We start from the raw sequence: 115,343 nt of genomic DNA, 5'->3' as shown, positions 1-115,343 counted from the left end.
GCGTCTCGAGGGCCTCTGGGCTGCAGATCGGAAAGCTGTCCATGAGCCACGTGCCGACGTTGCCCGGCTCCGGCGGGGCATACCCAAACCACTCTGTCTTCAGATGCGCCAAAAATCGGTCGGCCTCTTCGTGCGCGGCCCTCTCGTCGCCGAGCAGGGCGAGAGCCGCAGCCTTCCAGCCGCCGATATAGGACACGCTATCGGCGGCGCGGTCGGCCGCTTCGACGCAACCGGCGTAGTCGCCAAGCAGGAACCGCACGCCTGCCTGATAGCTCCATTGCAGTCGCGAAATCCCGAGCCCGGTCTGCAACGCCAAATTGGCTATGCGGCGGGCGTTCTCGCGATCATCGCAATAAGCAAGCCCGAGGGACGCAGAGACCAAGGTCCAAGGGTCGTTGCCATTGAGCTCGCAGGCCAGAAGGAAGCTGATGGCCGCCTGCTGCGGGATGCCGTTCATGGCGTACGACCACGCCAGATGCAGTTGGCTTCGCGAATCTATCGGATCGATCTGGGTCGCCTGCTTGGCAAACGTCAGCGCTTCGGCATGGCGTTCGCGCCGGCGGCCGATACCAGGAAAGATCAGATGCCGCGAATTGATGATGCCGGCCAACCCGGCGTGGGCGGCAGCGAATTGTGGTGACTCTGCGATGATTGACCTGAACAGCGCCTCGGCCCGTTCCTCGGATTCCGGGCGCCATTGAAAGATCAGTTCCTGCGCTCTCAGCCAGCGGTCGAACTGTTCCAGCGACAGGTCCGGGATGCTGGCGATCTGAACCAGCCGTTCGGACGACATGCTTACACCCAGCGCGACGGCGATGCGGCGGATCAGTCTCTGTTGGGTCTGGTACCACTGGCTGTTCTCGATGACAAACTGCTCGCTCCAAATGTAGCGCCCGGAGGCGAGCTGCTTGAGCGTCATACTGACACGCAATGTCGGCCCGTCGAGAAACCCGGTTGCCTCGATGCAATAGGAATTCTCAGTGAGACGAGGCGGATGCCCCTCCCATTCCATCACCGCCCAGTCCCGGAATCGCACAAGGGACGCGACCAGTTCGCTGCGGAAAATACGCACCGCGTTGCGGGCACGGACGGAACCGCTCACCAATTCGAACTCCCGCACGAACAGCAGCACGCCGGCGGCGGGCTCTTGCAGCCGTTGCGCCTGGGACCCGAACGCCTCGGCGGCGATTGCGGTCACGGCCCCCCTGTCCGCGGCCCCGATCGTACCGAGCTTGATGTCACTGACCAGTGCCTGCGTCGCGGCTGAAGGTTCGCTGTCGAACTCTGTTTCAAGCAGGTCCCAAAGCCCCTTATAGGCCCTCAAGGCCGTTGCTTGGTCGCCCATCCGAGCCGACGCCTCCATGACTGCCCGGCACCCGATCTCGTTGGTCGGATCGAGATTGAGCAGGGCTTGCCCGGCTCGCTTTAGCGCTGGCCAGTCTGCCGCGGCCTTGGCCATCGCTTCCAGACATGAGATAAATTCGTCCTGAAGGCATTGCCGCTGGACGAGGACCCAATTCCGAAACGAAGGGTCGATGTCGTCCAGGCCATTGAGAAAGCTTTCGGCGACACGCTGCCTCTCCAGAAGGACGGGCGGAATCCTTCCAGCTTTCAGATCGTGCCTGATCTCACTCACATCCACCGTGACGAGCGACTGCTTCAGCGTCACGTTGAGCCGGTCTCCCAAGAAGACCCCTTCGGCTTCGGCCAGGCAGGCCTTGAGATCGACTACGGTTTGCCTAAGCGAGGCCCTTGCTCGTGCCTCGTCCGATTCACTCCAGAGCAAGCCGCAGATGCGCTCGCGTGTTTCAAAACCATGAGGACTCAGTGCGAGATAGGCAAGGACGGCGCGCGACTTGCGGTTTCTCAAGGCAACGTCCCGCCCAAATTGACTCAGCGCTACCTTGTCAAGTGTCGTGACGCTGATAAGCGGCGCAGTCCTCGTTGGGGATTTGTGCCCGATCATCTTTGTCCCGCACCTCTACATAAGATCGACGCGGCCGCTCGGGCCGGCCTGATCAATCAGGGAACGAAGCCGGCGTGACCGGAACGGCGACGGAAATGGCTGCAGCCCTGGGACGAAGACTTTGGCGACGGGAATGTCAAACATCGGCGTTGTCAGATCTGCCGCGTATATGCGGTATTGCTTTTTAAGCATATCGCCAACCAAGGATACGAAATTCAAGTCCTTTTCATCATCTTTGTGCATCAGGACGCCACTGGACAGGTGTGAGACGAGGTCAGTGTCGATTGCGCCATGCATCTCGGAGCGCTCCGCCTTTAGGCGGTCGACCTCGTCGAGTTTCTCATCGCGCTGCTCCCTGCGCTTCATTGCCGTCAGGTCGAGAGCTAACTCCATCTGACACATTTCGAGTAGCGCCGCCCTCAGGGCGCTGCCCGCGTCCAGCCTGCAAGCCAGCCCGACTGCCAGACCGCGACCATCCGCGTCGAAGGATAGCGCCGCGATTACAGGCGCGGGAAACTCACCCGATATGTCGAGAAACTGGGTGCATCTGCCGAGCTTCTCCTGTCTTATCCGTGCAAGCAGATCGAGCACACCCGCGCGGGCAAGCGCTTCCAGTCCGATCAGCTGGCCGCCGCGCCTGCTGCGCCACCAGGCGGCAGCCGCATCTCGCTCGATGGTTTCCAGCAGCGCCGAGGTCAAGGCAGCCTCGTGGCTTATCCCTGCGGCGCATCCGCAACTGGTTACCCAGGCGCTTCGGTTTGCGCTGCGAATGAAAAGTGTCTCGGGCAAATAGCCCTGTCTACCGTCGTCCAGCCGGCGCACAGGCACCCATCGGTTACTTTCACCGAAACCGGATTGCACCCGGAAATCGTCTAGGTGTTCAGCCAGGCGAACGTCCTGCCAATGACCTACACCATCTACCATCGTGCGGTTCATCGTCCCGTGCGGCACTTGCCATTCGCTATGATATTCAATGCCCTCGCCGATGCAGGCCTCGAATGCGCGCCCCGGCGTGAGGCCGACGCCGCTGAAGCTGGCAGAAATGGCTGAGACCGAATCTCCCCAGTTGCGGTTTACCTGCGCACCAAAGAAGTACAGCCCCGGTGCGTAGCGAGCGTGCAAGCGGAACAGATTGCCAAAATTTGCCGCGGCTGAGAGTAGTCCTTGGCGGTTATTTGTCGCCATCAAGCCGGGACCTGTATCACCAGAGTCAAGGTAGCCGAGCGCACCGAGCAACCCGCGTGCCATTGCGGCCTGTTCAGGCGCCAAATCTTGCGGCTGTGAACAAAATCGCGCTGCCAGTTCAAACGCGTTTGCGGCGGTCAATCCACAATCCTCGCTGTTGAAGAAGCCTTTCCCTATCGTCTGCCACTTTCGCCCTACGATCTTGATCGGGTCAACAAAACGTTGCGTGCGAGGCGACCCACGCTCGGCAAAGACACGGGAGCTAGAGATGGCCGTCATCTCACGCTGATTTCACGCTAGCTGGTCTAATGGTTGTTTCCGAGATGTCATCTCGACTGGCCCGTAGCTGAACGACCTGAACCGGACCCATCGAGACGATTGAAGATCGGCGCCAATTCGTTTCCTCCCGGGAGCGGCGCCGCGGGGCCATGACCGGATGGGGCCGGTCCTGTGCCTCGCGGCCCACCGGGATGGTCCAACCGGCTTCTTCGACACAGGGCCATCCATCCTGCAATCAAGAAATTCGACAAGACGAGGAGATCAAAAATGGGAACGCATGGCACCCCGCCCCGTGGCATTGATGCGACACGATCGCCGTTGTTCGAAGGCCGCTTCGGCCGCATGTTCCGAAATCTGGCACCCGCAACGTTCGGGGCAAACGACGACGACAACCGGCGCAACCTCAGGGCGCTCGGTTCGGCCATGTCTGCTGAAATCGATGAGCCTAAAGATGGAACCGACGCCGAGGAAAGCGGGATTCCTGCGCTCTACACCTATTTTGGCCAGTTCGTCGACCATGACATCACCTTCGATCCCGTCAGCACGTTGCGCAAATCGCTCGATCCCGATGGGCTGGTGGATTTCCGCACGCCGAGCTTCAATTTAGACAATGTCTATGGCCGGGGTCCGGCCGACCAGCCCTACATGTACACAAAAGAAGGCCGCTTCCGCCACGGCGATGCAATGACAGGAGCCGGTGGCCAGCCCGGACACGACCTGCCGCGCTTCGCCGGACGAGCAATCATCGGCGACCCCCGCAACGATGAAAACAGTCTGGTGTCGCAGCTGCAAGGGCTGATGCTCAACGTGCACAACCGGATGATCGACGACAATCCGGGCCTGGATTTTGAAGCGGTCCAGCAACTCGTCCGCTTCCACTACCAGTATGTTGTCGTGAACGACTTCCTCGCCAGGATCGTTTCGCAACCAATCCTTGACTCGCTCAAGACGGACGGCCGCTTCGATCAAAAGCGATTGCGGTACTATCACTGGCGCAACCTGCCGTTCATGCCAGTTGAGTTTTCGGTCGCCGCCTACAGGCTTGGGCATTCGATGGTCAGGCCCGGCTATCGGCTGAACGACGACAAGCTGCTGCCGATCTTCCCACGCGCCGGCAAGCCACACGAGGAGGCGCTGACCGGCTTCCAGACGATGAAGCCGGGTCGCGCTTTGGACTGGGGTCGACTTATCGACATTGACAAGCGCGCCGGCGGATCGGATCCCGAGACCGGGGATCCGGCGAACGCGCGTCGGCTGCAATTTGCCTACAGGATCGACACATCCCTCGTCGGTTTCCTCCACGATCTGCCGAAAACCGTGGCGGGCGACCCGCCGGCCTCACTGGGCGAGCGCAATCTCTTGCGGGGCTGGCTCCTCGGCCTGCCGTCCGGCCAGAGCGTTGCCCGGGCCATGGGCATCGAGCCCCTGGCCGATGCGGACATCATAATCGGCAAGGCCGTGGACACTCCCGAGGATGATGATGTCGTAGGCCCGATCATCGATGCCGTCACAGCCAAGGGTGGCGACGGCAATGCCTTTGCCGACAACTGCCCACTTTGGACCTATGTCCTTGCCGAAGCGGCAACAAACAAGACCAACATGGCTATCCCGATTACAGGAGGCGGCACCCGTTCCACGCCACAGCTTGGACCGGTTGGCGGCCGGATTGTCGCGGAAGTCTTCGTTGGATTGCTGTTTGGCGACGGCAGGTCTTACCTGTCGCTCGATCCTTTGTGGAAGCCTGTGAGCGGGGCCGGCTTCAGACTGAAGGATCTGGTCGCCTACGGGCTCGGCATGGGGCCACCACTTCACTTCCGGTGAGAACCAATACTTGGCAGCGGGTGAAGTCAGGGGACGACCGGATATGTCGTGGAATCTTCGACAATTCGGCAGGGCGGCTCGTCCCGAAGCAGACGGAGATTCTTGAGATGCCCGCCCCTGCCAGCGCCTGACAAAGGCGCACGGCTTTCCAGTTTGGCGGAAGTTGAGCGTAGTTGAATTTGGTCAATCACTAGTCGATGGGGGATATGGGCAATGGCACTCTTTGATGAATATAAAGAGGGGTATGAGCGCAACTGGGAGAGGCTGGAAATCCGATCCAACCGAGCCAGTGTTGTCAAAAAGGAAGCCAAGCGCATTCTGGATGGCAAGCCGATTTATACTCAGATCGAAAGCCGGACGGGCGTTCCATGGTGGTTTGTCGGACTCTGCCATTACCGTGAGTCTTCGTTAAATTTCGGCACTTATCTCGGCAATGGCCAGCCTCTTGGCCAGCGTACCACGATTGTTCCCAAGGGCCGTGGGCCATTCACCGGGCCGAACGCTTTTGTCGACGGAGCCTTGGACGCTTTGCGGCTGGAGGGCTTTGTCGGCGCCAGCGATTGGGGGATTGCGCGAACTCTGTTCAGGCTCGAGGGGTTCAATGGTTATGGCTACCACGGAAAAGGTGTGAATTCTCCGTACCTTTATGGTGGCTCAACCTTGTACGGGCCGCCCGAGGCGCGGGGCGGCAAGTATGTCAAAGACCATGTTTTCGATCCCAATTTTGTGGATACGCAGCTCGGAACGGCGGTGATCTTCAAGGCTCTCCTTGGCCTTGACCCAACAATCAGCATCGATTCAAACGGCGGTTCGACGACCTTGGAACCAGACGATGAGATGGCAAAGGATGTTGTCTGGCTTCAGCATTCATTGAACGCTCTCGGAGCAAACCCGCAATTGGTCGAAGACGGGAAGAGCGGACCTTTGACCAGGACAGCTCTGTCACGCTTTCAGCAACAAAACGGACTGAACGACACCGGGTTGGCAGATCCCCTTACGATTGCGGCGATTGACCGGCAGCTGCAGCCCAGCCCAGATGGTGCCGCAAGTGATATTCGCGAGAAGCTCGAATCTTTGCAGGCCGCTATTCGCGCGTTGACCGATAGATCGGACAAGGTGCCTGCACCCGCCAATGTAAATACGGCTGGCGTGAACAGCGACCTCGCCGACATTGTCAGTGCGTTGGGAGGTGCCGTTCAGCGCGTGGCGAACACCGTCCCGCCAGTTAATCAGGGCGGTAGCCAGCAAGATCGCTTGCGAAGGGCAATTGATCTGGTCTCGGCCATCCTGCTCCCGGGCCAGGCCAAGGATGCGCCGTTAGGCCCAGTGAATGGTGCGCTCGGTCAGACGATCGGGAATCTGCTCGACGGAAAGAAATCGGCGATTGGTATTGGAGGGGCGATCATTACGCAGCTGCTTTCCAAATTGGCGACTTCGACTGGCGCATCGGGTGACCTGACAGCGGTAGGCACCGCACTGTCGAATATCACGCCAGCCGCGGGGTTAAGCCCTTTCGCAATGCCGTTATTTCTTGGCCTTGCAGCGTGGGGCTTCCTGGGGAAGCTTGAGAAGTGGAATCAGGGAACGTCAACAACCCCACTAAATTGACCCGTATGAATGGGCCGCCCTACTCCAGTGGCCCGGCGGAATGTTTCCCAAGGCAGCTGCGCGGCAGCCGGGCCGATCGCGTTAGGGGTCGGAAGCCGCGTTGAGCCATGGGGCTTCTAAAACACCCAGCCTTTATCATCATCCTGTTGCGGAGGGCGCCGACGCTTCAACCGGCCAAACACGGCGCCCTCACACACACCCTCTGGTCATAGCGCAACGTGCGCAGCGGTGTCGGGAGAGTTGCGCTGCTGATCACTTTGGTCGGCCATGTCCTTATTACGCGCGACAAAGCGGCGCCAGCCGCCGAATGAGGAGATGTCGGAGGCACCATCCAAGCCTGCGGTTTCGACCAGAAAGCCTTTGGCCGGGGTGCCGTCGTGGAGTTCGACCGTGCCAATGCCGAGCGGTGCCGGAATAGCGGCGACGAAACGTCCGAAGGCCCCTGGCTCAAGCCGCCAGACCTCGACGTCAATACGCATGCCGCCATCGGTAACGCGGATCAAGCCGGGCTTGGGCACGGACTGGCCGGCCAGAGCATAGAGTCTATAGGCAGCGGCCGTCTTGGTAGCACGCAGGAATTGTGCTCCGAGCTGGTTGAGCTGACCGTTGAGCGGCATGCCCGACAAATGCGCGCCGACCACCACCAGATCGATCATGCCGTCGCAGGGCGGCGCGGCCACCGGCTGCCGATTGGGCTGCGGCCAGCCCGTGGCGCCGACCGAAAGGCCGCTCTGCTCATGCAAGTCGCGGGCAAGCATCGCCGTCAGCACGTCGCGGCCGGCCGGCGCCAGCAAGGTCACGCCCATCGGCAGCCCGTCGTCGCGCTTGCCTGTGGGCACGGCGATGCCGCACATATCGAGCAGGTTGACGAAATTGGTGTAGGTGCCGAGCCGGCTGTTTGTCTCGACCGGGTCGGCGAGCACGGCGGCGGCGCTGTAATGCGTCGGCGCGGTCGGCACGCAGAACAGGTCGACAGAGGCGATGACCGGGGCGAGCTTGGCGCGATAGGCCTGCAAGGCATAGAGGCCGCGGAAGGCGTCCGCCGCCGACAGCTTCCTAGCGCCGCCGATGATCTTGCGCGTCACCGGATGCATGGCGGCTTCGTTGGCTTCCATGAAATCGCGGATCGCGGCATAGCGTTCGGCCACCCAGGCGCCCTCATAGAGCAGGTTGGCGGTGGCGTAGAAATCGCCGAACGGGATTTCGACCAGCCGGCAGCCGAGCCGCGACAGCATTGCGAGCGAGGCCTCGAAGCCGGCCTCCATCGCCACATCGCCGAAGAATTTCAGGTCGGCTTTTGCCGGGATGCCGACGCTCAGCACCGGCGGGCGCGCGGCGAGCGGCTGGACGGCGATGTCGCGCGAATAGGGATCGGCCGCATCGCGCGCCGCTGCGACGGAGAACACTGCATAGGCGTCGTCGACGGTGAGCGCGAACACCGAGACGCAGTCGAGCGTGCGGCAGGCCGGCACCACGCCGGCGGCCGACAGCGCGCCGACCGTCGGTTTCAGCCCGATGATGTTGTTGAGGCCGGCGGGGATGCGGCCGGACCCGGCCGTATCGGTACCGAGCGCGAAGGAGACGATGCCGCGCGCGGTTGCCACCGCCGACCCCGATGAGGAGCCTCCCGGCACCAGCTCCGCGTCGATGGCGTTGCGCGGGATCGGCCAGGGCGTGCGCACGCCGACAAGGCCGGTGGCGAACTGGTCGAGATTGGTCTTGCCGACCACCAGCGCCCCGGCGGCCTTCAGCCGCGCCACCACGGTGGCGTCCTTGTCCGGCGTATAGGCATATTCCGCGCAGGCGGCGGTCGTCGGCATGCCGGCGACGTCGATGTTGTCCTTGACGGCGAACGGCACGCCCCACAGCGGCTTGCCCACCGGATCGAACGGGCCGAGCTTTTGCGCCTGCGCCAGCATGTCCGCCCGGCTGACCAGATGAATGAAGATACCCGGATCGTCGGCCGCCGCGATGCGGGCGTGCACGGCATCGATCATGGCTGCGACAGTGACGCCGGCGGCATAGCCGGCGTGCAGACTGGCGATATCGAAACGAAGCTCGCTCATTTGGCCTCCCCCAGAATGATCACCGGCAAGTCCCATTGGATCAGCACGACGCAGCCGTCCTTCGTCCATACCGAATGCTCGGTGCCGACCGGGTTCAGGATGACGCTGCCCGCGGGATAACAGCCATTCTCGTCGCTCTGCGTGCCCTCGAGCACGACGATGGTTTCCAGCCCGACATGGCGATGGCGCGGCACGCCGGCACCGGCCCGGTAGTCGAGGATCGCCACCGACGGCTCGACAGGCCCACCCTTGAGCAGCCAGTGCACCGTGATGCCCTCGCGAAAAGGCTCAAACGCCAGGTCGCGCCAGCCGCCACCGACGAGGCCGGCAAAACTCAGGTTACCCATGAGCAAGTCCCTGCAGTACCTGGCCGGTCGTCGCCGTCCAGCCGACGATGGCGCCCTGCGCACGGATCATGGCGATCGCCGCCGCCTTGAACTCCGGGAAATAGCTTTCCGTGGCATCCTCGGCGAGCAGGCACTCGTAGCCGCGATCGTTTGCCTCGCGCATCGTCGTTTGCACGCACACCTCGGTGGTGACGCCGGCAAAAACCAGTTGCTGCGCGCCGAGTCGCTTCAGCTCGTCGCCGAAACTTGTGGCATAGAAGGCGCCCTTGCCCGGCTTCTCGATGACGATCTCGCCAGGCAGCGGCTTGAGTTCGTCAAGGATAGCCGTGCCGGGCTCGCCGACGATCAGCACCCGGCCCATCGGCCCGACATCGCCGATGCGGATCGACGGATTGCCGCGGTCGCGCTTGGCCGGCGGCAGGTCGGAAAGGTCGGCGCGATGACACTCCATCGTGTGGATCACCGGCAGGCCGGCGGCGCGGAACCCCTCGATCAATCTCTTCACCGTCGGCACGATCGCCGCGACACGGCTGACATCGTTGCCGAGGCTGGCGCCGAAACCGCCCGGCTCGGCGAAGTCGCGTTGCATGTCGATGACGACCAGCGCCATCGTGTCGGGCTTGAAGGCAAAGGCAAAAGGCTGCGCATCGATTTCCGCCATCAGTGGTGTCCCGCCATATGCTCGCCGATGGTCTGCACGCTCGCCCCGGTGATCGGCGTCTCGTAGACCAGCGCCCCGTCCGACATCACGAAGATGCGGTCCGACAGTTCCAACAACTCGTCGAGGTCTTCCGACATCAACAGAACCGCGGCTCCGGCATTGCGCGCCTTCATGATGCGGGCGCGGATCTCGGCTACCGCCGAGAAGTCGAGGCCGAAGCATGGGTTGGAGACGATCAGCAGATCAACCTCGCCGGTCAGCTCGCGCGCCAGTACCGCGCGCTGCACATTGCCGCCCGACAGCGAGGCGATGGGTGACGATAGCGAGGCGGTCTTGACCTTGAACTGCTCGACCAGCCTGGCGCTAAAGGCCCTGATGGCACTGCTGCTGATCCAGCTCACCGGCCGGCCGTTGCCGTCCATATCGAAGGTGCGGAAGGAGATGTTCTCGGCCACCGTCATTTTCGGTGCGCAGGCATTCTTCAGCGGTTCCTCGGGAATGAGCCGCACATTGAGCGCGCGCGCCTCTGCGCGCGTCGCCGCATAGGCGGAGCCGCGCACCAGCACTTCGCCGGCCTCGCGCGGCCGCTGGCCGGCCAACACCTCCAAAAATTCCTTCTGGCCGTTGCCGGAAATGCCGGCAATGCCGACGATCTCGCCCGAACGCACGCCGAGATCCGCGATGCTGATCGACTTCAGCCCGGTGCGGTCCGGCGCCTTCAGCGATTTGACCTTGAGCACGATCTCGGCGTCCGGCCTTGGCGCGGCACGGCTGTCGAGTGCGGCAATCGGCTGGTCGCCGATCATCATCGCCGCCATCGCCTTATGGTCGAGATCGGCGACGCGGCCGGTCCCCGTCAGCTTGCCCTTGCGCAGCACGCTGACTTCGTCGGCGAATGCCGTCACCTCATGGAATTTGTGCGAGATCATCAGCACGGTGAGGTCGCCCGCCCTGGTCATGTCGCGCACCAGCCCCAGCACTTCCTGCGCTTCGCCGGGCGTCAGCACCGATGTCGGCTCGTCCAGCACCAGGAAGGAGCGCCCGAGATAGAGCTGCTTGATGATTTCAAGCTTCTGCTTCTCGCCAGCCGCGAGCTCCGCCACCTTGATGTCGAGCGGCAGCTTGAACGGCATGCGCTCCATGAAAGCGGCAAGCTCGCCGCGCTCCTTGCGCCAGTCGATGATGCCTGGAACTTTCTCGCGCGAGATGACGAGGTTTTCCGCGCCGGTCAGCGAGGGGACGAGGGTAAAGTGCTGGTAGACCATGCCGAGCCCGAGCGCCGAGGCGTCGCGGGGACTGGCAATCGCCACCTCGCGGCCATCGACGAGAATGTCGCCGGAGGTCGGGTGATAAAAACCCATCATGCATTTGACCAGCGTCGACTTGCCGGCGCCGTTCTCGCCGAGCAGCGCGTGGAACGAGCCCGCCGGCACCTTAACCGACACGGCGTCCAGCGCCGTGAAGCCGCCGAAGCGCATGGTCATGCCGATGGTTTCGACGCCGACCGCTTTCCTGTCGCTCATCGCGGCGTCCTCACGGCAGCTGCGCGACGAGCGCCTTCGAATTCGACACCGTGCCGAAGACGCCGCCTTGCATCTTGATCATCTTGATCGCCGCCAGATGGTTGCCGTGGTCGGTCGCCCCGCAGCAATCCTCCAGCATCATGCATTCATAGCCGCGGTCATTGGCCTCGCGCATGGTGGTGTGCACGCAGACATCCGTGGTGATGCCGGTGAGCACGATGTTCTCGATGCCGCGCTGGTTGAGGATCAGCTCCAGATCGGTGGCGCAGAACGAGCCCTTGCCGGGCTTGTCGATGATCGGCTCACCCTCGAGCGGGTAGAGATCGGGGATGATGTCCCAGCCCGGCTCGCCGCGCACCAGTATGCGTCCGCACGGGCCGGGGTCGCCAATGCCGGCATTGATGCGGCGCGAGCGCCAGCGCTTGTTGGCCGGCAGGTCGGCGAGATCTGGCCGGTGCCCCTCGCGCGTGTGGATGATGGTGTAGCCCTTGGCCCGCATCGCCGACAGCACCGCCTTGATCGGTTCGATCGGCGCGCGCACCAGCGACAAATCGTAGCCCATATGATCGACATAGCCGCCCGGTCCGCAGAAATCGGTCTGCATGTCGATGATGATCAACGCCGTGTTGTCGGGGCGAAGTTCGCCATTGTAGGGCCATGGATACGGGTCGGCCTGGATATAGCGCTGGGTGATTTCGGCTCTGGCGTTCATGGCAAAAACTCCAGTTATTTGGTGATCGACAATTCGCCCGGCGCACCCGCTAGCGAGCGTGTCGGCGAGGAGGTGGCGATCATGATGACGAGGGTGAGGATGTAGGGGGCGGCGTAGAACAGATAGTAGCCTTGCGTGACACCGACCGACTGCAGCGCCGGTCCGAGCGCGCCGGCGCCGCCGAACAGCAGGGCGGCGACAAAGCAGCCGAGCGGATTCCAGCGCGCGAAGATGACCAGTGCCACCGCCATCAGGCCCTGGCCCGACGAGATGCGCTCTGTCCAGCTGCCGGGATAATAGAGCGACAGGTAGGCGCCGCCGATGCCGGCCAGCGCGCCGCCGACGCCGGTGGCGACGAGGCGCACCGTATTTGGGTTTAGGCCCATGGCGCGTGCCGCGTCCGAACTGTCGCCGACGACGCGCACGATCAGCCCGGCGCGGGTGTTGCGGAAGGCCCACCACAGGACGAGCGAAAGTGCCGCCCCGATCAGGAACAGGACGTTAACGTCGAGCGCCGCCTGCACCTGCGGGATATCGGACCAGGCACCAAAGGGAATGGCCGGAAGGTTGGGCGCCTTCGGCTTGATGAACGGCTTGCCGAAGAAGAAGGCGAGCCCCGAGCCGAACAGCATCAGGGCGATGCCGATGGCGATGTCGTTGACTTTCGGGAATTTGCAGATCCAGCCATGGAACAGGCCGAAGCCAAGGCCAGCCGCAGCGGCTGCCAGCAGACCGAGCCATGGCGAATTGGTCATGACAGCAACTGCATAGGCGGTCATGGCGCCGAAGACGAGCGTGCCTTCGAGCCCCAGATTGATGCGGCCGGAGCGCTCGGTGATCGCCTCGCCCAGCGAGACGAAGATGAAAGGGGTCGACACACGGACGGCGCCGCCCAGAATGGCCAGCGGCACGCCCCAAAGGCCGATTTCGGTCGCGTCCATCACGAGGCCCTCTGCCACAAATCGGGATTGAAGGCCTTGAAGCGGCCGTACAAGGTTTCGCTGAACAGGATGACGATGAAGAACATGCCTTGCAGCACCAGCACGGTGGCGTCGGGCAGGTCCATGCGGCGCTGGATCAGCCCGCCGGACGCGTCGATGCCGCCAAGCAGGATGGCGACCGGGATGATAGCCAGCGGGTTGTGGCGGGCGAGGAAGGCGACGAGGATGCCGGTATAGCCATAGCCGGCGGCGAGCGAGCCGTTGGCGCTGCCTTGCACAGCAGCAACTTCCAGCATGCCGGCAAGCCCGGCGAAGCCGCCCGCCAATGCTGTGAAGCCGACGATGAGCGGTCCGACAGCCAGCCCCTGCACCTGCGCTGCCCTGACATTGCCGCCGGCGATGCGGGCGGAAAAGCCCCAGCGGGTCTTTTCGATCAGGACCCAGGAGAGGACGCAGGCGACGACGCCGACGGCAAGCCCCCAATGCACGTCCATGCCCGGCATGTTGCCGATGCGGTAGATGTCGGCCAGCGGTTGCGTCGACGGCTTGTTGAGCGAGGCCGGGTCGCGCAGCGGTCCTTCCACCAACTGGTTCATCAGCGCGATGGCGATGTAGGCCATCAGCAGGCTGGAGATGGTTTCGTTGACGGCCCGGTAGTGGCGCAGCGCGCCGACGGCACCGATCCAGATACCGCCGGCGGCCAGGCCCGCCACGCCCATGGCAAGGATGACGATTAACGATGGCGCGCCGCTCAGCGCCGCGCCGATAGCAGCGGCGGCGACGCCGCCCAGCACGATGGCGCCCTCGCCGCCGATGACGACGAGGCCGAGCCGCGCCGGCAGCGCAACGCAAAGTGCCGCCAGAAGCAGTGGTGCGGCCCGCGACAGCGAGTTCTGGATCGAGAACCAGGAGCCGAAGCCGCCCCGCCACATGGTCTCGTAGAGCAGCACCGGCGACTTGCCGACGAGCGCGATGAACAGGCTGAACAGCACCATGCCGACGATCAGCGCCGCCAGCGGAATGACGAAAGCCTCCGCCCGCCGCGCAGTCCACTCCAGCGCCGCCGGATAGCCCCTGGCGCCGAGCATGGCCGGCGCCTCCGCACTGCTGATCGTATCCGTCATGGTCCCCGTCTCCGCGCTCAGCTTCAGGCGGTCGAGCCGACGACGCCCTCGACGAGATAGTCCATGCTTTCGAGCTCGATGGCGGTCTCGACGAAGGCCTGGCCTTCCGTCGCCACGACGGCGCCCTTGTTGCTTTTCAGCGGGCCCTTGATGACGGAGAAGCCGCCCTTCATCATTTCGGCCAGAGTGGCGTCGAATTGCTTGCGGGCCGGCGCCCCGACGGCGGGGCCGAGCGGGCTCATCTTGACGAAGCCGTCGGCCAGCCCACCGCGGGTGAAATTGGGCAGCGGCGTGCCGGCGACGAGGTCATCGACGAACATCTTGTAGACCTTCGCCCAGTTCCACTCGGCCCCGGTGAGGTATTTTTCCGGCGCCAGCGGGCTCTGGTTGGCGTGGTAGCCGCAGACGAAGGCGCCCCGGCCCGCAGCCGTCTCGACCACCACTTTCGGGCTGTCGACATGGCAGGTGATAACATCGGCGCCCTGGTCGACCAGCGCGTTGGTGGCTTCCGCTTCCTTCACCGCCAGCGACCACTCGCCGGTGAAGATGACCTGGCAGGTGATGGTCGGATCGACTGAACGCGCGCCGAGCAGGAAGGAATTGATGTTGAGCAGGACCTGCGGAATGGGCTTGGCAGCGACGAAGCCGAGCTTCTTGCTCTTCGAGGTGTGGCCGGCGACGACGCCGTTCAGGTACTGGCCCATGCCGATATAGCCGAAATAGGAGCCGGCATTCATCGGGTGCTTGGCCTTGTCCCACATGCCACCGCAATGGCGGAACTGCACGCCGGGGAATTTCGCGCACATGGCCAGCATGTGTGGATCGAAATAGCCGAAGGAGGTCGGGAAGATAAGCGAGGCGCCGTCGAGATTGATCATCGATTCCATCGTCTTCTGGACATCGACCGTTTCCGGCACGTTCTCCTCCTCGACGACGGTGATACCCTCGATGCCCTTCAGTGTCGCCGCCCCCTCGGCATGCGCCTGGTTGTAGCCATAGTCGTCCTTCGGCCCGACATAGATGAAGCCGACGGTGGCGGTGGCGGCAAAGGCCCGCGAGATGGGAAAGGACGCGGAGGCAAGTCCGAATGCCGCTCCGGCGGCGGAGGTCCTGAGCAACTGGCGGCGGCTAAGCATGAATCGGTCGGTCATCTCTTATGCTCCCCTGTAGGACCCTTTCCGGGTCGGTTAACGCCTTCTCAAGAAAGTGCATGCAATCGCTGTGCCAATTCGAATTGACAAATTTAGCCAATGAAATCAATGATAGCGGCAACACCCCATGCACAAGTGAGAGGCAATTGCATACACTTTTTGCCTTTGGAACAGCCAATTTGACAGGCAGATTAAAATATAGGCATAGAAGGTATGGCCTGAGTCGTTCCGGTCGGCCACTGAGGGCCTGAGGTCCGAAACACGGGAGGCGACGCAGATTTGTCGGGAAAGCGCAGCTTGATCCGCTCGGGCACGACCGTCGATCAGATGGTGAGGGCGATCGGCGACCGCATCGTCACCGGCGTGCTGCGTCCGGGCGAAAAACTCGACGAGGTCTCGCTTGCCGCCCGCTTCGAGGTTTCACGGACGCCGGTGCGTGAGGCACTCGGCCAGCTCAGCGCCATGGGTCTCGTCGAGCGGCGGCCTAACAGGGGCGCCATCGTCGCCGTCGTCACGCAAGAGCACCTCACCTCGATGTTCGAAAGCATGGCCGAATTGGAAGGCATATGCGCGCGCTTCTGCGCCGAGCGCATGACCGGTGGCGAGCGCCGCGCGCTCGAGACCGAGCATCAGGCCTCGGCGCGGCTGGTGCGGTTGGGCGCCGAGGAAGACTATGAATATTTCAACACCGAGTTCCATAGCCGGCTCTATCGTGGCGCTCACAGCATGCACATCCAAGAGCTGACCGCGACGACGCGCAGCCGGCTGGCCCCCTTCCGCCGCGCCCAGTTCAGGCTGGCCGGACGCCTGGCCAAATCCTGGCAGGAGCATGACGCCATCGTCACCGCGATCCTGCGTGGCGACGGCGCTGCCGCCGGCAAGGCCGCGCGCGACCACGTCTCCATCGTCAGTGAAGCGAGCGCCGTGTTTGTCGTTGACGATCGGGCGCGAGCCGAGCCGCAGCAGTCGTAGCGGCCGATCGAGAAGGAATTTGCCTAGTTCGCAAGTCTATTGGGCGACTTGGGACACGGCTGACATCAGCTCCTGCGGGCTTGGCGCCCCAAACATGTATCGTCCACCCTCTGGAACCTCCGTGAAGCTCCAGCGGACGATCCCCTGCCGGTCCAGCAGGAACTGACCGACCAGTTGTCCGTGTCCGGTTGCCATCATTTGCTCGTCGGCCTCGGTCAGTTCGTAATGGTCCTTCTTGTCGAGGATTTCGCCGGCCGCGAAAGGATCCATAGGACCGGGCAACACGCCTGGCATGTCGACCCGCATATCCTTTGCCGCTGCCATCGAGACCTTGTACGGCCAGTTCGTCTCGTTTTGGGTGAATTCGAGATTGGGCAGTCCGAAAGCACGATGTGAAGCGCGTTCAGGGTCGGAGGCTGCAAGCAGATTCGGCATCGGGTGATAGCGGAAATAGAGACGCGCCCGTTCGATCGGCGTGTTGACCACCGTCAGGCTCTCCACGCCCTTTTCACGCAGCTCCGGATCAAGCCGCGCCTGGGCGGCGATATGGCGCCGGCAAAACGCACAATGCAGGCCTCGAAACAGGCCGACCAGCACCGGCTTTTGACCGCGAAAGTCGTCAAGCGCGATCTTGCCTTCCTGGGTGATGGCGTCGAGTATCACGTTCGGCGCGCGGTCGCCCGGTTGAAGCGGTACCAAGTCACTAGGCGCGGACATTTCAACCTCCCACCCGGCTAGTCGAGAAAAGGCAGCACCACAAGCGCTTCCGGGTCGAGCCCGTGCTGGGCGCATATACCCTGCGCCAAGGAAAAGTAACGTTCGGCCTCGGTTAGATTGTCGAGGTCGAGACTAAGCGTTGCAAGACCATCATAGCACGGAAACAGCAGTTGGGGTTCGCCCGTTTCGCTGGCTACGTCCAGTGCTTCGTGGAACAAGCCGACCGCCAGTTCCGGACGGCCATTGCACTGGTGGATCTGCCCGAGCACGATCAACGGCACCGGCAGGTGCTCGCGCTGGTCGAGCGCCCGGTCGATCTCGATGGCCTTCTCGGCAGCAGGGATGCCCTCCGTTGGGCAGCGATCCGTGAAAGTACAACAAGCGACCGCCAGATTGGCGAGGAGGCGCGCCTGGAAACCCAGATCACCAATATGGCGCGCCACTTCAAGACCGCGCCGGCAGACCTCCATCGCCTTTGCCGGATCGATGGTCGTGTAAAGCACACCGAGATTGGTGTAGCCGCGGCAGGCCGCGCCGAGCAGTCCGGCGGCCTCGGCCAATTCAATGCTACGCTCAACCTGACCCACGGCTTCACGGTTTCGGCCAAGGCGAGCCAGCGCGACAGCCTTGGTATTGAGTGCCTCGGCGGTAACAAGGGTGGCATCGCACCCTTCCTCGGAGGCAGGCTCCGTCGTCAGAGCGGCGACGCAATCCAGCGCCGCGTCCGCCCATTTTGCCGCGAGAGCGTGATCTCCGCTACGGAACGCCTGTCGGCCACGTTCTTGCCAGAGATGCGCCTGCTCGATCGGGGCATCCGCCCCTTCGAGGAGCGCTGCCGCTTCGGCATAGCGGGATTCTGCGTTGTCGCGCTTGCCGACGTCCCACAGCAGCCGACCGATTTTGCGCAGAACGCGCGCCGAAGCGACACGATCGGCTGACTCGCGGTATGCCTGCAACACCGTCTCGTAGTGCTGATGCGCGATCTCGCGGCGGCCTACCGGGCCGCTCAAATCGGCAATGCGCTCCGCGATTGCCAGTTTGAGCGGTGTTTGCCCGGTCGCGCCCAACGCAGTCAGTGCCCGCTCGTAGAAACGAAGGGCGTCGTCGTTGGCGTAGATCATGCGAGCGCGATCGCCCGCCGCCTGCAGATAGTGCGCGCCCTTCTCCCGCTCGGCGCTCTGTGCGAAATGATGACCGAGCACGGTCAAATCCTCGAGCCGTTCCGGTCTGTCGCCGCACAGTTGCTCCAAGGCAGCACCGACGCGCCCGTGGATGTCGGTCCGGCGTTGCAGGAGCAGATTCTGGTAGATGACATCCTGCAACAACGTTTGCGTAAAGCGGTAGCTTTGCGACGAGACCGAGCCTGATCCGGCAACTTCCTCGATGATTTCGGCATCGCAAAGCAGTTCGCAGCCGGCTTCCAGGCGGCCGGGGTCGGCTGTCACGGCCTTCAGAAGGGTGGCGTCGAAGCGCGGACCGATAACCGCGGCTTCCTGGGCCAACCGGCGCACCTCTTGGGGCAGCCGGTCGGCGCGGGCAAGCAACATTGCCTGGATCGTGGCGGGAATGCCGGTTGTGGCCTCGCCTGCCACAGTCCGCCATCGCTGGCCCTCGCGCACCAGTACACCTCGATCGATAAGGCCGCGAACGATCTCCTCCAAAAAAAGGGGGTTGCCGCCCGCGCGCTCGAGGATCTGGTCGAGAAGCGTTCCTGCGGAGTTGACCCAGCTCTCGCCGAAAAGCGCCGCCAGCAGGCTGCGTCCGTGGTCGCGGCTGAGCGGTGAAAGCCTGAGCGCCGTGTGACTGACCCGACTTGAGTCGAGCTGGCCGTGGTCCGGCTCCGGACGATGCGTGACCAGCAACATCAACCGCGTGCGCTCCAACCTGTCCATCACGAAACGGAGTGCCTCGAGCGACACGGCGTCGGCCCAATGCAGGTCTTCGACGACGATCAACAGCGGCGACAACGCAAGCCGCCGTTCGATGATTGTGCGGACTGCGTAGAGAATTTGCCGCCGCAGCTGCTCCGGCTCGACATGCTGCAAGGTGGCATCGGGGTCGCCAAGACCAAGCACATGGTAAAGCAAGGGCATCAGGCGCTTCGCCTCCTCGCCCTGTAGGCCGAGATCGGTCAGCAAGCCTGCGAGCTTCCCCCGCATTTCATCCCCATTGTCGTTCTGCATCATCCCGGCAGCGCTGCGCACCACCGCGCCCAAGGCGCCAAATGATCGTTCGCCCAGCGGTGAGCACGTGGCCTGCCGCACGGCGACGTTGCGAAAACGATCCTCGTCGCCGACGCGGGCGACGAACTCCTTCACCAGCCGCGATTTCCCGATACCGGCTTCTCCAACAAGGCGGACAAGTTGGGCCGAGCCGCCGCACGCCTGGTCAAGGCTCGCCAGCATTCTATGGAGCTCCGCTTCACGACCTATCATCGGCGCGCTGAGGCCGAGTGCATCGAGCCCACGTGCCGCACGCGGCGCCGCAAGCGGTGCATACAGCCGATGGACGAGCACACTGCCAGCCTTGCCGCGAAGCACGACATCGCCCAGCGGCTCGTAGGAGAAGGCATGCCGGGTCAGCCTGTGAGTGAGCTCGCCTACAAGCACCTCACCCGGTGCGGCCAACGATTGCAGGCGTTGCGCCGTATTCACCGTATCGCCGGTCACCGAATAGGATTTGGCGGTGCCGATGCCCAATCCGCCAGTGACGACCGGGCCGGTGTTTATGCCGATGTGGAGCAACAGGGGCGAGCCGGAGTTGGGGGCGCTTTCGCCCAGCCGCGCCGTCCGTGCGATCATGTCGAGAGCGGCGCGAAGCGCACGTTCCGGATCGTCCTCATGCGCGACGGGCGCCCCGAACAGAGCGAGCAGTGCATCGCCGATGAATTTGTCGACGAAACCACCGAAGTTTCGCACGGCCGCCGTCAATTCCTTGAACAGTTCGTTCTGCAGCGCTTGCATGACCTCGGGGTCGAGCTGCTCGCTAAGTGTCGTGAAGCCGCAAAGGTCGGCGAACAGGACCGTTACCGTCCTGCGATCGGCGTCGGAAACGGGATGCAGCCCTTCATCGCTTTCGATGTTGGCAAGCAGCGACGGCGTTCGAGAAGGCGGCACAATGGTCCGGCTTGGTGCCGGAGCAGGCCGTTCGACGGCTTTTGCGGGCGCACCGACGCTTGCCCCACATTTCGGACAGAACTCGAAATCAGGTGCGCAAGGGTAGCCGCAACTGGCGCATGGCACAGGCTGGCGCTTGCCGCACCTCGGACAGAAAGCGTATCCGCTCTCAACCTCGAAACCGCAGCCCGAGCAGTCCATCGACAAGACCTCACTAGCTGCCGCGACGGCGTGATCTCGCTACGCACGTCACGGCCAGGGTATTCACAAGGATGAACCGTTAGCCGTCGACCGGCAAGCGGCAGCGCAAATCGGCATCGAGCGCTCGGTGTGGGGCACGGCGGTGTCGATTCGGGCGGCTGCTGGCCGTCCTTTGCGAAAGTTCCCTCTCGCCCCCGTCTTCCTGCCATCACGGAGATGAGGAGGCGGACCCATGAGCGGGAAGCGCAAGCCCAGGCGCATCGACCTCAGCTCCAGGCCGTCGTGCATGAGCGCTTGCCGTTCAGACCTGTCTTCGAGTCCTTTTTGCCTGCTTTCAGTTCGTCCCTATCTTGACAAGAGCATTGCTGCCATCCGATGCCCTCATCCGCTCTTTGACATTTGCCGACGAAAACGAAAGCTTGATGATCCAGGACAATGCTGCCGCAGGCGCTGTGGTACCGGTGATCAGTGCCGAGCGAACCGGACGTGGGTAAGACGGCGTGGTGTATAGTCCCTTGGTCTCAGTCGTGGTTCCCGTGCACAACGCGGAGGCGACGCTAGCGCGCGCGCTCGATGGCCTTCTCGATCAAGAATTTGCGGATTGGGAGGCGATCATTGTCGACGGCGCCTCCACGGACCGTACCAGCACGATCATCGCCGGTTATTTGGAGCGCGATGCCCGATTTCGGACGTTGACGTCTTGCGCGTATAGCGCCTCCGGCGCGCGCAACAGCGGAATTTCGGCCGCGCGCGGCCGCTGGCTGATGTTTCTGGATTCGCACGATTGGGTGGATGCCAGTTTCCTTGCGAAAATGCTGGCCGCACTGCAAACCGCTCCCGATGCGGTGGCTGCCTATTGCGGGTCTCGGTGTGTGACGCCCGATGGCGAACTCACCCCGTCGAGCATCTCGACGGAGGTCGCGATCCAGCCCTTCGAAACTTTCGCCCGACGGTGTGCCATTCGCACGCACGCGCTGCTGGTCGATCGGCAGACTATTGTCGAGTTGGGCGGTTTCGACGTGTCGTTGCGCACCTGCGAGGATTGGGACCTGTGGCAGCGCCTCGCACGCCTGGGCAAACGTTGGGTGATGGTCGACGAACCGCTTGCTTTCTATCGGATGCGCCTCAACGCGCTCTCCCGCAATTCGACGCAGGTGCTAGCGGATGCGGAAATGGTGATCGCCCGGGGCTTTTCGCCTGATCACAGGGTCAAACACCCGGCATCGGCTCACGCCAATGGAGCGATCGAGGCGAACGGCTGCACCGCCGCCGAGGCACTCGCGTGGTTTGCGTTGTGGAACGCCGCCTTGGATTGCGGCTCCGGCTCGCTCCCGATCAACCGGCAGTCCCTGCGCGCGCTCCCTGTGGGGCGTAAGTGGGCGCGGGAGGTCGCCAAGGCGGTTTTCGACGGCCTCATGGCAGGAAGCCTGTCGGGGCCGGCGCAATTGGCTGCCAGGTGGGACAGGTTCGGCGGTGCCCTCGGCGATTTGATCATCGAACTCGGCAAGGTCTGGGACAATCCGGTAGCTGGCCGCCGCGCCCAGTATCACCTTGAGCAAATGCTTCTCGACCTCGACGACCTTGCCGCGCCGCGCAGACTGGGGCGGACACTCGGAATTCGCGTCGACGTTCGAAATCCGGCCGCGATCGAAATTCCGGAAGGAGTCGATCAGATTTATGCCTATCTGATGATGGACGGCCAGATCGAGGCCCGCGTGCAGTTCGGCGTGCTCGGCAAGGTGACAAGGCCTCATTGGATCCAACTAGCGCTGGATTTCGTACCCCATGAGCGGTTTGCACCGCAAAAGGGCGGCGGGTCAAACATGTTTGCAGCCGACGGATTGTTGTCCAAAGCGGGGCGCCGGTCTGATCGGGACAGCCATTTCGGCAAACTCGCGCGATTGGCCGCGGAAGCGCAGGAGCTGGTTCGGTCGAGCGCCGAAACCGTGGAAGCTGTTGCTGCGCCGCGCCGCGGAGCGGCCGCGGATCGGCGTGACAATGATCGCACGGCGTTCTGGAACCGCCATTTCGCGACCGAGGATCCCTGGAACTACGGTTCGCCCTATGAGCAGGAAAAATATCAACGGCAGCTCGAAATTCTGCCTGCCGGTCCCATCGGACGGGCGCTTGAGCTGGCGTGCGCCGAGGGCCACTTCACGCGGCAGCTGGCGCCGCGAGTGGGCCGTTTGACCGCAGCCGACATCTCCGCCGTAGCCGTGGAGCGGGCGCGCGCGCGATGCAGCGATCAGCCGAATGTCGAGTTGGGCGTGCTGGATTTCTCCGTGGACACGCTCCCGGGCGAGATGGATCTGATCGTCTGTTCGGAAGCGCTCTACTACCTGGATGATCTCGCAGAGTTGCGGCGCGTCGCCAAGAAACTCGTCGACGCGCTGGCGCCAGGCGGCAGTTTCGTCAGCGCGCACCCGTTCGCGCTGGGTGACAATCCTGCAAGGACCGGCTTCGACTGGAACACATTCGGTGCGCAAGCGATCGCAGAGACGCTGGCAGCGTCCGAGGGCCTCGTCCTCGAGCGATCCATCCAGACCGAGCTCTATCGCATAGACCGCTTCCGCCGCCTGTCACCAGGCGACGTCGCGACGGAACCGATGATCGATCATGTCCCGATCCGAGCGCCCGTCGACATGGGGGTGGCGCGAAAGATCGTCTGGGGCGGGGCGCGGGCCTTGCGCCGCGACGTGGCGCGCAGCGAGCGGCGGCAACGTATCCCTGTCCTCATGTATCACAGCGTCTGCGATGATGGTCCAGCCGCGCTCGCCCGCTTTCGGTGCACGCCCGCCGCATTCGGCAGCCAGATGGCATGGCTGCGCGCCAATGGCTTTCATGCGATTACGTCCGAGCAGCTGGAATGGTTCATCGTCAACCGTCGCCCTTTCGCCGGCCGCCCGGTGCACATCACGTTCGATGATGGCTTCCAGGACTTTGCCGACCATGCCTGGCCGATCTTGCGCAAGAACGACCTGACCGCAGAAGTGTTCCTGGTGACGGATTTGGTGGGTGAAACGGCGCGGTGGGACGCCGTCAATGGTTCGCGGACGCAGCTTATGGACGCCGGGACGGTGCGACGCTTCGCCTGCGAAGGCGCGTTCTTCGGAAGCCATCTGGCGACGCATCGCGCGATCGATGGTCTATCAAGCTCTGACCTGGCCGCCGAACTCCTGCGCTCTCGTATGTTCATCGAACAATGGACCGGTCGGCCAACTACGGCGTTCGCGGCACCCTACGCGGTCACTGACCGACGGCTTGGCCGGCTGGCCAGGGAGTGTGGCTACCGGATCGGCTTCGGCGGCAGACACGGGCCGGCTGGCCTCGATAGCGATCCCATCGACCTCCCGCGCATCGAGATTCGCGGGGATCGCTCGCTTGATGACTTTGCTGCAAAAGTTGAGGCCGCGCTCGAATGAGCAGCCGGATCAGTCGCCCGGAAGCTCACCGATAGCCGCCGTCGCTTTCGGTTTTGCGCTCTGGAAAATCAAAGGCTTGAAGTGCGCCTCACGTCGCCTCGATCAGTGCCCGGCCGATCTTGCGCCATCGGGCGTTTTCGCGAACCAGTTTCAGGTCTTCGGTCGCCTCGGCAAATGTCCGTGATCGGTATTGCCGCCGCAGCTCGGGGAAGACCGCTCCTTCCGGAAGGCCGGCCAGCTGCTCGCGGACCGAGATCTTTTCGTCGATGACCCGCATGCCCCAGGAATTTTCCCGAACCTGCAGCTCGGCAGCCAGATCGCGCTCCTCCGGCGCGTTTTCGTCCAGCACGGCCAGCAGGATCGAGTGAAAAAGCGCTACATAGCCAATCTGTCTCAGGCCGCCCACAACCCGAACCCGCGGCAATATGGCGAGGATGAGGAACATCAGGAACAGGTTCGGCAGCAGCATGCCGTCCAGCAGCGCCTGCTTGAGATGCGGCCGCTCGAAGGGGATGGAAAGACCATGCGGCCTGTCAGGCTCGATCAGGTGGCCGTTCTCGAGGACGAGCTTGCGCACGCGCTCCTCGCGAATGCCCCAGAAATAGGCCGTGGTATTGGGCAGGAATCTGCCAAATGGGCCCGATGCGGCCTCTTGCAAGGCATGGTCGAGACGCTGGCGTCTTGCCGGTTCAACGAGAAGCTTGGCAAGAAGGCTGTCGTCGGATTCCAGATGCCGCGCCATGGCGGCCGCGGCGAGCCGATCGTCGATGAAAACCGGCAGGGCCGTACCGGAACGATCCCAGTTGGCGACCAGATCCTCGTTGATGGCTGTCAGCGCATCGGCGGCGGTTTCAAACACCTTGTCCTGACTGGCAAGCAGTGTGCCCAGCCAGCGGCTGGCATCCGTTTCATCACCCACCGCTTCCAGTGCGCGCTTGTTGAGGGAGACGGGACCGGCCACGCAGGTGCTTTTGCGGCACAGTTTGTGGCGCCCCATGCCAAACAGGTTGACTTTGTCGTCGCCGACATCGAGCCATCCCGGCCCCTCCCGGCCAATTGTCTCCATGGTCATCGTCGTTCCCATGAAGCCGACGAAGGCCGACAACCCGTTTTCGACCGCGCCGAGCCAGGCAAGCAGCATGGCATCGAAGGTGATCCGGTCCATCAGCAGCAGGCAGTGCAGGCCGGACTGGATCACCGGTCTGTGCTCGAACTCTTCGAGGACCTTGCCGATCTCTTCAGGCCGCATGACCGCATCAAGTCGATGATGCAGGACTTCGCGCAGGATCGAACGGGCAGCGATGGCCGGGCCCGATGCCGGCCTTGCCACCGGCCGCCACAGATGGCTGGCGTAATCGGAAACTGGTGCATTCCAGTTCTGCTCGATGTCACGCACGACTTCCGGGCAGAGCAGCGACAGCACAGCCAGAATTTCCGTCGGAGGTGCAGGGGTCGGGTCAAAGACGGCGGTCATTGGTCCCGTCTAGCTGCTTGCGCTGCAAACGCCAAGGGAGACTTGTCGGCACGAATTGTGAGATTGGCTAAACAGTTGAGGCCAAGCAGCCGATCTCAGAACCGCAGCCGGGCCATGCTCAGGAGGTCGTGGTACTGCCCGTCGGTAAAACCGGCCTTCACATGCCGGCCTTCGACCTCGAAGCCGTGGCTTTTGTAGAGACGGACGGCCGGTTCATTGTCGGCATAGACGGTCAATTCGACCCGCTTCAGGGCGCGCCAGTTGTCGGCCACGTCAAGCAGCGCGCCAAGTATGGCAGAGCCGATGCCCTTGCCGACAAAGGCATCGTCAAGGCCGATATTGATCTCGCCGATATGCGAACGGCGCGGCGAACCCTGCACGACCAGGTTGCCATGGCCGACGACCTTGCCGTCCAACTCCGCGACGATCCAGGTGGTCTCCTGACCGGACTTGGCAATGCGCCGCTCCACCTGCTCCACCATCTCGAAGGGCATCCTGAGCGTGCCCCAGCGGAAGCCCGGCATGTTGAAGATAGCGCAAAGCGCCTCCGCATCGCTTGGCCGGACGGACCGGAGCTGCGGCTGGATTTTCTCGGAGGATGGCGAGGTCGTGCTGGTCATGGCGTTCCCGGCGAAGGCAATCTGCCCGGCACGATGCACCGGACACCACCTGAAAATCCAGCCGTCCCTGCAACCTATGATGCCGATTGCGAGCTGAAATACCGGGAGGCGGTGTAGAGTTTGAAGACGCCGCTGATGCCGATCCAGCCGAAAAGGGCGAGCCAGCACAATGTCCTGGTCGCCGTCCAGTCGATCCGGTGCACCGCAGCGTCGGTGATGACGAGGCCAAGGATGGCGAGCAGGCCAACCAGAAACTGCGCCAAGCCGAGCACCAGCAGTTCCTCGCGCGGCGCGCTTCTCCAGATGAGATATACGCCGCCAGCGCCGGCGAGGAAGATGGCGCTGTAGACCTGGGCGTGGAAGGGATCGACCGGCCATGGCCAGGTGCTGCTGACCACCAGGGGAAATATCAGCATGCCGAGGCCATAGAGCCCAAGGATCGCCGTTTCCGCCAACATGTAGCCGCGCCATGCGGGGTTTAAGGTCACGCCTTTTGCAGAAGGACGGGCCCTGGCCCGCCACAAGAACAGCCCGGATACCGCGGCCGAGGCAAGATAGACCAGGAACCAGAGCCAGGTCGCTTTTCGCTCGAAGTTGAAATAGCCGAGATTGGTCAACGAAACCGCCGACACGATGACGGTGAATATGAAGGCCATGACGAGCACGAGCCTGCCGGGCGACCAGCGATTCCAGAACAGCAGCGCCGCCATCACGACCATTTCGGCGGTGTAGAAGCCGCCGAGGAAGCGGGCACTGAATGGCGTAACGGGCCAGGGCCAGTGCGGCTTGACCAGTGCCGGCGCGAAAAACAGGCCGGCGCCCACGATCAGGACGATGATGACCCCGGCGGAGAAAATGCGCAGGGCTGCTGGAAATGGTGGGTTGTCGTATGTCGGCATGGGAGAAAGCCCCAAGGCTGAATGCCCCATGCACCATCATAGTGCCGCTTGCGGCCGGTGAAAATCCGCCGGAACTGAACTGTCACCAGGCTTATCTATTCGAATGGCCGTACGGTCCGTTTCGAAGTAAAATGCAGCATTCGGACCAGGAAGCGGTCCGGTCAACACGCCTCGGGAGGCGCATTTTCCGGAGCCTGCAGGATGAACGAAGCTCAGGATCTGTTCTCGCTTCTGCGGCAATCGACCGATGTCGATCCACAGGCAATCGACGCGATCAAGCGAACCATCGCGGAGGGCGAAGACCGCGAACTTTGCCGCATCAATGCGCCAGCCTTCGCCCGCAAGCATGGCCTCGACGAGGAGCGCACCATAAGCGCCTTTCTCCATGCGGCTCGGGTGGGCATGTTCGACATTTCCTGGAACGTTCTGTGCCCCGGCTGCGGCGGCGTGCTTGACACCAACACCACTCTAAAAACCCTGCAGAAGGACGAATACACCTGCGCGCTGTGCGCCGAGGGCTATTCACCGACCCTCGACGAGATGGTCGAGGTGACATTCACCATCAGTCCTCGCATGCGCAGGATTGCCGCACACAATCCACACGAACTGCCGTTGTTGGAATATTTCCGGCAGATCTACTGGGCGTCCGGCGTCGATCTGCCGGATGAGGATTTCGTGAAAAAGATGGAAGCGTTCTCGCTGGAGGATATCGAGCTTGCGCCCGGTGAAAAGGCGGTTCTGCCCATACAGCTTCCGTCCGAATTCATCATCATCTTCGAGCCGGTCACCCATTCAGCGCAGTTCATCGACGTGAAGGGCGAACCAACGAAGGAGCGCCGAAGCCTCTCTTTGGTCTTCGACCGCGACCATGTCCAGAACCAGACGCTGGAGATGCAACCCGGCCCGTTGCGCATTTCGCTGGAAAACAGGACCGACACCCGCGTGCTGCCGGTGGTCTTCATCGCCGGCCAGGCATTGCATGATATCCTGGGCAAACGCCGGCCCTTCCTCACGGCCAAGCGCCTGCTCACCAACCAGACGTTCCGCGATCTCTATCGCACGGATACGCTCGACATCAACCAGCGCCTGAAGATCACCAGCCTGACCTTCCTGTTCACCGACCTGCGCGGATCGACCGCGCTTTACGAGCGAGTGGGCGACCTTTCGGCCTTTGACCTCGTACGCGCGCATTTCCAGGTTCTGCACGAGATCGTCGCGGCGGAGGCAGGCGCGGTGGTGAAGACGATCGGTGATGCGGTGATGGCGACCTTCGCGACGCCTGATCGTGCGATTGCCGCGGCGCTCAGGATGCGCGATGCCATGCGTGCGCTCAACGACAAGAGCGGGCGCGAGGATCTGCTGCTCAAGATCGGAGTCCATGCCGGCCCTTGCATCGCCGTGTCTATGAACGAGCGGCAGGACTATTTCGGCCAGACGGTCAACATTGCTTCGCGGGTCCAGAACCTTGCCAACGCACAGGCGATCTTCGCCACTCGTGCGGTGGTCGACGACAATCTCACCGCGGAACTGTTGCACAGGAACGCGCTGACGCCCGTGCCTCACGAGGTCTCGCTGCGCGGCATCGAGCGAGAGATAGCAGTATATACGATCCCCTGAAGACTTGGGTCGTCTCGTCCCTCACACGCGCCTGTAGATAAAGTACCGGTCGTTGGGCACCGAAGGCGGTGGCGAGAGGCGTTGCAACTGCGGGTGATCGAGCGGTGTGCCACTGACCGTGATGCCGCCGACGCGAAGCAGACGCGCGATCAGATCGGGAAGCCAGGCAAGGGTCACTACATCGCGATCTTCATGGCCGGTGCCAATGTCGGAATGCACAAGAGCAGCGTCGCTGCCAATGAACCTGGTCGCCGTCTCGCGTATTTCGCCGAGCACGAGGTTTTCAGCCTCGGGAATTGAGCCCTCGTGTGCGGCAAGTGCACGGTCGAACGCCACGATCCGGCGTCCAGGCAGGCGCTCGCGCAGATGGTGGAACGTCCGGCCATTGCCGAGGCCGAACTCGAGCACAGGCCCCTCAATCTTCGCCACCTCGGCGCAGACTTGATCGAGAATGTCGCGCTGTGCGGTCATTCTGCGGATGAAACTCTCGAGGCGACTCATATGCGATTGAATATCCTGAACCAATCCGCGAAATCGGCGATGCCCGCAACCAGGCCGGTTCGCGGCTGAAACCCGAAGGCGACGTGTTAACCTCGATCGAGTTTTGCCGCATATAGAGGCGAACGATGGACATTGCAATAACCGAACAGGCTGCCGAGAAGACCGGGTGGAGTCGGCGGCACGGCGCGCGGCGGAACAATGATTTCACTTGTAGGGGTCTGCAGCGTCCCGCAAGCCGTCGCCGAGGAAGTTGAACGCCATGATGACGAGAATAACGGGGAGCATCGGCAAAAGCAGCCATGGATAGAACGCGATTACGCTGACGCTGCGTGCCTCGGTTAGCAGGATACCCCAACTGGTTATCGGCGGCCTCAGGCCGAGCCCGAGGAAGCTCAGCGCCGTCTCGCCCAGGATCATGCCGGGAATGGAGATTGTCGCCGTCGCGATCAGATGCGACATGAAACCAGGAATGAGGTGCCGCCCGATGATACGGCTGCTGCTGGCGCCCATCAGCTGCGCGGCCAGAACGTAATCCTCCTCGCGCAAGGCTAGAAGCTTTGAACGCACGGCCCGCGCCAGTCCGGTCCAGTGTAGCAGCCCGAGGATGACCGTGATGCCGAAATAGATGAGGATCGGACTCCAGGTTATCGGCATGATCGCCGCCAGAGCCAGCCATAGCGGAATGCTCGGGATCGATTGCAGAACTTCGATTATCCGTTGAACGATGAGGTCGAGGATACCGCCGTGATAGCCGGCCAGTCCGCCGATGACAATTCCGAGCAGGAAGCTGAAACTGATGCCCACGAGACCGATTGTCAGCGAAATGCGTGCGCCAAAGATGATGCGCGAGAGCACATCGCGCCCCAGCCTGTCAGTGCCGGCCAGAAAGAGCTGGCCGTTTTCGGCAGGGCAGAAAAGATGCCTGTTACCTTCGATAAGCCCCCAGAACCGGTAACTGTCGCCCTTGCAGAAGAAACGTATCCGCTGAACATCATCCTGGTTCTCGATGTAGTTCCGCTTGAGCGTGTCCATATCCAGCGTCATCTGGCGGCCATAGACGAACGGCCCGACGAACTGACCGTTGTGGAACAGGCGCACCCGCTGCGGCGGCGAATAGATGTAGTCCATGTTGCGCGTGTGCAGATTGTAGGGCGCCAGGAACTCGCAGATCAGTATCCCGAAATAAAGCGCTGCCAGGAATATGCCGGATACAACGGCAAGCCGGTGCCTTCGGAATTTCCACCACATCAGCCGCAACTGCGACGCCTGAAAGACCTTCGACTGCTCCGGCGTCATCGCCTCGACCGACTGCAGGTCAAAGGGCGCGATGGAAACGTAGTGTTGCAGTGGAGCACCCGGAGCGGGCAGCGGCGAAGGCGTGTTCATTTGGTGCTGCCACCCTGCAAACGAATTCGTGGATCAAGCAGCGCCAGCGCCAGGTCGGAAATCAGGACACCTATGACGGTCAGGAAGGCGAGGAACATCAGGAACGACCCTGCCAGATACATGTCCTGGCTTTGCAGGGCCCTGATCAACATCGGCCCTGTTGTTTCCAAAGACAGCACGATCGCGGTGATTTCGGCGCCGGAGATGATGGCCGGCAGGATAGAGCCGATGTCGGAAATGAAGAAATTGAGCGCCATGCGCAGCGGATATTTGACCAGCGCCTTGAAGGGATGAAGGCCTTTGGCGCGCGCGGTCACGACATATTGCTTGTGTAGTTCATCGAGCAGATTGGCGCGCAGCCGCCGGATCATGCTTGCCGTGCCCCCAGTGCCGATGATCAAGACCGGGATCCAGAGATGGGCGAGGATCGACTTCGCCTTGGCCCAGCTCATCGGCTCGCTAAGATATTGCGGGTCCATGAGATGGCCGATGGACGTGCCGAACCAGATGTTAGCGAAATACATCAGGATCAGCGCCAGCATGAAGTTCGGAATGGCAAGGCCGAGAAGGCCGAAGAAAGTCAGGCCGTAGTCGCCCCAGCTGTATTGATGCGTGGCGGAGTACATGCCGATCGGAAAGGCGATGAGCCAGGTGACGATGATCGTGACGAAGGAAACCAGCACGGTCAGCCACATTCGGTCCCCGATGACGTCGCGAACCGGCAGCTCATATTCGAAGGAATAGCCGAAATCGCCGTGCAGCATCCCTCCGACCCAGTAGAAGTAGCGGATGATCGGCGGCTTATCGAAACCATATTCCTTGCGCATCATCTGGATGCGATCCGAATCCACCGCCTCGCCCTGAGCCCGAAGCTCGGCAACATAGCTGTCGAAATAGTCGCCTGGGGGAAGTTCGATGATCGTGAACACCAGCGCCGATATGATCAGCAGCGTTGGAACCATCACGGCGATGCGCCAGACAATATATCGAAGCACGTTCAGGACTCTCCGAGCCAGAATGTATCCGGCATGTAGACACCGAAATAGGCAGTCGGGTCGTAGCCGTAGAGCGCCTTGTCCGGCAGGTTGCGCAGCCTCGAGGACGCCAGAACCGGCTGATACGTTCCGTTCACCGTGCCTATCGAAAACACCTGATCGGTGTAGATCGACAGCATTGAATTCCAGATTTCGGCGCGTTCAGTGGCTTGGGTCGATGCGTTCCAGCGCTTGAGCAAAGTCATTAGCTCGACCACAGGCGGAAGATCGGGCGCTTCGCCAACCGTGCCATGAGACAAGTAGTGAGCACCCCAGAGCGGCCATTGCAGCTGGTCGTCGAGGGTGGGGGCAAGTTGGTACGGGTTCATGTCGGCGGTCGGCACGCCATTGTCGATGCCCGACCACATCGACATCATGATCTGGCCACCAAGCGCGCGGCTGCGGAAGACGTCGCGCTGCGAAGTCCGGATGAACAGGGCGATGCCGATCTTGCGCCAGTGATCGGTGATGAGTTCGAGCGCGTCGGTTTCCAATGTGCTTTCGCCGGCCGTTTCCACGATGAGCTGCGCCGGGCGTCCGTCGGGAAGTATCCGCAGGCCGTCAGCGTCACGCGTCTGAAGCCCGGCCTCGTCGAGCAGGGCATTGGCCTGGTCGGGATCATGGGCGACCCAGGCTTTCGCGAATTCCGGCCGGTAGAGCGGGCTCTCCGGCAGGACCGTATCGGCACTTTCCTGCGCCAATCCGTAGAACACGGCCATATTGATCTCGCGCCTGTCCACAGCGAGCGAAAGTGCCCGGCGCACGCGCACGTCACGGAAGAGGCCACGCCACACCTGGTCGGCGCAATTCAGATTGGGCAGCAGCGCCAGCCGCGAACCCTGTGTGCGCTTCCACAGATGCATCTTCACCGGGTAGCGCTTCTCCGTGTCCTTCAGGAAGGAGTAATCGGCGAAGTCAATTCCCATGCTTTGCAGGTCGCTCTCGCCCGCACCTGTCTTGGCGGAAATGATCGCCGACGAGCTGACATTCATGACAATCCGGTCAACATAGGGCAGTTGCCGGCCATTCTCGTCTACTCGATGAAAGAATGGGTTGCGCTCGAAAACGAACTGCTCAGCAGGCGGCTTGGTCCGGTTCTGCCAGGGGTCCAGCGTCGGCAGATCCGGGTTCTCCGGGCGATACTGCCGCGACATGCGGATATGCAAGAGCGTCCATTTCTTGGCTCGGTACTCCTTCATCAGGCCGGCGAGCCGGAATGGATCCTGGTATTTCTTGTGGAACTGCTTGAGATAGGCGGCCGGCAGAACAAGCGGCAGCGGTGAAGCAGCGGCGAGCTTGGGCAGGAAGTCGGGATTGGGCGCATCCCAACTATAGCGGACCCTCGACGGATCGACGATCTCGAAGCGAGGCGGCTTGCCGTCCGCCAGCAGGGCCGGGGCGAGCCCGCCTTCCGAAAGCTCATCGTTCAGCCAGACATCTTCCCAACAGTAGCGAAAATCCTCCGGCGTCAGCAGGCTACCGTCGGACCATTTATGTCCTTCCCGTATCTTGAACGTGAAGACGCGACCATCCGCTACGTCGAAACTTTCGAGAATGTCGGCTTGCAGGTTAAGCTTTTCGTCATAGCCGACCAGGCGAGCATACCCATAGATCGTCATCATCCGGATATCTTTCTGGCTGCCGATGATCGTACGCAGCGTGCCGCCATACTGGCCGGGCTGCCGGCCCATCGCAGCGAGATTCACCGCGCGCGGGCTCTTGGGCAGGCGTTCGGCGAGTGCCGGCAGCGCCAAGGCCTTCAGCTGCGGCTGAAGAAATTCCGGCTCCAGATCGGCGGCATGCAACGTGCCCGGCAGAAATGCCGAAGCCATGAACCCAAGGACAGTGCGCCGGCTGATCAATGGCGTAGCTCGCTGACATCGGCCGAACCTCGGGCCAGCACGAGGTGGCCGCCGCCAAGATCGAGCGGCGACAGCGTATCCTCCTCGCCCTCGTCGCGGAATTGCGGTCCCCATGCGCTGGTGTCGGAAGCGCCGCTGAGCTTCAGCGTCTTGAAATCCATCGGCCTGTCGAGATCGGGGAAAGGTACTGCGGCGACCAGTGAGCGTGTGTAGGGGTGGACCGGTTTCCTAAGCAGAATTTCGCGCGGCGCAAGCTCGACGATACGCCCGCCGCACATCACCGCGATGCGGTCTGCCATGTAGTCCACCACCGCCAGGTTGTGGGATATGAACAGGTAGGTCAGGCCCAGTTCCTTCTGCAGGTCCTTCAGAAGGTTCAGTATCTGCGCCTGTACAGAGACATCGAGCGCCGAAACTGGCTCGTCGCAGATCAGCAGTTCAGGCCCCAGAGCCAATGCGCGCGCGATGCCTATACGCTGACGCTGCCCGCCGGAGAAACTGTGCGGATAACGCTTGATGAAGCGCGGGTCGAGCCCGATTGCCTGCATCAGGCTCTTGACCGTGGCGAGTCGGGACGCGGCATTGCCACGTTGATGGATTTCCAGCGGCTCGCTCAAGATGTTCTCCACCGTCATGCGAGGTGAAAGCGACGAAACCGGATCCTGGAAGACCATCTGGATTTTCGCACGCAGCGTGCGCAGGGCCTCTCCCTCGGCCTCCAAGACGTCGATTGGTCCATCGCGGCCGTTGAAGATCACAGAGCCGCCGCTAGGGGTGACAGCCCGCATCAGGATCTTGCTGACGGTGGTTTTGCCGGAGCCGCTTTCGCCGACCAGACCCAGACACTCACCCCGCCTGATATCGAAGCTTACCCCGTCCACGGCACGAATAGAGGCTTGATGACCCCCGCCGAACCATCCGGACTTGTGGATGGTGAAGGTCTTTTCCAAATCCGTGACCGACAGCAGGGTGTCGTCCGGCCCCTTCGATGTCGGCGCCGTCTGCTTGCCGAGCAAATTCCCGACATTCACCGGCACCTCGCGGAGCGCCTTTAGCCTTTCGCCAGGCTTGAGGTCGAAATGCGGAACGGCTGCCATCAGGCCCTTCAGGTAAGGGTGACCTGGCCGGCGGAATATCGCCTCGACAGGTCCCGCCTCCATGATCTCGCCATGATACATGACCACCACCTCATCGGCGACATTGGCGACCACGCCGAGGTCGTGGGTGATCAGCAGCATCGCCATGTTCAGCTTGGTCTGAAGCCCGCGCAGCAATTGCAGGATCTGCGCCTGGATGGTGACGTCCAACGCCGTCGTCGGCTCGTCGGCGATCAACAGGGCGGGCCGGCAGATAAGCGCCATGGCGATCATGGCGCGCTGACGCAATCCTCCCGAGAGTTCAAAGGGATACATGTCATAGGCGCGCTTCGGATTGGGAAAGCCGACAAGGCTGAGCATTTCCTCGGTCCGCCCCTTGCGCTCCGCCCGAGCCATGGGCGTATGAATCTGCAGGGATTCGCTGACCTGGTTGCCGATCGTATGCAGCGGCGACAACGACGTCATCGGCTCCTGAAATATCTTGCCTATGCGGCTGCCTCTCAACGCCCGGATTTCGGGTCCATCACGCGGCATCTGCAGGATATCCCGCGTCGTGCCGGGTTTTTCAGGGTCGGAAAAAAGGATACGGCCGCGAACATGGGCTGTCCTCGGCAAAATGCCCATCACTGCCTGGCTGAGAACCGATTTTCCGGAACCTGACTCGCCCACAAGCGCGGTAACCTTGCCGGGCAGGACGCGAAGATTTGCGCGCCTGACGGCATGCAGCGGCCCCCCGATAATGGCAAAAGAGATGCCAACATCTTCGATCCGCAACAGGTCAACACCCGAATTCATACCCGAATTCATTCTCACACCAGCCCCACTCTGGCGGCCTCCCAGGCGGCAGGCCCAGAAAGCAAGACTAGCGCATTGCCAGCCTAGAGCAACTTGGATTCGAATCGGTCGCCAGTTCCCTGGCGGAACCGGTGACTGGACTGCATACCAAAGGCGTTCGGACCAGATCGTGGCGGCTACTGGAGCTTACTCCGGTCGCCCGCCGACAGCCTCGCGGCATCGCGATGAAGCAGCATGACCTGCTCGGCGTCCGACATCCGGTCGTAAATCGGCTCCATCGCACCGTCTTCGTCGACTGCGAGAGCACCCGACAGATCGGGTGAAAGCACCGTCAGCTTCTTGATGCCCGCCAGTTCCTCGTTGCCAAGCGTCAGCCAGTTGTTGGCGCCGCAATAGCTGGCGAAGTCTTTGCTGGCGAGAACGCTGTGCGGATATTTCTTGGTCAGGGTCTGGAGGCGCTGGACCTCGTTTACAGCCGAGCCGAAGACAGAGAATGTGAGCCGGTCGGTAAGCCCGACATTGCCGAACATCACATTGCCGACATGCAGGCCGATACCAAAGCCTATGTCGCCCAACCCCTGCTCCTTTCTGCGCAGATTGAGATCCATCATGCGTTCGGTGGCCTTTTGCGCTGCCGCAAGAGCAGCCTGGCAGGCGATCTCGGACTGCGAGCGGTGCCTTTCGCAAGGGTAGACGGCAATGAAGCCATCACCTATGAAACTCATGATCTGCCCGCCTTTGCGATTGAAAGGTGCAGCAACGGCGTCGAAAAACTGGTTCAGCGTATCGATATAGATCTCGCGGCCGGACGTTTCGGCAAGCCTTGACGACCCGCGCATATCGGCCATGACCAGTGCGGCCCGGATTGTATCGCCCTCGCCGCGCTTGATCTGGCCGTCCAGCACGCGCCTGCCCGCGTCGCCGCCGAGATAAGTAGTCATCATGTTGTCGGCGAGCTTGGTGAGCACCGCCATCTTGGCTGCGATAGCGAGATGGCTCTGGATGCGCAGCAACGCCGAAATCATGCTATCGCTGAAGCCTGCAGCACTGTCGGTGGACCAAGATCCCATCATGCCCTGACTGGTGTTGCCGCTGAAGGGTTGGACGAACGCCAGGTAATCGGTGACACCCATAAGCCTGAGTTCATCGAAAACAGGAAACTCCGACGGCACCGACGGGTCGAACCGGCGCCGCAGATGGTCGAGCTTGTTGCTGAGCAGATGGTAGTATGGACTGGTCAGAAACCTGTCAGACGGCACGCCGGCCTTCTTGCGGAAGCCTTCGACTTCCATGCCCTGGCCGCGAAACCAGGTGAAGCCAAGCGCGTCATAAAGCGGATGAAGCATCGAAAAGCTCAAATGCACCCGCTTCAGCGGCAGGCCGGCAGCAGCCAACCGCTCACAAAAGCCTTTTACCAATGTTTCCAGGTCGTTGCCCGCCAGCGCCGATTGGGCCAGCCAATCGGCAACCCTGTCCACGAGAATGGCGGAAATTTCTGCTTGCGCTGTGCTCATGCTATCTCCAGTCGAAGTCGAGCCACTCCCTTGATCCGCCACAACACAGTCCACCAACGACCCAAAGCTAAGACCCTTGAAGTCAATGAAGCCGGCTTCGGCGGCAAAAGCCGGCGAAAAATTCCCGAATGACTGGCCTTGCAGGCAAGGAGCGGGGGTAACTGCATCTGGGGCATCATGTGGCGAGGCTGCCGGCGGAGTGCAACCACGATCCTGACATCCGGTAAAAAATTCGCCGCTCAGACACCGTCAGGCCTTCACCACCGTCTCTCCGGCCAGCCCGAGGCGGCCAAAAACATTGCGCGTGTCGACGATCAGAAGAGCGTGATCGGCGATCGCCTGATAGTCGATCGCGTCGTGGTCGGTTGCAACGACGACCGCATCGAAATCCTTCAAGGCCGCCTCGGTCAATTCGACCGAGCGACGCCCCTTGATCGCCATGTGCTCCCGTGTGGTCGGAATCTCGGTGACATGCGGATCGTGGAACTCCGCCCTCCCACCCCATTCCTCGATGAGTTCAATGAGCCGCAATGAGGGGCTTTCGCGGATGTCGGGCACATTCTTCTTATAGGCGAGCCCGATGATGAGAATGTGCGAGCGGCTGAGCGCCTTGCCGCAGCGCCGGTCCAGCGCCTTCGCAAGTTCATCGACGACACGACGCGGCATGGCCGTGTTGATCTCTGCCGCCAGCTCGATGAAGCGGGTCGGCAGTTCGTATTCGCGCGCCTTCCACGTCAGGTAGAAGGGATCGATCGGAACGCAGTGCCCGCCAAGTCCGGGGCCAGGATAGAAAGGCATATAGCCGAAGGGCTTGCTCTTTGCCGCCTCGATCACCTCCCAGATGTCGATGCCCATCGCACCGAGCACGACCTTCAACTCGTTGACGAGAGCTATGTTGACCGAGCGGAAGATGTTTTCCGTCAGCTTGACCGCCTCGGCGGTCGCCGTGGTGGAAACCGGAACGACGGTCTTGACCACGCCCTGGTAGAAAGCCTGCACGAGCGTCGCCGCTTCAATGCCGTCGCCCGCCACGACCTTGGGGATCGTCGCGACTTCAAAGCTGCGGTTCCCGGGATCCTCGCGTTCGGGAGAGAAGCCGAGGAAGAAGTCAATCTTCGACCGCAAGCCGGTTTCTTCCAGTATGGGCTTGATCACATCGTCGGTGGTGCCGGGATAGGTGGTCGATTCCAGCACGATCAGTTGGCCGAGACGCAGATGCTTGGCGATGCTGCCTGCCGTGTTCGTGACAAAGGAGAGGTCCGGCTCACGATGTTTCGTCAGCGGTGTCGGAACGCAGATGATGATGACATCGCAGCCGGCCAGTTCGGCAAAATCCGCGGTGGCGCGGAACCGTCCGCTCGCCACCTGGCCGGCAAGGGCTGTCGACGTCACGGCCTCGATATAGGATTGGCCGTTGTTCAGGCTCTCGACCTTCAGGGCTTCGATGTCGAAGCCGCAAACCGGGAAGCCGGCGCGTGCGATGGCGACTGCCAGCGGCAACCCGACATAGCCCAGCCCGATCACGCCGGCTTGCGCGGCGCGCGTCGAAATCCGGTTCAGAAGGCGGTCATATGTCGATCGTGAGGCGTCCAAAAATCTGCTTTCCCGTCAATTCGGACAGGCTGTCCGCTCCCATGGCCGAGGCATATTGCGGAAGATCGATTTCCGCAAGCCGTTATCGGACCGGCAGCTTCGCCTTCAGGCTTGCGGCAGCCATCGCATAGCCGCCGGCGGCGCCATCGATGAAATGAAGGTGATCGCGCTGCAGGGGCGAGGCGACGAGGCATGTCATCAAGGCCGATTTCTGGCGGTGCAGGCCATAGGTGCAGATGCCCGCCTGTTCCGCCTGTTTCAGCCGGTTCTCGATCCTCTGCAACACATCCCCATCGACGTCGATGGTCATCTTCAAGCCATCGTCGAACTTGCGGAAATCCGAATTGCTGGCCACGTCGCGTTTGTAGATCTTCGGATCGAAACGGCCGATCGTCCAGCCATATCTATCGGTTACAGCGGTAAGCGTCATCAGGAACACTATCCACAGCTTCGACAGCCATCGCCTTCCTGCCGGCGCCATGGCCCGCGCCTCGATATCGAGGCCGGCGGGCAGCAAACTGTAGGCCGGCCCGTTCACCGGCACCGGGTGGCCATCGCGTTCCTGCCTGCCGGCAAGGGCGATGATGTCGGAAGCCAGAAACTGAAAACCGCGCAAGTCGCGCGACGCCCCCGGTATGGCTATGATCGAGACGATTTCGCCATGCCGGGCTTCGATCGGATTCCAGCGGCAGGAGAGGCCGGTCAGATCAGGCCGCGCGCCGGCCGGCGCAGGATCGATGCGGTAGCGCCCGGCTTTCATCTCGGCTTCCGCCCAACTGCCGCCGCCGCCGGCGAACATGGCATAGAAGACTGCTTCGGAGGCCTGGAACCTCGCCACGCGAACGTCGAGGCCTTGCGCTCTTATATCCCTTATCGGCACGATTGCGGCACGCAAGGTCAGGTCCAGTTCGTCCGCCACCCACCTCTGGACAGCCGCCAGCGCGTTGCGGGTGATCTCCAGCGCCGAGCCGGGAAACGCCACCAGCGCACCGTCGCCGCCGAAGACAAAGGGAAGATCCTGCCGACCCAGTGAATTGAGCAGCGCCGAAATGACGCTGGCGCCGGCCATATTGACGGTTTTATAGCGCCCAGCCTCGATCGCCTTGGTCGAGCCGACGATGTCGGCGGTGGCCAGCGCCCAGCCATCGGGCAAGGGCCGATAGTTGTCGATATCGGCAACGCTTTCGAACTTTGCGAAGACCGGCAAGGAAGCGACGAACGGGTCGGACGCGGCAGCTATTTCCATGAGCATCAGATAGCACATTCCACTGCGGGAGGGTGAAGTCGATCATGCTTCGAAATTGACTTGAGCAAGCTTTCCGATGATAGGATTTGGCGATGCGAATTGCCTTCCACGCGCCGCTGAAGTCGCCCAATCATCCCGTTGTCTCCGGCGACCGTCAGATGGCACGGATGCTGGTCAAGGCGCTTGAGCTTGGGGGGCATAGCGTCGAACTGGCATCCGAATTGCGCTTCTATCTACGCCAACCGGAGTCGAAAAGTTTCGATGCGCTCAAGATCGAAGCCCGAGAGGAAGCCGCGCGGCTGGCAAAGCTCTGGGATCGTGACGGCAAGCCCGATCTCTGGTTCTCCTATCATCCCTATTACAAGGCGCCAGACCTGATCGGGCCTGAGCTGGCTTCGGCCTTTGCTGTCCCCTATGTGACAGCGGAAGCCTCCTATTCGAGGCGGCGCAACGCCGGTTTGTGGGCCGACACGCAAACGTTGGTGGCGCGAGCCGTCGAACAAGCGGCACTGAACATCTGCTTCACGCAAAGGGATCGTCAAGGACTGGCAGATGCGATGCCCGGCGCCGCTCTCGGCATGCTTTCGCCCTTCATCGACACATCGTTATTCCGGGAAACGCCGGCACGGGGTTGCCCGACGCGCCTGGTTACCGTCGCCATGATGCGCCCAGGCGACAAAATCGAAAGCTATCGCATGCTGGCGCAAGCGCTCTGTTCGATTGGTCACCTGCCCTGGACCATGTCGGTCGTAGGCGACGGGCCTGCCCATGAAGAGGTCAAGGCGCAATTCGCCGACTTGCCCGCCGACCGTATCGAATGGCTTGGCGCGATTGAGCCGGCCGCCGTGCCAAATGTCCTCTACAGTGGAGGAATTTACGTCTGGCCGGGTTTCGGCGAGGCCTACGGCGTTGCCTATCTTGAAGCACAGGCCGCCGGCCTTCCGGTGGTGGCCCAGGACATCGCCGGCGTGCCGGAGGTCGTGCGGGATGGCAAGGCCGGGTTTCTCACCCCGCCAGGCGATGTGGCGGCGTTCGCTTCCGCCGTTGAAAGGCTTCTGGCTCGTAACGACGAAAGAACCATCATGGCCGCAGAAGCCAGACGTTTCGTCCTCGAAGAACGCTCCCTCGATGCTGCGGCGGCGCGTCTGGCCGAACTTCTTGCGAAGATCCCGACTTCATGACATCCGATCCGATCTGGCAACCCTTGGTGGAAGAACTGGCGTGCCGGCAACGGGCGGACCGTAAGGCAGAGTTCTGGCTGCGCGACGATGACGCGGTGGACCCGACGCCTGCGCTTGATCGGCTGCTCGACCTCACCGGCGAATTCGCGGTTCCGGTCACTTTGGCCGTCATTCCGGCCCTGACTGATGAGAAGCTTGTCGTCCGGCTTGACGAGGCGCCGCATGCCACGGTCGCCATCCATGGCTGGGCGCACCGAAATCACGCGCCCGAGGACCAGAAAAAGCAGGAGCTCGGCGCGCATCGGCAACGCGAGGCGGTGCTGGATGATCTGGCTCGCGGGCTGTCGCACGTAACCGGCCTGCACGGCGCACGTGCCGTTCCGATGCTGGTGCCCCCCTGGAATAGGATCGACGCCGGCTTGGTATCCGACCTTGGATCGATAGGGTTTGCGGCATTGTCGGTCTATGGGCCGCCGAAGCCGGCTTCGCTGGCGGTCGTCAACAGCAATGTCGACATCATGGATTGGCATGGCACGCGCGGTTGCCGCGATCATGGCCTATTGGTTCAGGCTATCATCGCGCAATTGCAGCATGCCGAGCCGGTCGGCCTGCTCACCCACCATCTCGTACATGATGAATCGGCCTGGCTTTTCCTCGAGCGGCTGTTCGCAGTCACCGCACGGACTGAAGCCTGCGCATGGCTTCCGATCAGGACATTGATCGGGCGCAGCGCTGGTAGAGCAAAATAGCTCAGCGTTTTTTGTGCAGTGAGACTGGAAATTTGAGCGTCTGGCCATCGCGCGCGGCAAAAGCGCCGGCAAACCTGTCTTTAGCCAGTTTCTCGATCTCGTCCAGTTCCTCGTCGGTGCGTGTCGGATCGTGGTGAAACAGCGCAAGCCCCCGCGCACCGGCCGCCTCACAGAGCTTGACGCCCTGTTGCCATGTCGAATGCCCGTGACCGCGGCGACGTTCCATCTCCTCCTCGGTGTAGGTGCAATCGTAAATGACGAGGTCGGCATCCTCGATCAGACCGAGCACCGCCTGATCGAGTTTGCCCGGCTCATGCTCGGTGTCTGTGATCACCGCCACAACGCGGCCGCCCCATTCGACCCGGTAGCCGATGCATCCGTCCGGATGGACAAGACTGCCGGTTCGGACCACCACCCCTTCGCGCGGCCGAAGCACGTCTCCGGATACGAAATCGCGGCAGTCGAGGCTTGCCTTGCAGATCTCCAATCTCACCGGAAACCACGGCGGCTGCATGAACTCATCGACCATCTGCCGGGTCGTCATGCGTCCTGCAAGATGTCCGGACCAAAGCCTAATCTTGACGCTCCGGTCATAGATCGGCGAAAAAAACGGCAGCCCGATAATGTGATCGTAATGGCAATGGGTGAAAAGCAGGTCGAAATCGGTCACGCCCGACGCCCGAAGCGCCCCGCCGGCAGGCCGCAGGCCAGAGCCTGCGTCGAACAGAAGCGTATGCTTACCGCAACGCATCTCAACGCAGATTGTGTTGCCGCCATAGCGAGAGAATTCTGGCCCCGATACCGAAATGCTGCCGCGCACACCCCAAAACCTGACCAGGAAAACGTCGTCGTCCATGCTAACCCTTTGCAGTCCCGTCGCCCATCGTAGCCAAACAACTGCTGCTAGGCGAGACAGGTTTTCTCCGGTGACGTTCTCAGCAAGAGGCCGGTGTGATCACGACGGCGAGGATTGAGCGCCTATCATTCACTATCTGGCGCTTCGTGCGTCGATCAGATCCGCGGTCGTATGGCTTAGGCGATCGGCAAGAACCCGCAATATCTCGATGGTCATTTCCGGGAACTCCTTCATAAGCCTCAGGAAATGGTCCTTGGGGATTCTCAGGGCTTCCAACGGGCTTGCCGCTCTGACGGTGGCCGTGCGGGAGCTGTTGCACAATATGGCGATCTCGCCAACAATCGAATTTGGCACCATTTCGGCAACCTTTATCGGTCCGCCTTCGGAATCGACCAGAATATCCGCCCTGCCTGAAAGGATGACATAGGCGGCGTCTCCCTCGTCGCCCTGCCGGAAAAGGATCTGGCCGGCGCTGTAGCTCACGCGATCGGATGTGAACGCAAGCAGCTTGAGCTTTGTCGGCTCTATGCCGGAGAACAAGGGAACGCGTTGCAGCATTCCAACCTCATCCTTGAGCAGCATTGTCGCAAACCTTCCCAAAACTCACATCCGTGAGACTAGAACAAACGACACCCAGATGGAATCTATTCTGTTTCCGCATTGCGAGACGAACCACGCGAAAGGCGACAAGCCGGTCAGCCGAAAACCTGAATCTCTTGACTTTGTAGCAAGTTCCATCGGCGGAATGATCCCATCCTTTGTCCAATGCTCTATGAGAGCAGTTCCTTGAAAGTGCCGTTTCCTGCCAAAAGTGTCTCGTGTGTTCCGTCCTCCACCAAACGACCCGAGTCGAAGACGACGACGCGATCAAACATCATCCCCATTGCCGGATTCGTCACGACCCACACAATTGCCGGCGAATGGCCGTCGCGTCTGGCTTCCTCCAGCACGTTTTGCAGCACCTTATGCTGCACGCGCTGGTCGAGCGCGGACAGCGGCCGGTTGAGAATGAGAAAATCGGGACGCTTGAGCAGGGCCCGGGCAACATCCAGTTTCTGCCGCTGTCCACCGGTCAGCCGCCTGCCGCCGGCGCCGACGTTGAAGTCCAGGCCAACATCCAGAAGCTCGGCGTAAAGCCCCAGTTCGTCAAGAATGTCGTAGACGATGGAGCGTATACGGTCCGGCGCGTCGGGATGGTTGTTGCCCACGCGCCCGAACAGGACATTGTCCATGACGGTAGCCGCGGAAATGTATTTGGCGGGATCATACCGTTCGACCGCATTTTGCAGTTCGGGCGGCAGGCTTTCATAGAACTGGTTGCGTGCAGCGACGATCTTGCTCATCAGTTCATCGCTCAGCAGGCCGAAGCGGTGCCTGGGCTCGATATAGGCAAAGCTCAAGGTGACGATCATGGCGCGGTCGTTCTCCGAAACCGCCTCGTAGGGACGGTTCTTGAGCCGTTGCAGCAAGGTTTCGTAGGCAGGTATCTCCTCGGCGCTCATGAAGGCCAGTTGCTGGAAGAACTGGTGATCGGGCGGCAGGTCGGCAAACAGCTCGATCGTCTGTTCGGCGATCTCCATGCCCATTTCGTAGAGCGTGCGGTCGAGGCCGGCTTGCCTCAGCACGGAAGCAAAATAGGGATTGGCCGCCAGAGCCCTGTCGGCCAGTTCAGGGCCGGCGGCAGCGCCGAAGAGCAGGTTTTGACCGATCGTCGCTTCCCTGTTGTAGGTGCCCGGTTCGAAAGGAACCACCAGTCCGCTCAGCCCTTCGTGTTCCAGCCGCGTTCGCAGCGCCGCACGCAGTTCGACGATCCGGCTGGCAAGCGCGGTGTGACGCGTCAGATCGGCCGAAGAGCGCAAGCCAAGATCCAGGATGTCGCGCGACAGAACAACCGCGTCGAGCACCCGGCGCACGGCCTCGAAGAGGTCGTGCGGGCCGGTAACGCCGGCGGAAGCATAGTCGATCCAGTCGCTGTGGATATCGAGATCCGTATTGCCGGATCGGCGCGCCTCGTTGATGTTCCAGCGGCGCTGGTCTGCCGCCGCACCGTCATAAGTCACCGAGGTCAGCGGCGCGTGCTTCAACCCGTAGAGCAGGTTATCGCGGAGGCTTGCCTGGAACAGGAAAACGTCCGACGACGCATAGGACATGCGCCGGCCGGTCACTGCTTCAGGGAGTTCAAGCAAGTCGTTGGCGCCCGAAGCGACCCTTCCGCTGTTGGGCCAGTTCAGCCGCGCGAAGGCTTCTGCAAGCGCCTCCGCTCCACCCGTTGCGGTGCTGACCAACGCCACCGTCTCGCCCCGCTTGACCTGAAGTGAAATGCGGTCGAGAAGCATTGCACCGCCATCGTCCGTCATCGACAGACTGATAGCCGAGAGCGGCTCGGTCATCGGACCGGGATCGTCGACCGTCAAGGCCCCGATTTTCGGCGAGATGACACCCTCGACGGTGAACTGTTCAACGACCTGCTGATACTTGACCTGGACATCCTGCCGCGCCTGATCCCAGTCGATCAGTTCCTTCATCGGCCCCGGCAGGTCCTTGTAGGCGCTGATCACGGCCACGAGCTGGCCGACGTCCAACCTCCCCTGGAGGACCAGATACCCGCCGATCATGTAGAACAGAAAGGGCGTGACCTGGGCGAGGAAATTGTTGAGGAACTTCACCATGAATTTCCATTGGTAAAGATCAAAGCGGATCTTGAAGATGAGCCCGAGCCGGGCAGCTATGTCGGCGCGCTCGTAGTTTGATGTATCGTGGACGTGAACCGTGCCAATGCCGTCGACGATTTCGCCGACCCGGCCCGAAAGCGCGCGCGCCGTCAGCTGCCGTTCGCGCCCGAGCACGATCAGCCGCCGCCGCATTCGCGGGATGAGCACGATCTGGATCGCCACGATGACGAGCGCTATCATCCCGAGCCAGACATTCTGAACCATAATGAACAGCATGGCCGTCAACGCCTGGCCGCCGAGCAGCACCGGCTGAAGGAAGGCATCGCCGATGAAGCCGCCCAGCGGCTCGACCTCGTCCTTCACCATGGTCGCCACTTCGGCGGATTTCACTCGTCTGAAGTAACTCGGCGGGAACCGCAGCACACGATCGACCAGATCGAAGCGGATACGCCGCAGCATGCGCTCGCCGAGGCGGCCCTTGTAGGTGTTGATGTAGAGTTTGAACAGGCCGTTGATAACGACCAGCAAGAGGAACACAAAGCTAAGGGCAAACAGCGTCTCCTTGCGGTCGAGCTGAAAACCGGAAAAGAACTGGACCTCTCCAACGAACGGCAGATCATAGTGTAGCTTCAGGAATGGCCGGGTCGCGCCCGCTTGCTCGAAGCCGCGACCTTGGATCGGGCCATTGACGATCAGCTTCGGCAGGTCGAATGACATGAAATACGGGATCATCGAAAGCAGGACGATCAACACTATCCCGACTTGCTGCTTCTTGGTGTGTGTCCAGATATAGCGGGCTAGGCGGGGTTCCATATGCGACTGCGGACCTTCAGTTTGCAGAACAAAAGTAAGAGCGCCGGCTGGTGAACGGCGCATCGGCAATCATCGCCGGCGACACATTCGAAGCCTGCGAGGTGGCTTGCGGGACAAGATTGCGTTGTGTCGCCCGAAATCCCAACATACAAGGCGAATATGATGGATGTCACGCAACCACGCAATGTCGGCGCGGATGGGCACGAGCAGGCCCTGGACCTTACGCGGGGAATCGCCGCGTATGTCAACCACCCTCTCGTGGCAGGGCTGGCGCGCGTCGTTGCCAAGCATCCAGGGGCCAATATCGCCAATGCCTTCAACCACAAGCAGGTCGCCTGCAAGCTGTGGGCGCTGGACAGCCTATTCGAAAGCTGCGGCGGCCGGTTCGGGCGCATTTGGGTTCTCGGTGGATGGTACGGCGTATTGCCGGCAATGCTTTTCAACGACGCCCGCTTCGACATCGCGGCGGTCGACAGCATCGACATCGATCCCGAAGTCGCGCCGGTCGCGCGGACGCTCAACCGGGAAGTCGGCGACCGGTTCCGGGCGCTGACTGCAGATATGTACGCACTCGACTATGCGGCCGGGCCGTTCGACCTGATCGTCAATACGAGCTGCGAACACATAGCCGATCTGCGCGCCTGGCTTGCTCTGCTTCCGCGGGGCACGAATGTACTGCTGCAATCCAACGATTATTTCAGCGAGCCGACGCACATCAACTGCGTGGCATCGCTGGCAGCCTTCGAAGCAATGGCGGCGTTAAAGGAGATACGGTTCTCCGGGGAACTGGCGACGACGAAATATACGCGCTTCATGCTGATTGGGACTGTTTAGACTGGGGTCCATCTTCTGTTCGATCATATATTTTTGCGAAACCGCGCTCCATTTTTTAGGCACCATGTTCGATACCGCTCGCGCAGGATTTGCGCCGAGTGACGCGCGCCTTCCAGATCGAGACGATGCGCTGACGGCGTCGACGCCCCAACCGCCTGTTCGATCGCCTGCGCCAAATTCTCAGGCGTTAGGTCCCTTTCCATCAGCACGGTTGCAAGGCCGAGTTCTTCGAGCATCAGGGCGCGAACCGTTTGTTCGGTTTCCCCGCCAGCTGCAAATGGAACGAGCAGGGAGCGGCAACCCGCGCGCAGGACATCGCAGACCGTGTTGTAACCCGCCTGTGAGACTGACACGCGGGCACCGGCCAGGAGGCCGGCGAAATCCTCGCGGAACCTGAAAATCGACAGGCCCGGCGTGGTATCGCCCGCGATCGCGTCAAACTCGGCTTTTGGCAGGTTTGGGCCGGTGATCAAACACCATTTCCAACCGTCGTTGGCATTGCGCGCCGCTGCGATGGTGGAACTGACAAGGCTCTTTCCGGCAGCCCCGCCGCCAACCGACACCAGAACGTCGAAGCGCTCTTCGGCCGCGAGCGATGGCGGCGCGGCAACGAGCCCTGTGTAGGCGATCTCGGCCCTGATCGCCCCAGCCAGTGGAAATGTCTTGTCGATAGTTGCGAAAGCCGGGTCGCCGTGGACCATGACAAGGTCGAAATGTCCGTTGATGAGATCGACCGTTTCCTCGTTCCGGCCCGGCTTGACGCGCTCCTGCAGGATATCGCGGACGGATGTCGCCAGCATCGGTCTGGGCGAAGTCGCTTCGATGGCCTCGATCAGCGGCAGAAGTTCGAAAAGCATCTGCCGGCGTCCAAATGGAAACGCCTCGACAATGACGATCTCAGGCTTGCAATCCCGGAATGCCTGCAGCAGCATCTCGGAACGCCGTTTCTTGAAATCGTCGTCGATGGGTTTGCCCTGCAGGTCGACAAGTCCGGAAAATCCTTCGTCACCGGAGGTGACAGGCGGCAGGGTTACAGATTTCACCCCCGGTCCGGGAAACCCCGCGACCGGCGTCCCGCCGGTTGCGACGGTGACGTCAAACCCGTCATCGGCCAGAGCCGCCGCAATACGGCTGGCGCGCGCCAGATGGCCGATGCCGAGCAGGTGCTGGACATAGAAGAAAGCGCGCAGCCGCTTCATTCGGCAGCCTGCCACTCCTGCTGGAACAGTTCCTTGAGCTGCCCAATGCTTGCCATATGATCGAAATTGCTTCGCACGCGCCGCTCTGCGGCCTCGCCGAGGCGGGCGCGCAGCACAGGATCTCGGATCAGGCGCTCCAGCGCCTGGGCCAGGGCAATTGGGCTTTCGGCCGGAACCAGCAGCCCGGTTTCATCCGGCGACAAAAGCTCCGGCACGCCGGAAACATTGGTCGACACGCAGGCAAGCCGCTGGCTGGCCGCCTCCACCAGAACATTCGGCAGACCGTCCCGGTCGCCATTTGCGGTGATCCTGCAGGCCAGGGCGAAGATGTCGGCGCGGCGGTAGTGCTCAAGCACCTCTTCCTGCGCAAGCGCGCCTTTCCAAGAGATGCGACCATCCAGTCCGAGCTTTTGCGCCAGCGCCTTGAGCCGTTCGAGTTCCTCGCCGCCGCCGATATGCTCGAAACGCCAGGCCAAATCGTCAGGCAGAAGGGCAAGAGCCTCCAGCAAGGTATCGTAACCTTTCTTTTCAACGGCGCGCCCGACGCTCAGAACGATAACCGGTCCATCCGGCGCCGAGCCGTTGTGCTGCTCTCGCGCCTCGCCGAAACTGCCGAAGCGATCGAGGTCGAGCCCATGATAGCTCAGATGCACAGACGAGTTGCCGCTGGCGAGTTCTTTCAGACGGTCGAAGCCCGATTTCGAGCAAGTGACTGTCCAGCGCGCCGAGGAAAGCTTGCCAGCCAGGTCCCAGTCCGCCGAAGTCCAGATGTCCTTGGCATGGGCTGAGCAACTCCAAGGCAGGTTACGAAGCTGGCTGGCGTAGCGCGTCACTGATGCCGGCGTGTGCGCGAAATGTGCATGCAACCATCCCGCGTCTTCCGGCCATTCGGCCGCTAGCACGAGCGCTTGCCCGAAGCGGCGCATGCGATTGCGCGTAAAGTCGCGGAAGATATCGGTAGCCAGCGATCGGAGCGCGCGCCAGAAGCCCGGCCGCGGCAGACAAGCAAGCAGCGAGCGAACCACGCGCAGCGGCTCTTCATGCAAATATTCCGGCAGATAATGGACGGGCGCTTTGATCTCGTCATGCACGGGGTGGCGTTTTGCGTCGGTCGGCCGCCTGAGCGCGACGAGTATCAGGTCGAACCCCGCACGCTCCAGACCGAGCAGTTCCTGCGCGATGAATGTCTCCGACAGCCGCGGATAGCCCTTCAGAACCACGACGATCTTGCGACGTTGCAACTCAGTTCATTCCTTCAATGACGGAAAGGTGATGGCCGGCCCGCCGATCGAGCAGTTCCGCGACGATTTCGGAAATATGAGGCAGCCCTTCCAGCGTCAGATGCGGGTTGCTCTGTGATGGGCTGGGCCGGTGCGGCAGCGCCACCAGTGCATCGGCAAACCGCTGGGAATCCTTGGCTTCTTCGGGCAAAAGCATCTCGATCAGGCCGAGTTCGGCCGCGCGGCGAGCGCGGATCAGCTGCTCCTCGCGGGGCTTGACGCGCGGCACGATCAGCGCCGGCTTGTCGAAAGACAGTATCTCGCAATAGGTGTTGTAACCGCCCATCGCCACTACCGCCTTGGCGCCGGCAATCAGGTCTTCCATGCGGTTGTCGAACTCGATGATCTTAATGTAGGGGATCTTGGCCCCCTTCTTGAGCAGCTTGTTGCGCTTGCGCGCCGGCATGTAAGGTCCAAGCACGATCAGCGCTCTGTGCTGCAATTGCGGATCCTGCTGATAGGCATCGATGACGTCGTGAATCAGTTCGGAACCGTCACCCCCGCCACCGGTGGTAACGAGGATATAGTCGCCCTCGGGCCGGTGGCCGGGCAACTCGCTCCGCTGCAGGCTCCGTTGTAGGAAACCGACGAACCTCATCTTTGCCCTGACAGCCTGCGGCACATCCAAGCCGGTCAACGGATCGTAGAAATCCGGCGGACCATAGGCCCAGATCTTGTCGTAGAACAGGGCTATCTTGCGCATCACATCCTTGCGTTCCCACTCTGCCTCGAGCAGATGCGGCGCATCCATCACCTCGCGCAGGCCAAGCACGAGCGTGGTGCCGTGCGTTTTGAGGTAGGACAGCGTTTCCTCAATCTCACCGTGCAGGCCGAGTGGCTCCTTGTCGACGATGAAGATATCCGGCCGGAACGTCTCGGCTGTATGTCGGATGATCGACTGGCGCATCCTTAGCGTCTCATGCAGATCGATATCCTTTTCCAGCGAGGTGTATTCGCCGTTGCGCAACTTGATGACGCTAGGGATCTTCACGAAGTCGACGCGGGCGCGGTAATTGAAGGCGCCAGCGATCGTCGCGCCCGAAATGATAAGCACGTGAAGTCCGCGAAAATCCTCGACCAACGAATGCGCGATCGTCCGGCACCGCTGCAAGTGGCCGAGCCCGAACGTGTCGTGGCTGTACATGAGAATTCTAGCATTTTGTGCGTGATGGGTCATTGTTGAACGTCTTTTAGAATTCTCGCCTTGACGACGGTGGGCGCCCCCCGCAGGCTTCGAAACCGTCTTGGGTCTACCAACTTGTCCGACTTGCAGCAGGGGGCATGGAGCCGCTTAGCCCTTTCGTCGTTCCCTATAGAGCATCCAGGGCGGCGATAGCGAATACAATCAAGGCCCACTCGACCCAATAGGTATTTGGGTCATGGACCCGGTCTACGATGCGATCCTTAAAATTGATCCTGCCGGTCCAGAGGGAATAGGCAACCAGGGGGATGCTGGCAAGCTCAAGCGCGATCAGAGCGCTTCTCATCATTAGCCGGTCGGGTTTTCTCATACGTCCTTCATAACAGCCCACCAAGAATTTCGGCAACGGGGTCGCCTCCATCGATTCAACGATTCGAAATTTCAAGCTGATGCACTATCGGCAGGCGCCACGGTCAACTCGCCTGAACCTTCGTTGTCCGCCCGGCAAGCGGTCGATGCCGATACAAATGGTCGTATGTCTGGTCCCCGCGACGAAGCCATCCCGGCTCGTCGGCGCCCGAATATTGCATGATTCGATTGCCTGGGCCGATTGGTGCTACACTGGCAAGCCAGCCAACGCTGCGGACTCCTGTTCAAGAATATGACCAAAGTAACCGCTCTACCTGACCAGATCGATTTTGACGTGGCCGCCGACGAGACCTTGCTCGAGGCGGCTCTCAGATCGGGTGTGCCGTTCGCACATGCCTGCGGCGGTCGGGCGAAATGCTCGACATGCCGCGTCTGGGTGCTCGATGGCCTGAAGGCCTGCCCGGACCGGAATTCCGATGAGACTTCGATGGCGGACCGGTTGAGATTGGCGGATGAGGTTCGGCTGGCCTGTCAGCTCAGGCCGGAAGGCGAGCTTCGCGTCCGACGCCTGGTGCTGGACGAAACCGACATGATGATCACCAGCCAGCTTGGCGGTTCCGCCGCGACGCGTTGCGGTGAAGCAAAGCATGTTGCGGTCTTCTTCAGCGACATTGTCGATTTCACGGCGCTGTCTGAGCGGCTTTCGCCCTACGACGTGATGTATCTGCTCAATCGCTACTTCGCCCAGGTCGGCGACAGCATCGAGCAGAATGGTGGTTTCGTCGACAAGCTCATCGGCGATGGGCTCATGGCAATATTCGGTATCGACGACCAGCCCGACGCTCCGCTCCGCGCCGTGAACGCCGCGCTTCAGACCCTTGCCACAGTCGATCGTCTGAAGCCGTTCTTTGCCTCGATGTATGGCATCGATTTCGATATTCGAATCGGCCTCAACTATGGCGAAGCCGTCATCGGCACATTGGGTTTTGCCGGAAACGAACGTCTCACGGCAATCGGCGACGTGGTGAATCTGGCCAGCTGGATCGAGGCGGCCAACAAGGATGCCGGTACGCGACTGCTGATATCCGAGGCCCTCCGCGACCAGATCGCCGACAAGGTGGAAATCGCCGACTTCGTCAGGGTACGCCTTCGCGGTACCGTCGAGCGCACGAGCCTGTTCGAAATCGTCAGGCTGAAGCCCGAAATTGACGCGGAGTTGAATGCCAAGGGGCTTCGCGAAACCATCCGTCACGGCGGCAGGAGGTGGATTCGCGCTTTTGCCGAAGACGAGCTTCAGCCCTACGAACGCCGGATCCTCGATTTTGAGAACTACGATATCGTCGTCATTCGCGGATCCGACAGCTATTGCGCGTTCAACAATGCCTGCCCGCACCTTCATCTGCCGCTCTACGAACGCCGAAGTTCCGCTCAGGCCGAAGTGCTGAAGCTCCCACACACGGAAAGTACGATCACCTCGGATCTTGGCTTGGTCTGCCGCTGGCATCAGAGTTGTTTCGACCTGTCTACTGGCGAAATCAGGGGGTGGGCGAAGTTGCAGCACGACGGCACCAGTGCGGGCTTTGAGATTTTGGGTGACATTTCGAAAAACCGCGCAAAGCTGATTGTATATCCCTGCCGAAAGCAGGACGGTTTTGTGTGGATCGGGCTCGAGTGAAGCGACGTTCCGACATTTCAGTTTTCCGTCGCGATGGCCTATATGTTCACGTCCGGTCACGAAGCAAGCCGGACATCTGAGTGCACCGTTGGCAAACGCACCTTTACGCTTGCCTTGAAGGCATCCTATTTTGAAGGGTAGTAGCCGCCCGTGGGCACAGAATGTCGGTACTGCCTTTCTTAAGAATTTATGCGCCGCTCAACGCGGTGCTGGCTGCGCCTGGGTTGCTGGCAGTGGCTGCGCTCACGACTCCGGACATGTCCGGACGAAGCAGACTGGCTCTGGCTGCCCTGCTCGCTGTCATCTGGAGCGCCTATCTCCTGCAATTGGCCGCGACGTTGCTCAAGCGCCGAGCGGGAGACGTACGGGACAGGACGCCCAAAATCGCCATCGATGTGCTCGCGGTCTTGGTTCCACTCGCCGCATTTCTGCTCGTCGGCACGCCTGACCGGAGCCTCTACTGTGCTGTCTGGCTGCTGAAACCGCTGCGCGACTCGACTTTCTTCCCGGTGCTGGGCAGGGTCCTGGCCAACGAAGCGCGCAATCTGATCGGCGTCACCACGCTCTTTGGCGTCGTTCTGTTCGGTGTCGCGCTCGCGGCCTATGTCATCGAGCGCGACATCCAACCGGAAAAGTTCGGCAGCATCCCCCAGGCAATGTGGTGGGCGGTGGTCACGCTGTCCACCACCGGCTATGGGGACACTATCCCGCAAAGCTTCGCCGGCCGCCTCCTTGCCGGGGCGGTCATGATGAGTGGCATCGGCATCTTCGGGCTCTGGGCCGGCATTCTTGCCACCGGCTTTTATCAAGAAGTCCGTCGCGGGGATTTCGTCCGCAATTGGCAATTGGTCGCCGCCGTGCCGTTGTTTCAGAAGCTCGGCCCGGCCGTGCTGGTCGAGATCGTGCGCGCGTTAAGAGCCCGCACGGTGCCGGCGGGCGCCGTGATCTGCCGCCTTGGCGAGCCCGGTGATCAGATGTTTTTCGTCGTGGAGGGACGCGTCAGCGTCGCGACGCCGAATCCGGTGGAGCTTGGCCCTGGCGCTTTCTTCGGCGAGATGGCGCTGCTCAGCGGCGAACCGCGTTCGGCGACGGTCAGCGCCGTAACGGCGGTCTCACTCCTGTCGCTGCACTCGGCGGATTTCCAGATGCTGTGCGGCAGCAGCCCGGAGATAGCGGAAATCATCCGCAAGACCGCGCTCGAGCGGCGCGGCGCGGTACCGACGGCTTGACCGTACTAGACGTGCAGTTCCGGACCGCAGTGGCGTATCGTCAGAGGAGATGCGACGGCAAGGTTGCCAATTGCCTGACGATGGTGAGCGGCTGGAACTACATGGTGCGGCTAGCCGGTGGGTGCGCCGACACGCATGGGCGGCTCAAACGACGATGGCGGCCCCGGTTTGCCCGCTACCAAGGAATTCAATCCATTCGCATCGCGCTTATTTTCTAGTAGGCTGTCACGAGGCAAGATTGAGGATGCGGCGTGAGGCGGTAGTCAACGATCGACTTCTCGAAAGCAGGATGACCAAGGTGGAGCAGGCGCGAGCCTGGAGCCCACGCGTCATCTCGAAATTCGAGACACTGATCAAGAGCGCCGACGACCAGAATGAAACGACATGGACAGCCTGGTTGCGGCGCGGCCGCAGATGATCGGCCTTCTGGATACGATGCGCGATATGCTGGAGGATCTCGGCGACGACCTCGGCGTGACCGATCCTGTCTCCGGAACGGTCGTCGCCGACATCGGGATATGAAGTGGCCCGGTGGGTTTGCACCGCTCGATCACCAATATTGGGGCATTTCCATCAAGTCAGCGATCCACGCACGAACTGCTGGAGCGCGACCAGACTTCGACGTATAATCAGGCCCGATCTCCGGAGGACACGCCATGAATGCAGTGCCTCAATGGCGGCTCGCAGGCGACTGGTTCGACATCTGCAGCTGCGACATCCCTTGCCCTTGCGAGTTCGCCCAGCGGCCAACCGGCAATCACTGCCAGGGCGTGCTCGCCTGGCATGTGCGTGAGGGTCGGTATGGGGGCGTGAAGCTCGACGGCCTGACGGTGGTGGCGCTCGGCGAGTTCGAAGGCAATCTATGGGCCGGCGAGGCAAAGGCTATGATGGGCATGTATCTCGACGAGAAGGCGGATGATGCGCAGCGCGAAGCCCTGCGGGCGATCTTCGGCGGCCGCGCCGGCGGCTGGCCCGCGGGCTTTGCCGCCAATATCGGCGAGGTGCGTGGCATGGAGTTCGTGCCGATCATTTTCGAGGTGGCGGGCGACCTGGCCACTTGGCGGGTCGAAATTCCTGGCCTCGTTGTTGGGCGCGCAGAGGCGCTTTCCGGCCCTACCACACCACCTGGCAAGCGGGTGCAGACGGTCAATCCGCCGGGTTCGGAGGTCGGCCCCGGCCAGGTTGCCACCTGGGGGCGTTCTGTCGAGGTGAGCACCAAAGGCTTCGGGCTCGACTGGACCGGCACGGCCCGCTCGAGCAAGCACATCCCGTTCGACTGGACCGGCCCGAACTAGGGCATGACAATGACTGACGGGTTCCTTAGAAATTCGCGGCGGTCCACCCGGAATCTGCGCGGCATCCCGCTCGGTCTACTCGCATCGCTCGCCGCGCTGACGGCAGTGGCGTGGGCGCTCACCCTCTACCGGACCTTCAGCATGGATGTGCCCATGGGCATTGCCGTGCGCGGCGGTATGGAGGGTATGGAAGGCATGGCCGGCATGGCGATGGCCGGAATTGCCGCCGACGGCTGGTCATTTGCCGGCGCCGCCGCTTTTGTCGCTGTTTGGACCGTGATGATGGCCGCCATGATGCTGCCAGCTGCAGCGCCCATGATATTTATGTTCGCGGCGGCGCAAGCCAGGCGCGAACAACATGTGGCCGTCCCGACGTGGACCTTCGTCGCGGGCTATATGCTCGTCTGGGCAGCGGCGGGCCTTGTCGTATATGTCCTGGTCCAGCTCGGCAGCGACGTTGCAACGAGCCTCGATCCGCCCCAGCGTTCGAAATGGGCGCCGCTCGCACTCGGTGCCACGCTTGGCGTCGCCGGACTCTACCAATTCACGACCCTCAAGCACATTTGCCTCAGCCATTGCCGTTCGCCACTCGCTTTCGTTGCGCAGCACTGGCGCGACGGGTATGTTGGCGCGCTCAAGATGGGACTGCGCCACGGTCTCTATTGCTTTGGCTGTTGCTGGGCGCTGTTTGCCGTGCTGGTCGCAACCGGTGTCATGAGCGTCGCCTGGATGTTGCTTTTGACGCTGCTCGTCTTCGTCGAGAAGCTGCTGCCTCGTGGCCGCCGCTTCGAGGGTAGTTTGGGCGTTGCTTTGGTGGCCCTTGGGATCATTGTATCGCTCGGGGCGATCGATATGCCTTGGATGGGCGGCTAGACGAGCAGGAGCATAAGCATCTCTGCTGTGCCGGCAGGCGCTTTCAAAGGCAATCCATTCGTATCGCGCTGGTTTCTTAGTAGGCTGTCGCGCGATGGGCGGCAAGGTTGAGGTCCGGCGTGACGGTAGTCGACGATCGTCTTCTCGAGAGCAGGATGACCAAGGTGGAGCAGGCGCGAGCCTGGAGCCCTCGCGTCATCTCGAAATTCGAGACGCTGATCAGGAGCGGCGACGACCACTCACTCTATCGTGTCAATCCGCTGGCCTTCGCTCGCGAACGTGCAATCGCCGAGCCTGAAGCTATCGACCTCTTCCTTCATGCCGCCCGCTATGGCTTGTTCGACATGAGCTGGGATGTGCTTTGCCCCCAGTCCGGGATGGTGCTCGACAGTTTCGGCGCCCTGCGCACGCTGAAGACCCACTACGTCTGTGGCCTGTGCGACGTATCGGGCGACACCGACCTCGACGACTTTATCGAGGTCACCTTCTCGATATCACCGAAGTTGCGGCGCCTGCCGTACCACAATCCCGAGACGCTCCCCGTTGAGGATTTTCACTGGAAGCTCCACTTCGGACATGACGGGCGGCTGCCTGGCCAAGACGTTCGCTTTCTTGACGTTCTGCGCGGCTTCGTTCGGGGCATGACGTTTCTGCCGCCCGGCACCACGACAATGCTCCGCGCCGACCTAGGACCGGGCGCCCTTTCGGGCGTCAACGTGCAGACGCAGGCCGCATTCGCCGTGCCAATATCAGGCGATCCGGTGTTGGCGCCGACACTTCTGAAGATCGACTATGACGGGAAACGCTTCTTGCCGGCGTTGCCCGCCGTGCCACCTGGTCCGATTGTCCTTGAAATAGCGAATAGGGGGCCAGTGCGAGGTTCGTTGCTTGTCATCAACTGGCCGCCCGAGCTTGTCGCGCTGACGACCAAGCCGGCGCTCGATTTCGACCCTTATGTTTCCGGTGGAGCGCTGCTTGCGCGGCAAACCTTCCGCCAACTCTTCCGGTCCGAACGTGTCGACGAGAAGGAGGGGCTTGGCATCCGGCAGATCACCTTCCTGTTCACCGACCTCAAGGGCTCGACCGCCATGTATGAGCGCCTGGGCGACCTCAACGCCTATGCTTTGGTCCGCGAGCATTTCGCTCTGGTGAACGCGGCGGTTCAGCAACATTCCGGAGCGGTGGTCAAGACGATTGGGGATGCGGTGATGGCTGTGTTCTCGCAGCCGTCGGATGCGATTTCTGCCGCACTCCACATTTTTGAAGAAATTGATCGCTTCAACGGCGACCATGACGGGCCGGGGATCATCCTCAAGATCGGTGCCCACTGCGGACCGTCGATCGCCGTGACGCTCAACGACAACCTCGACTATTTCGGCCAGACCGTGAATGTCGCCGCGCGCGTGCAGTCCTTGGCAGAAGCCGGACAGGTCTGCATTTCCGAGGCGCTCTATTCCGCGCCCGGGGTTCGCGAAATGCTTGCCGGCCATGGTGTCGTGGCTTTTGACGCGCCTCTTCGAGGTGTAGAGGGTGATGCAACCGTCTATCGCATTAGCTGCGCGACCTACGATACGCGCAGGCCCGCGCCATAGGCGACACCGAGCGCGGCCTTGTACTTGATGCCAGGTGCTGCTTCGAGCAGCCGCGCCGCTTCCTGCTGGGTGTGGGAGCCAGGCTCCGCATGAGCATGTCTTGTTGCATACGCTGGCGAAGCGGCGTGATGGGCGCATCGGTCGAGAGGGTATCCATGGTGAGTTCCTCTCGTTGAAGGAACTCCATGATCAGATCGCAGCTTCGCTCAAGACCAATGCCGGTCACGCCATCTCACAACGAGGTGCCCCTCCCGCGAAGCGGATTCGTGCATGCGGCGCGAAGCTGCCATTCGCACCTTTGACGCTGCGGGCCAATCCAGGCCAGGGTGACGAACTCGCGCTGGAGATGCACGACGAGACTGGCTTCACAATGGTCGACCCACTTGTATAATAGGCCCAGGATCCTAGTGCCGGGCGTTCTACGCGCAGCATGACGGTTACCCAGTTCATAGAACGGCCGGAGACCTAGCCGAGGTCGGGATGCCCTGCCCCCGGCAACAATCACCGCAAAGCACTCTGCACAACGGTCCAGCTCGGAACGATGAAGCCTTGCACTACAACATCGGTTTCTTCAATACGAGTAACGGCGGACATAGACGTCGTTGCTTACCGATTTGACCGGAAGGTTACAGGACGATGCTACCGATGATTCGACGATTGGGAACCGGAGCTCTGGCGCGCCCGGCAAGACGGCTCGGAAATCCGACTGGGATGTTTGTCCTGATTGCCAGGCTTCTCGTCTTGGGGATCGCCCTCTGGTTGGCTGGCCCGGCACAGGCGCAGGCGCCAACGACCGTCGCGCCTGAAAAGGTCAAACAGCTATTCGAGCTTCTCAACGATCCGTCAGTGAAGGCTTGGGTGGCCGAACAACGGAATCAGGACGCCGGGTCAAAGGGAGCGCCTGCCGCGGCGGGAGCTTCGCCGGCCGACGCACCGTCCGACGCCATGGCCGCACCAGGCCAGATGAATACGATGGCATCCTCGACGCTCGATCGGATCAAGCATCATATCGAGCGGATCATGCGAACCGTGCCCTCGCTGCCCGGCCAGTTTGCGCGCGTTCGGGAAGCGACCATGGAGGATATGTCCAGCAGGGGGGCAGCGGGGGTATTTTTGCTGGTTGCAATGTTCATCGCTGCCGGTCTGGCGGTGACCTGGGCGACGTACAAGCTCACCCGCCCATTTCGTCTTTGGATTATCGCGCAATCGAAGGATACGCCCATCGGGCGAGCCAAGAAGATTGGTGGCCGCCTACTTTATTCCAGCCTGCTGATCGTCTCGTTCGCGCTGGGCAGCGCCGGCGCGTTCATGCTGTTCGACTGGCCGATGCTTATCCGCGAGATTGTGCTGACATTTCTGATGGCCGCAGTCTTCACATGGGGTGTGCGCACTTACGTTTTAGCCATGCTCGTCCCTTCCTTCATGCATGTCGAGAATGCCGTCGAGGTTCGTGCCTTGCCGATCACCAACGAAACGGCCGACCATTGGTTCTATTGGCTACCGCGGATCGTCGGCGTCTTCGCCTTCTTCGCCGCCGCCTTCAACCTCTTGCCAGGTCTCGGCATCGACCAGGACGGAATGATGGTCCTGTCGGTCGGCGCCGATTTCATCATGCTGCTGCTCTTCCTGCTGGCCATTTGGCGCCGGCCAAGAACGCAGCGAGACGGTGCGCGCCACGGCGGTCACATCGGAGTGACATGGTTTTTGACTGCTTATTTCGTCGTTCTGTTGCTGGAGCGCATCGCCGGCCTCTACACCTTCTTCTGGTTCACCTTCGCCGCATTCTTCCTGCCCTTGGCAATCGTGCTGGCGGAGCGCGGGGTAAATTTCGTCCTGCGGCCGGGTTCGGAAGATGCTGGCCGGCCGACGATTCCGGCGGTGACGGTAGCAGTCGTCGATCGCGGTATCAGGATGATTTTTATCCTCGCGGCAGCTTACTTTCTCGCGCGTGTCCTGGGCCTGGACATGCAATCCATGCGCGACGGCGATACGACCACAACGCTCATATTGCGCGGCCTGATCAATGTCGTGGTCATTGCGCTTGCCGCCGATTTCGGCTGGTCGATCATCAAAGCCTTGATCGAACGAAAGCTGGGCATCCAAACGCCGCACGCGGTGATCGGCGAGGAGGACATTCTGACCCTCGATCCGCAGCAGGCGCGGCTGCGCACGCTCTTGCCCATCATCCAGAACATTCTGCTCGCGGTGATCGTCGTGATGGCGGTGCTGATGATGCTCGCCTCAATCGGCATCCAGATCGCCCCCCTGATCGCCGGCGCCGGCGTCGTCGGCGTCGCCGTGGGTTTTGGCGCACAAACCATCGTCAAGGATGTGATCTCAGGCGTGTTTTATCTGCTCGACGATGCTTTTCGTGTCGGCGAATACATTTTATCGGGCAGCTACAGGGGTACGGTGGAGAGCTTTTCGCTGCGCTCGGTGAAGCTGCGCCACCATCGTGGCCCGCTGTTCACAATACCTTTCGGTGAACTCGGGGCGGTCCAGAACCAGAGCCGCGACTGGGTCACCGACAAATTCAACGTCACCGTTGGCTATGACACCGATATCGAGCTCGCGCGCAAGCTGATCAAGCGGATAGGCCTCGAACTGGCGGAAGATCCCGAATTCAAACATTGGGTGCTCGAACCGATCAAAATGCAGGGCGTACAGGAGTTCGGCGAATACGGCATTGTCTTGAGACTCAAAGTCACAACCAGACCGGGAGGTGCCTTTAGCATGAAAGGCAGATTCTTCCTACGCCTCCGCCAAGCCTTCAAGGAGCAGGGCATCGAACTCCCATTCCCGACCGTCCACATCCAGGGGCCACAAAACCCACACGAGGCAGAGAGTGCGCCGCTGGAGATCACACCCGAGTTAAGAATGGCCGTCGCGCAGTCGCACACCAATCGGCGCAGAAAAAAAGCTGGCACAACGGAGTAGGAAAGCTGTCACACCTGCCGGTCACCGCGCGGCTTTTCCGCATCGCCCGTGGAGCGGTTCGGTCGGTGCGAAGGCACGAACGGCGAACCCCGACGAGCTCTATTCAAAAGAGTAGGTAAATCCTTCCGACGAGGCACCGACGGTGACTTTTGTCATCTTCTTGCCCTCCAGCGAGCGATTGAGCACGCCGCGGCTGAGTTCCGGCAGCAGCGTGTTGGTGAGGATGGCGTCGATCATGCGTCCTCCGGATTCGATTTCGGTGCAGCGCGCCTTGACCATGTCCATGACACCGTCGCCGATCACCAGCTCGGCATCGTTGGTTGCCTTGAGGCGCCGCGCGATCTTGCCGAAATGGTGCCTGGTGATCGCCTCGATCATCGCGTCCGAGAGCGGATAGTAAGGGATTGTCACCACGCGGCCGAGGAAAGCGGCCGGAAACACTCTCAGCAACGGGCTGCGCAAGGCGGTGTCCAGATCATCCATGCCGGTGCGCAAGGCGCCGTTCTTCGTGCGGTCCATGATAACCTCGGAGCCGACATTCGAGGTAAGAAGGATCAGAGTGTTCTTGAAATCGATCCGGCGCCCTTCGCTGTCGTCCATCATGCCCTTGTCGAAGACCTGGAAGAAGATCTCGTGTACGTCCGGATGCGCCTTCTCGACCTCGTCGAGCAGGATCACCGAATAGGGCTTGCGCCGAACGGCCTCGGTCAGGATGCCGCCCTTGCCATAGCCGACATAGCCGGGCGGCGCGCCCTTCAGCGTCGAGACCGTGTGCGCCTCCTGGAATTCGGACATGTTGATCGAAATCAGGTTCTGCTCGCCGCCATAAAGCGTTTCGGCAAGCGCCAGGGCTGTCTCGGTCTTGCCGACCCCCGAGGGGCCGCAAAGCAGGAACACGCCGACCGGCTTCTCCGGCGCGCCGAGGCCGGCGCGGCTGGTCTGCACGCGTCTCGCGATCATCTCCATCGCATGGTCCTGACCGACAACCCGCTCAGACAAAGTGGCGGCGAGCTTGAGCGCCTTCTCGGTCTGGCTGGACAGCATCCGTCCCGTCGGGATGCCGGTCCAGTCCTGGACAACGGCAGCCACCGCATTGCGATCGACCGACGGCAGGATCAGCGGGGTCTCGCCCTGCGCCTCGGCAAGTTCCGCCATCAATTCACGCAGTCGTGCCAGATCGGCAGTGGAATCCGGCACAGCAACAGGCTCGTGCGCAGCAGCGGCGTCCATCCTTGCCGCCTTTGCCTTCGTGGACTTGCTCTTCGAGCCCTTGGGTTCAGCGGTCTCGGGTTTCGGCGTTTTGGCCTCAGGTGCCTTGCTTTCGCGCGCCTCGGCAGCTGGCGCACCGACGGCCTCGCCCGAAGCGGCCTCCCCGCCCTCCACCGCGTCAAGCGGCACGCCCTCGCCTCGGAGTTTGGCGCGCATGTCGAGAATCTCGGCGACTAGCGCCTTTTCCCGATCCCAGCGCGCTTGCGCTGCCGCAAGCGTGGTCTCGGTTTCCGCCAACCCGGCCTCCACGCGAGCCTGTCTGTCGGCCACTTCGATCCCGATTGCTGCCTCACGGCCGATGATGCCTTCCTCGACCTCGAGCGCCTGACGGCGGCGCAGAATGTCCTCTACCTCCGCCGGCGTAGCGTGCTGCGAAACGGCAACGCGGGCACAGGCGGTGTCGAGGAGGCTGACCGCCTTGTCCGGCAGCTGCCTGGCTGGAATGTAGCGGTGCGAAAGCGAAACCGAAGCCTCGATCGCCTCGTCAAGGATCTGCACCTTGTGGTGCTGCTCGAGAACACCGGCGACACCGCGCAGCATCAGCACGGCCACCGTCTCGGAAGGCTCTTCGATCTTGACCACCTGGAACCGACGGGTCAGCGCCGGATCCTTCTCGATATGCTGCTTGTATTCGGCCCACGTCGTGGCGGCGATGGTGCGAAGCTCGCCGCGCGCGAGCGCGGGCTTGAGGAGATTGGCCGCATCGCCGGTTCCCGCCGCGCCGCCGGCGCCGATCAGCGTGTGCGCCTCGTCGATGAAGAGGATGATCGGCGTCTCCGAGGCCTGGACTTCGTCGATGACGGCCTTCAGCCGCTTTTCGAACTCGCCCTTGACGCTGGCGCCCGCCTGCATCAGCCCGACATCGAGCATGCGTACGCTGACATTCTGAAGCGTCGGCGGCACGTCGCCCTCGGCGATGCGCAAGGCAAAGCCCTCGACGACCGCCGTCTTTCCGACACCCGCCTCGCCGGTCAGGATCGGGTTGTTTTGCCGGCGCCGCATCAGGATATCGACAATCTGGCGGATTTCAGGATCGCGGCCAACGACCGGATCGATCTTGCCATCGCGGGCACGCTGGGTCAGGTCGGTGGCGTATTTGGCAAGTGCAGAATCCCCGCCCGGGCCGCGTCTCATCGGTGTTTCGGCCGCTGCGGCAGGAGGTGAGCCGGCTTCGAGCGAGCCCTCGGTGACGTCGGCGAAGCGGGCAATGACCCCGTCCGCATCGATCTTGTCGAATTCGGCGCTGATTTTCGAAACCAGCCCTTCCAGCACAGGGATCTTCAGGCAGGCGAGAAGAATGTGCGCACTGCGCACCTCCTCGACACCGAATTCCAGTGTGGCCAGGCTCCAGCCTTCCTGTATGGCATGGAAGATGTGATCGGAGAATTCCTCCACCGAGGTCGCCCCGTAGGGCAGCTTGTCGATGGCGCGGGTCATATCGGCCGTCAGCCGGCTGACATCCAGCCCGGCATCGGCGACGATCATCTGCACATCCGAGCGCTCTGACAGCACCAGCTGCTGGACGAAATGAACGAGCTCGACATAGGGGTTGCCGCGCATCTTGGCCGTGTCCGCGGCAGCCTTGAAGGCGCGCACCCCCGTGGGATTGAGCTTTGCAACCAGTTCCTTGCGCTTGAAACTCTGCGACGATCGGCGCTGTTCCATTGAACCTGCCCCCGAAATCTGCTGACCGTACCCTGCCATAGAAGCGGCCGCTTGACAAAGCCGTGTGACGAACGAGGCCTTCTGACCCGGTTCGGGCGGCACCTCGTGGTTACACAAGCCCTGCAAACTCCCGCAACAAACCCGGATTGTGGTCCGAACCATGCGAGCCATTTCGCATGCCCGGCCGCCAATCGCGCAATGGGTTTGGTCGAAAGACTACCGGAGATTCAGCTTCTGTTAGTTTTTGAGGAAGTGCTCAATTGTCGTGGCATGGGACCGATGATAACGTTGCGTCACATGGGTCACAGGGCCCTTTGCTGGGGGTAGGTGTGATTGATCTCGCACTCTGGCTGAATCCTCTGGACGGTGCGAACCCGTCGGGAGAGGATTTACGCAACGACCCGGCTTTTCACGAGCTGGAGCGGCTCACGGAAGCCCAGCTCAAGGTCGTCCACGACGGCGGCAACAAGGCTTCGCAGTCAACCAGCTCCGTCGACTGGGCGGCCGTCCTCGAAAAATCGGAAGAGCTGCAGTCGCGCGGCCGGGATTTGCGCCTTCTGGTCATCGTCACGCGCGCGCTGGCCAATGAAGAGAAGCTCGCCGGCCTCACCCAGGGGCTGACCCTGATCGCAAGGAGTTTCGACCAGTACTGGGATACGATGCATCCTGCTTTGCGGACGGGTGCCACGCCCCGCGACGCGGCGCTGCGACGCATAAATGCGCTGCTTGACCTCCAGAACGGCCAGGAAGGCCTGCTGGCGAACCTCAGGCAGACCGTCTTCTTCTCACCGCGCGCCATCGGGCCGATCAGCGGGCGAGACCTGGAACAGGCAGCGCTCGACGAGCGCATCATGCTCCAGGAAGCTGCCTCCGGCCTGGGAACCGCCGAAAAAGCGGCGCTGACGGCCGCCCACAACCAGTTGTTGAACCGGGTACGCACAGGATGCGCGGCGCAGATCGACCAGGCCGCGGACGCTGTCACGACACTTTTGGCCGATGCGCGCGCCGCGATTTCGGCGCTGGAAGCGGTGGATACCGCGCTCAATGCCCGCATCGACGGTAACGGCGCGGCGGTTCCCGATTTGAAGAAGTTCCTGCAGCGCTTGTTGACGACGCTGGAGCGGAATTCCAGCGCCGGCGCCATGGCCAACGGTGCGGCAAAGCCCGCCCCGCATCCGGCCCAACCGGCATCGACGCCCAACCAAAACGGTCATGGAGCCGAGACGATGGCAAGTGTGGCAAGCTCTGTGGAACCCGGCGCCGGCCTGCCCGACCGGATCAACTCGCGCGACGAGGTCGTCAAATGCCTCGATCTCGTGGTTGCCTTCTACGACCGTACCGAACCCTCCAGCCCTATCCCGCATCTCGCCCGGCGCGTGCGCAGGATGGTGCACATGGATTTCGTGGAACTGATGGAAGATCTCGCCCCGTCGGGGCTGAAGGAATTCCGGCTGCTTGCCGGTGTCGCCGATCCCAAGAAGCCGGCCCAGAAGGATGAAAGGTAACCAGCATGCCAGCAGAGAGCAAAGCCAAGGTCATCGAAAGAAACCGCGCCCCGCGCGTGCAGATCGCCTACGATGTCGAAACCTACGGCAGCCCCACGACGATCGAGTTGCCGTTCGTCATGGCCGTCATGGCCGACCTTTCCGGCGCTTCGCAGACCAAGGAGGCGTCGAAGTCGGTTCTGGACCGCAATTTCGTCGAAACCGACGCCAACCGCTTCCCCAAATTCATGGAAGCGATGGGACCGCGCGTGAAGGCGCGCGTGAAGAACACGTTGCCGCAAGCCGAAGGCGCCGAGCGGGACGAGGAATTGGCGATCGATCTCACCTTCTCCAAAATGGGTGATTTCGCGCCGGACAAGATCGCCGAGCAGGTGCCGCAACTGGCCGAGATCCTCAAGATGCGGCGGCAACTCGAGGAACTGCTGGGCTTCATGGACGGCCGAGTCGACGCTGAAAAGCGCATCGCGCAGCTTCTGAACAACGAGCCGCTGCTGAGCAGGATCGCCAGCCAGGCGATGTCTGACGGCAAGGGCGAGGAGTAAGTCATGGCCGAACAGCAAAAAACCGCAGCCGCTACCGCCGAGGCCGAAGCCATCGATCTTGGCGAATTCAGCGGCCTCCTTGAAAAGGATTTCAAGGTCAAGAAGGACGACAGCGAGAAACTGCAGCAGTTGGTGCGCAACCTGGCGCTGGCCGCTCAATCCCGTTCCGAGACGACGACCATCTCGTCCAACGCGATCAAGTCGATCAAGTCGCTGATCGCGGGTATCGACAAGATGCTCACGACGCAGGTCAACGAGATCCTGCATGCCCCGGAAGTGCGGGAGATGGAAGGCACCTGGCGGGGCCTTTGGTATCTCATCAACAACACCGAGACGGACACTAAGCTTAAGATCCGGGTGATGAACATCTCCAAGGAGCAGTTGGCCGACACGCTCGAAGACTATGAAGGCCAGATGTGGGACCAGAGCCCGATCTTCAAGAAAGTCTACACGGACGAGTATTCGATGCTGGGCGGTGAGCCGATCGGCTGCATCATCGGCGCCTACGAGTTCTCCAACCATCCGCGCGACGTCGGCCTGCTGCGAAACATCTCGGGTGTCTGTGCCTCGGCTCATACGCCATTCATCGCGGCTGCCTCGCCGCGGCTGTTCCGCATGGACAGCTGGCAGGAACTGCCGAACCCGCAAGACCTGCAGATGATCGTGAACAACCCGGCCTATGCCTCATGGCAATCGCTGCGCGAGAGCGAAGATGCCCGCTATATCGGGCTCACCATGCCGCGCGTGCTGGCACGGCTGCCTTACGGCTCGGAAACGGTTCCGGTAAAGGGCTTCACTTTCGAGGAAGAGGTGGGCGGCGACCACAACAAATATGTCTGGATGAACGCCGCCTTCCCGATGGGTGTAAACATCAACCGCAGCCACAAGCTCTATGGCTGGGGAACGCAAATCCGCGGCGTCGAGAATGGCGGCACGGTGCTCAACCTGCCGGTGCACGCATTCCCGACGGACGACGGTTCGATCGCAATGAAATGCCCGACCGAGGTCGCCATCGACGACCGGCGCGAGGCGGAACTGGCGAAGCTCGGCCTGATGCCGATCTTGCACCGCAAGAACACCGATCTCGCGGCCTTCATCGGCGCGCACTCGCTTCAGGATGACGAGACGCGCGCCGGGCGCCTGGTCGACCCCGACGCCCAGTCGAACGAACGGCTGAGCGCCAATCTGCCCTACCTCTTCCCGGTGTCGCGTTTCGCGCATTATCTCAAGGCGATCGCGCGCGACAAGATCGGATCGTTCAAGGAACGGACCGATATGGAGATCTGGTTGACCGAATGGATCAACCGGTACGTGCTGGCCAATCCGGCCTTCGCCGACGACAAGGCGCGGGCCAAGCGGCCGCTTGCCGCGGCCGAGGTTCAGGTCGACAGCGTCGAAGGCCGACCCGGTTACTACAATGCCCGTTTCTACCTGCGTCCGCACTACCAGTTGGAAGGCATCAATGCCTCCCTCCGGTTGGTGTCGGAACTGCCGTCAGTGAAGGGCTGAAATCGCAGCGAAGTCATCTTGTTTCATTTGAAAGCGGTGGAGAAAGACAATGCCAGAGAGAGACGAGGCTCCTTCAATGAAGATCGATGGTTTTTTGAAAGTTCCGGACATCAAGGGCCCGAGCAAGCGCGACGGCCATGAAGACGAGATCGAAGTGCATGGCGTCGATTACAAGATGATCGCGCCCTACGACCCGAATTCGCTTTCGCGACGCGGCCGTGTGTCGATGGGAATGATCAAATTCTCCAAGCACTACGACAAGTCGTCGCCATATCTGAAGAAGGCACTGTTCGAGAACAAGGCGCTCGACGAGGTGGTGTTTTCGGCTCGCCGAACCATTGACGGCGAGACCAGCGACTATCTGGTCGTGACGCTCACCGACGCCTCGGTGATGGAATACGATATGCGGCAGGCCGCCGACGAGGCCGATCTTATCGAGGAAGAAGTCAGCTTCGCCTACAAGAAGATCAAGTTCGTCTACAACAAAGACGACGAGATCGAAATGGATGTCTATGTCGGCAAGTGAGGCCAAGCGGCCTGGCGCGAAGCCGCAGCTTGCCGGCAGTTCGCGGGCAAAGCGCGAGGCGGTCCAGCCGTCGCTCTGGGACCGCCTCGTCAACGACTTGCCGGGGCTGGCCTCGGAGATCGATGGGCTGCGCCGTCTGCTTGATGAGGAGCTCGGCGCCGAGCGCGTCGAGGCTCTCCTTGCCGGTAGCGCCCGCGCCATCGATGCCGACGCCGAACTCACGCCCGAGCAGAAACGGCGCCTGCACCGGCTGGTCTTCCAGACCGAGCATCGCGCCGAGATCGAAAGCCGCGGCGTGGTGGTTTCGGCACGCGTGTTGAGAGAAGCCGTGCGGCGCGACATCGAGGCGCTGTTCAACACCGAGCGCTTCGAATCCGTACCGATGCTCTCCGATGCCGAACATGAACAGCCTCTGGACGAACTGCCGTCGCTGGCTGACTTTCCCGAGGTGCGCCGCAGCGTTGTCAATTATGGCGTGCCGTCCTTTTCCGGCCGCTCGTCGCGGGATTTCGACCGCGATGCGCTGGCGCGCGAAATCCGCGCGGTGCTTGCCACCTTCGAGCCGCGCCTGAAGGAGAGCGCCACGACCGTCAACGTCACGCTCGGCGACAAGAACGTCGGCCTCAAGATCGAGATCGACGCGGTGCTGATCATGGCCCCGACGCCGGAGCGTATGCGGCTGCGCACCACGATCAATCTCGACAACGGCCTGGCACGAACCGAATTCCGGGAGACCTGAGATGGATCGGGTCTTCGTGGAGTATTACGAAGAAGAACTGACCCATATCCGGGCGTTGGCCGCGGAATTCGCCGACATGCATCCGGCGGTTGCCCGTAATCTTTCCCTCGACACGGTGCCATGTCCCGACCCGTATGTGGAACGGCTGCTCGACGGCGTGGCCTTCCTGGCCGCGCGCACCCGTCTCAAGGTCGACGCGGAGCGCTCGCGCTTCTCGCGCGCCGTGCTCGATGTGCTTTACCCGGATCTGGTGACGCCGGCGCCGGCGACGGCAATGGCTGTCCTCAAACCCGGCCAACAAGTGCAGTCGATGATTGCCGGCCACGCCGTCGCGCGCGGCACGCGACTGGTCTCCGGCCTCAATCCAGGACTTTCGACGCGCTCGACCTTCACCACCGCGCAGGAGGTCACGCTCTGGCCGATCGCTATCACATCGGTCAGCTACTTCCAGGACCGCAGCGCGCTCGCCGCCGCCGGAATCGCGCCGATCGGCGGCGCGCGCGGCGAGGCGGCGTTTCGCGTCACCCTCGCCCGGACGGGAAAAGGCAAGCTCAGCGAACTGTCGCTCGACCGTCTCGACCTGTATTTCGCCGGGCGTGCCAGGGCGCCGTTGCTCTTCGACGCAATCTTCGGTGCCTGCTCGGCTCTCGGCGCACGGGCGGAAGGCAAGACCAATCCGCTGACGGCGCTGCCCGAGCCTGAAATGATCGGCATCCGCGACGACGAAGCGCTGATGCCGCGCACCCGTCCGACCTTCGAGGGATACCGGCTGCTGCGAGAATATTTCATGATCCCGGAGCGCTTCCACTATGTGCGGGTCGCCGGCCTCCAGCCGGTGGTGCGCAAGTGCGATGGGGGGATCGAAATCATCTTCCTGTTCCGGCGTCCGGTGCCCGAGCTCGCCGACGTGACGGTTGCCGATTTCGAGCTGTTCGTGACGCCGGTCATCAATCTCTTCGAGCGCGAATGCAACGTCATCGAGATCGATCCGCGCAAAACGCGTCAGGTGCTGCACGCCGACCGCACCCGGGCGCGGGATTTCGAGATCTTCCGGGTCACCCGGGTCGAGGACGCCGATGCGGAGAGCGGCGAGGCGACAATTCCCGAATTGTTCAGCCTGGGGCAGAACCGCGGCAGCGGCTGGGTCTATTCGACGGAGCGACGTCCGCGCCGAGCCACCGAAGACGAGCGGCGCGAGGGCCTGACCCGCACCTCCTACACGGGCGACGACGTCTTTATCGCCGTCTCGCGGCCCGCAGGAAGCTTGCCAAACCGGCCGCTCAAGCGTCTCGACATCACGGCGCTGTGCACCAACCGCGACCTGCCGATCCTGGACGACACGCCGACGCTGACGCTGGAGACGGCCGATCCGGTCGAAACGGTGCGCTTGCTTGGAGCACTGCGGGCGCCGCAGCCGGCAATCCCGGCTTCCCTCCCGGCCAGCGCGGCAGGCGAATCCCGCGCCGACAATCTCGCCTGGCGGCTGGTGGCGCAGCTCTCTCTCAACTTCCTCAGCCTTGCCCAGGAAGGCCGTGGCGTCGACCCGCTGCATGCCCTGCTCGACCTCTATGCCGATCGCGGCGATCCCAGCCTCGCCCGCAACGTGCATTCGATCGTGCGCATCGATTCACGGCCGGTGATCGAGCGGCTCCAGATCGACGGGCCAATGTGTTTCGGACGCGGCACCGAAGTGACACTGCATGTCGACCAGTCCGTGCTGGCGGGTCAAAGTTCGCTGCTGCTTTCGGCCCTGCTTTCGCGGCTGTTCGCCCGCCATGCAGGGATAAACGGATTTGTGCGGACCCGCACACGGTTGCTGCAGAAGCAGGAGGATGTGCCATGGCCGATGACGCCCGGCAATCGCTACCTGATCTAGCGGAATCCGCACCGGTTGCGGCCGAACCGTTGCTGGAGAGCTTCGACTTTTTCGAGCTGCTGCGGCGCCTGGAGCAGCGCCGTGGATTGTTCGGCCATTCCGGAACGGCCGACCGCGAGCCGGCGAGACTTGGCCAGCATGTGCGCCTGAGCTTCTCGGCCCGCGACGTCGTCAAGCTCCAGGACGCCGGGGACAAGATCCCCGCGCGGGTGACCGTCGCCAATCTCGGGCTGCTTGGACCGGAAGGACCTATGCCATTGCATCTGACACGCTGGGTGCTCGACCGGCTGTCGCAGCGCTGGTTCACCGGGGCCGATGCCGAGCAGACCAGCGACACGACCTTCGTCGATTTCGTCAACATCCTGCAGCACCGCATGATGGCCCTTTACTATCGCGCCTGGGCTGACGCGCATCCGGCGGTGCAGGTCGAGCGGTCCGTCGGCGGGCGTGTTCGCGCCATGATGGAGGCAATGTCCGGGATCGGTCTCCCCGGCACGCAGGATCCCGAACTCGACACTGTGCGGCTGCGGCAGGCTGGGTCGCTCGCCAACCAGGTCGACGGCGTGGAGCGGCTGACGCTGTTTCTCGCCACCGCCTTCAAGGTCCCGGTGCAGATCAAGGAATTCGTCGCCGCCTGGATCACCATTCCGGCGGCACTGCAGACGCGTCTCGGCAAGGTCTATGCCGGCCTCGGACGCGGCGCGACGATTGGGCCGCGGGTCTTCAGCCGCCAGAGCAGGATCGAATTGCGCGTGGGCCCGCTGGGCCTCGACGACTTCAAGTCGTTCCTGCCCGGCGAACGGCGTCTTGGCCTGTTCAAGAAGGCGGTGCGCGACATGATCGGCGAGACGCTCGACGTCGATTTGCGCATCGTGCTCGCGCGCGACGCCGTGCCACCGCCACGGGTCGGGACCGTCCAGCTTGGCCGGACGGCCTGGCTGGCACGTCCCGCGGAAAAGGGTGACGCCGACGACCTCAGATTGCACACCATCGTCGGCTGGCGGCCTCAAATGGCGGAGGCGGCCGCATGAGCCTGCTGCTGACGCTGGAACAAAGCCCGCGCTCGCAAGTGGTCCGGCAGGCCCGGTTGGACGAGGGCGAATTGGTGATCGGGCGCAGCGCCGATGCCGGCTGGCAGATCGACGACCCGGACATGTTCGTCTCGCGCGCGCATTGCAAGATCAGCGGCGACCGGGACGGCTATTTCGTCACCGACACGTCGAGCAGCGGATTGTTCGTCGATGACTCCGACAGCCCCCTGGGACCCGGCAGGTCGATGCGGCTGCAGAGCGGCATGAGGCTGCGCATGGGTGATTATGTGATCCACGTCGAGGTTCAATCCAAAGCGAACCGGACGTCGGTTGGCCCAGCCCCTGTCGCCGGCCATCCCGCGCCTGCGTGGCCATCGCCGGGAGCGCGAACGCCTGCCAGCATCGGCGGCGACGACTTCTTCTCGGCCAAGGTCGAGGAAGAACCACGTCCGCCACGCCCGGCGGACCTGCCGAACCCGTTCGAGCAGCCTGTTGCCAGGGCTTATGATCGGCCATCGAACCAACGCAGTTCGCCTGCCTTTGACGACCCGTTCAGCCTCGACCCGGTGGCGACGCCGCAATCCAGTGATGTCGGCGCTCCAGGTCAGCCAGATCCGTTCGGGTTCGGCGAAATGCCTTCGCGCAACGATGCGTCCGGGCATGCGGCAAAGCCGGCCAGTTTCGATGACGATTTCAGCTTTGGCCCGGCCGCGACCCCGCCTCTCGCAAACGGCGCCGACCCGTCAGGACGTGTGCAGCATCAGGCTGAAAAACCGCGAGCGGGGCGTCCCTGGGATGGGCCGGTGCAGGCAGCCGAGCCACCGCCGCCGCGACGCGCCGCTCCAACGCCCAGGGCGGCGCGCCCGGCGCAGGCCGCACCCAGCGACATGGCGCTTCGTGCCGCGTTCCTGCGCGGCATGGGCGTCGAGGAGGCCGATTTTCCCGGCCGCGATCCGATCGCCGAAATGGAAAAATTCGGGCGTGAATACCGGCTGATGCTGGATGGCTTGATGCAACTCCTGCGCAAGCGCGCCGAGGAGAAGGGAAGCGCGCGCGTCGCCCAGACGGTGGTCGGCGCTTCCGAGGTCAACCCGCTTAAATTCCTGCCGACGGCAGAGGATGTCATCGTCACCATCATCTCGGAACGCAGTCCGGGCTTTCTCTCCGGCGAGGCTGCGATCGACGACGCGGTAAAGGACCTTGCACAGCATCACGTACGCGCTTGGCGCGGCGTTCAGGCGGCGCTTCGGCGCATGATCGACCGTTTCGATCCGGCCGCGATCGAGGAAGAGCTCAAGTCCAATTCCGCCATCAGCAATCTGCTCTCCGGCGGACGCAATGCCAAGCTGTGGGAGCTCTACCAGAAACGCCATCGCGACATCGCCCAGAGCGCGGAATCGAGTTTCCTGGGCGAGATCGGCGCAGACTTCAGGGACGCATACGAAGAGGAGGAGTAGGACATGATCGACAGACGCGAATTCGTCGTTGCCCTCGGTGCCACGGGGCTGCTTGCGGCTTGCCAGAGCGGCCCGCCGAAACCATCGGTTATCTCGGTCAACGTCACCGGGGGCGCCGGTATGAATCCAGGACCGGGCGGCGGCGACCGGCCGGTGACGGTACTGGTGATGCGGCTTGCCAGCACCGGCAAGTTCAACTCGGCCGACTATTTCGCGCTGCAGGGCGACGCTGGCTCGGCGCTCGGTGCCGACCTCATCGGCTCCGACACGATCTCGGTCGCGCCGGGCAAGACGGCGGCCAAGACCATCACGGTCGAGCCGAACGCCACGGCGCTCGGCTTCGTGGCGCTGATCCGCGAGCCAGGCGGACGCAACTGGCGCACGACTAAATCGGTATCGCCAGGGTCGAAATTTACTATCAATGTCAGCCTCGGCAAGGGCGGCATTTCCGCCTAGCGACAGGGCCGCGGATGGTTGTGTGCAGAAAGTAGTGGCATGAGCGATGCAAACAGGGTGCTGTGGTCGGAGGGCCTGTTTCTCAGGACCCAGCACTTCCAGCAGCAGGATCGGTTCTTCGAGGGCATGGTGCGCAGCGCATTGCAGGCCGGCCAACTCCATACTTTCGGCTTCCAGCAACTGACCCTCGACCAGTCGCTGCTCGATGCCGGCCAGGTCTCGATCGTCTCCGCCCGGGGCATTTTCCCGGACGGCACACCTTTCTCCATCCCGGAACTGATGGATGCGCCAAAGCCGCTGCCGGTCACGGCCGACACCGGCGCCGGTCCGGTGCTGGTGGCACTGCCGCTCGAGCCGCCCGGTGGCGTCGGGTTCGATCCGGCGCATGCGGCATCGACGGGCGCGCGCTACCACGGCAAGATCGTTTCGGTGCGCGACGCCGTCCAGAGCGGTGCCGATGCGGAAGAGATCGAGATCGCCCGCCCGCAAGCCGCCCTGCTTGCGCCCGGCAAGTCGGTCGGCGGTTATACCGCCTTGCCGATCGCCGACATAAAGGGTGTGCGCGCCGACGGCGGCATCTCGCTCGATGAGACGTTCCTGCCGCCGACGCTGATCACCGGCGCGGTCCACTGGTACCGGCAATTGCTGCAGGAGGTCGTCACCGGCCTCGACCAGATCGCCGAAGCGCATGGCAAGATGGTAATGGGCGGTGCTGGCCGCAGCGTCGAAGACCTATTGATGCTGCACCTCGCCAATGCCGCTCGTCCGCGGCTTGCCCATATGCTGGCGCAGGATGTCTTTCATCCGGCCGAACTCTATCTCGAACTGGCCGGACTGGCCGGCGAGATGGCAACCTACGGCTCGAGCTCGCGGCGGCTCGGCGAATTGCCGGCCTACGATCACATGGCGCCCGGCCCCGCCTATATGGCGCTGGCCGACGCCCTGCGCTCGCTCATCCTCAGCCTGCGCTACATCGAGCCGAAATCGCGCGCGCTGCCGGTCATGCGGCACGCGACCAATGTCTGGAAAGTACGCATCGACAACCCGAAGCTCTTGGTCGCCAGCCGCATCGTCATCCGCGTCGGATCGGAACTGTCGGAAGACGCGCTGCGCAAGATCTTCGTCAACCAGGCGACAGTCGGCGCCGCTGACCAGTTCGAAGGTCTTTGGAAGTCGCGCCTGCCGGGCATTCCGCTGAAACCGCTTCATTCGCAGCCACGCGAGATTCCCTATGATGGCGACCGGCTGTGCCTGGAGCTTGACCAGAAGAGCGAGCATTGGGCCTCGTTGCTCGACGCCCCCGGCTTCGTCATCGGCGTGTCCGGTGTCCTGCCGAGCGAGCCGCAGGTCGACTGCTACTCAGTGAACAGGTGAGGCCATGAGCCGGGATGATCCTTTCGGACTGTCGGAGGATCGCGAACGCACACGCATCAGGCTGGCGGGCGCCGCGCCACGGCCGATGGCGCCGCTGGCACCAGGCACGCCGGTCAAAAGGGCGCGCGCCCATCCCAACACGCTCATCAATATCTTCGCGCCGTTGCTCGAATTCGCGCCGGAGCTCGAAAGCGCGCTGGCGCCGGAGAACCCGGAAGCGATGCGCACGCGCCTGCTCGACGAGTTGGTTCAGGCGCGCGACGCCGCGATGGCAGCGGGCTCTTCGCTGGAGCGCGCCGACCAGGCGGCCTGGGCCGTGGCGGCATTGCTCGACGACCTCGCGCTGAACACGCCGTGGGGCGGCGCCAGCGCCTGGCCGCGCCAGCCGCTGGTGGTCATGCTGCGTGGTGACGTCGATGCCGGCACCCAGTTTTTCACCCGCCTTGACGAGCTGGAGCGCCATCCCAACCGTGACCGCGAGATGCTTGAGCTTCAGTATTACTGCCTGGCGCTCGGCTTCCGCGGCAAGTATCGGGTGCCCGGCCGCGCCGGCGACCGCTCGCTCAATGCCGTGCGTGTGGCAGCGGCTCGCTTCCTGCGCAATGCGGACGCCGAGGACGCGCCGCTGTCGCCGAACTGGAAAGGCGTGATCGCTTCCGACGAGCCGCAGCGCTTCATCGTTCCGATCTGGGTGATGGCACTTGCCGCGGTTGTCGTCGCGGCTCTCGTTTATATCGGTCTGTCGATGGGCTTGAGCAATCAGGCGGTCGAACTCTCCGCCCTCGTGCGCACGCTGCCGCCAGCCTCACGCGCGGACGTTACCCGCGCCGCGCCCAAGCAGGATGCGCCCGAACCTGAACCGCCACAGCCGGTCGATTTCGCGCTGCTGCCCGCGTTCAAGGCCGAAGCGCCGGCGAGCCTCAAGGACGCGCTCAGCGGCACCGAGAGCGTCTCGCTGGCCAAGCTGATCATCCAGTCCTCCAACCCGGAACTCTTCCAATCTTCGCGGCCGACGCTGTCGCAAGGCTATGAGCCCCTGATCCAGTCGATCGCCAAGGTGATCCTCGCCAATCAGGAACTTATCGGAAACATCACGATAGTCGGCCATACCGACAATGTGCGCCTGCAACGGTCCAATCCGCTCGCGAGCAACCAGCGGCTCTCGGAGGCACGCGCCCAAACCATAGCGGACCTCCTGGTGCAGGCTGGCGTGCCGCAGGAGCGCATCCATTCCGAAGGCCGCGCCGACTCCGATCCGGTGGCCGACAACTCGACGCGCGAGGGCCGCGCGCTCAACCGGCGCGTCGAGGTCCTGGTCGAGAAAAGGCTCTGAGATGTTCATCCTGCGCTTCCTCTGGGCGGTCATCACCTCGCGCTTTCTCTGGACGCTGATCGGCCTTGCGCTGCTTTCGCTTTTGATCTGGGTGTTCGGCCCGATCGTCCAGGTCGGCCCGTACGCGCCATTCGAATCCGACAATGTGCGCATCGCCATCATCGCGGGGCTGATCATCCTGTGGCTGATCTGGCTGATCATCGCGCAACGGCGCGCGATCCGCGCCAACCGCATGTTCGTCGCCGAGATCGCGGCACCCGTGGCCGAAAAGCAGCTCACTCCCGGCGAGGAGAGCGTTGCAGCCGTCGGCGCGAAGTTCAGCGAGGTGATGGCCGAACTCAAGCGGCGCAAGCTCGGCGGGCGGAAGTTTCTGCGCGAGATGCCGTGGTATGTGATCGTCGGGCCTCCGGCCACCGGCAAGACCACGGCGTTACGCCAGTCGGGCCTCAATTTTCCGATCGATCTGACCGATGATCTGCAGGGCGTCGGTGGCACGCGCAACTGCGACTGGTTTTTCTCCGAGAACGCGGTGCTGATCGACACAGCGGGCCGCTACGTCCAGCAGGAGAGCCAACCGGACGTCGATGCCGCGGAATGGCTGGGCTTCCTCGACCTTCTGAAAAAGCACCGGGGTCGCCGCGCGCTCAACGGCGTCATTGTCGCGCTGTCGATCGATGCGCTCTCGGAAGGCGACGAGGCGATCAAGGCGCACGGCCGCAAGATCCGCCGCCGGCTGGCGGAGCTCAACGATCGACTGGAGATTCGTCTGCCTGTTTACCTGATGCTGACGAAGGCCGACCTGATCAAAGGGTTCGAAGCCTTCTTCGGCGGCTTGTCGACGAGCGCGCGCGAGCAGGTGTGGGGAACCACCTTTGCGCTGGATGCCCGCGTCAACGCCGGCTTGATCCAGGCGGAACTGGCCAGGCTTGGCACCGAGCTGGAGCGAAGGCTGGTGCCGCGCCTCGAGGACGAAGACAAGCTTGGCTCACGCGCCGAGATCTTTCGCTTTCCGGCGCAGTTGGCGAGCCTCTGCGGGCCGATCCAGGTGCTGATCGAGGCGATGTTCGGCGAAAGCCGTTACGAGGAGGCCGCGTGGCTGCGTGGCCTTTATCTGACATCGGCGACACAGGAAGGAGCCCCCATCGACCGCCTGACCGCGGCGTTATCATCTTCGTTCGGGCTGCCGCCGCGCCGCGCCATGCCGGCGGCGCGCGTCGAGAAGCGCAGCTTCTTCCTCAGGAACCTTCTCACCGAAGTGATCTTCAAGGAGGCCGGCCTTGGCACATTCGATCCGCTGGCGAAGCGCCGCCGCGCCTGGATCTGGCGCGGAGCCGCCGCCGCCTGTGCGCTCGCGGCCCTGCTGGCCGGCGGGCTGTTCACCTGGTCCTACCTCGACAACCGCAATGCGATCACTGAACAGGCCGGCCAGTTCGAAGCCCTGCAAGGGCCGCTGACCCAAATCGCCGCCACGCCCGCCGCGGTCGAGCAGCCGACCATGGATGGCGCGCTGGCGGCGATGGACGCGGTGGCGACCGCCCGAACGCCGCCGCCAGACGCCGCCCATAACCTGCTCGGCCCGACCGCATCGCCGGAGCTGCTGCGCGCACAGACCGATACCTACGACCATGCGCTGCGCAACGTGCTCGAGCCGCATATGGTCGCCCTGCTCGAGGCCACGATGTGGCGGCAAATCCGCGATCCGGATTTCATGCTCGGCGCGCTGAAGACCTACCGGATGATGACCGGCCTGTCGCAGATGGACACCGATTTCGTCCAGAACTGGTGGGTGAACAGCCTGCCGCAATTCGCGCCGGCTCCGCCTTTCCCCACGACCGACGCCGAAGAGCACCAGCTCGCCGCCATCCGCCGCATGGCCGTCGACGACAGCTACATCGCCCCGGACAAGGCACTGGTCGCGGAGGCGCTGAAGACTGTATGCACGATCTCGCTGCCGGAGCGCGCCTACAAGCAGCTCCTGGCCGACCCGGAAGTAGCCGCCCTCAAGGAATGGGTGCCGGCCAATTTCGCCGGGCCGAACGGAGCCAAGGTGTTCGCGCGCCGCTCCGACAAGACGCTGCGAGTCGGTGTTCCTGGCCCCTACACCTATGCCGGCTTCCACAACGCGATCCTCGATCGGGTCGAGGATGTAGCAGGACAGGCGGCCCTCGATCGCGCGGTGTTCGCCGGCGGCTGCTCGGAGAATTCCGAGACATCGGTTTCGGCGCTCTCGCAGGACATCTTGAAGCTCTACTATGACGACTATATCGCCCAGTGGGACTCTTTCCTGCGTGACATGAGGCTTGCCCCGCTAACCGATCTCAACATCGCCAGCGAAAACCTCAAGGATCTCTCCAGCGCCGACTCCGCGCTGAAGCGCCTGTTGACGGCAGTGGTGCAGGAGACCGACCTCACCCGCTCCGACGATGCGCCGGCCGACGCGGCCGCCAAGACCGGCTCCAAGCTGCTCAGCAAACTCGGCAAACTGGGTAAGGTGGTGACCTCGGGCGCGAAGCTCCTGCCGCGCGCCGGCTCCGCCAACCAGGTGGACATGACCGGCAGCTTGGTTGCCGATCATTTCAAGCCGCTCAAAGGCACCATCGCCCAGGTCGACGGCCAGCCGCCGGCGCTCGACGCCGCCGTCGTGGCGCTGACGGCATTGTCGAATGTGTTGCAGACGGTGACCGCCAATCCCAACCCGCAGGATGCGATCAAAAAGCAGGGCGGCCTGGCCGAACTGACGGGCGCGGTCGCCAGGCAGGCGCAGATCCTGCCTTCGCCGATCAACGAGTGGCTGGGCGGCATTGCCGGCGACACCAGCGGCCTGTCGCAGAAGGCCGTGACCAACGAACTGAACGCCATCTGGCGGGCCGACATACTCCCTTTCTGCCAGGCGGCGCTCAGCAACCGCTATCCATTCAGCCCGGACAGCGCGGTCGATGTCAATGTGCGCGACTTTCAACGTCTGTTCGGGCCGACCGGCCTGATCGATGCCTTCACCAACGACCATTTGATCAACTATGTCGACACCGCCAGCGAGCCGTGGAAATGGCGTGCCGATTTCGGCCTCGACCCAGCGGCGCTCGCAGCGTTCGAGCAGGCGAGGCACATCCGCGACGATCTGTTTCCGGGCGGTACCGGCCCGGTGATGAACTTCACGCTGGAACCCAAGGACCTCTCCCCCAACGTGACGCGGGTCACGCTCAACCTCGATGGCCAGAACCTCGTCTACTATAACAACGCAACCAGGCCGCAGCCGATGACGTGGCCCGGCAAGGATGGCACCGGGGTGATCTCGCTCGCCTTCCAGCCGGTCGACGGCTCTCCCGAAGTGATGCTCAACGAGACCGGCAGCTGGGCGTGGCTCAGAATGCTGCGCGGCGGCCGCTTCGCCGCGACCAAGCTCACCGACGTCTACAGCCTGCGGCTCGGCACGAAGGGGATGTGGGCCGATTTCGAACTCAAAGCCGCCAGCGTCGAGAACCCCTACACGCTCGAAATGTTCAAGAAGTTCACATGTCCGCCGCAGATCTGATAGTGCCCGGTTTCTATGGCAAGATGCCCGCCACCGGCGATTTCGTGACCCGGCGGCTGCCGGCGGATTTCGTGCGCATATGGGACCGCTGGCTGGCGCAGCACATCGTGCCGCTGTTCGGGATGGAAACCTGGCCGCAGGGCATGGCGTTGCGTTTCCTCAGTGGGCCTGGTTCCTTCGGCGCCTCGGCCGGCATCCTACTGCAAAGCGCCGACAGGGTCGGCCGGCAATTTCCATTGAGCGTCGTCGCAAGGCTCCCGGAGGCGCCCCTTAAGCTGGCTTTTGCGGATGCATGGTTCGAAAGCATCGAAACCTTCGCCTTGGCCGCGCAGCGAGGCGAGTTGACGCCCGATGAACTCGACACGGCATTGGCCACCCTGCCCGTTCCGCTTATCGATGGCGAGGGCGATCTCATCGACGAGTTCGTGGCCTGGACGGCGCACACGGATATTTTCGACGTCGATCAGCAGGCGCCGCAGCCGACCTTGGAGCAGATCTTCGCCGCAAGCTGGGAGACCAGCTGATGCAGATCTGGAACCAGATGGGCTATCCGCATCAGTTCACCATGGGCATGGACAAGGCCGGCCACGAATGGATCGTGGTCGTGGTCAAGGGCACCTTCGATTTTCCGACGAAGCCTGGCGGGCTGGTGCAGAAATCGACCGAGCAGGCGCCACTGGTCATGGCCGACACCCAGACCGGCGTGCCGGGCTATTCGGCGACACTGTGGGAGACAGACTTCGCCTTCCGCAAGCCGCGCTGCGATGTGGTCGCCAATGGCTTCGCCTACGCACCGGGTGGGCGCCCGGTGGAGCGGGTTCCGGTCGGCATCAAGGTTGGAAATTGGTCGAAACTGTTCGAGGTCGTCGGCCATCGGGAATGGCGCTCCATCGGTCCGGTCTTTACCGCGACCGCGCCGCAACCCTTCCTGAAACTGCCTATCTCCTATGACGTTGCCTGGGGTGGCGTCGACAGGCTGGATCCAGAGGACAAGCTTCCCGCCAGCTATAAATACAACCCGGTCGGAACCGGATGGTCGCGCACCAAGAACCAGCGCCTGGTCCCAGGCCTGCGCCTGCCCAACACGCAGGCGGTCGGCGAGGACGTGCGCTCACCCTTTGGCGACTACAGGCCGATGAGTTTCGGGCCGATGGGGCGCGGCTGGCCGGGACGCATCGAATATGGCGGCACCTACGACCAGAACTGGATCGACAATATTTTTCCGTTCCTGCCGCCGGATTTCGATGAACGCTATTTCCAAATGGCGCCACCGGACCAGCAGATCGACCATCCAAGGGGCGGCGAGGACGTGCAGCTGATAAATTTGACTCCGGCAGGCAGGGAAAGTTTCCGCATGCCAACGACAGCGTTGCCGCTGACGCTGTTCAAAGGTCGCGAAAAAGCGTTCGTGGGCGAGCTTCTGCCGGATACGGTGCTGTTCGATCCGGAGAGGCGGCGGTTTTCGCTCGTCTGGCGGGTGCAGCAGCGCCTCCAGCGCACGATCCTCGATTTTTCGGAATGCTGGATCGGGCCGCCAACACCCGGCATGCAACGCGCCTATGCCAAGCGCAAACGTTACATCCGCAAGTTCAACACTCCGCTTCGCGATGAAGAAGACGAGGCCGCATGAATGGACGCTGACCTCGACATCGTCTCGGCGGGCATGGTGACGGCAGTCGGCCTCGACGCGCCATCAAGTTGCGCCGCGATGCGCGCCCGTCTCGACGGTTTCCAGGAAACGCGTTTCCTTGGCGCCGCCGGCGAGTGGCTGATCGGTGCGCCCGTGCCGCTGCCGCGCAACTGGATGGGCGCAAAGCGCCTCGCTCATATGGCCGCCGCAGCAATTGTCGAAGCGTTCGACGCGATGCCCGAGGCCCGGGGCAGGACGGCCCTCGTTCTTTGCCTGGCTGAAGAGGACCGTCCCGGACGTCCGGCGCCTGACAGCCGGCACCTGCTTACCCAGATCGAGCAGATCACAGATATCGTTGGTCCCATTGCCGCGCGCGTCGTCGCGCATGGCCGTCCGTCCGGCCACGTTGCGTTAGAGGCAGCCCGTCGCCTGCTCGCCTCCAATACTGCTCCTTTTGTGATAATTGTCGGGGTGGACAGCTATCTGACCTCCCAAACCATCAACCATTATCTAGCCCGTGAGCGGTTGCTCACGCCACAAAACTCGAACGGCTTCATTCCGGGGGAGGCCGCTGCTGCGATTCTCTGCGCGCGCACAGGCGGCACCATGCATCTCACAGGGCTCGGCCTGGCACGTGAAGAAGCTCATATTTACAACGAGATGGATATTCCCTTCCGAGGGGAAGCAATGACAACCGCTTACAAGGAAGCGTTTGCTGGGTCAGGGCGCCTCCATTCAGATATCATTCTCAAGATGGGAGATTTCGTCGGCGAAACGTACTGGTTCCAGCAATGTGCCCTCGCCATGCTGCGCACACAACGCGAGCACTCGGAGGTGCGGCCAATATGGGCGCTGGGCGCGAGCTTGGGGAATGTCGGGGCGGCCGCTGTCCCGGTGATGCTGGGGTGGGCGCTGTCGGCGATACAAGGTGGCTACGCGCCATCGGGGCCGATCCTGATCGAGGCCTCGGGCGATGATGGCGCATGCGGCGCTGCCGTGGTGGAGGCAAGATGACTGTCTTCGCGAACGGGCGAGAGATTTCGGCAGAGGCGCAAGGCTGCAAGGTCATTGCAGATTTCCCCGACACATGTTTCACCCCGCCCGAGAATCCGGCAACCCCGCCGGGCGTGCCCGTCCCGTACCCTGATTTCGGGGTCGATTCCGATCTGACGTCGGGTAGCGGAACCGTGAAGATTGGCAACAAGCCCATCAGCCAGGAAAATAGTAGCTGCTACAGCAAATGCAGCGGCGATGAGGCCGGGGCGGCGGCAAAAAAAGGAATAATCACCTCAAAAAATACCGGCAAGGTCTACGCACACGGCTGGTCGTCAGACGTCAAGGTCGAGAGTAAGGGTGTCGTTCGACTCGGCGACATGGCCACCAGCAATCACGGGACCGATCCCGGCGATGCGCCCCCAATGGTGATCGTTGGAAAGCCGGCATTCGGAATTCCTGGCGATGAAGACTGCATGGTCGGCAGCTTCGAGGACATTCACGAAAAGTGTAACGCGAAAAAGGACCCTACTGATCCGTTGGCTAAGCCGGGTACGCAAGGTGTAGCTCACCAAGCTCACCATATCGTTCCGGACCGCTGTTTTCGCGTCAATAGCGAAGATCGAATGGCGAACCCGCCGTTTCCCAGCAGGGACCAAGGCATTTGCATCTGCATCCCTCGCGTGAACCACTCGGCGGCTCGGCCGCCGACAGGCGAGGACGTCACGGTGCACCATCACCTGGACAATGCTTTGACCGAACTCGGCGAGCAAGTCACAACAAGAGCCAACCCGCGCGGCGTCGAGAAGGTAGATAAAATAAGAGACCAATGTTTGGCTGCTCTTGCTGAACTGGTCGATGATCCTGTGTCCGCAGACTGCTTTGAAGTGGCGTGTGAAAAGGTGACCGAGCAAACAGAGCCAATCAAGGACAAGTATGCTCGTGCGGAGAAGAGTTCCAGCAATATGAGTCCTGCCGCCAAGGGCGTGCTGAACAGGCAGCATCTGCCAACGGCATGAGATCGATGCCAAGGGAGTATTGAGCAACCAATGAGGCGAAAACCAGAGATTACAGGAGGTGTCGTGTGCGTGGACAGGACCCTCTACATCCTGTTCAAAGCGACGGCGGGAGAAGACGATGACCGGCTCGTCGCCTCCGGTCGCGTTGCCGATGGTTCGGTTGTGCTTCGGCCTCGAGAGGAGGTCGCGGACCTGATCTCTTTCACGGCCTTGCAGCCGCCCTTCGAAGCCCAAGCCGTTGGACTGACTGGAGAGGGAAAAGTGGTGTATTTCTTCGAAGCCGTCAGTCAACGTGAGCAGATACCCGGAGCCGGATTCGCCTCCGAGGATGCGATGAAGTTCGGCCGCATGACAAAGATACTGCAGATCGGCAATCGACTGTTGGCGCTCGGCTATGGGGGGCAAGTCTACATGCGGACGCCTTCGGAGGGCTGGAGATTTCTCGCGGGCCCGAAAGGCAGCGATGACGGGTCAACAAACCTGGTCTACTTCTGCGCCGTTGCACACAAAGGCCGACTGTATTTTGGCGGAACGGAGACGAAGCGTTTCAGGAGCACAGCGGAGATTGATGCTGCGAGCCAAGCCGGCGATGGCCGGCGTCTCGCGCGTGCCATCTTGGCGGCGAAGGTACCGGATAAAGCTGTGGTTGGGGCATACGACGGTTCGTGGAGCCAAGCGGACTTTGATCATCCCGGAACTGTCGTCGAGATGCTGGAGGCAGGCAGATCCATCGAGATTTTCACAACCAATGGACGCATTGTCTCGACACCCGATTTCCAGGAATTCAACGACGTATTCGCGTTCGGCAAGAAGAAGTCGTTTTGGGATATAAAAAGAACAGAACAAGGGATCCTTGTGTACTTCGACGGCACACTTTTCCGGTGGACCGGCGAGATGGAGCCGTTCGAACCGTCGCTGCCTAGCGTTGACGAAAGTTTCATAAACGTTTCGAGCTATGCCGGATTCCTGGCCGCGTTCGCCCCGCATCAAATCTACAAGCTGGATGAAGACGATTGGGGCGAAGTTACTTACACTTTGTCGTAAGTAGCAGCGGGAAGGTCATATAGAAATTCTTCAGATATCGGCCGCTGGCAACTTGGCAGCCAGGTATTTGCGCACCTGGTCGAGGTTCAACTGCTTGAGAGGGAGAGGACTGGTCGCTTCCAGCATCCGGACCACAAAAAGCTCCCCAGCTTCCGAAAATTCGTCGAAACGCTCCTTTGCGATACGCTTGCCTTCGACACCCGCAATGCGCAGGCCAAGCAGATGTGCTTCAAGCCGCTCCATGAGCCGCTCCACGCGCTCCTCGTCCATTTCTGGGTTTTCGCCGGGATGCAGTAGATGGTGGTCGTAGACCGTCCAGAGGAAGGCCGCCATTTCCGCGTGCTGACGTACGATGTGTTCGAGTATCGGCGGCTTGGGCATCAGTTCAGATTCACGGAGCCGCCACGGATACGGTTGGAGGCGCTGGCGTGGCTGACCAGGTTGGTGCCTCGTATGGTGAGATGGCCATCCTTTTCCATAATGATGACCGACTTGCCGCACCTCAGCTCAAGCCGCTCGCTCGAACTGATTTTTACCGTTTCACCGTCGCGCACTACATGACTGTTGTCCCGGCTGTTTGTCGGTCGTTTTGCAGGATCGACAATGCGCCCCACGATCAGCGGTTTCAGCGGATCGGCATTTTCGAACAGCAGTGCGACTTCTGACCCGATCATGTCAGACGACAGTTCGGTCAGACTTCGCGCCTGCAGGGCTACCTCCTCCCGATTCCCGGGAAACACCACGAGTGGCGCTCCTTGGTCGAATCCAAGCAGCAAACCAATCACCACTCCATCAATCCGTTCGTCAATATCGTTCATGGGTGCGTCCTCAGTTCTGCTTTATCTCCGAGCCTTTCATGATGATGTCGCTCGAAGCATTGACGTCTATCTTTCCTGACCCCTTGATGGTGATGTCTTTGCCCTTGATCGTGATCGTCCCATCCTTTTTCATAATAATTTCGGCACTTCCTGTTTTGATCGTGACGGACTCCTTGGCCTCGATGGTCAGGTTCTTGCCGACCACCATGCCCGCGTCCTCGCCGACCTGGATAAGGCTCTTTTTCCCGATCTTGAGCTCGTGCGCCCCATTAACTTGAGTTGAGGCATCCTCGCCGACCTTGATAATATGCGTTTTGCTGATCTGCGTGTCCTGGGCCCCGCCGATCTTGACGCCCTGATCAGACCCGATCTGTATGCTTTGGCTTGTTCCGACGTTCCAACTGTCCGACGCGCCAATATCGTGGCTCTGGCTGATGCCGACCGTGACCGAGCGGGCTGCACCAATGGTGTTGGTCTGAACGCCGCCCACAGTTCGGGTCTCGGCAGCCCCAACCGTATCGACGCGCGCCGCGCCCACAGTGACCGTCTGAACCAGTCCCACGGTCTGCGAATGGTTGGCGTCGATGTTTTCGGTCGAATTGGCGACGACGTGGATTGTCTCGTTCGCCTGGACGGTCAACGACCGGTTCGCGCCCACGGTCTCAGTATCGTTCGACCCGATGTTCGTCGTCTGGTCGACGCCGACCTTGACGGTCTTGTTGTTGCCGACGTCTTCATCGAGGTTATGGCCGACGGAGTGCTTGGCGTCGTGGTCGATGCGGTCGGACTGGTCGTGCTGCACCGTCTTGTTGCGGTCGTGCTTGATCAGCAGATGGTGGTCCTTCTGCGCCTGGAAATTGACCAGTTCGGAACCGGCCTTGTCCTCGAACATCAGCTCGTTGTAACCGCCACCGCCTTTCGAGGAATTGGACTTCCAGCCCGATTGCGTGGCGTTGCCCGGCAGCGCGTAAGGCGGCATCTCGGAGGCATTGTAGACGCGGCCGGTGATGAGCGGCAGGTCCGGATCGCCCTCGATGAAATCGACGATGACCTCCTGGCCGATGCGCGGGATCTGGATGAAGCCCCAGCCGCTGCCGGCCCAGGTCTGAGACACGCGCACGAAGCAGGACGAGTTCTGATCCTTCTTGCCGAGGCGGTCCCAGTGGAACTGCACCTTCACCCGCGCGTATTTGTCGGTGAATATCTCCTCTCCCGAAGGTCCGACCACCGTTGCCGTCTGCGGGCCGCGCATGATCGGTCTTGGCGTGATGCGCGGTGGCCGATAGGGCAATTTCGTCGGCGCTACGCCCAGCACCACCTTGAAATTCTCGCTGTGGGCCTCGTTCTGGGTCCGGTAGCCCGGATCGAACAGGCGGTATTCGGCGCTCACAACCAGATATTCCGTATTCTGGTCGTCGCGCGGAAAGCTTTCGAGCGTGAACTTGCAGCCGGAAAAAAGGCCACGCACCGTACCGACGGCGGTGTTGCGCTGATGTACTGCCTGAAGTTCCTCGCGGCGGAGCCCTGCAATCGTGTCGCCGCGCCCGACATCGAGATGCGCTCCGGGCTGGCGGTAGTTTTCGCCCGAAGCCTCCTTGTGGCTGAAAGGCTGGGCGGACTTCGCCATCAGATCGGCGCCGGGCTTCTCGAAATCATAGTCCGTATGGGCGTAGGCGCCCGGCCGCACCGCACTGCCCGGGATCCACTCGGTGATGTATTCGACGTCGCGTCGCGAGCCATAGCCCTCGGAATTATAAAGTACCTTCTCGTAGCCTGGAGCCGGCTTCAGCTTGCTCATCGCATCGCACAGCACCAGCGTATGCTTGTCCTCATCATGCTCGAAGAAATAGAAGATGCCTTCGTGCTCGAACAACCGCTGCACGAAATCGAGGTCACTCTCGTCATACTGCACACAGTATTCGCGCGACGGGTAGGAGCCCTGCAGCCGCTTCTCGAATTTTGCGATGCCGTATTTCGCAAAGATCTTTTCGACGATCTCTACAGCGGTCATGTTCTGGAAAATGCGGCAGTCGGTGGTGTTGCCGAGGAACCAGAGCCATGGCCTGACGGTGGCCTCGTAATAGGCCAGCCGGTCCTCTATGCGCGTAAGCTTGAAATCCGACACCAGGCCGCTGAACCAACGCTTTGGATCGGATTCACCTTCGACCGAAACCACGCCGCCCAGCATCTTCAGCGGATCGACGTCACGACTCTTGCTGACGAACCCGACAGTATAGGCAAAACTTCGGCTGATCTCATCGCGACCGACGAGATGGGTGAAGGTCAGCACATCGCCACCGACGGGCGTGTGTACAATCGTGGCACGTTCGTTCGGCATGGGGCGTGCCCCTCCTGGACGCGGCCGCCAGTGTGATGGATTGAAGCCCCCGCTCCGTAAATTGCAACACGTTCGGAAGGTATTCGAATTCACCGCATCGGACCGCTGCAAGCCTAGCATATGTTTGATGGAGGCCAAACAGAAGCAATGTCTAAACCGTAGCGTGCATTCATGTGAGGCGCACCTCTCCCACTGCGCTGGTAAGGTGCTAGAATGACTAGGATTTCAGGTTTACCAGGCTCCGCATGTTCATTTCACTCCAGATCAGCAATGTTGACAGGCTGCCGCCAGGCATCGCGACGAGCTATGCTGCCCGCGACCGCAGCTTCGAAATCGGGCGCGAAAATTGCGAGTGGACGCTGTCCGATCCCGACAAGTTCATCTCGGGCCGGCATTGCGAAGTCCGCTATCAGGCGGGCTCGTTCTGGCTTCATGACGTCTCGCGCAACGGCACTTTCGTCAACGGGTCTCGCCAGCGCATGAATGCGCCGCATCGGCTGGCCCAAGGCGACCGGCTGCTGATCGGCCGTTATGTCGTCGCCGTTTCGGTCGACGAAGAGCACGTTGCCACCGGTCATCCGCAAACCAGGACCGGTTCGACGCAACGCGAGTTGCCGCCCTCGACGGGAACGCCGCTGGAACCCGGCAGCGCATTGCTCCACAATCCGGCGGAGCAGCGCCCGGCCGAAGTAATGCCTGTTTCGACGTCTTCGGCGCTGCAGCCCAGCCCGAATGTCCCGGCCAAGCAGCCAGTGGAAGCGGACGAGGTACTGCGCGACATCGCCAGGGCGGCCGGCCTGTCGCCTGAGTTGCTGCAGTCGCGCGACCCGCATGACGTCGCTGCCGAGATCGGTGCGGTGTTGAGAGCTACGGTCGAGCAACTGTCCTTGCTGCTCAAGGCGCGCGCGGCGGCCAAGGTGCTCGCCAAGAGCGCGCACCGCACGATGATCGGCGCCGAGGACAACAACCCACTGAAATTCGTGCCGGGCACCGACGACATACTCGAGATCATGTTTGCCAAGCGCCGGGCCGGCTATCTCGATGCCAGGCACAGCATCGAGGATGCATTCCGCGACCTGAAGACCCACGAAATCGCAACCTACGCCGCCATGCAGGCCGCGCTCTCGAGGCTGCTCGACGACCTGTCGCCGGAGGCGATCGCCAAAAGAATCCCGCCTGCTTCCTTTTCATCCAGGAAAAGCCAGGCCTGGGATGCGCTCGTCGCAACGTGGCGGACGATGGAGGACAAGCACGAAAACGGCATGCTGGATGTCTTCCTCGCCTATTTCGCCGAAGCCTACGCCAAGGCAGGCAAGCAGAAATAGCCGCGCTCGGCAAATGTCGTCGGCAAAGCTCCTACGGGCTGTGTGAGGGACCCGTGGAAGAAGCCGCTTCCTTGATCACCCCGCTTCCCGGTTTCAATCGGCTTGCGGTGAGATTAGGATAGTACATGGGTGCTTGCCTGGCTGGCAAAGCGGCGTGGCTTGGGGCGTGTGCAGGAATGTCATGTTTCGGCAAGATCAGTCATTCCATCCGGCTCGCTGTTGATACCCAGCCTGTTACGCGCCTCTCGTCCCGCCTGGAATATCTCGATAGCACCTCGACGGTGGTGCGCCGATGAGCTCGAAGGACGATCCCTCCGAGCCGCCGGACAAAACCGTGATCCGCGCGCCACGGCCAAGGCAAAAGCCGCGCGCGGCTCCCAATGGTTCCGGTGCTCCATCACCCACCAGGGAATCGACGGTGTTCGACCCCGGCCTCGGCCGACAAATGCCCCCCGGCTGGTCGTCCGGAACCGTGGTCTTTCAGGGGGCCAGCCACGGAGCTGTGCCGGAAGCCGCACCGGCGTTGGAGCAGGACGCCTTGCTCAACGCCACCGCCGGCGTGAAGTATGCCGCGACAAATCCCATCCTAGTCGCCGCAGCCCCCTTGCTCATGCTGTTCGGTCAGCTGCGGCTGATGCCGGTCGAACGGCAAGCCGCAGCCTTGGCGGAGCATATCGCAGACGCCATCGAGACCTTCGACCATACCATCGCCAAAGCCGGTATCGGGGAAGAAGACGCACGGATCGCGAAATTTGCGCTTTGCGAAACCGCCGACGATCTCGTCGGCAACCTGCCCTGGCCGAACAAAGAAACCTGGCTTGAGCACAGCCTGGTGGCGCAGTTCTTCCACACACGACCGATAGGCACGGGCTTCTACGAAGCGCTGAACAATATCCTCGCCAAGCCTGAAGCGCATTACAACCTGCTCGAATTGATGCATGCCTGCTTGTCGCTGGGGTTCGAGGGCCAGTATCGGGGATTGTCCGGGGAACGGAACGCGCTCGAGCGCGTCCGGCGCGACGTCTACGACACGCTGCGCTATTTCAGGCCGCGCGCCGCCGAGGACATTTCGCCCCGGTGGCAAGGCATGGCGGCGGCGATGGCCAGGCCAGGAGGGCGGCTGCCTCTGTGGACGATCGCAGCCGCCGCGGCGACCCTTGTGACAGCAGCCTTTTTCGGGCTGCGGATATTGATCACCGATGAAGGCGATGCAACGGCCGGCGCGCTGCTGGCGCTCAATCCCTCCACCCAGCTTACCATTGAACGCGCCGGCGTGGCGGCACCCGCCGAACCGGTGCAGGCCAAACCGCCGCCACCCGCTCCCCCGGAAACCACGCAGATCGACCGCATCCGCGCCGCACTCGCCCGGGAGATCGGCGCCGGCGGACTGAACGTCGGCACGAAGGGCGACTTCATCGTTGTCGAGATCAGCAACCAGCTTCTGTTCGCATCCGGCCAGGCTGAGTTGAAGGCGCAGTTCCAGCCGATCGCGGCGGATATCGCCACGACGCTCGACGCCGAACCCGGACCGATCAGGATCGTCGGCCACACCGACAATGTGAAGCCGAAGACGTCGAGCGCGTTCAAATCGAATTTCGATCTCTCAGTCGCCCGCGCGAAGGCCGTGCAGGCGATGATCGCCAAGCAATTGAAGGATCCATCGCGTCTGAGCATAGACGGCAAGGGCGAAGACGAACCCATCGCCGACAACGCGACGGCCGAAGGCCGCGCCAGGAACCGCCGCGTCGACGTGATGATCCCGAAACAGGAAACCTTGCAGACCGGCTCGGCGGAGAACGGCAACTGATGCGGTGGGTGCTGCGGATATTCAGCGTGCTCGCCCTGGCCGGCTTCTCGGCCGCCGTCTGGTATGCCGGACCGTTGATCCGCTTCGCCGATACCCGCCCGCTTGGATCCGTGTGGCTCAGGGCGCTCATCATCGGGGTGACGGTAGCCGTGCTGGCGTTGTTCTACGGCATTGGCTTCTGGCAAAGGCGCAAGGCGCAAAAGGCGCTCGAGGCGGCCATCGTGCGCAGTGACGAGCGCAACGACGATGCACAGGTGCTCGAAGCGCGCATGAGCGAAGCCATTGCGACGCTGAAGCGGACGAGCGGCAAGCGCAACTTCCTCTATGATATTCCCTGGTACATCATCATCGGCCCGCCAGGCGCCGGCAAGACGACGGCTCTGGTCAATTCCGGGCTGAAATTTCCGCTTGCGGGCTCCGGCAATGCCCAGCCGGTGGCCGGTGTCGGCGGCACGCGGTCATGCGACTGGTGGTTTACCGATGAGGCGGTGCTGATCGACACGGCCGGTCGCTACACGACGCAGGAATCGGACCGCGAGCGCGACAAGGCAAGCTGGCTTGCTTTTCTCGGATTGCTCAAGAAAAATCGGGTAAGGCAACCGATCAACGGGGTGATCCTGGCCATCAGCCTCGCCGATCTCATCGGCCTCGAAGACCAGCAGATCGAGGCGCATGTGACCGAGATAAGAAGCCGCCTGCGCGAATTGCACGAGACGCTGAAGATCCAGTTTCCCGTCTATCTGCTTTTCACCAAGGCCGATCTCGTCTCCGGCTTCATGGATTATTTCGGTCAATTCGACGAAGCCCGCAGGCGCAAGGTGTGGGGCGCGACCTTCCAGACCGCCGATCGCACAAGGAACATGGCCGGCGAGGCGCCAGCCGAATTCGACGGTCTGGCGAAGCGCTTGGCGGAAGAAGTTGTCGATCGCCTGCAGGAAGAGGCCGACCCGGTGGCGCGCATCGCCATCTTCGGCTTCCCGGCGCAGTTCGGTGCCCTCAAGACCCGGGTAGCGCATTTCATCGCCAGCTTGTTCGATGCGTCTCGATCGCATGTCAATGTCAGCCTGCGGGGCCTCTATTTCTCTTCTGGTACTCAGGAAGGAACACCGTTCGATCAGGTGCTGGGCGCAATCGGCCGCAGCTTCGGCAGCACCTCGCAGGCGCATCTTTCCGGCACCGGCAAGAGCTTCTTCCTGCACGATCTGCTGACCGATGTGATCTTCCCGGAATCGGGCTGGGTATCCTTCGACCGAGCGGCCGAACGACGCGCCAGGCTCGCGAGATTTGGCGGCCTCGCCGCCATTGCGCTGGCGGCCTTGGCGGCTCTCGGCGTACTTGGCCTCAGTTTCTTCGCCAACAAATCGCTGATCGCCTCCACCAGGCAGGCGATGGCACAGTATCGCGACAGCGCCGATTCGCTGCTCAAGAGCACGACGGTGACCGACGTCGATCTGGAAAACGTCATCGGCCCGCTCAATCAGCTGCGCAACCTGCCGGCCGGCTTCGAGAACGGCGACCAGGCAAAGCCGATCGAGGAGACGTTCGGGCTCAGCCAGCGCGAGAGGCTGCTGTCGGCCTCCAGGACTGCCTACCGGCAAGCGCTCGAGCGGACATTCCGCTCCCGGCTGCTGGTGCAGGCCGAGCGCACCATCCAGGCCAAGATGGCCGATCCGATCGCACTCTACGAGCCGCTGAAGATCTACCTGATGCTGGGCGGCAAGGCTCCGAAGGTCGATGACGAGTTGATTGTCTCCTGGATGAGGCAGGATTGGGAAGAGAACCGCTATCCCGGCGAGAACAACCGCGAGGGCCGCGCGCAGCTCGAAAAGCATCTGCGCGCCATGCTCGCGCTCGACGACGCCTACGATCCCGTCTTTGAGCTCAACCAGCCGCTGATCGAAGCCGCGCAACGCTCGCTTGGGCGCATGAGCCTTGCCGACCGCGCTTCGGCGCTGATCAAGTCTGCGGTCTACGCCGCAAGGCTGGAGGACCTCTCCGTCGCCGCGAAAGCCGGCCCTGAGGCGCAGCTGCTGTTCGAACGCATGGACGGCAGCGACCTCGCCGATCTCAACGTTCCTGGACTTTACACGCGCGCCGGTTTCAACCGCTTCTTCCTGCCGCAGCTTTCGCGTATCGCGCAAATGCTGGTCAACGACCAGTGGGTGCTCGGCGGAGGCGGCGAACAGGGCGGCATCGACCAGGACCTGCCCAAGCTCGGGCCAGAACTGATCGACCGCTACGGCGAGGAATTTTCCTCCGCATGGAACCGCGTACTCGACCAGCTGAAGTTCAAGGCGTTGCTCAAGGACAAGCCGCAATATCTCGCGCTTTCCGCCCTCGCCGCGCCGGACTCGCCTCTCGATCAGCTGTTCACGGCGATCGCCGATGAGACTGCATTGACGAAGCAGATCGCCACCGCCGAGGGCGAGAGCGTCGCGGCGCGAGAGGAGCCCGCCAGCATGGCCAAGGGTCTGGCACGCATCGGACTGCAGATCGCCGGCGGCAAGTCGCAGAGCCGAGCCGGACCGGGTTCGGCCGTCGCGCAGAATGCCGGCGCGAGCGTCGAGGCACAGTTTCGACCGTTCCAGGCCCTGGTCAGCGGCGCCAGTGGACGGCGGCCGCTCGATGCGTTGACGCGGAATTTCCGCGACATCTTTCAAAGCCTCAAGCTTTCGGCCGATGTCCCTTCACAGACCGAACGCGTCAACGCCAACCTGCAGCTGCAGATCTCCACGCTGCGCGCCAACGCCTCGCGCCTTCCCAAGCCGCTTGCGCGCATGGTCAACGCGGCAGCGGACGAGTTTGAAGGCAATGTCGCCGAAGCCTCGGTGGCCAACCTCAACCAGGACCTCGACCAGACGGTCACACGAGCCTGCGAGGAGGCGGTCAACGGTCGCTATCCCTTTGCCAGTGATGGCACGCAAGAGATCTCGATAGCGGATTTCGCCAAGCTTTTCGCGCCGGGCGGGCTGATGGACCGCTTCTTCGCGCAGAACCTTGCGCCGCTGATCGACATGACTGGCCAGGAATGGACCTGGAGACAGGATGCGCGCTCCAGCCGCGACCTGGCGAAGTCGACCTTGAAATCATTTCAGTCGGCCGCCGAAATCCGCAGCGCCTTCTTCCCTTCCGGTGGCTCGGTGCCGTCAGTGTCGATCACCCTCACGCCTTTTTCGCTCAATAGCGACGCCGACAACGCAGTTCTCAACATTGACGGCCAGACCGTGCAGAGCAGCCAAACGGGGAATGCGCCAAGCACTGTGACCTGGCCAAACGGCACTGCCTCTGGTTCCGCCAGTCTCAGCCTGATGCCGGAAATGCCGGGCCGTGACTCCGCTCTCAAATTCGAAGGACCGTGGGCCCTGAAGCGTCTGTTGGACAAGGCGACCATCAGCGCCAATGGCGCCAACACCGAAGCCCGCTTCGTGATCGGCGGACGAGACGTCGCTTACACTATGCAGACCGGGCCGGGGGCCAATCCCTTCCTGCTGCCGGCCCTGTCCGGCTTCAGCTGTCCGAAGGCGTTCTGATATGGCTGTGTTCCTGCGCACCGCCGGCCGCAGCCCTCATTTCGGTACTCTAACGTATGCGCTTGTGGCAAAGTGGCCCGGGCACCCTGCCCATTCTTGGTCACAGAGGACGCTCGCGAAGCGCTTGGTGGCAAATTGAGCTCTGTCGCCCTTCCCATCGAAAGTTTCGGCGTGAGCCATAAGGGCTGCGTGCGCGACCACAATGAGGACAACTACCTGATAGAGCCGCAGACCGGCCTGTGGGTGGTGGCCGATGGCATGGGCGGGCACGAGGCCGGCGAGGTCGCGTCGGCCAGCATCGTCGATCATCTGGCGACGATCGGCATTGCGAGCTCAGCGCCGGACCTTCGCGCGCGCTTCGAGGACCGGCTTAGCCGCGCCAATTCCGAGATCCGCGACATCTCCCGATCGCGCGGCATCACCATCGGCTCCACCTTCGCAGCCTTGCTTGCCATGGACGGACGCTTCGCTGGCCTGTGGGCCGGCGACAGCCGCATCTATCTGGTCCGCAACGGCGAGATCTTTCAGGTCTCGAAGGATCACACCGAGGTCCAGGAACTGCTGGACCGCGGCATGATCAGCGCGGAGGAAGCGCTTAACTGGCCGCGTCGCCACGTCATCACCCATGCCGTCGGCGTCAGCGATGAGCTCGAGATCGATTTCCAGCAGGGGGAGCTGATGCCGGGGGATGTCTTCGTGCTGAGCACCGACGGACTGACGGCGCATGTCAGCGACGCCGAGATCGAAGCCACGGTGATATCCGCAACGCCTCAGGCGGCGTGCCGAAGCCTGCTGGAGACGGTGCTGGCGCGCGGCGGAACCGACAATGTCACCATCGTACTCGTGAAGATCGGCGGCGGGCGCAACGGCGCGCTCCATTCGGATCGGTCCGGAGCGGAGAGCCTGGCGAGATGAGCGACGACGACAAGACCCGGATATCGACGAACGACATCTATGCCGGCGTCGGCACGCAGCTCAGCGGCATTTACGAACTCGACGAGAGGATCGCCTCAGGCGGCATGGGAGAAGTCTATCGCGGACACAACATCCAAACCGGCGACCATGTGGCGATCAAGATCGTACTGCCCGAGTTCGCCCGCGATCAGACGATCCTGTCGCTGTTCCGCAAGGAAGCGTCTATCCTCAATCACCTGTCGCATGACGCGGTGGTGCGCTATCACGTCTTCACCATCGATCCGAGGATCGGCCGCCCCTATCTGGCGATGGAGTTCGTGGACGGCCAATCGCTATTCGACGTGATGCGTCGCGGACCGATGCCGGCGGAAGAAGTGCGGCGGCTTTGCCATCGCCTGACGTCGGGGCTCGCCGCGGTGCACCGGGCGGGCGCGGTTCATCGCGACCTCTCGCCGGACAACATCATCCTGCCTGGCGGGCAGGTGGAAGCCGCCAAAATCATCGATTTCGGCATCGCCCGGTCAGCGGCCGCAGGTGGTGAAACGCTGATCGGCGGGAAGTTCGCTGGCAAATACAATTATGTCTCGCCCGAACAGCTCGGCCTCTATGGCGGTGAGGTCAGCGAGCAGTCCGATATCTATAGCCTCGGATTGGTGCTCGCCGCGGCATTGCGCGGAAAGCCGCTCGATATGAGCGGCTCGCAATACGAGGTGATCGAGAAACGCCGGACCGTGCCGGACCTGTCTGACATCGATCCCGATTTCCAGGAGCTCATTGGCGCGATGCTGCAGCCGGATCCGCGCGATCGGCCGGCCAGCATGGCCGAGATCGCCAGGGCAACGCGTGGCGAGGATGTCGACGTGACATTGCCGCCGGCATCGTATGGTCCGCGTGACCGCGCGGGCTTGCCCCGCGCCGGCTGGACGGCGCTGGCCGAGTCCGGGCCGCAGCCTTCGGCGCCCGCAGGCGAAAAGCACTTCGTTGAACATGTGCGACCAGCGCATCTGTCACAACCGCGGCCTGCGCCAGCGCCCGCGCCGGCCAGCACGCCCGTGCCGGCTGCGCCGCGAAGGCCGTCGCGGATGCCGGCTGTCGCTGGCGGCCTCGTGACGCTGGCGGTCCTGTTGGGGGGCGGCCTTTACTTCAGCGGGATCCTGGCGCCCCCGCCGGCCGAAGAGAAAGTCAAACCGCTGGTCGCGAAGCCGGCACCCAAACCCGTTGTAGAACCCTCAAAGCCGGTGGTTCAGACACTTCAGCCGGAAGGCTCGAACCCTCAGCCACCGGTGCAGCCGGCTGAGAACCAGGCGGACGCTGCGGGCGAGCAGAAACCGCAGCCGGCCAAGCCAACCGAAATCCTCACGACGCCCCCCAGGCCCGGGGTGGCGCCGGCAGCAGAAGCACGGCAACCCGCCGAGCAGGCGCCAATAGCACCGCCCGTCGGCAAGCCAGCGCCGCCTGCGGTCCAGCCCGAAGCCACGGCCAACAACCAGGCGCAAGTGCCCCCGGTCGAGATCAAGCCTGCCCAAAAGCCGACCGCGAGCCCGCCGAAGACGTCCGCGCCAAGCCAGGCGGAGGCAGAGGGCAAGCCGGCGCAGCAGGCAAATCCGCCGGCGGCAGAACCCAGCGCAACGGACCTGGTCGAGATCCTTTCCAAGCTGGCCAAGCCGGAGGCTTCCTCGCCGCCGGCCTCGGAGAGCCGGTTGCCGGCACAGCCGCCCAGCCCGCCGGTCAAACCGGCGACCCCGCCCCCGGCGGCCAGCCAGCCGACACCACCAACCTCGCCATCAGGGCCGACGCAAACAGCGCAGCCGTCCCAGCAACCGCAGCCGCCGGTAACCACACGGTCCGAAAATACCGAAGTCGCAATCAATGTGCCAAAGCCGGCGATTCCGCCGGCGAAGCCGGTCGACGAGGCGGCGCAACGCGCTTCATGGGTGCGCGACTTCAGCGGCGGCGACTGTTTCTATGCATCGCTGACATCGCAAACCGCCCGCGCCGCCGCCATCGAAGGCTTCGCAACAGCCGTGCAGCCCTTCGAGCAGATGCTCAATGATTTTCGCTCGACGTTCCATCTCGAGCCGGACATCAATGTCCGTCTCATCGAGCAGCCCCAGTGTGAAGTGACCAACTTCCTGCGCTTCCTCGACCGGAACCGTGTGGAAAGTCCGCAGCTCGTTCTCGACCGGACATCGGTGCCGGATGGCGCACCGATCAGGGGCACGCTGGTAACGCGTGGCGGGCTCATTTCCAACGTCATGCTGATCGACCACAGGGGCATCGCCTTCAACCTCGATGATCGCATCGTGGCGCAGACCGACAAGGCGACCTTCAACATCCCGGTCGGTCTAGGCGCCGCCGACAAGGCGGCAGGCAAACCCCTGCCGCAGATCATGCTGGTGATCACCGGACCAAAGGACATCCAGGCCGCGATGTTCTCGAGACCGACACCGGTCTCCGAGCTTTTGCCAAAGATCCTCGAGGAGATCGGCGCCGACGGCTCGCGGTTCTCCGCCACCGCCAAATATTTCCAGCTCGGCGGATAGATATGAACGCCGATGGACCTTCGCCCCTCGCATTCATTTTGCCAGCCTTCGTCACGCACAAAGCGTAGCTGGTTTCGATTACTGCCGGACTTCCCCGGTCCCTTGGCGTTTTCCGTGCTGTTCGGCGCGGCGCTGCTCGTTGTCTTCTCGACCAAAAGCGCACATGCCGAGTTCACCGTCTGCAACCAGACGCTCGACGTCGTCAACCTCGCCGTCGGACAGAAGGTCGACAATGCCGACCAGACCGACGGCTGGTGGACCATCGGCGCCAACCAGTGCGTGAACGTCATCCGCGAGGAACTGGCCAACCGCTACATCTACCTCTACGCGACCGACGTGTTCGGCCATACGATCCTCAACGGATCGACCGAGATGTGCGTTGATCGGCGCCGCTTCTCCATCCGTGGCATCGAGGAGTGCTGGCAGCGCGGTCATATCGCGGCGCGTTTCGTCGAGGTCGATACGCTGGAGCAGGTGCGCTGGACTTATTTCCTGACTGGAAACAGCCCGTGACGCACAGCATCGACACGAGCTTCAAACAGAAGAAACTGGCGCGCCTGGCCGAGCGCAGACGCAAACTCTGGCGTCGCGCTGTTGCTGGCGTCGCTACGCTCACCGTCATCGCGATCGCCACCGGCTTCTATCTTACCAGGGACAACTGGTCGTTCGGCGACGAGGATGAGGAACTGCATCCTGTCGAAGGCATGGAAGACGTGCCGTCCGACGCCTCGGTCTATGTGCCGGCCATCATCGACCTTGCCGGTGACCCGATGTGGATCACGCTGGCTCCCGATGCGGACGCCGCCACGAAGGGTCACACGGTTGCGCGCCCGGCCGAACTCGACAGTTCCGGGGCCTCGCCACAGATCGAGATTCTGTCCGACGTGATGCTGAGCGCCAGCGAGAAGTTCATGACGACGATCCCCTCGACGCAGGAGGATTTTGCCTTCTTCAAGGCGCAGCGGCAGACTGCTCCAAAGCCTTCAACTGCAGCGCCAGACGATCAACAACCGACCTCGCCCGCAGCTGCTCCCGCGGCGCCCAACGACCAGTCGGGCGATCTGGCGAACGACCTGCAGGCGCCGCCGGACGCGGGCGAACCCCCCGCCGGTTCGGCGCCCAAGGCCGACGCAGACGACCCCGAGGCCGGCTGGGGCGAAACCATCGACCAGGGCGAGGCAGCGCTCCCCGCCTTCAAGAAAACCGCGATCGAGAACAACACCACCGTCGCGACCGTCACCAGCGAATATCAGCGCTTCGCGGCGACGGAGGATACTTTCGTGAAAATCCTCAACGACCGTAGCCTGGATAGCGTGGCGCTCGACGCGCATTTCTCCGCGGACGACGCCAGGCTTGCCGGCGAGGCGCTCAAGGCGCTGTTCAAGCGCGACGGGCTCGAGGCCGGTTTTGTGGTCGCCATGCGCGGCTTCCGGCCGAACCGCGAGACGACGACCATGTCGCTGATGCAGGTCTCGGTCTACGCAAGGAACGTCTATGTCGGCACGCTTACGCGCAACGCAGCGGGCGCCTTCGTTTCAGGCGTCGACCCCTGGGTTCGCGAGGACCTCTTCAATTATTCCGGTGCCTCGGACCAGGGCGGACCCAAACGGCAGTACCGGCTGCTCGACGCAATCTACTCGACCGCTGCACGCAACAAGGTACCGACCAGCGTGATCGGCGAAGCGATCATGTATCTGTCGAGAGGACAGGACCTCGACGCTTTCGCCAGCGAGGACCAGCGCCTGGTGATGATCTACTCGCAGACGCCGCGCGGCCAGGGCGAGATCTCGGGACGGGTGCTTTACGTCGGCGTCCTGGGCAAGGACAAGAACCTCGACTGCTTCGTCTTCCAGCAAAGCGACGGCCAGTATGCCTGCGTGACCGGCGACGATCAGGTTCGTTCGCTGACCGTCACCAACGGCATGGTCACGCCGGTCGCCGGGGTGATGACGTCGACCTTCGGCCCGCGCAAGCATCCGATCCTCGGCACGGTTCGGATCCACAAGGGTGTCGACTGGGCGGCTCCGGTCGGGACGCCGGTCATGGCCGCTTTCGACGGCGAGATTTCCTTCCAGGGCGATGGCGGCAGCTATGGCAATCTGGTGAAGATCACGCATGCCAACGGCCGCGAGACGCGCTACGCGCATATGCAAAAATTCGCCATCGCCAGCAGCGTCGGCACCAAGGTGAAGGCCGGCGACGTCATCGGCTATATCGGCACCACGGGGCTTTCGACCGGCCCGCATCTGCATTTCGAGCTCTACGAGAACGGCGAGGCGATCGACCCGCTGGGGACTGTCACCACGGTCGCCACCGCCGTTTCCGTCAGTTCCGGCGGGCCTGGCGATTCCGCGGTCGAAACGCTGACCGACCGGATCGTCCATGTCGAAAGTGGCGGCAGCGCCCGCGCCAAGAACCCTAACTCGTCGGCAACTGGCGCCGGCCAGTTCATTACCAAGACCTGGATCCGGATGATGAACACCTATCGTCCCGACCTTGCCCGATCGCTTTCGACCGCCGACCTGCTCGCGCTTCGCTATGACGCGACGCTGTCGCGCGAAATGGTGCGAAACCTGGCGCGCGAAGGGGAGGCCTATCTGCGCGCCCGCGGCCACCAGATCACGGCAGGGCGTCTTTATCTCTGCCACTTCCTTGGCATGGAAGGAGCGCACCAGGTGCTGGCCGCGTCCGGCTCATCGCAATTGAGCGCCGTTCTGGGCGCTGCCGTGATCCAGGCCAACCCGTTCCTGACCGGCAAGACCGTCGGCTACGTCATCGATTGGGCCGAGCGGAAAATGGGGCAGAAAGTGCCGCGCGCGGTGACCGATCAGAGCCAGCCGGCGACAACCACGACCGAGGTCCGGCAGACGTCGCCGGAGTTCGAGAAATACAAGCAGGCGATAACCGCGCTGCTCAATTCATTCCAGGAGACGCTTGAGCCGGGCTAATGACCGTCCCGGCTCAAGGGCGGCACAACGATCGCCTGGACGATCGGTTTTGAACCCTGGCGGCTGGCATATCGGCAAATATTTGCAGAGGCCAGGTGCATCCGGTGAACCTAAGCTGCCGCCGGAGCTACTCAAGCCTGAGAGCCATTTTTTGGCCGAAGCGACTTCGTCGCTGACGAATTGAGCATGCGCAGAGATCCATAGCGTGCCCCGATGGGCCGGAGGGCTGATCCATGAAGCTGTTTGCCATCCTTTTGAGCGGACTTGTCCTTTCCATCCTTGCCGCCTTCGGCGCCCAGGCCGCGACAGCCGAGAGCAAGCGTGTCGCGCTGGTCATCGGCAACAGCAAATATGTCAACGCGGTTGCCTTGCCCAACCCGGCGAACGATGCCCACCTGATTGCGTCGACGCTGCGCAACGCCGGCTTCGACGTGATCGAAGGCGTCGACCAGGACAATGCCGGCATGCATGGCCTGATCAGCAAATTCACCGAAGAATCCTACAACGCCGACCTCGCGGTCATCTTCTACGCCGGCCATGGCATGCAGGTCGACGGCAAGAACTATCTCATACCGGTCGATGCCGATCTGACCTCGCCCGCCTATCTCAAGACCCGCACGGTTCAGATCGACGAGTTCATGGCGGCGCTGCCTGCCGATCCCGCCGTCGGCATCATCATTCTCGATGCCTGCCGCGACAATCCGCTGGGTCGCACGCTGGCAGCGGCACTGCCCAAGAGCCGCTCGCTTGGCGCCGGCCTCGCGCCGGTGGATGCAAGGGCAGACAGCGTCGGCGCCGGCGGCGTCTTGATCGCCTACGCAACCGATCCCGGCGCTATCGCTTTCGACGGCGACGGCGTCGACAGCCCCTACTCTCTGGCGCTGGCCAAGCACCTGACCGAACCCGGTGTCGAGATTCAGAGTGCGCTGACGCGTGTACGCGGCGACGTGACGGAAGCTACGCAGGGCCGGCAGCGCCCATGGCACAACGCATCGCTGGGGCGCGAGGTTTTCCTCGGCAAGCCGGCGGCACAAGCCGCGGGGGCGCCGATCGCCGATGCAGCCGGGACGACGGCCTCGCCCGCCCCCGCGCCGATGGCCAGCGATCCGCCGTCCTGGGAGGTTGAGCAGCGGCTTTGGGACGAGGCTTCGAAGAAGAATGCCATTCCCTACTACGAGGCCTATCTCGACCAGTTCCCGAACGGCCGTTTCGCCACGGTGGCGAAGCTCAACATCGACGAGTTGAACGAACCGACGGCGGGTAAGCAGGTCGCGGCGCTCGACACGAATGAGAGCGCGAATCCCGGCTCGGCCGTTCGTACCTCGACCGCCGACCAGGTCCGCACCGCACCACCGAAGAAACAGGTCGTGCGAAAGACCCGCACGCTGAAACCGGTGGCGCAGCGGAAACCACGAAAACAGCAGATCGTCGAGCGCTGGCGCAACAGGGAGATTGTGATGCGCGACGAGCCGCCACGGAGAGACACCAATGACTTCCTGACCAAGGCGCTGATCTTCGGCAGCGGCGTCGTGATCGGCGGCGCGATGAGATATTGATCATGGGCAGCCAAAGCGGAACCCGCGTTGGACGAGTTCCCTTTTGCCACTATCGCTGTTGACGCCTGGCGGCGGCCGCCTACTCGGTCCTGATGCGCATTTCCACGCGCCGGTTGACCGGATCGTAAGGATTGGCGACTCGCGGGTGCGACTTGCCAAGGCCTATTGCCTCAAGCCGCGCCGATTCAACGCCGTTCGCTTCGAGGAAAGCGGCCACCGACTGGGCCCTCCGCTGCGACAGGTCCTGGTTGTAGCGATCCGGGCCGGTTGCATCGGTATGACCTTCAACGACAAAACTGAACGTGCTCAGCCGATTGTCCTTCAGCGCCTTGGCGAACTCGTCGAGTTCGGTGCGCGCCGTCTGGTCGAGTTGCGCGGAATCAAGGGCGAAATTGATCATCATGTCGAGACCGGTCTTTTGTGCAGCCGGGCCAGTCTTCTCGGCCTTGCTCTTGCACTCTTCCTCCGTGCCGACGCAAATGCCGCGGGCAGCACCCAGATTGCCGGTCTGTCCGGCGAAGAACTTCACGATATCTTCCGATTTCTGAAGCGGATCGGCAAAGACCTGCGTTGCAAGAAGCATGGCCGCCAATGCCAAGGCTGAACTGCCCCATCGCATGACCGTCACTCCTGTGTAAGAGGATTTCGCTGGCGGGTATCATAACAAATCGGGAAGCGATTGTCTGTGAACAAACGCATGCCGCCCTTGGCCGCGTGCCAACGACTGACGCTTGACCGGCGCCCGGCCACAGGCTTGAGTGCTGTTCTGGTGGTTCTTGGGGTGTGGCAGCCATGGCCAATGAACTCGGATACAGAACGGCACGGGATCTGTTTCTTGCTTGTCCCGCCATCGCCAGGGACATGAAATCGCTGGCCACCGGTCAGCCGCCGCTTGATTTTTGCCGAGCCCTGCTTGCCGGGCGCGTGCCGGAGGAAGCAGTCACGTTCTGCGCCTACCTCCTGCCCGAGCGAGCCGCCGTCTGGTGGGGACATCAATGCCTGAGCAATCTCGCCGAGCTCCTCGCGGACCGGGATCTCGAATTGCTGGCGCTTGTCCACGACCGCGTCGGCGAACCTGACAATCCCCACCATCAAGCAGTCTTAAGCAATTCCCTGGACCTGCCGCCGGCGACGCCTGCCGCCTGGATCGCTCTGGCAGCGGTATGGCGCGACCCGACCCTCGACATGGTGTCGACCGGGTTTCCTGCCGCCCATGCTGTCAATGCCGGAATTCTGGCCGGACTGGCCCGCGCCTCGCTGGCGGACCGGTTTGCCGTGCTTTCAGCCTTTGTCGACATGGGCATTCAGATGGTGGAGATGGAGGCGTAACGGCATTCGCCGATCCCTGCGCGCCGTCCGTCATCGCTGGCATCAGCCGGCATTATTGGCAGCCGCCTTGCGCCCATCTGGCCAGCGCGACCTTGAAGCGGGTACCGAGCGGATGCTGCAGGCGCAGGACCGAGACGTCGTTGGCTGCGAAATTCTTCGCCTGTTCGCAAAGCCGGGCCTCATTCCACTGATGGCAGGTGTTGCAGTGCTTGCCTTCCCAGACCGACTTGTCGAGGCCTTCCACCGGACTGAAAAGCGGTTCGCCCTTGATTAGTTGGGCGATGCTCTTGCCGTCGATCGCCGGGTCGCCGAACTTGACGGGACGATCGAAAAGGATAGGGCCGTCGGTAGCCAGCTTCGGGATTTTCGCGCGCAGAGTGTCAAGCGCAAGCTGGTCGTCATTCCGGCCTGACGAAGCGCGGGTGTTGCGCGTGCCAGAGTCGGCTTGAGCCGGCGGGGTGCTCGCCTCGCCGACGATCAGCGGCGCGTTGAGATCGACCTTGTGCAGGACGACCTCGGTGGTCAAAGAGACATTGATCCAGGGGCGTTGCTTGCCGGCGGTCGCCTTGAAGACGTCGCTGGTCACCCTGTTCATTGCCTCGGTGATGGAGACATTGGATTCCCCAATGTGCTGAAGCAATGCCGTCGTGAAGGGCGAGTGGTCGCCAGACCCGTCATAGGCGAGCTGGTTGGGACTGGCGGCAAAGGCGACGAGCGTTCCAGCGCCGCCATTCTCGATCGGAATTTCCGCAAGGCCGCTGCTTGCACCCTTGATGCCGGCGGTCTTTGCCAGCACATCCGCCAGGGGATTGTCCCGGCATGCGTCCAGAAACACCAGCCTTATGCTCGTCTCGCGAGACATCTGCCGCAAAATGAAATCGACCGACACGGCCTCAAAGTCGAGCGAGGTCTCGTCTTCGAGCGCGGCATCCACCGGAAGCAGATAGTTCTTGCCCGAAACCTGCAGGCCATGGCCGGCATAGAAGAAAAGCGCCACATCGGCGCCGCGCACCTGCTTGGCGAACTGGGCGACCGTCGTCTGTGTCTGCTGCTTGGTGAGGTCGAAGCCAGAGACCACCTCGAAACCAAGGTTCTGCAGGCGCTCGGCCATCGCCTGGGCATCGCGTGCCGGATTGGCCAGCGGCGCGGCGTGCTGATATTGCGAGTTGCCGAGCACCAGCGCGATACGGCGCTCGGCACTGGCGGCCGTCAAAGTCAAAAGCAGGACAAGCCCGACAAGGCCGGCGCCGCGAAGCAAGACCGCGCAAAAGGCGATTGTACGGGAGCCCACCCCGACCTCAGTTCGCGAGTTTCGTGGCGGAGAATTCGATCCGCCGGTTGAGCGCCTTGTTCTTCGGCGTGTCGTTGGCGGCAACCGGGCTCTCCTCGCCATGGCCGGCGGCACTGATCTGCTGACGCGGCACGCCATCGGCGACCAACGCATCGGCAACGGCCTGCGCGCGCCGTTCGGAGAGCGCTTTGTTTGCCTCGGGCGAGCCGTCCGAGTCCGTGTAGCCGGACACCTCCACCTTCAAGGCCGGGCATTTGCCGACGACACCTTCAACTTCGGCGAGCAGCGGACGGCTCTTGGCATCGAGACGGGCGCTGGCCGGGCGAAAGTAGATGGCGCCGGTGCGCGACAACACCGCAAACCGGTTGAGGCACTCTTCGTCGCTGAAATTGGCCTTCGCGGCGTCGGTGGCCACGGGACCGACATCGGCGGCGCCGGCAGCGACCGTCTGCACAGCGGCCGGCTTGCTGCCGTCGGCGACAAAGACGAAGTCGAAGGACACCGAGGCGGTAGGCACGATGTTCGTCACATTGGCGGCCTGCTGCAGCTTGTCGACGTTCGGCAGCAGGCCGAAATCCTCGACATGCACGGCGACGGGAGCCTCTGACGCGACTGAAACCTGAGCGTCGCTGATCATGGTTACAACGACGCTCGCCTCCAGATCCTTGTCGACGCCATGCAGGCTCAGCCGGAACGGTAGGGTTGCCTTGATCCGGCGTTTGGCCGGCAAGTCGGCAAAGGCGGTCGGGTCCACCTTCGCCGTCAGCTCGGCCGTCGGATACTTGAATGTTTCGAAGAACAGGAAGCGCATGCGCACATTGCGCAAGTCGACGCCCGTATCAACCGAATTGAGGTCGAAGCTGACCTTGGCATCACCCGCAGCGCTGAGCGTGCCGGTGATATTCCTGATCTTGTTGGTCTCGACGATCGTGTTCTTCTTGACCGACTGATAGGTGAGCACCGAGGCGTCAGGATCGAGCGTCCAGTTCGGCGCGGCGTTGGCGGCGTGCGGTTCGAAGACCAGCAAGCCCAGCAGCGCGGCAAGGGCCAGGCGAAAGACTGCGGCCTTCACTCGCACTTTTCGACAGAATGCGACGCCTTCGAACATGGAACGCCCCCACCAGGACAACCTATCTCGATACCGCAGAAAATAGGAGCATAGAGCACTTGCCCTTGCTTGGCGAGCGGTTACGGCCGGCGGTAGTGTCTAAAACTGAGACACTACCCGGCAGGCCATGGCAGCCGCGACCTGAACTCAACTACCCGAGAGTTTGACTTGCGAGGGCATAGGTCACCGGTGCAACCGCGCCGTCGACGGCAAAATCGGCGAGGCGTTTGCCCATCGACATGGTGAGCACCGTGTCGAAAATAGTCATTCCGCTGTGCGACAGAAACGCTGCAAAATCGCCATTGGCCATATGGGTGTCGATCCTAAGGAATGACCCCGAATTGTCGGCCACGTGCGGCCGGACGACAGCGACGGCATCGGCGTCGCTTTCCGCCACCACCGGGCCCACGACGTGGCCCCGCCCGAACGGCCGACAGAGCGCGAACGCGTTCAGCTTGTCATCCTTGAAAAGACCGTAGCCGGCCGAGTGCACGAAAAGCTTTTCGATGAGTGCGGCCCGTCTCACGCCAAATCCTGCCGCGTCGAGCGCGATCGCTGCCGGAATATCCCTTGCGTCCAGTCTTCGGACATCGCCCCGAAAATCCGCCGGCCTGCCCATCGTCTCGGCGCGGGCGATGCCCTGGCATTGATAGACCGTCTTTTCCGGTTGGAAGTCGAGGGAGAGATAGAGCCGCCGTGCCGCGCGGGTTGCATTCAGGCGCAGATCGCGCCCGGCGACGTTCTCAAAGACCCGCTTCATCAGCCATTGCCCCGCCCCCAGCGTCTGAAGTCGCGGCGACGTGATGACCATCCCCACGGTGGACAGACCATCGCCATGCTCGAACCACATGGCCGAGCCGAGCACCCGGCCAATCTCATCGAGCGCCACGAATCCCTGCCCCAGTTCACGCAGAAATTGCCAGTCCTCGGCGCGATGCGGCCATCCCACGGACAGGGAGAGCGCATGCAACCGGTCCAGCTCGACATCTTCAATGTCGCCTACCTGCATCGAGAAGGCATCAATTTTAAGGCTTTCGGACGGCTTCAAGTTCATGCCCTTGAACGATTTCCGTGGTGGAGGGACACCCAATGCCCCCTGGACCTGCGCACGCTAAACAGTCACGACAAGATGATCTGTTCGAATGCAGCGCGCCAACGCAAGATTCAACTGAAACATTTCCGCTTTCGGCACGCAATCGCGAATGAACGCCTACATCCTCGACGTTACCGGTCCGGCGAACCCGGAATGCCAAATCTCCAAATGCCTTGAGGGCTGGAATGGACGTCTTCGACATCCTCGACCGTCTCGTCGCCTTTCGATCGGTCGCCGGCGAGCCGAATGGCGATATCGCCGGCTGGATCGCGGCCTATCTCGCGGAACACGGAACTCTGGTCAGAGTGCTTCCAGGGCCAGAAGGCGATCGTTCCAATCTTTTCGCCACAATCGGGCCCGCCGATATTCCGGGCTACATCCTATCCGGTCACATGGACGTCGTCCCCGCCGGCGAGCCGCAATGGAGTTCGGCCCCTTTCGGACTGCGCCGGGATGGCGAACGGCTCTATGGACGCGGCACCACGGACATGAAGGGATTTCTGGCTGCAGTGCTCGCGGCCGTGCCTGCGCTGGCTGGACTGCGCCTTGCCAGGCCAATCCACCTCGCCTTCTCCTATGACGAGGAGGTGGGATGCCGCGGCGTGCCGCATTTGATCGCCCGCCTTCCCGACCTCTGCGCGAAGCCGCTCGGCGTCATCGTCGGCGAGCCGAGCGGCATGCGCGCCGTGCGCGGCCACAAGGGCAAGGCCGCCGCCCGCGTGACGATCAAAGGGCGCTCCGGCCATTCCTCGCGGCCCGATCTCGGGCTCAACGCCATCCACGCCATGGCCGGTGCGCTGAGCGCGGCCGTGAGCGAAGCCGAGCGGCTGACGAACGGTCCGTGCGACCCTGCCTTCGAGCCGCCCTACTCCTCACTGCAAGCGGGCGTTGTGGCGGGCGGACAGTCGGTCAACATCATCCCCGACACCTGCACGCTGGATCTGGAGGCTCGCGCCATACCCGGGGTTGACCCGGCCAGCCTGCTTGCACCGGTAAAGGCGCGGGCAGATGCGCTTGCGGCCCAAGGCTTTCGGGTCGAGTGGACGCCGATGAGTGCCTATCCGGCGCTGTCACTGCCGCAAGACGCGGCACTGGCGGGACTGCTGCGCGAGTTGACAGGCGAGGTGCCGCTTGCCGCCGTCAGCTACGGCACGGAGGCCGGACTTTACCAGGCCGCCGGGATCGATGCGATCATCTGCGGACCGGGCAACATCGATCGCGCCCACAAGCCGGATGAGTACATAGTCTCCAGCGAACTCGCCGCCTGCCGGCGATTGATCGAGGCGCTGGGCGCCCGTTGCGCGGCTTGAAGAGAGCGGATGACATTCCTGTTCAATTCCGATGCGCGCCGCGGGGCGATCTTCGCCGAGGCGTTCGCGCGAGAACTGCCGGACGTCCCCTTCACGATGGATGCCGCAACGGTCGACCCCGACGCGGTGCGGTATCTCATTACCTGGACCGCACCAGATAACCTCGCGCGCTACAGGAACCTGGAGATCCTGTTTTCGATTGGCGCCGGCGTGGACCAGTTTCGCCTCGATAGCTTACCGGAGCAGGTGAAGATCGTGCGTACGATTGAGGAAGGCATCGTGCGCATGATGCAGGAATATGCGACGCTTGCCGTGCTCGCGCTCCACCGCAACCTACCGGCCTACATGGCGCAGCAGCGCGCAGGCGAATGGCGCGATATCCCGCAGTTGCAGGCCGGGTCGCGCCGGATTGGCGTGCTCGGCCTCGGGCAGCTCGGCCAAGCCGTCCTCGACCGGCTGAAGCTCTTCGGCTTCCCGCTCGCAGGATGGAGCAGATCGCCGCGGCAGATCGACGGCGTGACCTGCCATCATGGCGAGCCAGGGTTGGAGGGGATGCTCGCGGTCAGCGACATAGTGATCTGCCTGTTGCCATTGACCGAGGATACACGCGGTTTCCTCAATGCCGACCTGTTTGCGAAGCTGCCCAGGGGCGCGGCCCTCGTCCACACCGGCCGAGGGCCGCAGCTCGATCACGAGGCGCTTGTCGCGGCGCTCGACCACGGCCGCCTTTCGGCGGCGATGATCGACGTGACCGATCCCGAACCGCTGCCGACCAGTCATCCTTTCTGGCGGCATCCGAAGATCATCCTGACCCCGCATGTCGCCAGCGTCACCCAGCCCGCGACCGCCGCGCGCGCCGTCATCGAAAACATCCGACGCCACCGCGCCGGCCTCGATCCCATCGGGCTCGTCGACCGGTCGCGCGGCTATTGAGTCCAATCTGAAAGGTCATCCCTTGTCCCTGCTCAAGACCGTCGATACCAGTCCTGCCTTCCCGCCGCGCGAATCCAGGGCACTTCCCGAACGGCTGATTGCCGGCAACCCCGCCTTCAAGACCTGGGCGCAGGACGCCGCCAAGGGCGATCTCGTCCATACCGGCGTCTGGGAAGCGACGCCCGGCGAGACGCGCTCGATCAAGGGCGAGACTTTCGAATTCTGCCATATCCTCACCGGCGTGATCGAGATCACACCCGACGACGGCGAGGCGGTGACCTACCGCGCCGGAGACAGTTTCGTGATGAAGCCCGGCTTCACCGGTGTCTGGAAGACCATCGAGACGGTGCGCAAGATCTACGTCACGGTAGGATGATGGCTCCGCCTGAGGCGCTGGCCTCGGCCACAGATTTTGCCGTCCCTCATTGCCAGCACGCAACAATCATCCGCGACCGATCGCCGAACGGCGCATGCTGCGCTCCTGCCCGCGCTAGGTTCGTCCAGAGCAACTGAAAGTAGGCACCCATGGGCCTGAGCTTCGACCCGGACACCGTCACCCTTCCCGTCGGCCATTTTATCGGTGGAGAACTCATCGCGGCCCAGGGTGCCATCGAGATGCGCCGACCGTCGGATGGGAAAGCATACGCCGCCAGCGCCCTGGCCGACGTCGATACGGTCGATCGGGCGGTGGCAAGCGCCAAGGCGGCGCTGAAGGCCAGCAACTGGGGTGGCGTCCGGCCACGCGAGCGCACCAGGGCACTTCAGGCCTGGGCCGATCTGATCGAGGCGAAAGCAGAAACGCTGGCCAGGATCGAGGCTCTGTGCTCCACCCGGCCCGTTGGCCAGCTCGTAGCCGGCGACATCGCCATAACCGCGGAGCAGATCCGCTTCTTTGCCGAATTCGCCGACAAGGAAGGCAGCGAGCTGGTGCCGACCGACGACGCCAGTCTCGGCATGATTATGAGCGAACCTTATGGCGTGGTCGGTGCGATCACGCCGTGGAACTTCCCCGTCTCGATGGCTGGCTGGAAGCTCGGTCCGGCACTGGCCGCGGGCAATGCGGTCGTGCTGAAGCCGTCGGAAATGACGCCCTTTTCCGCAGTCTGCATGGCACAACTCGCCGTGAGGGCAGGCTTGCCGGCCGGGCTTATAAACGTGGTCCTGGGAGACGGCCCAACGACTGGAACGGCGCTGACCGGCCATCCCGAGATCGCCAAGGTCAGCTTCACCGGCTCAACCCGCGCCGGTTCGGCCATCATGGAGAACGTCGCTCGCACCGGCGTCAAGCCGATGACGCTGGAACTCGGCGGCAAGAGCCCGCAGATCGTCTTTGCCGATGCCGATCTAGAGAAGGCAGCGACGGCGATCGCCGGCAGCGTCACCTTCAATGCCGGCCAGGCCTGTGTGGCTGGCACGCGCCTGATCGTCGAGAAGAGCGTGGCCGACAGGCTGACGGCCACGATTCTGGAGAAGATGAAGGCGGTGCGGCCCGGCCCGACCTGGGACGAGGCGACACAGTATTCGCCTGTTATCTCGGAACGGCAGCGGGCGCGTGTCGACGGCATCGTGCGGGCCGCGGTCGAAGCCGGCGGCCAATGCCTGACTGGCGGCGCCATCATGGACAGCCCAGGCTATTTCTACGAGCCGACGCTGATCACGGATGTCGACCAGGCCAATCCGGCGATCGTCGAGGAAATCTTCGGTCCGGTCCTGACCGTCCAGACCTTCGAGACCGAGGAAGAGGCGCTGGCGCTGTCCAGTCACCCGATCTACGGACTGGCATCCGGCCTGTTCACCTCCGACCTGTCCCGCACCATCCGTTTCGGGCGAAAGCTTGAAGCGGGCACGGTCTGGGTCAACCGTTACAGCCGCTCGCGCGACCATATCCTGCCGACCGGCGGCTACAAGCGCTCCGGCATCGGCAAGGACCTTGGCCGCGAGGCCTATCTCGCCAACCGCAGGACCAAGAGCGTCCTGATCAGCCTGTGAAGAGAAGCCGATGAAGTCTTATTCGATCGCCCTGATCCCCGGTGACGGCATTGGCCGCGATGTCACCTCGGCCGCCTGGACGGTGCTGGAAACGGCAGCCGGACAATCCGGCTTTGCCTTGACCGGAACCGAGTTCCCCTGGTCCTGCAAATTCTACAAGGATACCGGCCGCATGATGCCGCAGGACGGCATCGAGACCTTGCGCGGCTTCGACGCCATTCTACTGGGCGCCGTCGGCTGGCCAGCGGAAGTGCCGGATTCCGTTTCGCTGCACGGTCTGCTGCTGCCGATTCGCAAGGCATTCGTGCAGTACGCCAACATCCGGCCGCACCGCCTGCTGCCGGGCGTGACAGGGCCGCTGCGGGCGGAAGGTTTCGACATATTGTGCATCCGCGAGAACACCGAAGGCGAATATTCGGGCGCCGGCGGGCGCGTGCATCAAGGCACGCTGGACGAGGTCGCCGTGGAGACCTCGATCTTCACCCGTGCGGGCGTCGAGCGCATCCTGCGCTTCGGCTTCGAGCAGGCGCGGACACGTAACGGCAAGCTGGCTTCCGTCACCAAGTCCAACGCGCAGAAATACTCGATGGTGTTCTGGGACGAGATCACCCGCAAGCTGGCCGCGGAGTACTCCGACGTCGCTGTGACCAGCTATCATGTCGACGCGCTCGCCGCGCGCATGATCATGGCGCCGGCGAGCCTCGACGTGGTCGTCGCCTCCAACCTGTTTGGCGATATCCTCACCGACATCGGCGCGGCAATCCAGGGCGGGCTCGGCTACGCAGCCTCGGCCAACATCAATCCCGACCGCTCGGCGCCGTCCATGTTCGAGCCGGTGCACGGCTCCGCACCCGACATCGCACATCTGGGCATCGCCAATCCGATCGCCACCATCTGGTCCGGCGCCATGATGCTCGATCACCTCGGCGAAAAGGCCGCGGCGGTCCGCGTCATGAAGGCGGTCGAAGCCGCAACCGCCAGAGGCATAGGCACCATTCCCGGCAAGGACCGCACGGACGCCATCACGGCCGCGGTCGTTGCGGCGCTCACCTGATTTGAAGGTCGTTCGATGAAAAACCTGAAGGAAAAAAGCCTCTTCCGCGAAGCCGGCCTGATCGGCGGTGAATGGGTCACTGCCGGGTCCGGCAAGACGGTCGACGTGATCGATCCGGCGACCCAGGCCACGATCGGCACAGTGCCCGACATGGCCGGTGCGGAGACCCGTGCGGCCATAGAGGCCGCCACTTCCGCCCATGGCGACTGGAAGAAGAAGACCAATGCCGAGCGCGCGGCACTGCTCGAAGCCTGGCATGGTCTGATGCTCGCGCATCTGGACGATCTGGCACTGATCCTGACCACGGAACAGGGCAAGCCGCTGGACGAAGCCAAGGGCGAGATCCGCTACGGCGCGTCCTTCGTCAAATGGTTCGCGGAGGAAGCACGCCGCATCAACGGCCACACTATCCCCTCGCCCACGCAAGACCGCCGCATCATCGTGCTGAAGGAACCGGTCGGCGTCTGCGGCATCATCACGCCATGGAATTTTCCGAATGCCATGATCACACGGAAGGTCGCGCCGGCATTGGCCGCCGGCTGCACGGTGGTGATCAAACCGTCCGAGTTCACGCCCTATTCGGCGCTGGCGCTCGGCGTGCTTGCCGAACGGGCCGGCATCCCAGCCGGTGTCATCAACATCGTCACTGGCATGCCGACCGACATCGGCAACGAGATCATGGCCAACGAGACCGTTCGCAAGATCTCTTTCACCGGCTCGACGCGCGTCGGCTCGCTGCTGATGCGTGGCGCTGCCGACGGCGTGAAGCGGCTCAGCCTCGAACTCGGCGGCAACGCGCCCTTCATCATCTTCGACGACGCCGACCTCGACCTTGCCGTCGAGGGCGCGCTTGTCTCGAAGTTCCGCAATGGCGGCCAGACCTGCGTCTGCGCCAACCGCATCCTCGTCCAGGCCGGGGTCTATGAAACCTTCGCCGCCAAGCTTTCCGCCCGCGTCAACGCCATGACGGTCGGACCCGGCACGCAGCCCGGCGTCGCCATCGGGCCGATGATCAACATGGCTGCGATCGCGAAGATCAACCGCCACGTCGAGGACGCGCTCGCTAAGGGTGCTGCGATCATCACCGAGATGCCGGTACTGCCGGAGGGTCGCCAGTATGTCGCGCCGCTGGTGCTGAGCGGCGCCACAAAGGACATGCAACTCGCCGGCGAAGAGACGTTCGGCCCGGTTGCGCCGCTTTTCCGTTTCGAGACGGAAGAGGAGGCGATCGCGCTGGCCAATGGCACGCCCTACGGGCTTGCCTCCTACTTCTACACCGAGAATTTGAAACGCGCCTGGCGCGTCGGCGAGGCGCTGGAGTTCGGCATGGTGGGCTTGAACACGGGTTCGGTCTCGATGGAGGTGGCTCCCTTCGGCGGCGTCAAGCAATCCGGCCTCGGGCGCGAGGGCGCGCAGGCCGGCATCGAGGAATATCTCGAGATGAAAAGCTTCCACATTGGCGGGCTGGGCTGAGGCAATTTCGCCGAAGCCCCGACAGGGCCAGAGCGGCGATCACTGAATCCGGTCGAGCGCCTTGTAGTAGAGCCCGACCATCGGCAGGAACCAGGGTTTGCCGGAATAGCCAGGGATAGATGGCCATTCGAGTCCTTTCAGCGGATTGCGGTCCTCACGGCCGAGCATGGCATCGGCCAGGATCATGCCGAGATGGGTGGAGAGCTGCGCACCGTGGCCGGAATAGCCCATCGCGAACCAGACACCGTCATGGTAACCGGCGCGCGGGAAGCGGTCCTTGGTCATGTCTACCAGCCCGCCCCAGCAATAGTCGATCTCGACCTTGGCGAGCTGTGGGAAGATCGCCGCGAGGCCTGCCCGCAAGATCTGCCCGCTTCTGGCGTCGGAGCGCTGGTCCGATGTCGCCGAGAAGCGTGCGCGGCCGCCGAAAATCAGCCGGTTATCAGGCGACAGGCGGAAGTAATTGCCGATGTTCATCGAGGTCACGCATGTCCGGTTGCCGGGCATGGTCGCTGCGATCTCGGCGTCGCTCAACGGCCGCGTGGCGATGATGAAGCTGCCGACGGCGATGATCCTGCGACGGAAATAATCGAAATTCGGCGTGGTGTAGGCGCCGGTCGCCACCAGCACATTGTCGGCGCTGATGCGGCCACGCGAAGTGGTCAGCTCATGCCTGCTGCCGACCTGCTTGCGATCCGTTACCACCGTGTTCTCATGGATGACGGCGCCATGACGGGTGGCGGCGGTGGCGAGACCCATCACATAGCGACCCATATGCATCATGGCGCTCTTCTTCGACAACATCGCGCCATGGAAGGGCGAGCCAATCTCGGATTTGAGGTCGGCCGCCGACAGCAGCGCCGTGTCCGGATCCACCTCCGCATGGAGGGCTTCGAAATTGCGTGTGATCGCTTCGAAATGCTGAGGCTTGGAGGCGAGCTTCAGCTTGCCGGCACGGCGAAAATTGCAGTCGATGCCTTCTTCGGCGACCAACGCCTCGATGGTATCGACGGAACTGTCGAGCGCCCGGTAAAGCGCGATTGCGCGGTCCTTGCCGAGCTCGGACCTGGCCGAGAGGTAGCTGTGGGCGAGGCCGTTGTTGAGGTGGCCGCCATTGCGGCCGGATGCGCCCCAGCCGACCCGTTGCGCCTCCAGCACCGCCACCTTGGCACCGGCCTTCGCCAGCTGACGGGCGGCGGCGAGACCGGTGAAGCCGCCGCCGACGATGGCGACGTCATAGTGCCCCTCGACGGGGCCTTGAGCCCCCCCGGAAAACATCGGGGCGGTGTCGTGCCAATAGGAGTGCAGCTTCATCGGCAATCCGCCCGTTTCAGAGTCCAACCACGCCCGCGAGACCGGAAATATCCGCGATCTCGACATAGCCGTAATACGGGTTGGCCGGTTCGTGCCCGCGATTGACCCAGACCTTGTTCTTGATCCCGAGATCGTGCGCCGACATCAGGTCGTAACGGAACGAAGACGAGCAGTGAAGAATGTCTTCCGGACCGCAGCCCAGCATGTCGAGCATGTATTCGAAAGCCTGGAAGCGGGGCTTGTAGGCCTGCGCCTGCTCGGCCGTGTAGACGGCATGGAAGGGCGCGCCGAGCTTCTCGACATTGGACATGATCTGCGCGTTCATGGCGTTGGACAGGATGACCAGCGGAATTTCCCTGGCGACCTTCGCCAGGCCGGCCGGAACATCCGCGTGGGGTCCCCAGGTCGGGACGCGGTCATAGACCATGCTGGCGTCGTCGGCGCTGAAGGCGACGCCGTTGCGCTTGCAGGAGCGCTCGAGCGCGTTGTGGACGACGTCGGCATAGGGCTTCCAGTCGCCCATGATCTCGTCAAGCCGATAAGCCGCGAAGTTCTTGATGAACTCCTGCATGCGCGGTTCGTCGAGCCGGCTCCCGTAGAGGTCGCGCGCCGCTTCCGCCATCTGGAAATGGGTCAACGTGCCGTAGCAGTCGAAGGTGATGTATTTGGGCCTGAAGGAAGCCATGTCCGTCGATCTCCGGTGGAAGCACATCCGCATTGGGATGTATTTCATCATAGGACGGCAGGCAGCGACCCACCTGACCGAAATCGCCCTTCTGAAAGCAGAAAGTTCCGTATCCGCCATACGGTTTGGCACGCTGTAGCATCCGGGCGGCCAATGAGGCCGCCTTCCGCGGGTTGAAACGCATCCGCTGCAGGCGGCGCCAGCACAAGATGCGGCGCACGCCTCGCGCTACGGCGAAAGATACCGCCCAGACCGGCGCCTTCAGACGATCTGCGGCGCGCCGATGGTCGAGACTTATGGCAGACGGAAGGATGCCTCATGCAGCAGGACGAGATAGAA

The 115,343-nt window shown here is 62.6% G+C and carries 89 protein-coding genes (2 of these 89 cut by a window edge); 50 read left to right on the top strand and 39 right to left on the bottom strand.

Going from position 1 to position 115,343, the window contains the following annotated elements; genetic code table 11:
* Together ACWGS8_RS27565 and ACWGS8_RS27560 are read right to left on the bottom strand one after the other, a co-directional pair.
* Positions 1-1,870 carry the 5' portion of a BTAD domain-containing putative transcriptional regulator gene (locus ACWGS8_RS27565; protein WP_454583876.1) on the bottom strand. Its footprint begins 95 nt before the window's first position, so the window shows 1,870 of its 1,965 coding nt (coding positions 1-1,870); it begins with the start codon at positions 1,868-1,870; the stop codon falls past the left edge of the window.
* A 111-nt stretch (positions 1,871-1,981) separates the two neighbouring features.
* Positions 1,982-3,430: a YcaO-like family protein gene (locus ACWGS8_RS27560; protein ID WP_454583875.1), complete on the bottom strand. Its 1,449-nt coding sequence runs from the start codon at positions 3,428-3,430 to the stop codon at positions 1,982-1,984.
* A 267-nt stretch (positions 3,431-3,697) separates the two neighbouring features.
* Here ACWGS8_RS27560 and ACWGS8_RS27555 point away from each other — a divergent pair, with 267 nt between their 5' ends.
* A complete protein-coding gene (locus tag ACWGS8_RS27555) occupies positions 3,698-5,251 on the top strand; it encodes a peroxidase family protein (RefSeq protein ID WP_454583874.1) in 1,554 nt (517 codons plus the stop codon).
* Between the two features lie 213 nt (positions 5,252-5,464).
* Complete coding sequence (locus ACWGS8_RS27550) at positions 5,465-6,859, top strand: peptidoglycan-binding protein (protein WP_454583873.1); 1,395 nt, start codon at positions 5,465-5,467, stop codon at positions 6,857-6,859.
* A 206-nt stretch (positions 6,860-7,065) separates the two neighbouring features.
* On the opposite strand, the gene atzF is transcribed toward ACWGS8_RS27550, so the two are convergent.
* Genes atzF through ACWGS8_RS27510 form a run of 8 tightly spaced genes read right to left on the bottom strand, consistent with a single transcriptional unit; the run spans position 7,066 to position 15,384 of the window.
* Complete coding sequence (gene atzF / locus ACWGS8_RS27545; protein WP_454583872.1) at positions 7,066-8,925, bottom strand: allophanate hydrolase; 1,860 nt, start codon at positions 8,923-8,925, stop codon at positions 7,066-7,068.
* Positions 8,922-9,272: a cupin domain-containing protein gene (locus ACWGS8_RS27540; protein WP_454583871.1), complete on the bottom strand. Its 351-nt coding sequence runs from the start codon at positions 9,270-9,272 to the stop codon at positions 8,922-8,924. Before ACWGS8_RS27540 ends, atzF begins: the two co-directional genes overlap by 4 nt.
* A complete protein-coding gene (locus tag ACWGS8_RS27535) occupies positions 9,265-9,933 on the bottom strand; it encodes a cysteine hydrolase family protein (protein ID WP_454583870.1) in 669 nt (222 codons plus the stop codon). Before ACWGS8_RS27535 ends, ACWGS8_RS27540 begins: the two co-directional genes overlap by 8 nt.
* Positions 9,933-11,456, bottom strand: a complete 1,524-nt coding sequence (locus ACWGS8_RS27530) for an ABC transporter ATP-binding protein (protein ID WP_454583869.1) — start codon at positions 11,454-11,456, stop codon at positions 9,933-9,935. The genes ACWGS8_RS27535 and ACWGS8_RS27530 overlap by 1 nt, the downstream gene beginning before the upstream one ends.
* A 10-nt stretch (positions 11,457-11,466) precedes the next feature.
* Positions 11,467-12,168, bottom strand: a complete 702-nt coding sequence (gene biuH / locus ACWGS8_RS27525) for a biuret amidohydrolase (protein WP_454583868.1) — start codon at positions 12,166-12,168, stop codon at positions 11,467-11,469.
* A gap of 14 nt (positions 12,169-12,182) precedes the next feature.
* Positions 12,183-13,109, bottom strand: a complete 927-nt coding sequence (locus ACWGS8_RS27520) for an ABC transporter permease (RefSeq protein ID WP_454583867.1) — start codon at positions 13,107-13,109, stop codon at positions 12,183-12,185.
* On the bottom strand, positions 13,109-14,233 hold the full coding sequence (locus tag ACWGS8_RS27515) for an ABC transporter permease (RefSeq protein ID WP_454583866.1): 1,125 nt from the start codon (positions 14,231-14,233) through the stop codon (positions 13,109-13,111). Before ACWGS8_RS27515 ends, ACWGS8_RS27520 begins: the two co-directional genes overlap by 1 nt.
* 23 nt (positions 14,234-14,256) lie before the next feature.
* Positions 14,257-15,384 (bottom strand): BMP family ABC transporter substrate-binding protein, encoded by a 1,128-nt coding sequence (locus ACWGS8_RS27510; RefSeq protein WP_454583865.1) that lies wholly within the window; start codon positions 15,382-15,384, stop codon positions 14,257-14,259.
* A 297-nt stretch (positions 15,385-15,681) separates the two neighbouring features.
* On the opposite strand from ACWGS8_RS27510, the gene ACWGS8_RS27505 reads away from it, so the two are divergent.
* The gene (locus ACWGS8_RS27505) at positions 15,682-16,356 is read left to right on the top strand and encodes a GntR family transcriptional regulator (protein ID WP_454583864.1); all 675 of its coding nucleotides are present in this window, start codon (positions 15,682-15,684) and stop codon (positions 16,354-16,356) included.
* Between the two features lie 36 nt (positions 16,357-16,392).
* On the opposite strand, the gene ACWGS8_RS27500 is transcribed toward ACWGS8_RS27505, so the two are convergent.
* Together ACWGS8_RS27500 and ACWGS8_RS27495 are read right to left on the bottom strand one after the other, a co-directional pair.
* On the bottom strand, positions 16,393-17,073 hold the full coding sequence (locus ACWGS8_RS27500; RefSeq protein WP_454583863.1) for a redoxin domain-containing protein: 681 nt from the start codon (positions 17,071-17,073) through the stop codon (positions 16,393-16,395).
* Positions 17,074-17,090: 17 nt separating this feature from the next.
* The gene (locus ACWGS8_RS27495; protein WP_454583862.1) at positions 17,091-20,390 is read right to left on the bottom strand and encodes an adenylate/guanylate cyclase domain-containing protein; all 3,300 of its coding nucleotides are present in this window, start codon (positions 20,388-20,390) and stop codon (positions 17,091-17,093) included.
* Between the two features lie 515 nt (positions 20,391-20,905).
* Between ACWGS8_RS27495 and ACWGS8_RS27490 the strand changes: the two genes are divergently transcribed.
* On the top strand, positions 20,906-23,812 hold the full coding sequence (locus ACWGS8_RS27490) for a trifunctional glycosyltransferase/class I SAM-dependent methyltransferase/polysaccharide deacetylase (RefSeq protein WP_454583861.1): 2,907 nt from the start codon (positions 20,906-20,908) through the stop codon (positions 23,810-23,812).
* A gap of 88 nt (positions 23,813-23,900) precedes the next feature.
* Here ACWGS8_RS27490 and ACWGS8_RS27485 read toward each other — a convergent pair whose 3' ends face one another.
* From ACWGS8_RS27485 to ACWGS8_RS27475, 3 genes are all read right to left on the bottom strand, one after another.
* Positions 23,901-25,286, bottom strand: coding sequence for a hypothetical protein (locus ACWGS8_RS27485; protein ID WP_454583860.1), 1,386 nt, complete (start codon positions 25,284-25,286; stop codon positions 23,901-23,903).
* Positions 25,287-25,381: 95 nt separating this feature from the next.
* The gene (locus ACWGS8_RS27480) at positions 25,382-25,906 is read right to left on the bottom strand and encodes a GNAT family N-acetyltransferase (RefSeq protein WP_454583859.1); all 525 of its coding nucleotides are present in this window, start codon (positions 25,904-25,906) and stop codon (positions 25,382-25,384) included.
* A 74-nt stretch (positions 25,907-25,980) separates the two neighbouring features.
* Positions 25,981-26,805, bottom strand: coding sequence for a hypothetical protein (locus tag ACWGS8_RS27475; protein WP_454583858.1), 825 nt, complete (start codon positions 26,803-26,805; stop codon positions 25,981-25,983).
* Positions 26,806-27,006: 201 nt separating this feature from the next.
* On the opposite strand from ACWGS8_RS27475, the gene ACWGS8_RS27470 reads away from it, so the two are divergent.
* Positions 27,007-28,422 (top strand): DUF5939 domain-containing protein, encoded by a 1,416-nt coding sequence (locus ACWGS8_RS27470; protein ID WP_454583857.1) that lies wholly within the window; start codon positions 27,007-27,009, stop codon positions 28,420-28,422.
* 21 nt (positions 28,423-28,443) lie between these two features.
* Here the strand turns inward: ACWGS8_RS27470 and ACWGS8_RS27465 are convergent, their stop codons facing one another.
* The 8 genes from ACWGS8_RS27465 to ACWGS8_RS27430 all read right to left on the bottom strand — a co-directional run bounded on the left by ACWGS8_RS27465 (position 28,444) and on the right by ACWGS8_RS27430 (position 39,468).
* Positions 28,444-28,923 carry a class I SAM-dependent methyltransferase gene (locus ACWGS8_RS27465; protein WP_454583856.1) on the bottom strand — a complete coding sequence of 160 codons (480 nt, stop codon included), beginning with the start codon at positions 28,921-28,923 and terminating at the stop codon, positions 28,444-28,446.
* 204 nt (positions 28,924-29,127) lie between these two features.
* Positions 29,128-30,309: an ABC transporter permease gene (locus ACWGS8_RS27460; protein ID WP_454583855.1), complete on the bottom strand. Its 1,182-nt coding sequence runs from the start codon at positions 30,307-30,309 to the stop codon at positions 29,128-29,130.
* Entirely contained in the window at positions 30,306-31,304 is a 999-nt protein-coding gene (locus tag ACWGS8_RS27455) for an ABC transporter permease (RefSeq protein WP_454583854.1), read from the bottom strand. The genes ACWGS8_RS27460 and ACWGS8_RS27455 overlap by 4 nt, the downstream gene beginning before the upstream one ends.
* Positions 31,305-31,306: 2 nt before the next feature.
* Entirely contained in the window at positions 31,307-33,205 is a 1,899-nt protein-coding gene (locus tag ACWGS8_RS27450; RefSeq protein WP_454583853.1) for an ABC transporter substrate-binding protein, read from the bottom strand.
* On the bottom strand, positions 33,202-35,097 hold the full coding sequence (locus ACWGS8_RS27445; protein WP_454583852.1) for an ABC transporter ATP-binding protein: 1,896 nt from the start codon (positions 35,095-35,097) through the stop codon (positions 33,202-33,204). Before ACWGS8_RS27445 ends, ACWGS8_RS27450 begins: the two co-directional genes overlap by 4 nt.
* A gap of 176 nt (positions 35,098-35,273) precedes the next feature.
* A complete protein-coding gene (locus ACWGS8_RS27440) occupies positions 35,274-36,611 on the bottom strand; it encodes an adenylate/guanylate cyclase domain-containing protein (protein ID WP_454583917.1) in 1,338 nt (445 codons plus the stop codon).
* A 249-nt stretch (positions 36,612-36,860) separates the two neighbouring features.
* Positions 36,861-38,204 (bottom strand): nucleotide sugar dehydrogenase, encoded by a 1,344-nt coding sequence (locus ACWGS8_RS27435; protein WP_454583851.1) that lies wholly within the window; start codon positions 38,202-38,204, stop codon positions 36,861-36,863.
* Between the two features lie 82 nt (positions 38,205-38,286).
* Positions 38,287-39,468, bottom strand: coding sequence for a DUF3095 domain-containing protein (locus ACWGS8_RS27430; protein WP_454583850.1), 1,182 nt, complete (start codon positions 39,466-39,468; stop codon positions 38,287-38,289).
* A gap of 74 nt (positions 39,469-39,542) precedes the next feature.
* Between ACWGS8_RS27430 and ACWGS8_RS27425 the strand changes: the two genes are divergently transcribed.
* On the top strand, positions 39,543-40,631 hold the full coding sequence (locus tag ACWGS8_RS27425) for a glycosyltransferase family 4 protein (RefSeq protein ID WP_454583849.1): 1,089 nt from the start codon (positions 39,543-39,545) through the stop codon (positions 40,629-40,631).
* Positions 40,628-41,380 carry a polysaccharide deacetylase family protein gene (locus ACWGS8_RS27420; protein ID WP_454583848.1) on the top strand — a complete coding sequence of 251 codons (753 nt, stop codon included), beginning with the start codon at positions 40,628-40,630 and terminating at the stop codon, positions 41,378-41,380. Before ACWGS8_RS27425 ends, ACWGS8_RS27420 begins: the two co-directional genes overlap by 4 nt.
* A 1-nt stretch (position 41,381) precedes the next feature.
* Here the strand turns inward: ACWGS8_RS27420 and ACWGS8_RS27415 are convergent, their stop codons facing one another.
* From ACWGS8_RS27415 to ACWGS8_RS27405, 3 genes are all read right to left on the bottom strand, one after another.
* Positions 41,382-42,236: an MBL fold metallo-hydrolase gene (locus tag ACWGS8_RS27415; RefSeq protein ID WP_454583847.1), complete on the bottom strand. Its 855-nt coding sequence runs from the start codon at positions 42,234-42,236 to the stop codon at positions 41,382-41,384.
* A 132-nt stretch (positions 42,237-42,368) separates the two neighbouring features.
* A complete protein-coding gene (locus tag ACWGS8_RS27410; RefSeq protein ID WP_454583846.1) occupies positions 42,369-42,818 on the bottom strand; it encodes a cyclic nucleotide-binding domain-containing protein in 450 nt (149 codons plus the stop codon).
* Positions 42,819-43,006: 188 nt separating this feature from the next.
* Positions 43,007-45,721, bottom strand: coding sequence for an ABC transporter transmembrane domain-containing protein (locus ACWGS8_RS27405; RefSeq protein WP_454583845.1), 2,715 nt, complete (start codon positions 45,719-45,721; stop codon positions 43,007-43,009).
* A 159-nt stretch (positions 45,722-45,880) separates the two neighbouring features.
* Here ACWGS8_RS27405 and ACWGS8_RS27400 point away from each other — a divergent pair, with 159 nt between their 5' ends.
* The gene (locus ACWGS8_RS27400) at positions 45,881-46,555 is read left to right on the top strand and encodes a class I SAM-dependent methyltransferase (protein WP_454583844.1); all 675 of its coding nucleotides are present in this window, start codon (positions 45,881-45,883) and stop codon (positions 46,553-46,555) included.
* A gap of 23 nt (positions 46,556-46,578) precedes the next feature.
* Here the strand turns inward: ACWGS8_RS27400 and ACWGS8_RS27395 are convergent, their stop codons facing one another.
* The 3 genes from ACWGS8_RS27395 to ACWGS8_RS27385 all read right to left on the bottom strand — a co-directional run bounded on the left by ACWGS8_RS27395 (position 46,579) and on the right by ACWGS8_RS27385 (position 50,211).
* Complete coding sequence (locus ACWGS8_RS27395) at positions 46,579-47,487, bottom strand: glycosyltransferase family protein (protein ID WP_454583843.1); 909 nt, start codon at positions 47,485-47,487, stop codon at positions 46,579-46,581.
* Between the two features lie 263 nt (positions 47,488-47,750).
* A complete protein-coding gene (locus tag ACWGS8_RS27390; RefSeq protein ID WP_454583842.1) occupies positions 47,751-48,995 on the bottom strand; it encodes a glycosyltransferase in 1,245 nt (414 codons plus the stop codon).
* Between the two features lies 1 nt (position 48,996).
* Positions 48,997-50,211 carry a glycosyltransferase family protein gene (locus ACWGS8_RS27385; RefSeq protein ID WP_454583841.1) on the bottom strand — a complete coding sequence of 405 codons (1,215 nt, stop codon included), beginning with the start codon at positions 50,209-50,211 and terminating at the stop codon, positions 48,997-48,999.
* Between the two features lie 625 nt (positions 50,212-50,836).
* Here ACWGS8_RS27385 and ACWGS8_RS27380 point away from each other — a divergent pair.
* The 8 genes from ACWGS8_RS27380 (at position 50,837) to ACWGS8_RS27345 (ending at position 60,145) form a co-directional block, all read left to right on the top strand.
* Positions 50,837-52,219, top strand: coding sequence for an adenylate/guanylate cyclase domain-containing protein (locus ACWGS8_RS27380; protein WP_454583840.1), 1,383 nt, complete (start codon positions 50,837-50,839; stop codon positions 52,217-52,219).
* A 161-nt stretch (positions 52,220-52,380) separates the two neighbouring features.
* Positions 52,381-53,448, top strand: coding sequence for a cyclic nucleotide-gated potassium channel (locus ACWGS8_RS27375; protein WP_454583839.1), 1,068 nt, complete (start codon positions 52,381-52,383; stop codon positions 53,446-53,448).
* A gap of 384 nt (positions 53,449-53,832) precedes the next feature.
* On the top strand, positions 53,833-53,970 hold the full coding sequence (locus ACWGS8_RS27370; protein WP_454583838.1) for a hypothetical protein: 138 nt from the start codon (positions 53,833-53,835) through the stop codon (positions 53,968-53,970).
* Positions 53,971-54,104: 134 nt separating this feature from the next.
* Entirely contained in the window at positions 54,105-54,743 is a 639-nt protein-coding gene (locus tag ACWGS8_RS27365) for a DUF1326 domain-containing protein (RefSeq protein ID WP_454583837.1), read from the top strand.
* Positions 54,744-54,752: 9 nt separating this feature from the next.
* Positions 54,753-55,616 (top strand): DUF2182 domain-containing protein, encoded by an 864-nt coding sequence (locus ACWGS8_RS27360; RefSeq protein WP_454583836.1) that lies wholly within the window; start codon positions 54,753-54,755, stop codon positions 55,614-55,616.
* Positions 55,617-55,735: 119 nt separating this feature from the next.
* Positions 55,736-57,208 carry a DUF5939 domain-containing protein gene (locus ACWGS8_RS27355; RefSeq protein WP_454583835.1) on the top strand — a complete coding sequence of 491 codons (1,473 nt, stop codon included), beginning with the start codon at positions 55,736-55,738 and terminating at the stop codon, positions 57,206-57,208.
* A 100-nt stretch (positions 57,209-57,308) separates the two neighbouring features.
* A complete protein-coding gene (locus tag ACWGS8_RS27350; RefSeq protein WP_454583834.1) occupies positions 57,309-57,599 on the top strand; it encodes a hypothetical protein in 291 nt (96 codons plus the stop codon).
* 320 nt (positions 57,600-57,919) lie between these two features.
* A complete protein-coding gene (locus ACWGS8_RS27345; RefSeq protein WP_454583833.1) occupies positions 57,920-60,145 on the top strand; it encodes a mechanosensitive ion channel family protein in 2,226 nt (741 codons plus the stop codon).
* Between the two features lie 99 nt (positions 60,146-60,244).
* On the opposite strand, the gene tssH is transcribed toward ACWGS8_RS27345, so the two are convergent.
* Complete coding sequence (gene tssH, locus ACWGS8_RS27340; RefSeq protein ID WP_454583832.1) at positions 60,245-63,079, bottom strand: type VI secretion system ATPase TssH; 2,835 nt, start codon at positions 63,077-63,079, stop codon at positions 60,245-60,247.
* A 329-nt stretch (positions 63,080-63,408) separates the two neighbouring features.
* Between tssH and tssA the strand changes: the two genes are divergently transcribed.
* The 17 genes from tssA (at position 63,409) to ACWGS8_RS27255 (ending at position 83,645) form a co-directional block, all read left to right on the top strand.
* Entirely contained in the window at positions 63,409-64,584 is a 1,176-nt protein-coding gene (gene tssA / locus ACWGS8_RS27335; RefSeq protein WP_454583831.1) for a type VI secretion system protein TssA, read from the top strand.
* A gap of 5 nt (positions 64,585-64,589) precedes the next feature.
* Entirely contained in the window at positions 64,590-65,126 is a 537-nt protein-coding gene (tssB, locus tag ACWGS8_RS27330; RefSeq protein WP_454583830.1) for a type VI secretion system contractile sheath small subunit, read from the top strand.
* Between the two features lie 3 nt (positions 65,127-65,129).
* A complete protein-coding gene (tssC, locus tag ACWGS8_RS27325; protein ID WP_010910844.1) occupies positions 65,130-66,635 on the top strand; it encodes a type VI secretion system contractile sheath large subunit in 1,506 nt (501 codons plus the stop codon).
* 76 nt (positions 66,636-66,711) lie between these two features.
* The gene (locus ACWGS8_RS27320; protein WP_454583916.1) at positions 66,712-67,161 is read left to right on the top strand and encodes an Hcp family type VI secretion system effector; all 450 of its coding nucleotides are present in this window, start codon (positions 66,712-66,714) and stop codon (positions 67,159-67,161) included.
* Positions 67,148-67,900 (top strand): type VI secretion system baseplate subunit TssE, encoded by a 753-nt coding sequence (gene tssE, locus ACWGS8_RS27315; protein WP_454583915.1) that lies wholly within the window; start codon positions 67,148-67,150, stop codon positions 67,898-67,900. Before ACWGS8_RS27320 ends, tssE begins: the two co-directional genes overlap by 14 nt.
* A gap of 1 nt (position 67,901) precedes the next feature.
* On the top strand, positions 67,902-69,776 hold the full coding sequence (gene tssF / locus ACWGS8_RS27310; protein ID WP_454583829.1) for a type VI secretion system baseplate subunit TssF: 1,875 nt from the start codon (positions 67,902-67,904) through the stop codon (positions 69,774-69,776).
* A complete protein-coding gene (gene tssG / locus ACWGS8_RS27305) occupies positions 69,740-70,807 on the top strand; it encodes a type VI secretion system baseplate subunit TssG (RefSeq protein WP_454583828.1) in 1,068 nt (355 codons plus the stop codon). The genes tssF and tssG overlap by 37 nt, the downstream gene beginning before the upstream one ends.
* Positions 70,804-72,264: a type VI secretion system-associated FHA domain protein TagH gene (tagH, locus tag ACWGS8_RS27300; protein WP_454583827.1), complete on the top strand. Its 1,461-nt coding sequence runs from the start codon at positions 70,804-70,806 to the stop codon at positions 72,262-72,264. The genes tssG and tagH (ACWGS8_RS27300) overlap by 4 nt, the downstream gene beginning before the upstream one ends.
* A gap of 3 nt (positions 72,265-72,267) precedes the next feature.
* Positions 72,268-72,720, top strand: a complete 453-nt coding sequence (tssJ, locus tag ACWGS8_RS27295; RefSeq protein WP_454583826.1) for a type VI secretion system lipoprotein TssJ — start codon at positions 72,268-72,270, stop codon at positions 72,718-72,720.
* Between the two features lie 39 nt (positions 72,721-72,759).
* Positions 72,760-74,094, top strand: coding sequence for a type VI secretion system baseplate subunit TssK (gene tssK, locus ACWGS8_RS27290; RefSeq protein WP_454583825.1), 1,335 nt, complete (start codon positions 72,760-72,762; stop codon positions 74,092-74,094).
* Between the two features lie 4 nt (positions 74,095-74,098).
* Positions 74,099-75,427, top strand: coding sequence for a type VI secretion system protein TssL, long form (gene tssL, locus ACWGS8_RS27285; RefSeq protein ID WP_454583824.1), 1,329 nt, complete (start codon positions 74,099-74,101; stop codon positions 75,425-75,427).
* A 1-nt stretch (position 75,428) separates the two neighbouring features.
* A complete protein-coding gene (gene tssM, locus ACWGS8_RS27280; RefSeq protein ID WP_454583823.1) occupies positions 75,429-78,959 on the top strand; it encodes a type VI secretion system membrane subunit TssM in 3,531 nt (1,176 codons plus the stop codon).
* Complete coding sequence (tagF, locus tag ACWGS8_RS27275) at positions 78,941-79,483, top strand: type VI secretion system-associated protein TagF (protein ID WP_454583822.1); 543 nt, start codon at positions 78,941-78,943, stop codon at positions 79,481-79,483. The genes tssM (ACWGS8_RS27280) and tagF overlap by 19 nt, the downstream gene beginning before the upstream one ends.
* Entirely contained in the window at positions 79,483-80,589 is a 1,107-nt protein-coding gene (locus ACWGS8_RS27270; protein WP_454583821.1) for a DUF2169 family type VI secretion system accessory protein, read from the top strand. Before tagF ends, ACWGS8_RS27270 begins: the two co-directional genes overlap by 1 nt.
* Positions 80,590-81,603 (top strand): beta-ketoacyl synthase N-terminal-like domain-containing protein, encoded by a 1,014-nt coding sequence (locus tag ACWGS8_RS27265; RefSeq protein WP_454583820.1) that lies wholly within the window; start codon positions 80,590-80,592, stop codon positions 81,601-81,603.
* Complete coding sequence (locus ACWGS8_RS27260; protein ID WP_454583819.1) at positions 81,600-82,601, top strand: DUF4150 domain-containing protein; 1,002 nt, start codon at positions 81,600-81,602, stop codon at positions 82,599-82,601. Before ACWGS8_RS27265 ends, ACWGS8_RS27260 begins: the two co-directional genes overlap by 4 nt.
* 69 nt (positions 82,602-82,670) lie before the next feature.
* On the top strand, positions 82,671-83,645 hold the full coding sequence (locus ACWGS8_RS27255) for a hypothetical protein (protein ID WP_454583818.1): 975 nt from the start codon (positions 82,671-82,673) through the stop codon (positions 83,643-83,645).
* A gap of 30 nt (positions 83,646-83,675) precedes the next feature.
* On the opposite strand, the gene ACWGS8_RS27250 is transcribed toward ACWGS8_RS27255, so the two are convergent.
* Genes ACWGS8_RS27250 through tssI form a run of 3 tightly spaced genes read right to left on the bottom strand, consistent with a single transcriptional unit; the run spans position 83,676 to position 86,801 of the window.
* Positions 83,676-84,026 carry a hypothetical protein gene (locus ACWGS8_RS27250; protein WP_454583817.1) on the bottom strand — a complete coding sequence of 117 codons (351 nt, stop codon included), beginning with the start codon at positions 84,024-84,026 and terminating at the stop codon, positions 83,676-83,678.
* Positions 84,026-84,463 (bottom strand): DUF6484 domain-containing protein, encoded by a 438-nt coding sequence (locus ACWGS8_RS27245; RefSeq protein WP_454583816.1) that lies wholly within the window; start codon positions 84,461-84,463, stop codon positions 84,026-84,028. Before ACWGS8_RS27245 ends, ACWGS8_RS27250 begins: the two co-directional genes overlap by 1 nt.
* A 10-nt stretch (positions 84,464-84,473) precedes the next feature.
* Entirely contained in the window at positions 84,474-86,801 is a 2,328-nt protein-coding gene (gene tssI / locus ACWGS8_RS27240) for a type VI secretion system tip protein TssI/VgrG (protein WP_454583815.1), read from the bottom strand.
* A gap of 245 nt (positions 86,802-87,046) precedes the next feature.
* Between tssI and tagH (ACWGS8_RS27235) the strand changes: the two genes are divergently transcribed.
* The 8 genes from tagH (ACWGS8_RS27235) to ACWGS8_RS27200 all read left to right on the top strand — a co-directional run bounded on the left by tagH (ACWGS8_RS27235) (position 87,047) and on the right by ACWGS8_RS27200 (position 101,425).
* Positions 87,047-88,126 carry a type VI secretion system-associated FHA domain protein TagH gene (gene tagH / locus ACWGS8_RS27235; RefSeq protein WP_454583814.1) on the top strand — a complete coding sequence of 360 codons (1,080 nt, stop codon included), beginning with the start codon at positions 87,047-87,049 and terminating at the stop codon, positions 88,124-88,126.
* Between the two features lie 292 nt (positions 88,127-88,418).
* Positions 88,419-89,933, top strand: coding sequence for a type VI secretion system protein TssL, long form (tssL, locus tag ACWGS8_RS27230; RefSeq protein ID WP_454583813.1), 1,515 nt, complete (start codon positions 88,419-88,421; stop codon positions 89,931-89,933).
* On the top strand, positions 89,933-93,463 hold the full coding sequence (tssM, locus tag ACWGS8_RS27225) for a type VI secretion system membrane subunit TssM (RefSeq protein ID WP_454583812.1): 3,531 nt from the start codon (positions 89,933-89,935) through the stop codon (positions 93,461-93,463). Before tssL (ACWGS8_RS27230) ends, tssM (ACWGS8_RS27225) begins: the two co-directional genes overlap by 1 nt.
* Positions 93,464-93,598: 135 nt before the next feature.
* Positions 93,599-94,378 (top strand): PP2C family protein-serine/threonine phosphatase, encoded by a 780-nt coding sequence (locus ACWGS8_RS27220; protein WP_454583811.1) that lies wholly within the window; start codon positions 93,599-93,601, stop codon positions 94,376-94,378.
* Positions 94,375-96,921, top strand: a complete 2,547-nt coding sequence (locus ACWGS8_RS27215; protein ID WP_454583810.1) for a protein kinase domain-containing protein — start codon at positions 94,375-94,377, stop codon at positions 96,919-96,921. Before ACWGS8_RS27220 ends, ACWGS8_RS27215 begins: the two co-directional genes overlap by 4 nt.
* A 12-nt stretch (positions 96,922-96,933) precedes the next feature.
* Complete coding sequence (locus ACWGS8_RS27210; RefSeq protein ID WP_454583809.1) at positions 96,934-97,434, top strand: DUF1036 domain-containing protein; 501 nt, start codon at positions 96,934-96,936, stop codon at positions 97,432-97,434.
* Positions 97,431-99,869, top strand: coding sequence for a M23 family metallopeptidase (locus tag ACWGS8_RS27205; RefSeq protein ID WP_454583808.1), 2,439 nt, complete (start codon positions 97,431-97,433; stop codon positions 99,867-99,869). The genes ACWGS8_RS27210 and ACWGS8_RS27205 overlap by 4 nt, the downstream gene beginning before the upstream one ends.
* Positions 99,870-100,102: 233 nt before the next feature.
* A complete protein-coding gene (locus ACWGS8_RS27200) occupies positions 100,103-101,425 on the top strand; it encodes a caspase family protein (RefSeq protein WP_454583807.1) in 1,323 nt (440 codons plus the stop codon).
* A 79-nt stretch (positions 101,426-101,504) separates the two neighbouring features.
* Here the strand turns inward: ACWGS8_RS27200 and ACWGS8_RS27195 are convergent, their stop codons facing one another.
* A complete protein-coding gene (locus tag ACWGS8_RS27195) occupies positions 101,505-102,044 on the bottom strand; it encodes an OmpA family protein (RefSeq protein ID WP_454583806.1) in 540 nt (179 codons plus the stop codon).
* 173 nt (positions 102,045-102,217) lie between these two features.
* Between ACWGS8_RS27195 and ACWGS8_RS27190 the strand changes: the two genes are divergently transcribed.
* Positions 102,218-102,754: a DUF6931 family protein gene (locus ACWGS8_RS27190; RefSeq protein ID WP_454583805.1), complete on the top strand. Its 537-nt coding sequence runs from the start codon at positions 102,218-102,220 to the stop codon at positions 102,752-102,754.
* A 52-nt stretch (positions 102,755-102,806) separates the two neighbouring features.
* Here ACWGS8_RS27190 and ACWGS8_RS27185 read toward each other — a convergent pair whose 3' ends face one another.
* From ACWGS8_RS27185 to ACWGS8_RS27175, 3 genes are all read right to left on the bottom strand, one after another.
* The gene (locus ACWGS8_RS27185; RefSeq protein ID WP_454583804.1) at positions 102,807-104,045 is read right to left on the bottom strand and encodes a caspase family protein; all 1,239 of its coding nucleotides are present in this window, start codon (positions 104,043-104,045) and stop codon (positions 102,807-102,809) included.
* Between the two features lie 7 nt (positions 104,046-104,052).
* Positions 104,053-105,117, bottom strand: a complete 1,065-nt coding sequence (locus ACWGS8_RS27180; protein WP_454583803.1) for an OmpA family protein — start codon at positions 105,115-105,117, stop codon at positions 104,053-104,055.
* 187 nt (positions 105,118-105,304) lie between these two features.
* A complete protein-coding gene (locus ACWGS8_RS27175) occupies positions 105,305-106,207 on the bottom strand; it encodes a GNAT family N-acetyltransferase (protein WP_454583802.1) in 903 nt (300 codons plus the stop codon).
* Between the two features lie 224 nt (positions 106,208-106,431).
* On the opposite strand from ACWGS8_RS27175, the gene argE reads away from it, so the two are divergent.
* The 6 genes from argE (at position 106,432) to ACWGS8_RS27145 (ending at position 113,005) form a co-directional block, all read left to right on the top strand.
* Positions 106,432-107,556, top strand: a complete 1,125-nt coding sequence (argE, locus tag ACWGS8_RS27170) for an acetylornithine deacetylase (protein WP_454583801.1) — start codon at positions 106,432-106,434, stop codon at positions 107,554-107,556.
* Between the two features lie 9 nt (positions 107,557-107,565).
* Positions 107,566-108,489 carry a 2-hydroxyacid dehydrogenase gene (locus ACWGS8_RS27165; protein WP_454583800.1) on the top strand — a complete coding sequence of 308 codons (924 nt, stop codon included), beginning with the start codon at positions 107,566-107,568 and terminating at the stop codon, positions 108,487-108,489.
* A gap of 22 nt (positions 108,490-108,511) precedes the next feature.
* Entirely contained in the window at positions 108,512-108,865 is a 354-nt protein-coding gene (locus ACWGS8_RS27160) for a cupin domain-containing protein (protein WP_454583799.1), read from the top strand.
* 149 nt (positions 108,866-109,014) lie between these two features.
* On the top strand, positions 109,015-110,478 hold the full coding sequence (locus tag ACWGS8_RS27155; RefSeq protein ID WP_454583798.1) for an aldehyde dehydrogenase family protein: 1,464 nt from the start codon (positions 109,015-109,017) through the stop codon (positions 110,476-110,478).
* A gap of 10 nt (positions 110,479-110,488) precedes the next feature.
* Positions 110,489-111,532, top strand: a complete 1,044-nt coding sequence (locus tag ACWGS8_RS27150) for a tartrate dehydrogenase (protein ID WP_454583797.1) — start codon at positions 110,489-110,491, stop codon at positions 111,530-111,532.
* Positions 111,533-111,547: 15 nt separating this feature from the next.
* Positions 111,548-113,005: an NAD-dependent succinate-semialdehyde dehydrogenase gene (locus ACWGS8_RS27145; protein ID WP_454583796.1), complete on the top strand. Its 1,458-nt coding sequence runs from the start codon at positions 111,548-111,550 to the stop codon at positions 113,003-113,005.
* 39 nt (positions 113,006-113,044) lie between these two features.
* On the opposite strand, the gene ACWGS8_RS27140 is transcribed toward ACWGS8_RS27145, so the two are convergent.
* Both ACWGS8_RS27140 and ACWGS8_RS27135 read right to left on the bottom strand, forming a co-directional pair.
* Entirely contained in the window at positions 113,045-114,319 is a 1,275-nt protein-coding gene (locus ACWGS8_RS27140) for an NAD(P)/FAD-dependent oxidoreductase (protein ID WP_454583795.1), read from the bottom strand.
* Between the two features lie 16 nt (positions 114,320-114,335).
* Positions 114,336-115,004, bottom strand: a complete 669-nt coding sequence (locus tag ACWGS8_RS27135) for a haloacid dehalogenase type II (protein WP_454583794.1) — start codon at positions 115,002-115,004, stop codon at positions 114,336-114,338.
* Here ACWGS8_RS27135 and ACWGS8_RS27130 point away from each other — a divergent pair.
* The gene (locus ACWGS8_RS27130; protein WP_454583793.1) at positions 115,003-115,143 is read left to right on the top strand and encodes a hypothetical protein; all 141 of its coding nucleotides are present in this window, start codon (positions 115,003-115,005) and stop codon (positions 115,141-115,143) included. The two genes, ACWGS8_RS27135 and ACWGS8_RS27130, sit on opposite strands and share 2 nt — an antisense overlap.
* A gap of 179 nt (positions 115,144-115,322) precedes the next feature.
* Positions 115,323-115,343: the start of a GNAT family N-acetyltransferase gene (locus ACWGS8_RS27125; RefSeq protein ID WP_454583792.1), read on the top strand. 819 nt of this gene lie beyond the right edge of the window; only the first 21 of its 840 coding nucleotides appear in the window; its start codon is at positions 115,323-115,325; its stop codon lies beyond the right edge, outside the window.

It is taken from the genome of Mesorhizobium sp. 43Arga, assembly GCF_053714255.1.
Note: the sequence above shows the minus strand (reverse complement) of the source record. Positions and strands in the feature narration are given on the sequence as shown.

Coding starts and splice junctions, on each gene's coding strand:
- ACWGS8_RS27365 (WP_454583837.1), top strand. CDS start 54,105: ATGAATGCAGTGCCTCAATGGCGGCTCGCAGGCGACTGGTTCGACATC.
- tssB (WP_454583830.1), top strand. CDS start 64,590: ATGCCAGCAGAGAGCAAAGCCAAGGTCATCGAAAGAAACCGCGCCCCG.
- ACWGS8_RS27535 (WP_454583870.1), bottom strand. CDS start 9,933: ATGGCGGAAATCGATGCGCAGCCTTTTGCCTTTGCCTTCAAGCCCGAC.
- argE (WP_454583801.1), top strand. CDS start 106,432: ATGGACGTCTTCGACATCCTCGACCGTCTCGTCGCCTTTCGATCGGTC.
- ACWGS8_RS27385 (WP_454583841.1), bottom strand. CDS start 50,211: ATGACCCATCACGCACAAAATGCTAGAATTCTCATGTACAGCCACGAC.
- ACWGS8_RS27415 (WP_454583847.1), bottom strand. CDS start 42,236: ATGGACGACGACGTTTTCCTGGTCAGGTTTTGGGGTGTGCGCGGCAGC.
- ACWGS8_RS27130 (WP_454583793.1), top strand. CDS start 115,003: ATGTCCGTCGATCTCCGGTGGAAGCACATCCGCATTGGGATGTATTTC.
- ACWGS8_RS27550 (WP_454583873.1), top strand. CDS start 5,465: ATGGCACTCTTTGATGAATATAAAGAGGGGTATGAGCGCAACTGGGAG.
- ACWGS8_RS27140 (WP_454583795.1), bottom strand. CDS start 114,319: ATGAAGCTGCACTCCTATTGGCACGACACCGCCCCGATGTTTTCCGGG.
- tssI (WP_454583815.1), bottom strand. CDS start 86,801: ATGCCGAACGAACGTGCCACGATTGTACACACGCCCGTCGGTGGCGAT.
- ACWGS8_RS27210 (WP_454583809.1), top strand. CDS start 96,934: ATGGACCTTCGCCCCTCGCATTCATTTTGCCAGCCTTCGTCACGCACA.
- ACWGS8_RS27530 (WP_454583869.1), bottom strand. CDS start 11,456: ATGAGCGACAGGAAAGCGGTCGGCGTCGAAACCATCGGCATGACCATG.
- ACWGS8_RS27165 (WP_454583800.1), top strand. CDS start 107,566: ATGACATTCCTGTTCAATTCCGATGCGCGCCGCGGGGCGATCTTCGCC.
- ACWGS8_RS27480 (WP_454583859.1), bottom strand. CDS start 25,906: ATGACCAGCACGACCTCGCCATCCTCCGAGAAAATCCAGCCGCAGCTC.
- ACWGS8_RS27460 (WP_454583855.1), bottom strand. CDS start 30,309: ATGAACACGCCTTCGCCGCTGCCCGCTCCGGGTGCTCCACTGCAACAC.
- ACWGS8_RS27360 (WP_454583836.1), top strand. CDS start 54,753: ATGACTGACGGGTTCCTTAGAAATTCGCGGCGGTCCACCCGGAATCTG.
- ACWGS8_RS27135 (WP_454583794.1), bottom strand. CDS start 115,004: ATGGCTTCCTTCAGGCCCAAATACATCACCTTCGACTGCTACGGCACG.
- tssM (WP_454583823.1), top strand. CDS start 75,429: ATGTTCATCCTGCGCTTCCTCTGGGCGGTCATCACCTCGCGCTTTCTC.
- ACWGS8_RS27195 (WP_454583806.1), bottom strand. CDS start 102,044: ATGCGATGGGGCAGTTCAGCCTTGGCATTGGCGGCCATGCTTCTTGCA.
- ACWGS8_RS27410 (WP_454583846.1), bottom strand. CDS start 42,818: ATGCTGCTCAAGGATGAGGTTGGAATGCTGCAACGCGTTCCCTTGTTC.
- biuH (WP_454583868.1), bottom strand. CDS start 12,168: ATGAACGCCAGAGCCGAAATCACCCAGCGCTATATCCAGGCCGACCCG.
- tssL (WP_454583824.1), top strand. CDS start 74,099: ATGAGCCGGGATGATCCTTTCGGACTGTCGGAGGATCGCGAACGCACA.
- ACWGS8_RS27425 (WP_454583849.1), top strand. CDS start 39,543: ATGCGAATTGCCTTCCACGCGCCGCTGAAGTCGCCCAATCATCCCGTT.
- tssG (WP_454583828.1), top strand. CDS start 69,740: ATGGCCGATGACGCCCGGCAATCGCTACCTGATCTAGCGGAATCCGCA.
- ACWGS8_RS27200 (WP_454583807.1), top strand. CDS start 100,103: ATGAAGCTGTTTGCCATCCTTTTGAGCGGACTTGTCCTTTCCATCCTT.
- tssC (WP_010910844.1), top strand. CDS start 65,130: ATGGCCGAACAGCAAAAAACCGCAGCCGCTACCGCCGAGGCCGAAGCC.
- ACWGS8_RS27150 (WP_454583797.1), top strand. CDS start 110,489: ATGAAGTCTTATTCGATCGCCCTGATCCCCGGTGACGGCATTGGCCGC.
- ACWGS8_RS27260 (WP_454583819.1), top strand. CDS start 81,600: ATGACTGTCTTCGCGAACGGGCGAGAGATTTCGGCAGAGGCGCAAGGC.
- ACWGS8_RS27470 (WP_454583857.1), top strand. CDS start 27,007: ATGAACGAAGCTCAGGATCTGTTCTCGCTTCTGCGGCAATCGACCGAT.
- tssF (WP_454583829.1), top strand. CDS start 67,902: ATGGATCGGGTCTTCGTGGAGTATTACGAAGAAGAACTGACCCATATC.
- tssK (WP_454583825.1), top strand. CDS start 72,760: ATGAGCGATGCAAACAGGGTGCTGTGGTCGGAGGGCCTGTTTCTCAGG.
- tssL (WP_454583813.1), top strand. CDS start 88,419: ATGAGCTCGAAGGACGATCCCTCCGAGCCGCCGGACAAAACCGTGATC.
- tagF (WP_454583822.1), top strand. CDS start 78,941: ATGTCCGCCGCAGATCTGATAGTGCCCGGTTTCTATGGCAAGATGCCC.
- tssM (WP_454583812.1), top strand. CDS start 89,933: ATGCGGTGGGTGCTGCGGATATTCAGCGTGCTCGCCCTGGCCGGCTTC.
- ACWGS8_RS27485 (WP_454583860.1), bottom strand. CDS start 25,286: ATGACCGCCGTCTTTGACCCGACCCCTGCACCTCCGACGGAAATTCTG.
- ACWGS8_RS27405 (WP_454583845.1), bottom strand. CDS start 45,721: ATGGAACCCCGCCTAGCCCGCTATATCTGGACACACACCAAGAAGCAG.
- ACWGS8_RS27500 (WP_454583863.1), bottom strand. CDS start 17,073: ATGTCCGCGCCTAGTGACTTGGTACCGCTTCAACCGGGCGACCGCGCG.
- ACWGS8_RS27400 (WP_454583844.1), top strand. CDS start 45,881: ATGATGGATGTCACGCAACCACGCAATGTCGGCGCGGATGGGCACGAG.
- ACWGS8_RS27190 (WP_454583805.1), top strand. CDS start 102,218: ATGGCCAATGAACTCGGATACAGAACGGCACGGGATCTGTTTCTTGCT.
- ACWGS8_RS27445 (WP_454583852.1), bottom strand. CDS start 35,097: ATGAATTCGGGTGTTGACCTGTTGCGGATCGAAGATGTTGGCATCTCT.
- ACWGS8_RS27145 (WP_454583796.1), top strand. CDS start 111,548: ATGAAAAACCTGAAGGAAAAAAGCCTCTTCCGCGAAGCCGGCCTGATC.
- ACWGS8_RS27265 (WP_454583820.1), top strand. CDS start 80,590: ATGGACGCTGACCTCGACATCGTCTCGGCGGGCATGGTGACGGCAGTC.
- ACWGS8_RS27345 (WP_454583833.1), top strand. CDS start 57,920: ATGTTTGTCCTGATTGCCAGGCTTCTCGTCTTGGGGATCGCCCTCTGG.
- ACWGS8_RS27215 (WP_454583810.1), top strand. CDS start 94,375: ATGAGCGACGACGACAAGACCCGGATATCGACGAACGACATCTATGCC.
- ACWGS8_RS27430 (WP_454583850.1), bottom strand. CDS start 39,468: ATGTGCTATCTGATGCTCATGGAAATAGCTGCCGCGTCCGACCCGTTC.
- ACWGS8_RS27520 (WP_454583867.1), bottom strand. CDS start 13,109: ATGGACGCGACCGAAATCGGCCTTTGGGGCGTGCCGCTGGCCATTCTG.
- ACWGS8_RS27510 (WP_454583865.1), bottom strand. CDS start 15,384: ATGACCGACCGATTCATGCTTAGCCGCCGCCAGTTGCTCAGGACCTCC.
- tagH (WP_454583814.1), top strand. CDS start 87,047: ATGTTCATTTCACTCCAGATCAGCAATGTTGACAGGCTGCCGCCAGGC.
- ACWGS8_RS27555 (WP_454583874.1), top strand. CDS start 3,698: ATGGGAACGCATGGCACCCCGCCCCGTGGCATTGATGCGACACGATCG.
- ACWGS8_RS27420 (WP_454583848.1), top strand. CDS start 40,628: ATGACATCCGATCCGATCTGGCAACCCTTGGTGGAAGAACTGGCGTGC.
- ACWGS8_RS27370 (WP_454583838.1), top strand. CDS start 53,833: ATGGACAGCCTGGTTGCGGCGCGGCCGCAGATGATCGGCCTTCTGGAT.
- tssJ (WP_454583826.1), top strand. CDS start 72,268: ATGATCGACAGACGCGAATTCGTCGTTGCCCTCGGTGCCACGGGGCTG.
- ACWGS8_RS27375 (WP_454583839.1), top strand. CDS start 52,381: ATGTCGGTACTGCCTTTCTTAAGAATTTATGCGCCGCTCAACGCGGTG.
- ACWGS8_RS27475 (WP_454583858.1), bottom strand. CDS start 26,805: ATGCCGACATACGACAACCCACCATTTCCAGCAGCCCTGCGCATTTTC.
- ACWGS8_RS27380 (WP_454583840.1), top strand. CDS start 50,837: ATGACCAAAGTAACCGCTCTACCTGACCAGATCGATTTTGACGTGGCC.
- tssH (WP_454583832.1), bottom strand. CDS start 63,079: ATGGAACAGCGCCGATCGTCGCAGAGTTTCAAGCGCAAGGAACTGGTT.
- ACWGS8_RS27175 (WP_454583802.1), bottom strand. CDS start 106,207: ATGAACTTGAAGCCGTCCGAAAGCCTTAAAATTGATGCCTTCTCGATG.
- ACWGS8_RS27245 (WP_454583816.1), bottom strand. CDS start 84,463: ATGAACGATATTGACGAACGGATTGATGGAGTGGTGATTGGTTTGCTG.
- ACWGS8_RS27440 (WP_454583917.1), bottom strand. CDS start 36,611: ATGAGCACAGCGCAAGCAGAAATTTCCGCCATTCTCGTGGACAGGGTT.
- ACWGS8_RS27515 (WP_454583866.1), bottom strand. CDS start 14,233: ATGACGGATACGATCAGCAGTGCGGAGGCGCCGGCCATGCTCGGCGCC.
- ACWGS8_RS27270 (WP_454583821.1), top strand. CDS start 79,483: ATGCAGATCTGGAACCAGATGGGCTATCCGCATCAGTTCACCATGGGC.
- atzF (WP_454583872.1), bottom strand. CDS start 8,925: ATGAGCGAGCTTCGTTTCGATATCGCCAGTCTGCACGCCGGCTATGCC.
- tssE (WP_454583915.1), top strand. CDS start 67,148: ATGTCGGCAAGTGAGGCCAAGCGGCCTGGCGCGAAGCCGCAGCTTGCC.
- ACWGS8_RS27560 (WP_454583875.1), bottom strand. CDS start 3,430: ATGACGGCCATCTCTAGCTCCCGTGTCTTTGCCGAGCGTGGGTCGCCT.
- ACWGS8_RS27320 (WP_454583916.1), top strand. CDS start 66,712: ATGAAGATCGATGGTTTTTTGAAAGTTCCGGACATCAAGGGCCCGAGC.
- ACWGS8_RS27465 (WP_454583856.1), bottom strand. CDS start 28,923: ATGAGTCGCCTCGAGAGTTTCATCCGCAGAATGACCGCACAGCGCGAC.
- tagH (WP_454583827.1), top strand. CDS start 70,804: ATGAGCCTGCTGCTGACGCTGGAACAAAGCCCGCGCTCGCAAGTGGTC.
- ACWGS8_RS27540 (WP_454583871.1), bottom strand. CDS start 9,272: ATGGGTAACCTGAGTTTTGCCGGCCTCGTCGGTGGCGGCTGGCGCGAC.
- ACWGS8_RS27395 (WP_454583843.1), bottom strand. CDS start 47,487: ATGCTGCTGCAGGCATTCCGGGATTGCAAGCCTGAGATCGTCATTGTC.
- ACWGS8_RS27250 (WP_454583817.1), bottom strand. CDS start 84,026: ATGCCCAAGCCGCCGATACTCGAACACATCGTACGTCAGCACGCGGAA.
- ACWGS8_RS27495 (WP_454583862.1), bottom strand. CDS start 20,390: ATGGACTGCTCGGGCTGCGGTTTCGAGGTTGAGAGCGGATACGCTTTC.
- ACWGS8_RS27155 (WP_454583798.1), top strand. CDS start 109,015: ATGGGCCTGAGCTTCGACCCGGACACCGTCACCCTTCCCGTCGGCCAT.